At 39.1% G+C, this 115,343-nt stretch carries 93 protein-coding genes, 1 tRNA gene, 2 pseudogenes and 1 other annotated feature (1 of these 97 running past the window's edge); of the genes and pseudogenes, 29 read left to right on the top strand and 67 right to left on the bottom strand.

Annotated elements, in window-relative coordinates; all coding sequences use genetic code 11:
* Nucleotides 1–20 carry the end of a 6-phospho-beta-galactosidase gene (lacG, locus tag HT725_RS01280; protein WP_138704056.1) on the top strand. 1,387 nt of this gene lie to the left of the window's left edge, so only the last 20 of its 1,407 coding nucleotides appear in the window; its start codon lies off the left edge, out of view; its stop codon occupies nucleotides 18–20.
* Between the two features lie 42 nt (nucleotides 21–62).
* Nucleotides 63–320 carry a DUF3884 family protein gene (locus tag HT725_RS01275; protein WP_138704057.1) on the top strand — a complete coding sequence of 86 codons (258 nt, stop codon included), beginning with the start codon at nucleotides 63–65 and terminating at the stop codon, nucleotides 318–320.
* A 284-nt stretch (nucleotides 321–604) separates the two neighbouring features.
* Here HT725_RS01275 and HT725_RS01270 read toward each other — a convergent pair whose 3' ends face one another.
* Nucleotides 605–1,366, bottom strand: coding sequence for a DeoR/GlpR family DNA-binding transcription regulator (locus HT725_RS01270; RefSeq protein WP_000917603.1), 762 nt, complete (start codon nucleotides 1,364–1,366; stop codon nucleotides 605–607).
* Between the two features lie 188 nt (nucleotides 1,367–1,554).
* Between HT725_RS01270 and HT725_RS01265 the strand changes: the two genes are divergently transcribed.
* Nucleotides 1,555–1,701, top strand: a complete 147-nt coding sequence (locus HT725_RS01265) for a hypothetical protein (RefSeq protein ID WP_023933379.1) — start codon at nucleotides 1,555–1,557, stop codon at nucleotides 1,699–1,701.
* On the opposite strand, the gene nrdF is transcribed toward HT725_RS01265, so the two are convergent.
* From nrdF to nrdH, 3 genes are all read right to left on the bottom strand, one after another.
* Complete coding sequence (gene nrdF, locus HT725_RS01260) at nucleotides 1,698–2,660, bottom strand: class 1b ribonucleoside-diphosphate reductase subunit beta (protein ID WP_164226196.1); 963 nt, start codon at nucleotides 2,658–2,660, stop codon at nucleotides 1,698–1,700. The genes HT725_RS01265 and nrdF overlap by 4 nt on opposite strands.
* 193 nt (nucleotides 2,661–2,853) lie before the next feature.
* Nucleotides 2,854–5,013 (bottom strand): class 1b ribonucleoside-diphosphate reductase subunit alpha, encoded by a 2,160-nt coding sequence (gene nrdE, locus HT725_RS01255; protein ID WP_164226195.1) that lies wholly within the window; start codon nucleotides 5,011–5,013, stop codon nucleotides 2,854–2,856.
* Nucleotides 5,014–5,093: 80 nt separating this feature from the next.
* Complete coding sequence (nrdH, locus tag HT725_RS01250; RefSeq protein ID WP_000259247.1) at nucleotides 5,094–5,312, bottom strand: glutaredoxin-like protein NrdH; 219 nt, start codon at nucleotides 5,310–5,312, stop codon at nucleotides 5,094–5,096.
* A 350-nt stretch (nucleotides 5,313–5,662) separates the two neighbouring features.
* Here nrdH and HT725_RS01245 point away from each other — a divergent pair, with 350 nt between their 5' ends.
* From HT725_RS01245 to HT725_RS01230, 4 genes are all read left to right on the top strand, one after another.
* Nucleotides 5,663–5,926 (top strand): phosphocarrier protein HPr, encoded by a 264-nt coding sequence (locus tag HT725_RS01245; protein ID WP_000146947.1) that lies wholly within the window; start codon nucleotides 5,663–5,665, stop codon nucleotides 5,924–5,926.
* A gap of 5 nt (nucleotides 5,927–5,931) precedes the next feature.
* Complete coding sequence (ptsP, locus tag HT725_RS01240) at nucleotides 5,932–7,665, top strand: phosphoenolpyruvate--protein phosphotransferase (RefSeq protein ID WP_000138123.1); 1,734 nt, start codon at nucleotides 5,932–5,934, stop codon at nucleotides 7,663–7,665.
* 133 nt (nucleotides 7,666–7,798) lie between these two features.
* Complete coding sequence (locus tag HT725_RS01235) at nucleotides 7,799–8,293, top strand: YkgJ family cysteine cluster protein (protein WP_000031476.1); 495 nt, start codon at nucleotides 7,799–7,801, stop codon at nucleotides 8,291–8,293.
* A 57-nt stretch (nucleotides 8,294–8,350) separates the two neighbouring features.
* Nucleotides 8,351–8,890, top strand: a complete 540-nt coding sequence (locus HT725_RS01230; protein WP_023936905.1) for a ClbS/DfsB family four-helix bundle protein — start codon at nucleotides 8,351–8,353, stop codon at nucleotides 8,888–8,890.
* A gap of 203 nt (nucleotides 8,891–9,093) precedes the next feature.
* Here the strand turns inward: HT725_RS01230 and dhaQ are convergent, their stop codons facing one another.
* Complete coding sequence (gene dhaQ, locus HT725_RS01225) at nucleotides 9,094–10,083, bottom strand: DhaKLM operon coactivator DhaQ (RefSeq protein ID WP_023936903.1); 990 nt, start codon at nucleotides 10,081–10,083, stop codon at nucleotides 9,094–9,096.
* Entirely contained in the window at nucleotides 10,080–10,610 is a 531-nt protein-coding gene (gene dhaS / locus HT725_RS01220; protein ID WP_173217888.1) for a dihydroxyacetone kinase transcriptional activator DhaS, read from the bottom strand. Before dhaS ends, dhaQ begins: the two co-directional genes overlap by 4 nt.
* A 153-nt stretch (nucleotides 10,611–10,763) precedes the next feature.
* Here dhaS and dhaK point away from each other — a divergent pair, with 153 nt between their 5' ends.
* From dhaK to pdrM, 13 genes and pseudogenes are all read left to right on the top strand, one after another.
* Nucleotides 10,764–11,753, top strand: a complete 990-nt coding sequence (gene dhaK / locus HT725_RS01215; protein ID WP_173217886.1) for a dihydroxyacetone kinase subunit DhaK — start codon at nucleotides 10,764–10,766, stop codon at nucleotides 11,751–11,753.
* A 21-nt stretch (nucleotides 11,754–11,774) separates the two neighbouring features.
* A complete protein-coding gene (gene dhaL, locus HT725_RS01210; RefSeq protein WP_024057029.1) occupies nucleotides 11,775–12,350 on the top strand; it encodes a dihydroxyacetone kinase subunit DhaL in 576 nt (191 codons plus the stop codon).
* Nucleotides 12,350–12,724, top strand: a complete 375-nt coding sequence (gene dhaM / locus HT725_RS01205) for a dihydroxyacetone kinase phosphoryl donor subunit DhaM (protein ID WP_077805073.1) — start codon at nucleotides 12,350–12,352, stop codon at nucleotides 12,722–12,724. The genes dhaL and dhaM overlap by 1 nt, the downstream gene beginning before the upstream one ends.
* Nucleotides 12,725–13,295: 571 nt before the next feature.
* Nucleotides 13,296–14,027, top strand: a complete 732-nt coding sequence (locus tag HT725_RS01200) for a hypothetical protein (RefSeq protein WP_173217884.1) — start codon at nucleotides 13,296–13,298, stop codon at nucleotides 14,025–14,027.
* Nucleotides 14,028–14,314: 287 nt separating this feature from the next.
* Nucleotides 14,315–14,506 carry a hypothetical protein gene (locus HT725_RS10440; protein WP_173217895.1) on the top strand — a complete coding sequence of 64 codons (192 nt, stop codon included), beginning with the start codon at nucleotides 14,315–14,317 and terminating at the stop codon, nucleotides 14,504–14,506.
* Between the two features lie 30 nt (nucleotides 14,507–14,536).
* Nucleotides 14,537–14,750: pseudogene (locus HT725_RS10165) on the top strand (hypothetical protein).
* 48 nt (nucleotides 14,751–14,798) lie between these two features.
* Nucleotides 14,799–15,017 (top strand): hypothetical protein, encoded by a 219-nt coding sequence (locus HT725_RS10160; RefSeq protein ID WP_173249615.1) that lies wholly within the window; start codon nucleotides 14,799–14,801, stop codon nucleotides 15,015–15,017.
* Between the two features lie 123 nt (nucleotides 15,018–15,140).
* Nucleotides 15,141–15,833 carry a YjjG family noncanonical pyrimidine nucleotidase gene (locus tag HT725_RS01190; protein WP_173217882.1) on the top strand — a complete coding sequence of 231 codons (693 nt, stop codon included), beginning with the start codon at nucleotides 15,141–15,143 and terminating at the stop codon, nucleotides 15,831–15,833.
* 61 nt (nucleotides 15,834–15,894) lie between these two features.
* Nucleotides 15,895–16,548, top strand: a complete 654-nt coding sequence (locus HT725_RS01185) for a uracil-DNA glycosylase (RefSeq protein ID WP_173252904.1) — start codon at nucleotides 15,895–15,897, stop codon at nucleotides 16,546–16,548.
* Between the two features lie 9 nt (nucleotides 16,549–16,557).
* Nucleotides 16,558–17,022, top strand: a complete 465-nt coding sequence (locus tag HT725_RS01180; RefSeq protein ID WP_001135770.1) for an 8-oxo-dGTP diphosphatase — start codon at nucleotides 16,558–16,560, stop codon at nucleotides 17,020–17,022.
* Between the two features lie 12 nt (nucleotides 17,023–17,034).
* Entirely contained in the window at nucleotides 17,035–18,303 is a 1,269-nt protein-coding gene (locus HT725_RS01175) for a dihydroorotase (RefSeq protein ID WP_173217878.1), read from the top strand.
* Between the two features lie 13 nt (nucleotides 18,304–18,316).
* On the top strand, nucleotides 18,317–18,577 hold the full coding sequence (locus HT725_RS01170) for a hypothetical protein (RefSeq protein WP_001105920.1): 261 nt from the start codon (nucleotides 18,317–18,319) through the stop codon (nucleotides 18,575–18,577).
* Nucleotides 18,578–18,587: 10 nt separating this feature from the next.
* Entirely contained in the window at nucleotides 18,588–19,940 is a 1,353-nt protein-coding gene (gene pdrM / locus HT725_RS01165) for a sodium-coupled multidrug efflux MATE transporter PdrM (protein WP_112443707.1), read from the top strand.
* A 221-nt stretch (nucleotides 19,941–20,161) separates the two neighbouring features.
* On the opposite strand, the gene xerS is transcribed toward pdrM, so the two are convergent.
* The 11 genes and pseudogenes from xerS to HT725_RS01110 all read right to left on the bottom strand — a co-directional run bounded on the left by xerS (nucleotide 20,162) and on the right by HT725_RS01110 (nucleotide 48,393).
* Nucleotides 20,162–21,232, bottom strand: coding sequence for a tyrosine recombinase XerS (gene xerS, locus HT725_RS01160; protein ID WP_172930548.1), 1,071 nt, complete (start codon nucleotides 21,230–21,232; stop codon nucleotides 20,162–20,164).
* 559 nt (nucleotides 21,233–21,791) lie between these two features.
* Nucleotides 21,792–23,342: a ClC family H(+)/Cl(-) exchange transporter gene (locus HT725_RS01155; RefSeq protein ID WP_112443704.1), complete on the bottom strand. Its 1,551-nt coding sequence runs from the start codon at nucleotides 23,340–23,342 to the stop codon at nucleotides 21,792–21,794.
* Between the two features lie 15 nt (nucleotides 23,343–23,357).
* Nucleotides 23,358–24,137, bottom strand: coding sequence for a ribonuclease HII (locus HT725_RS01150; protein WP_173217874.1), 780 nt, complete (start codon nucleotides 24,135–24,137; stop codon nucleotides 23,358–23,360).
* Nucleotides 24,124–24,975, bottom strand: coding sequence for a ribosome biogenesis GTPase YlqF (gene ylqF / locus HT725_RS01145; RefSeq protein WP_173217872.1), 852 nt, complete (start codon nucleotides 24,973–24,975; stop codon nucleotides 24,124–24,126). The genes HT725_RS01150 and ylqF overlap by 14 nt, the downstream gene beginning before the upstream one ends.
* A 252-nt stretch (nucleotides 24,976–25,227) precedes the next feature.
* Nucleotides 25,228–30,828, bottom strand: a complete 5,601-nt coding sequence (locus HT725_RS01140) for an SIALI-17 repeat-containing surface protein (RefSeq protein ID WP_173252903.1) — start codon at nucleotides 30,826–30,828, stop codon at nucleotides 25,228–25,230.
* Between the two features lie 41 nt (nucleotides 30,829–30,869).
* Nucleotides 30,870–36,808: pseudogene (locus HT725_RS01135) on the bottom strand (ZmpA/ZmpB/ZmpC family metallo-endopeptidase).
* Nucleotides 36,809–37,010: 202 nt separating this feature from the next.
* Nucleotides 37,011–38,189, bottom strand: coding sequence for a hypothetical protein (locus HT725_RS01130; RefSeq protein ID WP_173217868.1), 1,179 nt, complete (start codon nucleotides 38,187–38,189; stop codon nucleotides 37,011–37,013).
* A 131-nt stretch (nucleotides 38,190–38,320) separates the two neighbouring features.
* Entirely contained in the window at nucleotides 38,321–41,971 is a 3,651-nt protein-coding gene (gene addA, locus HT725_RS01125) for a helicase-exonuclease AddAB subunit AddA (RefSeq protein ID WP_173252902.1), read from the bottom strand.
* Nucleotides 41,968–45,243, bottom strand: a complete 3,276-nt coding sequence (gene rexB, locus HT725_RS01120; protein WP_173217864.1) for an ATP-dependent nuclease subunit B — start codon at nucleotides 45,241–45,243, stop codon at nucleotides 41,968–41,970. The genes addA and rexB overlap by 4 nt, the downstream gene beginning before the upstream one ends.
* Nucleotides 45,244–45,454: 211 nt before the next feature.
* Complete coding sequence (locus HT725_RS01115) at nucleotides 45,455–46,342, bottom strand: diacylglycerol kinase family protein (protein ID WP_050253051.1); 888 nt, start codon at nucleotides 46,340–46,342, stop codon at nucleotides 45,455–45,457.
* 785 nt (nucleotides 46,343–47,127) lie between these two features.
* Nucleotides 47,128–48,393, bottom strand: a complete 1,266-nt coding sequence (locus tag HT725_RS01110) for a hypothetical protein (RefSeq protein WP_173217862.1) — start codon at nucleotides 48,391–48,393, stop codon at nucleotides 47,128–47,130.
* Nucleotides 48,394–48,582: 189 nt separating this feature from the next.
* On the opposite strand from HT725_RS01110, the gene HT725_RS01105 reads away from it, so the two are divergent.
* Nucleotides 48,583–49,092 carry a tyrosine-type recombinase/integrase gene (locus tag HT725_RS01105; protein ID WP_173217860.1) on the top strand — a complete coding sequence of 170 codons (510 nt, stop codon included), beginning with the start codon at nucleotides 48,583–48,585 and terminating at the stop codon, nucleotides 49,090–49,092.
* A gap of 126 nt (nucleotides 49,093–49,218) precedes the next feature.
* Here HT725_RS01105 and eno read toward each other — a convergent pair whose 3' ends face one another.
* Nucleotides 49,219–50,523 (bottom strand): surface-displayed alpha-enolase, encoded by a 1,305-nt coding sequence (gene eno, locus HT725_RS01100; RefSeq protein ID WP_000022821.1) that lies wholly within the window; start codon nucleotides 50,521–50,523, stop codon nucleotides 49,219–49,221.
* A 163-nt stretch (nucleotides 50,524–50,686) separates the two neighbouring features.
* On the opposite strand from eno, the gene HT725_RS01095 reads away from it, so the two are divergent.
* Nucleotides 50,687–51,133 (top strand): DUF1694 domain-containing protein, encoded by a 447-nt coding sequence (locus tag HT725_RS01095; RefSeq protein ID WP_173252901.1) that lies wholly within the window; start codon nucleotides 50,687–50,689, stop codon nucleotides 51,131–51,133.
* Here the strand turns inward: HT725_RS01095 and HT725_RS01090 are convergent.
* The 13 genes from HT725_RS01090 to HT725_RS01030 form a co-directional block, all read right to left on the bottom strand.
* The gene (locus tag HT725_RS01090; protein WP_173217856.1) at nucleotides 51,130–52,245 is read right to left on the bottom strand and encodes a glycerate kinase; all 1,116 of its coding nucleotides are present in this window, start codon (nucleotides 52,243–52,245) and stop codon (nucleotides 51,130–51,132) included. The two genes, HT725_RS01095 and HT725_RS01090, sit on opposite strands and share 4 nt — an antisense overlap.
* A gap of 8 nt (nucleotides 52,246–52,253) precedes the next feature.
* On the bottom strand, nucleotides 52,254–52,898 hold the full coding sequence (gene serB / locus HT725_RS01085; protein WP_173217854.1) for a phosphoserine phosphatase SerB: 645 nt from the start codon (nucleotides 52,896–52,898) through the stop codon (nucleotides 52,254–52,256).
* Nucleotides 52,899–52,956: 58 nt separating this feature from the next.
* The gene (gene glgA, locus HT725_RS01080) at nucleotides 52,957–54,390 is read right to left on the bottom strand and encodes a glycogen synthase GlgA (protein ID WP_173217852.1); all 1,434 of its coding nucleotides are present in this window, start codon (nucleotides 54,388–54,390) and stop codon (nucleotides 52,957–52,959) included.
* Nucleotides 54,387–55,526 (bottom strand): glucose-1-phosphate adenylyltransferase subunit GlgD, encoded by a 1,140-nt coding sequence (gene glgD, locus HT725_RS01075; protein ID WP_173217850.1) that lies wholly within the window; start codon nucleotides 55,524–55,526, stop codon nucleotides 54,387–54,389. Before glgD ends, glgA begins: the two co-directional genes overlap by 4 nt.
* Nucleotides 55,516–56,658: a glucose-1-phosphate adenylyltransferase gene (locus HT725_RS01070; RefSeq protein WP_000787253.1), complete on the bottom strand. Its 1,143-nt coding sequence runs from the start codon at nucleotides 56,656–56,658 to the stop codon at nucleotides 55,516–55,518. The genes glgD and HT725_RS01070 overlap by 11 nt, the downstream gene beginning before the upstream one ends.
* On the bottom strand, nucleotides 56,648–58,576 hold the full coding sequence (gene glgB / locus HT725_RS01065; protein WP_173217848.1) for a 1,4-alpha-glucan branching protein GlgB: 1,929 nt from the start codon (nucleotides 58,574–58,576) through the stop codon (nucleotides 56,648–56,650). The genes HT725_RS01070 and glgB overlap by 11 nt, the downstream gene beginning before the upstream one ends.
* 382 nt (nucleotides 58,577–58,958) lie before the next feature.
* Nucleotides 58,959–61,238: a type I pullulanase gene (gene pulA / locus HT725_RS01060; RefSeq protein ID WP_050971579.1), complete on the bottom strand. Its 2,280-nt coding sequence runs from the start codon at nucleotides 61,236–61,238 to the stop codon at nucleotides 58,959–58,961.
* Nucleotides 61,239–61,348: 110 nt separating this feature from the next.
* Complete coding sequence (gene ligA, locus HT725_RS01055; protein ID WP_173217846.1) at nucleotides 61,349–63,307, bottom strand: NAD-dependent DNA ligase LigA; 1,959 nt, start codon at nucleotides 63,305–63,307, stop codon at nucleotides 61,349–61,351.
* Between the two features lie 92 nt (nucleotides 63,308–63,399).
* Nucleotides 63,400–64,578, bottom strand: coding sequence for an MFS transporter (locus HT725_RS01050; RefSeq protein WP_112443680.1), 1,179 nt, complete (start codon nucleotides 64,576–64,578; stop codon nucleotides 63,400–63,402).
* Between the two features lie 79 nt (nucleotides 64,579–64,657).
* Nucleotides 64,658–65,521, bottom strand: a complete 864-nt coding sequence (locus HT725_RS01045; protein ID WP_173217844.1) for a MutR family transcriptional regulator — start codon at nucleotides 65,519–65,521, stop codon at nucleotides 64,658–64,660.
* A 2-nt stretch (nucleotides 65,522–65,523) separates the two neighbouring features.
* A complete protein-coding gene (locus HT725_RS01040) occupies nucleotides 65,524–67,425 on the bottom strand; it encodes an ABC-F family ATP-binding cassette domain-containing protein (protein WP_173252900.1) in 1,902 nt (633 codons plus the stop codon).
* Nucleotides 67,426–67,846: 421 nt separating this feature from the next.
* Complete coding sequence (locus HT725_RS01035) at nucleotides 67,847–68,122, bottom strand: HU family DNA-binding protein (protein ID WP_001284639.1); 276 nt, start codon at nucleotides 68,120–68,122, stop codon at nucleotides 67,847–67,849.
* Between the two features lie 106 nt (nucleotides 68,123–68,228).
* The gene (locus HT725_RS01030; protein WP_061439431.1) at nucleotides 68,229–69,068 is read right to left on the bottom strand and encodes a DegV family protein; all 840 of its coding nucleotides are present in this window, start codon (nucleotides 69,066–69,068) and stop codon (nucleotides 68,229–68,231) included.
* A gap of 141 nt (nucleotides 69,069–69,209) precedes the next feature.
* Here HT725_RS01030 and HT725_RS01025 point away from each other — a divergent pair, with 141 nt between their 5' ends.
* Entirely contained in the window at nucleotides 69,210–70,058 is an 849-nt protein-coding gene (locus HT725_RS01025; RefSeq protein WP_173217840.1) for a YitT family protein, read from the top strand.
* Nucleotides 70,059–70,143: 85 nt separating this feature from the next.
* On the opposite strand, the gene HT725_RS01020 is transcribed toward HT725_RS01025, so the two are convergent.
* Nucleotides 70,144–71,061, bottom strand: coding sequence for a bifunctional riboflavin kinase/FAD synthetase (locus HT725_RS01020; protein ID WP_173217838.1), 918 nt, complete (start codon nucleotides 71,059–71,061; stop codon nucleotides 70,144–70,146).
* A 307-nt stretch (nucleotides 71,062–71,368) separates the two neighbouring features.
* On the opposite strand from HT725_RS01020, the gene HT725_RS10380 reads away from it, so the two are divergent.
* The gene (locus HT725_RS10380) at nucleotides 71,369–71,485 is read left to right on the top strand and encodes an SPJ_0845 family protein (protein WP_267240009.1); all 117 of its coding nucleotides are present in this window, start codon (nucleotides 71,369–71,371) and stop codon (nucleotides 71,483–71,485) included.
* Nucleotides 71,486–71,911: 426 nt separating this feature from the next.
* On the opposite strand, the gene rpmA is transcribed toward HT725_RS10380, so the two are convergent.
* The 3 genes from rpmA to rplU are packed head-to-tail and all read right to left on the bottom strand — an operon-like array spanning nucleotide 71,912 to nucleotide 72,896.
* Nucleotides 71,912–72,205: a 50S ribosomal protein L27 gene (gene rpmA, locus HT725_RS01015; RefSeq protein ID WP_000916509.1), complete on the bottom strand. Its 294-nt coding sequence runs from the start codon at nucleotides 72,203–72,205 to the stop codon at nucleotides 71,912–71,914.
* Between the two features lie 16 nt (nucleotides 72,206–72,221).
* On the bottom strand, nucleotides 72,222–72,566 hold the full coding sequence (locus HT725_RS01010; RefSeq protein ID WP_000613699.1) for a ribosomal-processing cysteine protease Prp: 345 nt from the start codon (nucleotides 72,564–72,566) through the stop codon (nucleotides 72,222–72,224).
* A gap of 15 nt (nucleotides 72,567–72,581) precedes the next feature.
* On the bottom strand, nucleotides 72,582–72,896 hold the full coding sequence (gene rplU / locus HT725_RS01005; protein WP_000109141.1) for a 50S ribosomal protein L21: 315 nt from the start codon (nucleotides 72,894–72,896) through the stop codon (nucleotides 72,582–72,584).
* A 35-nt stretch (nucleotides 72,897–72,931) separates the two neighbouring features.
* Nucleotides 72,932–73,019, bottom strand: a sequence feature (ribosomal protein L21 leader region).
* A gap of 196 nt (nucleotides 73,020–73,215) precedes the next feature.
* Here rplU and HT725_RS01000 point away from each other — a divergent pair.
* Entirely contained in the window at nucleotides 73,216–74,382 is a 1,167-nt protein-coding gene (locus HT725_RS01000) for an IS30 family transposase (RefSeq protein ID WP_173252899.1), read from the top strand.
* A gap of 221 nt (nucleotides 74,383–74,603) precedes the next feature.
* Here HT725_RS01000 and HT725_RS00995 read toward each other — a convergent pair whose 3' ends face one another.
* Nucleotides 74,604–75,326, bottom strand: coding sequence for a YoaK family protein (locus HT725_RS00995; protein WP_173217894.1), 723 nt, complete (start codon nucleotides 75,324–75,326; stop codon nucleotides 74,604–74,606).
* A gap of 401 nt (nucleotides 75,327–75,727) precedes the next feature.
* Here HT725_RS00995 and HT725_RS00990 point away from each other — a divergent pair, with 401 nt between their 5' ends.
* Nucleotides 75,728–76,027 (top strand): YbaB/EbfC family nucleoid-associated protein, encoded by a 300-nt coding sequence (locus tag HT725_RS00990; protein ID WP_000981526.1) that lies wholly within the window; start codon nucleotides 75,728–75,730, stop codon nucleotides 76,025–76,027.
* A 282-nt stretch (nucleotides 76,028–76,309) separates the two neighbouring features.
* Here the strand turns inward: HT725_RS00990 and pta are convergent, their stop codons facing one another.
* The 9 genes from pta to HT725_RS00945 form a co-directional block, all read right to left on the bottom strand.
* Entirely contained in the window at nucleotides 76,310–77,284 is a 975-nt protein-coding gene (pta, locus tag HT725_RS00985; protein WP_173217834.1) for a phosphate acetyltransferase, read from the bottom strand.
* A 42-nt stretch (nucleotides 77,285–77,326) separates the two neighbouring features.
* Nucleotides 77,327–78,223, bottom strand: coding sequence for an RluA family pseudouridine synthase (locus tag HT725_RS00980; RefSeq protein ID WP_173217832.1), 897 nt, complete (start codon nucleotides 78,221–78,223; stop codon nucleotides 77,327–77,329).
* On the bottom strand, nucleotides 78,220–79,038 hold the full coding sequence (locus HT725_RS00975; RefSeq protein WP_000799049.1) for an NAD kinase: 819 nt from the start codon (nucleotides 79,036–79,038) through the stop codon (nucleotides 78,220–78,222). Before HT725_RS00975 ends, HT725_RS00980 begins: the two co-directional genes overlap by 4 nt.
* Nucleotides 79,022–79,693, bottom strand: coding sequence for a GTP pyrophosphokinase family protein (locus tag HT725_RS00970; RefSeq protein WP_000171681.1), 672 nt, complete (start codon nucleotides 79,691–79,693; stop codon nucleotides 79,022–79,024). Before HT725_RS00970 ends, HT725_RS00975 begins: the two co-directional genes overlap by 17 nt.
* 260 nt (nucleotides 79,694–79,953) lie before the next feature.
* A complete protein-coding gene (locus HT725_RS00965) occupies nucleotides 79,954–80,421 on the bottom strand; it encodes an 8-oxo-dGTP diphosphatase (RefSeq protein WP_173217830.1) in 468 nt (155 codons plus the stop codon).
* 76 nt (nucleotides 80,422–80,497) lie between these two features.
* Entirely contained in the window at nucleotides 80,498–80,983 is a 486-nt protein-coding gene (locus HT725_RS00960) for a GNAT family N-acetyltransferase (protein WP_173252898.1), read from the bottom strand.
* Complete coding sequence (locus tag HT725_RS00955; protein WP_000639832.1) at nucleotides 80,949–81,512, bottom strand: GNAT family protein; 564 nt, start codon at nucleotides 81,510–81,512, stop codon at nucleotides 80,949–80,951. Before HT725_RS00955 ends, HT725_RS00960 begins: the two co-directional genes overlap by 35 nt.
* A gap of 9 nt (nucleotides 81,513–81,521) precedes the next feature.
* Nucleotides 81,522–83,510, bottom strand: a complete 1,989-nt coding sequence (uvrB, locus tag HT725_RS00950) for an excinuclease ABC subunit UvrB (RefSeq protein WP_000607035.1) — start codon at nucleotides 83,508–83,510, stop codon at nucleotides 81,522–81,524.
* Nucleotides 83,511–83,586: 76 nt separating this feature from the next.
* Nucleotides 83,587–84,540 carry a CPBP family intramembrane glutamic endopeptidase gene (locus tag HT725_RS00945; protein ID WP_000792121.1) on the bottom strand — a complete coding sequence of 318 codons (954 nt, stop codon included), beginning with the start codon at nucleotides 84,538–84,540 and terminating at the stop codon, nucleotides 83,587–83,589.
* A gap of 172 nt (nucleotides 84,541–84,712) precedes the next feature.
* Between HT725_RS00945 and HT725_RS00940 the strand changes: the two genes are divergently transcribed.
* The 3 genes from HT725_RS00940 to zwf all read left to right on the top strand — a co-directional run bounded on the left by HT725_RS00940 (nucleotide 84,713) and on the right by zwf (nucleotide 89,254).
* On the top strand, nucleotides 84,713–86,878 hold the full coding sequence (locus HT725_RS00940) for an ABC transporter substrate-binding protein/permease (RefSeq protein ID WP_000726258.1): 2,166 nt from the start codon (nucleotides 84,713–84,715) through the stop codon (nucleotides 86,876–86,878).
* Complete coding sequence (locus HT725_RS00935; protein ID WP_001096313.1) at nucleotides 86,878–87,618, top strand: amino acid ABC transporter ATP-binding protein; 741 nt, start codon at nucleotides 86,878–86,880, stop codon at nucleotides 87,616–87,618. Before HT725_RS00940 ends, HT725_RS00935 begins: the two co-directional genes overlap by 1 nt.
* A gap of 148 nt (nucleotides 87,619–87,766) precedes the next feature.
* Nucleotides 87,767–89,254: a glucose-6-phosphate dehydrogenase gene (gene zwf, locus HT725_RS00930; protein WP_000096145.1), complete on the top strand. Its 1,488-nt coding sequence runs from the start codon at nucleotides 87,767–87,769 to the stop codon at nucleotides 89,252–89,254.
* A gap of 45 nt (nucleotides 89,255–89,299) precedes the next feature.
* Here the strand turns inward: zwf and ftsY are convergent, their stop codons facing one another.
* The 22 genes from ftsY to HT725_RS00820 form a co-directional block, all read right to left on the bottom strand.
* Nucleotides 89,300–90,589, bottom strand: coding sequence for a signal recognition particle-docking protein FtsY (gene ftsY / locus HT725_RS00925; RefSeq protein WP_000522346.1), 1,290 nt, complete (start codon nucleotides 90,587–90,589; stop codon nucleotides 89,300–89,302).
* Nucleotides 90,590–90,592: 3 nt separating this feature from the next.
* Nucleotides 90,593–91,411 (bottom strand): Cof-type HAD-IIB family hydrolase, encoded by an 819-nt coding sequence (locus HT725_RS00920; RefSeq protein WP_000763455.1) that lies wholly within the window; start codon nucleotides 91,409–91,411, stop codon nucleotides 90,593–90,595.
* The gene (locus tag HT725_RS00915; protein ID WP_000153016.1) at nucleotides 91,411–92,205 is read right to left on the bottom strand and encodes an HAD family hydrolase; all 795 of its coding nucleotides are present in this window, start codon (nucleotides 92,203–92,205) and stop codon (nucleotides 91,411–91,413) included. Before HT725_RS00915 ends, HT725_RS00920 begins: the two co-directional genes overlap by 1 nt.
* Complete coding sequence (gene smc, locus HT725_RS00910) at nucleotides 92,202–95,741, bottom strand: chromosome segregation protein SMC (protein ID WP_173252897.1); 3,540 nt, start codon at nucleotides 95,739–95,741, stop codon at nucleotides 92,202–92,204. The genes HT725_RS00915 and smc overlap by 4 nt, the downstream gene beginning before the upstream one ends.
* Nucleotides 95,732–96,430, bottom strand: a complete 699-nt coding sequence (gene rnc / locus HT725_RS00905) for a ribonuclease III (RefSeq protein ID WP_033677334.1) — start codon at nucleotides 96,428–96,430, stop codon at nucleotides 95,732–95,734. Before rnc ends, smc begins: the two co-directional genes overlap by 10 nt.
* 185 nt (nucleotides 96,431–96,615) lie before the next feature.
* A tRNA-Arg gene (locus HT725_RS00900) sits at nucleotides 96,616–96,687 on the bottom strand.
* Between the two features lie 65 nt (nucleotides 96,688–96,752).
* Entirely contained in the window at nucleotides 96,753–97,739 is a 987-nt protein-coding gene (locus HT725_RS00895; RefSeq protein WP_000931164.1) for a GMP reductase, read from the bottom strand.
* 174 nt (nucleotides 97,740–97,913) lie between these two features.
* Nucleotides 97,914–99,230, bottom strand: a complete 1,317-nt coding sequence (locus HT725_RS00890; protein ID WP_173252968.1) for an McrC family protein — start codon at nucleotides 99,228–99,230, stop codon at nucleotides 97,914–97,916.
* Complete coding sequence (locus tag HT725_RS00885; protein WP_173252896.1) at nucleotides 99,217–101,166, bottom strand: AAA family ATPase; 1,950 nt, start codon at nucleotides 101,164–101,166, stop codon at nucleotides 99,217–99,219. Before HT725_RS00885 ends, HT725_RS00890 begins: the two co-directional genes overlap by 14 nt.
* Nucleotides 101,167–101,361: 195 nt before the next feature.
* Complete coding sequence (locus HT725_RS00880; protein ID WP_000160496.1) at nucleotides 101,362–102,141, bottom strand: Sua5/YciO/YrdC/YwlC family protein; 780 nt, start codon at nucleotides 102,139–102,141, stop codon at nucleotides 101,362–101,364.
* Nucleotides 102,142–102,168: 27 nt separating this feature from the next.
* On the bottom strand, nucleotides 102,169–102,762 hold the full coding sequence (gene leuD / locus HT725_RS00875; protein WP_050242773.1) for a 3-isopropylmalate dehydratase small subunit: 594 nt from the start codon (nucleotides 102,760–102,762) through the stop codon (nucleotides 102,169–102,171).
* A gap of 9 nt (nucleotides 102,763–102,771) precedes the next feature.
* Nucleotides 102,772–104,154 carry a 3-isopropylmalate dehydratase large subunit gene (leuC, locus tag HT725_RS00870; protein ID WP_173252895.1) on the bottom strand — a complete coding sequence of 461 codons (1,383 nt, stop codon included), beginning with the start codon at nucleotides 104,152–104,154 and terminating at the stop codon, nucleotides 102,772–102,774.
* Between the two features lie 3 nt (nucleotides 104,155–104,157).
* Entirely contained in the window at nucleotides 104,158–104,427 is a 270-nt protein-coding gene (locus HT725_RS00865; protein WP_050242775.1) for a DUF1294 domain-containing protein, read from the bottom strand.
* Entirely contained in the window at nucleotides 104,424–105,461 is a 1,038-nt protein-coding gene (leuB, locus tag HT725_RS00860; RefSeq protein WP_173252894.1) for a 3-isopropylmalate dehydrogenase, read from the bottom strand. Before leuB ends, HT725_RS00865 begins: the two co-directional genes overlap by 4 nt.
* Nucleotides 105,462–105,472: 11 nt before the next feature.
* Complete coding sequence (locus tag HT725_RS00855) at nucleotides 105,473–107,035, bottom strand: 2-isopropylmalate synthase (protein ID WP_173252893.1); 1,563 nt, start codon at nucleotides 107,033–107,035, stop codon at nucleotides 105,473–105,475.
* 313 nt (nucleotides 107,036–107,348) lie between these two features.
* Nucleotides 107,349–108,005 carry an MmcQ/YjbR family DNA-binding protein gene (locus HT725_RS00850; protein WP_000461595.1) on the bottom strand — a complete coding sequence of 219 codons (657 nt, stop codon included), beginning with the start codon at nucleotides 108,003–108,005 and terminating at the stop codon, nucleotides 107,349–107,351.
* A gap of 43 nt (nucleotides 108,006–108,048) precedes the next feature.
* Nucleotides 108,049–108,681, bottom strand: coding sequence for a copper homeostasis protein CutC (locus tag HT725_RS00845; protein WP_173252892.1), 633 nt, complete (start codon nucleotides 108,679–108,681; stop codon nucleotides 108,049–108,051).
* A gap of 90 nt (nucleotides 108,682–108,771) precedes the next feature.
* Nucleotides 108,772–109,131 (bottom strand): YbaN family protein, encoded by a 360-nt coding sequence (locus HT725_RS00840; protein WP_173252891.1) that lies wholly within the window; start codon nucleotides 109,129–109,131, stop codon nucleotides 108,772–108,774.
* 105 nt (nucleotides 109,132–109,236) lie between these two features.
* Entirely contained in the window at nucleotides 109,237–111,324 is a 2,088-nt protein-coding gene (gene topA, locus HT725_RS00835) for a type I DNA topoisomerase (protein WP_173252890.1), read from the bottom strand.
* A gap of 165 nt (nucleotides 111,325–111,489) precedes the next feature.
* On the bottom strand, nucleotides 111,490–112,533 hold the full coding sequence (locus HT725_RS00830; RefSeq protein ID WP_173252889.1) for a TIGR00341 family protein: 1,044 nt from the start codon (nucleotides 112,531–112,533) through the stop codon (nucleotides 111,490–111,492).
* A gap of 716 nt (nucleotides 112,534–113,249) precedes the next feature.
* Complete coding sequence (gene dprA, locus HT725_RS00825; protein ID WP_173252888.1) at nucleotides 113,250–114,098, bottom strand: DNA-processing protein DprA; 849 nt, start codon at nucleotides 114,096–114,098, stop codon at nucleotides 113,250–113,252.
* Nucleotides 114,099–114,309: 211 nt separating this feature from the next.
* The coding region (locus HT725_RS00820; RefSeq protein ID WP_173252887.1) for a DUF1542 domain-containing protein at nucleotides 114,310–115,343 on the bottom strand (1,034 nt) is incomplete at its 5' end.

Here is a 115,343-nt window from a genome sequence, read left to right as displayed (position 1 = left end):
AAAGTCAGATTATAGACTAGTAGAATTAGTCATTAGATATAGAATTATAGTGAGGTAAAAAGATGTTCAAAAATTTTATCCAATCTATTTATGAAAAAGTTTATATTATCAATTTCGAAAAATGCTCTCAAATACCGTGTTTGACGAATGAAGAATTAAAAAGTCTTGGAAAATGGTATGTCTCGACCGGTAAAGAATGGATTTGCCATTCAGACTATGAGCTGGAAGAATTTAAAAATATCTTTTTAAATTTTATCAGTCCTGAAGAACGGGATAATATCTCCTTTGATTCAGATTTTATGCCGTTTCAACAATCGTAACCAATTTCCAAAAAAGTTAAATCTTATATTTAGTACGCTGCAAAACTCTTATCTAATCACGTTGCTTATACTCAATGAAAATCAAAGAGCAACTTTAAACTAGGAAGCGAGTCGCAGGTTTCTCAATGCATAGCTTTGAGGTTGCAGATAAAGCAATTGGGCAAAAAGTCTTTAACGTAGAAAAACGCATAATATCAGGTGTTGAAAAACCTTGATACTATGCGTTTTATTGTGGGAAGATTTACTTCTGAAATTGAGTTTTTCCCACAGGATCTTTCAGTTTATTAAGGCTTGATGACTTTAGTAAGTTTAGATAGCTCAAAAAGGATTGAATCACTTAGTTTAGAATCTGAAACAATAGTATCAAGATTTGATACATTATAAAAAGTATAAAAATCAAACTTATTGAACTTACTATGATCTGCGAGCAAATATTTTTTATTAGAATTATTTAAAGCGATGCGTTGAGCCTCTCCCTCTTCCTCGCTAAAAGTAGCTAGAGCTCCGTTTTGAATACCATTACAGCTAACGAAAGCTTTGGAAAATTGGAGATTAGAGAGATTTTGTAGGGTCAATGTGCCAACAAAAGCACCTGTAATATCGCGATAATTTCCACCTATCAAAATCAAATCTGTTAATTTTCGTTCGCTTAAAATCAGAAAAACAGGTAGACTGTTGGTCACGACGCGGATATTGTCAATAGGCAATTCGCGCGCAAAAAATTCTAATGTTGTTCCTGGTCCAATGAAAATAGTTTCTCTTTCTTCTACTAGACTGCCTGCAAAACGGGCTATTTCTTGTTTTTCTGCCGTTTGGAGGGCTTGTTTTTCAATATTTGATCGCTCATTAGTCAAAAGGGAGTTGGTTCGAAGTTTTTCAGCTCCACCATGCACACGAATCAGTAAATCTTTATCAGCTAATTCCTGTAAATAGCGTCTTGCAGTCATATCTGAAACGGCTATTTCGTCCATAATCTGTTTAACCGTTATGGTTCCTTTACTATTTACTATCTCTAAAATTTTGGTTAATTTTTCTTGCTTGAGCATATTATCACCTCGTTTCCTACTACTATCTTACCATAAACTAGCTCATCATTCAAATACAAAAACAACAAAATAAAACAAAAACAAAAATATCGAGGTTTGTTTTCAAAACTTCGATATTTTATTAGATTATTATTTTGTTGTTTCAAGTTTACTTTTTGATAGTTAAGAGTGGTGGAGAATTATACTCAATGAAAATCAAAGAGCAAACTAGGAAGCTAGCCGTAGGTTGCTCAAAACACAGTTTTGAGGTTGTAGATAAGACTGACGAAGTCAGTGAGCATATCTACGGCAAGGCGAAGCTGACGTGGTTTGAAGAGATTTTCGAAGAGTATTAGTCCAAACCGTAGTTGTAGTCATCATCTTGCATGGCTTCAACTTCACCAAGGAGGTAACCATTTCCGACTTGAGAGAAGAAGTCGTGGTTAGATGTCCCTGTTGAAATACCGTTCATAACGATTGGGTTCACATCATCTGCTGAATCTGGGAAGAGTGGATCTTGTCCCAGGTTCATGAGAGCCTTGTTAGCATTGTAGCGAAGGAAGGTTTTGACTTCTTCCGTCCAACCAACACCGTCATAGAGGCTCTCTGTGTAGCCTTCTTCATTTTCATAAAGAGTATAGAGTAAGTCGTACATCCATTCTTTTAGCTTTTCTTGCTCTTCTTCAGGTAATTCATTGAAACCAAGTTGGAATTTGTAACCAATGTAGGTTCCGTGAACAGATTCATCACGAATAATCAATTTGATGATTTCCGCAACGTTGGCAAGTTTGTTGTTACCAAGGTAGTAGAGCGGTGTGAAGAAACCAGAGTAGAAGAGGAAGGTTTCAAGGAAGACGCTAGCCACTTTCTTTTCAAGTGGGCTACCGTTTAGGTAAATTTCGTTGACAATCTCAGCCTTCTTTTGTAGGTAAGGGTTGGTATTGGTCCATTCGAAAATTTCTTCGATCTCAGCCTTAGTATTCAAGGTAGAAAAGATTGAAGAGTAAGATTTAGCGTGAACAGATTCCATAAATTGGATGTTATTGAAAACAGCTTCCTCATGTGGTGTACGGATATCTGCGCGAAGGGCTTCAACCCCAGTTTCAGATTGCATAGTGTCGAGAAGGGTTAAACCACCAAAGACTTTTCCTACCAAGTCTTTTTCTACATTTGGTAGCTTTCTCCAGTCATCCAAGTCGTTTGACAAGGGAATACGTGTATCGAGCCAGAATTGCTCTGTCAGCTTTTCCCAAGTTGATTTGTCGATGACATCTTCGATGGCATTCCAGTTAATGGCTTTGTAGTAAGTTTCCATTTGAAATCTCTTTCTGTGTTTAGTATTGCGAACTCACAATTATCTTTATTTTATCATAATCCTAGAGGAGTATCGCACAAAAAGTCGGAAGCCCGACTTTTTGTTATTTCATAGTATAGATGCTTATTCTAGTTTAGTTTAGCAGGGTGAATGAATCACTTATCTGAGAAAATGTAGTTTCCTCAAGCAAAGATTAAATCACACAGCTTTCACATTGGTTAGCACCGACTTCTCCACCATCGTCTGTGAAAGTACGGACGTAGTAGATAGACTTGATACCCTTGTTAAAGGCATAGTTACGAAGGATAGACAAGTCACGTGTCGTTTGTTTGTTTTCTTTCTTCCATTCGTAAAGACCTTTTGGAATGTCACTACGCATAAAGAGTGTGAGTGAAAGTCCTTGGTCCACGTGCTCAGTCGCAGCAGCGTAAACATCAATCACTTTACGCATATCCATGTCGTAAGCAGAAGTGTAGTAAGGAATGGTTTCTGTTGACAAGCCAGCAGCAGGGTAGTATATTTTACCGATTTTCTTTTCTTGACGTTCTTCGATACGTTGTGTAATCGGGTGAATAGAAGCAGAAACGTCATTGATGTAACTGATAGAACCATTTGGCGCTACAGCAAGGCGGTTTTGGTGGTAAAGACCATCTGCTTGAACCTTGTCGCGCAGTTCAGCCCAGTCAGTAGCACTTGGGATAAAGACATCTTTGAAGAGTTCTTTAACACGGTCTGATTTTGGAACAAACTCGCCTGTAATATACTTGTTAAAGTAGCTTCCCTTAGCATAGTCTGATTTTTCAAAGTTGTGGAAGGTGATGCCACGTTCACGCGCGATATTGTTTGATTCTACCAAGGTCCAGTAGTTCATAAGCATGAAGTAGATGCTTGTAAATTCAACAGACTCAGGCGATCCATATTCAATCAGTTGTTGGGCAAGGTAGCTGTGAAGTCCCATGGCGCCGAGACCAAAGGTGTGGGCTTGGCTATTTCCATGATCGATGGTAGGAACAGCTACGATGTGTGAACTATCTGTAACGAAAGTAAGGGCACGAACCATAGCACGGATAGAACGACCAAAGTCAGGTGAAGTCATCATGTTAACCACGTTGGTTGAACCAAGGTTACATGAAACATCCGTTCCCATTTGAAGGAATTCTTGAGCATCGTTGATCAAGCTTGGTTCTTGGACTTGAAGAATCTCAGAACACAAGTTACTCATGATAATCTTTCCATCAACAGGATTTGCACGGTTAGCCGTATCAATATTGACTACATAAGGGTAGCCAGACTCTTGCTGTAATTTAGAGATTTCAGTTTCCAAATCACGCGCCTTGATTTTTGTCTTGCGAATATTTGGATTTGCGACCAATTCATCGTATTTTTCAGTAATGTCGATGTAGTTGAAAGGTACACCATACTCTTTTTCGACAGAGTAAGGGCTGAAGAGGTACATTTCTTCATTTTTACGCGCCAATTCGTAGAATTTATCTGGTACTACAACACCAAGTGATAGGGTTTTGACACGAACTTTTTCATCGGCATTTTCTTTCTTAGTTGAAAGGAAGGCGATGATATCTGGGTGAAAGACATTGAGGTAAACAACACCGGCACCTTGACGTTGACCTAATTGGTTTGAGTAAGAGAAGCTATCTTCGAAAAGCTTCATAACAGGAACGACACCTGAAGCAGCTCCTTCATACCCCTTGATAGGAGCTCCAGCTTCACGAAGGTTGCTGAGGGTAATTCCCACACCACCACCAATACGTGAAAGTTGAAGAGCTGAGTTGATAGAACGTCCGATAGAGTTCATATCATCTGTCACTTGGATTAGGAAACAAGATACCAACTCCCCACGACGAGCACGTCCAGCATTCAAGAAGGAAGGAGTAGCAGGTTGGTAGCGTTGGTGGATGATTTCATTGGCAATATCGATTGCAACAGATTCATTGCCATCAGCGAAATAAAGGGCGTTAAAGAAGACACGGTCTTCCATACTTTCAAGATAATATTCACCGTCGTTAGTCTTTAAGGCATATTGATTGTAAAATTTATAAGCTGCCATGAATGACTTGAATTGGAAGTTTTGGTCTTTGATAAATTGAGCCAATTCTTCCAAGAACTCTGGACGGTATTTCTTGATAAAAGCTGTTTCGATGTAGTTGTGTTCAATGAGGTAGTTGATTTTATCAGTAATTGAATCAAAAACCATAGTGTTTGGAACGACATTTTCGTTAAAGAAGGCATCCAAGGCTTCCTTATCTTTATGAAGCATGATTTGTCCATTAACAGGACGGTTGATTTCGTTATTGAGACGGAAGTAAGTCACGTCCTCAAGATGTTTTAATCCCATAAAATTTCCCTTATCTAATTACAAAAGAAAGGCCTCTAAGTTCGCCCTAGAAGCAGTTTCTTCTGGATGATGTACTAAGATTATGCTAATTGTTTCAGTTTTCCTGGTTGGAAACCTGAAAAGACTTCAGTTGGTGTTTGGATAACAGGAGCTGCGCTAAAACCGAGCTCTTTAACTTGATCGATATACTCAGGTTGCTCATCAAGATTGATTTCACGATAAGAGACATTATTACTGTCCAAGAAACGCTTGGTCATTTTACATTGGACACAATTGTTTTTAGAATAAACGGTTACCATTGTGTAACTCCTCTTCAAAATTTAATACTATCTTAGTATATCAGAAAATAAAATTTTGTCAATGATTTGAACTAAATATAGTGGTCAATTTTTCTACTTAAGCTCACAAAACACAATATGTAGTGTTTGCTTTATAAAACAGCAATGATTATCGTATAAATCGTTTTTAAAGAAACTATATCCTGTGTTTTGTTATCTAGGATAGAAGATTTTCAGCAAGTTATCTGAAAAGAAATTGAAGGAAAATCCAGAAAATGCTTGAAAAAAATCCTAGAAGATGGTATAATACCAAATTGTAAGGGTTATCACATATAACTCAAAAAAAGAAAGAACAAAAGGAGAGTCAAACTATGGCTTCTAAAGATTTCCACGTAGTGGCAGAAACAGGTATTCACGCACGTCCAGCAACATTGTTGGTACAAACTGCTAGCAAATTTGCTTCAGATATCACTCTTGAGTACAAAGGTAAATCAGTTAACCTTAAATCAATTATGGGTGTTATGAGTCTTGGTGTTGGCCAAGGTGCTGACGTAACTATCTCAGCTGAAGGTGCAGATGCAGATGACGCTATCGCTGCAATCTCAGAAACAATGGAAAAAGAAGGATTGGCATAAGGGAAATGACAGAAATGCTTAAAGGAATCGCAGCATCTGACGGTGTTGCAGTTGCAAAAGCATATCTACTCGTTCAACCGGATTTGTCATTCGAGACTATTTCAGTCGAAGATACAAACGCAGAAGAGGCTCGTTTGGATGTTGCTCTTGAAGCTTCTCAAAACGAGCTTTCTCTTATCCGCGAGAAAGCTGTAGGTACGCTTGGTGAAGAAGCGGCTCAAGTTTTTGACGCTCATTTGATGGTTCTTTCTGACCCAGAATTGATTGGTCAGATTAAAGAAACAATTCGTGCTAAGAAAGTCAACGCAGAAGCAGGTCTTAAAGAAGTGACTGACATGTTCATCACGATCTTTGAAGGTATGGAAGACAACCCATACATGCAAGAACGTGCAGCGGATATCCGCGACGTGACAAAACGTGTATTGGCAAACCTTCTTGGTAAGAAATTGCCAAACCCAGCTTCTATCAATGAAGAAGTAATTGTGATTGCGCATGACTTGACACCATCTGATACAGCTCAATTGGACAAAAACTTTGTAAAAGCTTTTGTAACAAACATCGGTGGACGTACAAGCCACTCAGCTATCATGGCACGTACACTTGAAATTGCAGCTGTATTGGGAACAAATAATATCACTGAAGTAGTGAAAGACGGTGATATCCTTGCCGTTAACGGAATTACTGGTGAAGTGATTATCAACCCAACAGATGAACAAGCGGCAGAATTTAAAGCAGCTGGTGAAGCTTATGCTAAACAAAAAGCTGAATGGGCACTTTTGAAAGATGCTCAAACAGTGACTGCTGACGGTAAACACTTCGAGTTGGCCGCTAATATCGGTACTCCAAAAGACGTTGAAGGTGTTAACAACAACGGTGCTGAAGCTGTTGGACTTTACCGTACAGAGTTCTTGTACATGGATTCTCAAGACTTCCCAACAGAAGACGAGCAGTATGAAGCATACAAAGCTGTTCTTGAAGGAATGAATGGTAAACCAGTGGTTGTTCGCACGATGGATATCGGTGGGGATAAGGAACTTCCTTACTTCGATATGCCACATGAAATGAACCCATTCCTTGGATTCCGTGCCCTTCGTATCTCTATTTCTGAAACTGGAGATGCAATGTTCCGTACACAAATCCGTGCCCTTCTTCGTGCTTCTGTTCATGGTCAGTTACGTATCATGTTCCCAATGGTTGCCCTTTTGAAAGAATTCCGTGCGGCTAAAGCAGTTTATGAAGAAGAAAAAGCAAACCTTCTTGCTGAAGGTGTTGCAGTTGCGGATGATATCCAAGTTGGTATCATGATTGAAATCCCTGCAGCAGCCATGCTTGCAGACCAATTTGCTAAAGAAGTAGACTTCATGTCAATTGGTACAAACGACTTGATCCAATACTCAATGGCAGCAGACCGTATGAACGAGCAAGTTTCATACCTTTACCAACCATATAACCCATCAATCCTTCGCTTGATCAACAACGTTATCAAGGCAGCTCACGCTGAAGGTAAATGGGCTGGTATGTGTGGTGAGATGGCTGGTGACCAAAAAGCTGTTCCACTTCTTGTCGGAATGGGCTTGGATGAATTCTCTATGTCAGCAACATCTGTACTTCGTACACGTAGCTTGATGAAGAAATTGGACACTGCTAAGATGGAAGAGTACGCTAACCGTGCCCTTACAGAGTGTTCAACAATGGAAGAAGTCCTTGAACTTCAAAAAGAATACGTTAACTTCGATTAATGTGATTAACCTTGTAACCTAGTTGCAAGGTTTTTTGCTACATTTTGGAAAAGTATAGTCCTATAAAGTCCACTTTTCAATGGTTCAGAGGCATGGTATAATAGGGGAAAGTAATTAGAATAAGAGAGAAACCATGTCTAAAGAAATTGATATTGAGTATTACCACCAATTAGCTTTGCAAAAGCAGAAGGAACATCGCAAAGTTTTAGCCAATCTAAAGAAAAAACCTCCTAAAAACCTAGACAAGATTGCCCAGCAGATTCACCAAGAAGTTTTTGCTGAGATTGATTGTACTGCCTGTGCTAACTGTTGTAAGACTTTGGGACCCGACTTTAAAGAAGCGGATATTACACGAATTGCCAAGTATTTTAAGATGAAATTACCAGCTTTTGAAGCGGAGTTTCTGCAGGTAGATGAAGATGGAGATAAGGTTTTCAAATCCATGCCCTGCCCATTTTTAGGAGGAGATAACCTTTGTTCTATCTATGACGTTCGTCCAAAGGCCTGTCGTGAATTCCCTCATACTGACCGCAAAAAGATCCATCAAATCAACCATTTGACGATTAAGAATACCTTGACCTGTCCAGCAGCCTATCTCTTTGTTGAGAAATTAAAGGATAAGTTGTAGAGATTTAAAGGATAAAAAATCTCTAATAATAACTAGTAATATGAAGGGAGTACTCCTGTGCCTAGACCGAAAACAAAAGAGGATCTAATGCTGGCCTCTAAGGAAAACTATGAAAAGCTCAATCGTTTCATCTCCCAACTAAGTGAAGATGAGCTACAGACTCCATTTGATTTTTCAAGAGACCCAAAGAAAAAAGAAGCTCACTGGAAAAGGGATAAAAATCTACGGGATGTCTTGATCCATCTTTATGAATGGCATCAGTTGCTTTTGACTTGGGTTTATTCTAATCAAAAAGGTAACGAAAGACCTTTTCTCCCTGAACCTTATAATTGGAAAACTTATCGAGAAATGAATGTCGCTTTTTGGAAGAAGCACCAGAAAACCTCCTTAGAAGAAGCGACTAGACTCCTAGAACAATCACATAGGGAGGTTTTAGAGTTGATAGAAGTTTTTAGCAATGACGAACTCTTTACCAAAGGTGTCTATAAGTGGACGGGTGGGACAAGTCTAGGTTCCTACTTTGTTAGTAGCACGTCAAGCCACTATGATTGGGCTCTGAAAAAACTCAAAGCTCATCGGAAGAATTGTAAGGGATAGATGGACTTTTTGAAATTGCAAGAATGAGTTCTTTTAAACGTAATACTCTTCGAAAATCAAATTCAAACTGCGTCAACGTCGCCTTGCCGTACTCAAGTACAGCCTGCGGCTAGTTTCCTAGTTTGCTTTTTGATTTTCATTGAGTATAAGATAAAAGCAAAGGGCTATCAAGTGATGTAGCCCTTTTGAGTTATACAAGCAAATTACCATGCAAAAGCTGTCGTTGGAGCATTGAGCGCTTCTAACCATTGCTTATTTTTTACAGGGCAAAGAGTTACGGATATACCTGCCATATCTAGACTGGTCATAAATGTTCCTGATTTTATAAAGGTAATAGTGACTCCTTCAATTTCTAAGAGTTGAAGGATGTCATTGATAAATATGCCCATTTCTAGGTTGGTAGTAGTACCTAGATTATTTACAAGCAATATAAATTGATCACCCTTTTTCCAATGATAGTGCAATCTTAATTTACTTATAATTTCATTTGCAAGGATTTCCGATGATTGGAATGGGACGATACGATAGCCTTCTTCGCCATGTATCCCAATACCATAAGAAATATTTCCTTCTTCCAAGTTAAATAGTGGAAGGGGGGCTTGGGGGAGACTAGCAGCTTTCGTTGCAAAGCCAATTGTTGCGATTTCGGGAGCAAGTTCATGACCTAAATCAGTTAGTTGCTCTATGTCGGCACCATTTTGAGCTGCATATCCTAGGATTTTATGAAGTAAGATTGTCCCTGCAAGTCCCCTTCCTCTAATTTGAAATCTATTGTGAGGTTCAATAGAAATATCGTCGTGTGCTAGACTATAGCCGACTTTAATTCCTTCTTGTCTAGCGGTGTTAATGGCCCAGCTAAATTCTTTGATGTCTGCTTCGAAATTTTTTACAATGATGAAGACACCGTGACCATTGTTTAAAAAACGAATGGACTCTAAGATTTCAGTTCTTGTAGGTGGAGTAAATAATTGGCCATAGATAGCAGCAGTAAGCATTCCTTCTCCCACATATCCAATATGCGCAGGTTCGTGACCGGAACCTCCACCCGACAAGATTGGAACCTGATGAGGATTTCGATTTTTTTGATAGACTAATGGTAAAGTAGGGTGTTTTTCTAATTCGGGATGACTGCTAACAGTTGCTGAAATGTAACTTGAAATAATTTTCTGTTTATGATTTGAAATAAATGTCATTGTGGTCTCTTTCCAATAATTGTCATGATTAGAAAGTCTGGTTGTGGAACTGGACTTTTTTTATTGACGTAAGCCTTCACGATTTCTGCTAGAGCATGTGAATGATAGTCTAACAAAAAACAAGTATAAGCAGATGAATCAATATCAATCTGACCATATTCTCTTAAAATTTTTGATACAAGCAAGCGACAGTAGCTGATAAAGTGGTCATAGAAGTTATTTTGCCCTTGAATATCAAAAAGTTGAATATAAAAGTCACGCTCTTGTTCGAAATAAAGAAATAGTTCTTGTAATAGTTTTTGGCCCGAAATGAAGTCCAAGTTATTGGTGATATACTCGGTTAAGTCATTTTCAAATATCCAGTCTAGCAGTTCATATTTGTCAAGAAAGTGATTATAAAAGGTCTGTCTACGAATGCCAGCTGATTCCATGATATCTACAATGGAGATTTTGTCAAATTCTCTAGTAGCTAATAGGTCTCTAAATGCCTTGGCAATCCGTTTTTTTGTAATAAGTGATGATGCCATAGGAAACCTTTCTTTTACTTACTTCATTTTACCAAAAAAATGTTTTAAACGGGTTTAAAAGGGGACAAATAATAGAATCTGTCCCTTATCATCCAGCGATAAAAAATATATAATGAAAGCGAAAACAAAGGTAAATACCGAAAGGAGTTTCTCATGAAAAAAATTATAAATGAACCGACACAAGTTGTTGATGAAATGTTGCAGGGATTGTCATTCATGCATGATGACTTGGTAGAACGCTTAGATGGTTTTGATGTCATCGTTAGAAAGGCAGAAAAGACAGGAAAAGTTGGACTCATTTCTGGTGGAGGTTCAGGACATGAACCAAGTCATGCTGGATTTGTAGGAGAAGGAATGTTGTCTGCTGCCATTTGTGGAGCAGTCTTCACTTCACCTACTCCGGACCAAATTTTAGAAGCCATCAAGGCGGCTGATGAAGGTGCTGGAGTTTTCATGGTCATCAAGAACTATTCTGGTGACATTATGAACTTTGAAATTGCACAAGAACTTGCTGAAATGGAAGGTATTGATGTAGCAAGCGTTGTAGTCGATGATGATATTGCTGTTGAAAATAGTCTCTATACCCAAGGTCGTCGAGGTGTTGCAGGTACTATTTTAGTCCATAAAATTTTGGGTAATGCGGCTCGTTCTGGTAAATCATTATCTGAAATGAAGGACTTGGCCGACAAACTTGTCTTAGAAATTAAAACAATTGGATTAGCTCTATCTGGCGCTACTGTTCCTGAAGTTGGGAAACCAGGATTTGTTCTAGAAGATGATGAATTTGAATATGGAGTTGGTATTCACGGTGAGCCAGGATATAAAAAAGAGAAAATGCAACCTTCCGCACAATTGGCCTCAGAATTGGTTGAAAAACTATCTGAAGGTTTCCAACTTAAAGCTGGTGAACGCTATGGCCTTCTCATCAATGGTTTAGGAAGCACTCCTCTTATGGAGCAATATGTATTTGCAAATGATGTGGCTAAATTACTCCATGAAAAAGGTGTTGAGTTGGCATTTAAGAAAATTGGAAACTATATGACCTCAATCGATATGGCTGGTTTGTCATTAACATTGATTCGATTGGCAGATGATGAGTGGTTGGATGCTCTAAATGCACCTGTTACTACTCCAGCTTGGTAAGACTCAAGGAGGAAATGTTGCATGAATGCTGAACAAGCTCTTGAATGGATGAAGCTTTTTAATGAAAAGATTCAAGAACAGAAAGATTATCTTAGTGAGCTAGACACCCCTATAGGAGATGGAGACCACGGTGGAAATATGGCGCGTGGCATGGCTGCAGTTATGGAAAACTTAGAAGGAAAGCAATTTGAGACCAGCAGTGATGTTTTTAAACTTGTCTCAATGCAACTACTGAGTAAGGTAGGCGGTGCTTCTGGTCCCTTGTATGGCTCTGCTTTTATGGGCATGGCCAAGGCTGATTCAAATTCGAAATTAGAAGAAATCTTACAAAGTGGTTTGGATATGATTGTCAAACGCGGGAAAGCAGAAGTTGGAGAAAAGACAATGGTTGATGTTTGGACTCCTGTTATTGCCGCCTTGTCTGATGGCCAGTTGACTCAAGAGGTTATTGATCAGGTAGTGAATGCTACCAAAGATTTACTTGCAACTAAAGGAAGGGCATCTTATGTAGGAGAACGTTCTCTTGGACATATTGATCCTGGATCATTCTCATCAGGATTACTCTTTACTGCTCTTTTAGAAACTGGGGTGGTTTAATGGGAAGTATTGGTCTTGTTATCGTTTCACATTCCAAACACATTGCAGAAGGTGTTGTTGAACTGATTAGTGAAGTAGCTAAAGATGTTCCGATTACTTATGTAGGAGGAACCGAAGATGGAGGAATTGGAACGAGTTTTGATCAAGTAGATAGGGTTGTTTCCGAAAATCCAGCAGATACTTTATTAGCCTTTTTTGACCTAGGTTCTGCTAAAATGAACTTAGAAATGGTGGCTGATTTCAGTGATAAGAGTATCAGGATCAATAGGGTTCCAATTGTAGAAGGTGCCTATACTGCAGCTGCTCTTCTTCAAGCTGGTGCAGAACTGTCAGTTATTCAAACACAGTTGTCGGAGCTTGAAATCAATAAATAAGGAATTTTACTATAACTCTTTTTATAGGTGGGCTATTGATTATCTCAACTATCAAAGTTTAATACTCAATGAAAATTAAAGAGCAAACTAGGAAGCTAGCCGCAGGCTGTACTTGAGTACGGNNATTTGATTTTCGAAGAGTATAAGTAAATGATTTCAAAATCAGAAAAGGATTGCTTTATGCAGTTCCTTTTTATTTTAACAGGAGTAAAGCTATAGCGTTTCTAAATTGTGAATCATTCAAAACAGATTGTGATGGGACTATTCTAGCTTTAGAATCCTTCAAAAATTAACATTGATATTTATGAAGTTAGGGTATTCGATAGTTAGGATTGTTCTATTCTGAAAGATTTGAGCTGTCAATCTTCTAGAATAGTAGTTTGCCAATGAATTTTGTTGAAAGATTCCTTGTTTTATGGTAGTCTAAAGTAAAAGAAAGCCTTATCATTATATTTTCATTTGTTAATAATGTATTTCGACTTTATCTAATGTAGAAGAAAGAAATATCATGAAACGTTTATGACTTGTAGGAAAGAGAATGTGAACTAAAAATAGATTTAGGAGTAGGTAGATGAGTAGTTTAGAGTCAATTCGTAAAGCGCATATCATCGTGTGGGGTGCCTATCTATTTTTATCATTAAGGGCGCCGCTAATTAGCAGCACAGAGTATTTCTTGCTTATTTTTTTAGCGTTTCTCTATTCGATAGTATCACTCCCTATATATTCAGTGAAAAATAAAATAGTATCTATCTGTCTAGCCATAAATTCGATTCTGTTAATGAGTTTCCCGATTTTAATCAATAAATATTTCCCAGGAAAGGTTTCTACTTATATCGTATTAATCAGTATTTTTATCCTGGAGTTCTTAATCTTTAATATAATTGGTAAAGATTTTGATACTAGATTAGCTAGCGAGTATAGGAAAATCAGTCAGTTTAAAAGTAAGATGTCTCAATCTCCTTGGATAAAATATTTAGAGATTTCTAGTTTTATATTAACTATATTTCCATTTATTCTTCATGGTACAGTTGCTAATCGTGTATTGACTCTTATCTTTTTGACAAAAATTTGTGTAGATACTACGATAAAGATTCTATTAAACAGAATCTTTAAGACAAGTGAGGTAATGAAAAGGAGGATATTTTCTCTTTTTGTACTAGATTTGATTGTCTATTTATTTTTAGCTTATGTTTTAGTGATACAAAAAGACGAATATCTGTTTTCAATTCTACTAATTTTTTCTAATTTCTCACTTCCCTTTATCAGAGAAAAAGAGTATGAATTATTTAAAAATAAGAGGTGAGATAGATATGGTTAAATCTTAGTTCTCTTTAAAATCAAATCAGGTAGAGAAAGGATATTTTATCTAGGTGACAAAGTGCTTTAAACGCAGTCAACGATTACCTGTTAGGAAACTATCCTAACCATGCAACGTTAAAGAGGAGAAATCTTATGAAACTCGTATCACCAAATAATTATGTTGCTATTGAGCAAGAGGAGATGATGTATCTTGATGGGGATTATCCATACATAAAGACGGGGGAATGTTACAGTAAACGTAGCCACTGCTTATTTTATGGGGAATTAAATATGTTTAAACTAAGTGATAGAGTCAGAGTGGTCTTTGCTATTTTAGGAGTAAGTTCCATATTGGTTAGTATGTATCTTATACCTTTTATTAAAACTGAGAATAAATTTTGGGAAATACTTGTATTTATATTAGGTGTATTGCTAATTGGAATTGCGTTACTAAGTCATAAAAAAATTAAATTTTGGAAATAGCGTTAGTGAGAAGGACAGGATAATAGTATTATGATGGTTGTTTTAATTTTGATGGTTGTGGTGTTTCTGTATTATGTAATTACCGAGTATTTTCAGAATAGTTATATTGACTGTATACTATTTCTAACATTGCTGATTTCTCATTTTGATATGGAATTACTATTTTTTGCCCATTGAAGTCTTAGTAGCATTAAGTGGAGTAAATTTGCTGTCAAGATTTTTCAAAAAAAAGAGAAGTCAATAGAGTTGTTAGTGGATTATAAAGATGAAAGGTAAAATTGGAATATCTAAAATGAAACATTTTATTGCAGGAATTGGTGAGATAAGATTTATTAGTTATCCATTGTCTCTATGTGTAGGACTAGCCCCTCTTTTTCATATCTATGTCATAGGTTCTGAAATGAATTTTGTGAAAATAGTATTATCTATTTTGGGAGTCATATTTGTATGTATTTTAACTATTGCTCGAATTTATAGAAGATTTTTCTATAATAAAAATAAACTTGACTAGAATAGTATGGATTAGTTAATCAATTGGAACTATTATTTTTGTTATAATTTACTACTTTTAAGTTTTTACATTAAACAGCCGACTGAAGTGAAAGTTGTTTATCCTAGAAAGGAAAACCTCAAATTGTCCTACAAATTTCTACTTTTCGACCTCGACCACACTCTTCTTGATTTTGATGCTGCTGAGGATGTGGCTTTGACGCAACTTCTAAAAGAAGAAGGGGTTACAGATATTCAGGCCTACAAAGACTTTTACGTTCCTATGAACAAGGCTCTCTGGAAGGACTTGGAGCAAAAGAAAATTAGTAAACAAGAGCTGGTTAACACGCGCTTTTCTCGTTTATTTTCTCATTTTGGACAGGAAAAAGCTGGTAGTTTTCTAGCCCAGCGTTACCAATTTTACCTAGCCCAACAGGGACAAACGATTTCCGGCGCTCATGAACTTTTGGACAGTCTCATCGATCGTGATTATGACTTGTATGCTGCGACAAATGGGATTACTGCTATTCAGACAGGGCGTTTGGCTCAATCTGGTTTAGCACCTTATTTCAATCAAGTCTTTATCTCAGAGCAATTGCAAACTCAAAAGCCTGATGCTCTCTTTTATGAAAAGATTGGTCAGCAGATTGCAGGTTTTATCAAAGAAAAGACGCTGATGATTGGAGATTCCCTAACCGCCGACATTCAAGGTGGTAATAATGCTGGGATTGCCACTATCTGGTACAACTCTCATCACCTAGAAAATCACACACAAGCCCAGCCAACCTACGAAGTCCATTCTTACCAAGACTTGCTGGATTGCTTAGATAAACTGTAAAAAGTGGTTTAGATAGCCACTTTTTGCTATAATAGAGGCAGTAAAAAAGAAGGAGTCGGCTATGCAACACTCGTCTTGGCATGCTTTGATTAAGGAGCAATTACATGAGGGTTATTTTGGGAAAATCAATCAGTTTATGGAGCAGGTCTACGCTCAGGGGACTGTTTATCCGCCCAAAGAAAAGGTTTTTCAGGCTCTCTTGACAACACCGCTTGAAGAAGTTAAGGTGGTGATTCTAGGGCAAGATCCCTATCACGGGCCAGGTCAAGCGCAGGGCTTGAGTTTTTCTGTACCCGACTCTATCCCAGCTCCGCCATCCTTGCAAAATATCTTGAAAGAATTGTCAGATGATATTGGGGTCAAGAAATCTCATGATTTGACAGTTTGGGCTGATCAAGGAGTCTTGCTTCTTAATGCTTGTTTGACTGTTCCTGCTGGACGGGCCAATGGTCATGCTGGTCAGATATGGGAGCCTTTTACGGATGCTGTGATTCAGGTGGTCAATCATCTAGATAGACCAGTCGTTTTTGTGCTCTGGGGAGCTTATGCACGCAAGAAGAAGGCCTTAGTTACCAATCCTCATCACTTGATTATCGAATCAGCCCATCCCAGTCCTTTGTCAGTTTATAGAGGATTTTGGGGTTCTAAGCCTTTTTCCAAGGCCAATGCATTCTTAAAAGAGACAGGACAAGAGCCAATCGATTGGCTTAGATAAGGAGAAAATATGCCTCAGTTAGCGACAATTTGCTACATTGATAACGGGAAAGAACTGCTTATGCTCCACCGTAATAAGAAGCCAAATGATGTTCATGAAGGAAAATGGATTGGTGTGGGTGGTAAGCTAGAGAGAGGAGAGACACCTCAGGAATGTGCAGCGCGTGAAATCCTCGAAGAAACAGGGCTCAAAGCTAAGCCTGTTCTAAAAGGTGTTATCACTTTTCCTGAATTTACGCCAGATTTAGACTGGTACACCTATGTTTTTAAGGTGACAGAGTTTGAAGGGGACTTGATTGACTGCAACGAGGGAACGCTAGAATGGGTTCCCTATGATGAGGTTTTGAGCAAGCCAACTTGGGAAGGTGACCATACCTTTGTTGGGTGGCTTTTAGAGGACAAACCCTTCTTTTCAGCCAAGTTTGTTTATGATGGGGATAAATTGTTGGATACCCAAGTTGATTTCTATGAATAAAGGAGAAAGCAGATGCTACTAATTAAAAATGGTCGTGTAATGGATCCCAAGTCTGGTTTGGATCAAGTGTGTGATGTTTTGGTCCAAGATGGGAAAATTGTCAAAATTGCGCCTGAAATCAAGAAAGAAGGAGTAGAGGTGCTTGATGCTACTGGTCTTGTAGTTGCACCTGGCTTGGTCGATATTCATGTTCATTTCCGTGAACCGGGTCAAACACACAAGGAAGACATCCATACTGGGGCACTAGCAGCTGCGGCAGGTGGTTTTACTACTGTCGTCATGATGGCTAATACCAGTCCAACCATTTCAGACGTGGAGACTTTGCAAGAAGTTCTCCAGTCAGCTGCCAAAGAGAAGATTAATGTCAAGACGGTTGCGACTATTACTAAAAATTTTAATGGGCAAGATTTGACTGACTTTAAGGCGCTTTTAGAAGCAGGTGCGGTTGGTTTCTCAGATGATGGTATTCCGCTTGAAAGTAGTAAAGTTGTCAAGGAAGCCATGGAGGAAGCTAAAAAGCTTAATACCTTTATTAGTCTTCATGAGGAAGATCCAGGATTGAACGGTGTTCTTGGCTTTAACGAAAATATTGCTAAAGAGCATTTCCATATCTGCGGTGCGACTGGGGTGGCTGAGTATGCTATGATGGCGCGTGATGTCATGATTGCCTATGCAACCAAGGCCCATGTTCATATTCAGCATTTGTCTAAGAAAGAAAGTGTTAAAGTAGTTGAGTTTGCTCAAGGTTTGGGTGCGCAAGTCACAGCAGAAGTAGCACCACAGCATTTCTCGAAAACAGAAGCTCTCCTTTTGACACAAGGAAGTAATGCCAAGATGAATCCGCCGCTTCGTTTGGAATCAGACCGTCGTGCTGTTATCGAGGGTCTTAAATCAGGCATCATCACAGTTATCGCGACAGACCACGCGCCTCACCATGCAGATGAGAAAAACGTTGAGGATATTACCAAAGCACCATCTGGTATGACAGGTTTAGAAACCTCCCTGTCTCTCGGCTTGACCTATTTGGTGGAAGCTGGTGAGTTGAGCTTGATGGAATTACTCGAAAAGATGACATACAACCCAGCCAAGCTTTACAACTTTGAAGCAGGTTATTTGGCTGAGAATGGTCCAGCGGACATCACTATTTTTGATGCTAAGGCTGACCGCCTTGTGGACTCCCAATTTGCTTCGAAAGCAGCTAATTCACCATTCATCGGTGAAACCTTAAAAGGGCAGGTTAAATATACAATCTGTAAGGGACAAATTGTCTATCAAGCTTGATAGGAGTTAGAATATGAATTATTTTCGAAAACGTAGGGAGAGAAAAGCAAAATCTAATAGCGGAATTTACTGTCCCGCATCTAATCGTTCTAAAATTCAATATGAAACTAAAGAAAAAGCTGACCATGCAGTTCAATATGATAATGGAGGTTTAGTTAGAAGCTATTATTGTCGTACATGTGCGTGTTGGCATACTACTTCAAAATCTAATAACCCTCCGCTAAGTTTGAAAAATTATGGTCTGAAACTCTTTGGTTTAGATAAATCAGAATAGAAAGAGAAGTATGTATAAGACAAAGTGTTTACGAGAGAAGTTAGTATTATTTTTAAAAATTTTCTTCCCAATCCTGATCTACCAATTTGCCAATTATTCTGCCTCTTTTGTTGACACTGCAATGACAGGTCAATACAATACTATGGACTTGGCTGGTGTGTCTATGGCGACCAGTATCTGGAATCCTTTTTTTACCTTCCTAACAGGAATTGTGTCAGCCCTGGTGCCCATCATTGGTCACCATCTTGGTCGAGGAAAAAAGGAAGAAGTTGCATCTGATTTTTACCAGTTCATCTATTTGGCTTTGGGACTATCTGTGGTCTTGCTGGGGATGGTACTTTTCTTGGCACCACCAATCTTGAATCATATTGGACTAGAAGCACCAGTGGCGGCAGTAGCGATTCGTTATCTCTGGTTTTTATCTATCGGGATTATCCCTTTGTTGCTATTTAGTGTCATTCGTTCCTTGCTGGATTCGCTGGGGTTGACCAAACTGTCTATGTATCTTATGCTTTTGTTACTTCCTCTCAATAGCGGATTTAACTACCTCTTGATTTACGGGGCCTTTGGAGTTCCAGAACTGGGAGGTGCTGGGGCTGGTTTAGGAACTTCTTTGGCTTACTGGGTCTTGCTGGGGATTTCTGTTCTGGTTCTATTTAAACAGGAGAAGCTCAAGGCTCTACATCTTGAGAAACGAATTCCGCTTAATATGGATAAAATCAAGGAAGGAGTTCGTTTAGGTCTGCCTATTGGGGGGACTGTCTTCGCGGAAGTAGCCATCTTTTCCGTGGTTGGCTTGATTATGGCGAAGTTCTCGTCCTTGATTATCGCTAGTCACCAGTCAGCTATGAACTTTTCAAGTCTCATGTACGCCTTTCCCATGAGTATCTCATCTGCTATGGCTATTGTCGTTTCCTATGAAGTGGGAGCTAAGCGATTTGATGATGCGAAAACCTATATTGGTCTAGGGAGATGGACTGCCCTCATTTTTGCGGCCTTCACCTTAACCTTCCTTTACATTTTTAGGGGAAATGTGGCCAGTCTTTATGGTAACGATCCAGAATTTATTGATTTGACAGCGCGTTTTTTGACTTATAGCCTTTTCTTCCAGTTAGCAGATACTTTTGCGGCACCGCTCCAGGGAATTTTACGGGGCTATAAGGATACAGTTATTCCTTTTTACCTTGGTTTGGTTGGTTACTGGGGGGTGACACTCCCAGTAGCTATGGTATTTGATTCCCTAACAGATTTTGGAGCTTATTCTTACTGGATTGGTTTGATTATTAGTCTAATCGTAAGTGGGGCTCTCTACCGTTGGCGTTTAACTGTGATTATGAAGAGATTTGAATCCAGAAAAGCTTGATTTTTAGAATTCCTACAAGCAAAAATATCCTTCCTTATCTGCCTTATCTGCATTATTTTTGCTATAGTTAAATTAGTAGTAGGAAAATGAGAACTTCAAAAATATAGAAACAATTGATATTTCACGCTACTTTACTGGTATCAGATATAAAGAAAAAGAAGTTGCTAAAACAAGCAACTTCTTTTTTTGAATTTCGTTTTACATAATTTATTTTATGTAGTTTATAAACTATCCAAGGCATTTTTTTGTTCATCGTTGACGATATGGGTATAGAGGTCAGTGACTTGTGTACTGGCGTGTCCTAGCTGGTGACTGACCAAAACTTGTGATTTAGTAGCATCATATAGCCTAGTTGCTAGGGTATGGCGCAGTTTATGGGGTGTTACACGGACTTTGAAGTCCTCTGAGTATTTAGCAACCATTTTTTCAACGCTGGAAGCATCGATACGATTTGGTACACCTCGGTATAAGGTCAGAAAGAGCGCTGTGTCTGTCTTTTCCGTCTTATAGCGTTGATTTCGAATGGCTAGATAATTCTCTAAATAAGGCTTAGCAAAAGCAGCGACATTGACCGAGTCACGTTTGCCACCTTTTCGAGTGACATCAATAACCATCATCTTGAGATTGAGATCTCTTAGATCCAGATTAACAGCTTCAGATAAGCGAACACCAGACGCCAAGAGAAGGGCAATAATGGCCAAATCACGTTCTTTATTTTTGTTGAATGATGAGAGAGCGCGATTTGAAAGTTGTTGTGGATACTCTTGGTCAATATAAGTTAGAAAACCTTCTGTTTCATCACCTAAAAAGAGTTTTTGCTTGATGTTTTCAGCTCTGGCAGCAAGCGTTTCTTTCTTTTTTTTGGTTGAAACTTTCTTCATTACATTACGATAAAAATAAGGTTCCCCCTGATCGTTTTCAACCTCCTCGGTCAGATACTTGTAAAGACTAGAAAGTGCTGACAAAGTCCGATTGATGGTTGTCTGAGAAACTCCTTGCTTGGTTGTATTAGCATTCAGCAAAGGACGTTCTCGAAGATAAAGGATAAAAGCCTCCATATCTTTCTTTGACATGTTTTCCAAGACAGATAAAGGAATATTAGACATTTTATCAGCGTTTGAGATACCAGACTCTAAAACCCAGCTGAAAAATCGATCATATTCCTTGAGATATTCGTACAAGGTTGTAAAACTGTAAGGAACAGCAAGCTTAGATTGGTAGTATTCCAGAACATACCAGGGCATGATTTGTTTTAGTTTGTCGATTCGTTCTAGTAAAATCTCACGTTTCATGTATTTTCTCCATAAATAAGTCTACTAGTAGTATAGCATAGACCTATATATTTTTCAAGAAAATTATAGTTTTTCGGAAAGATGTTATAGAGCTTTTTAAAAAAGACTTAGACCTGAGTAAAAGGGATCTAATCTAAGTCTTCGGAGTTATTATTGTGAATCATTAGCTAGTGCTTTTTCTAGTTTCCAAATACTAAACCAGAATGAAATAGTCAACAGAATAAAGAAAATAATAAAGAGCTCACCCACTAAACTTCTGTTCATACTACACAACTGAAGAGCTATATAAGGAGCTATGAGATACAAAATACATTGTATAATTGCTATTGTTTTCTTTTTCATGATTTTAATCTTACTGTACAGATTTGATACAGTAAACTCCTTTCTAGCTTTATGCTTTATCATTTCTAACTTAATTATAGTCTTATTTTTACCAAAGCTCAATTATTTATATGTAAAATTCCCCATCAGTAAAAAATAACCGATCTCATTTCTGAGAATCGGTTATTTAAATAAATTAAGCCAGTTGTTTACATAATATAAATTATGTAAAACTACTCTACAACAACAAATCTTTGACTTTCCCAATTTCGCTTTTTGGAATAACTAGATGAATCATATCACCCAGATACATTCTGGTTGAGCCGTTAACTGTTTGGCTCTTGCCATTATGGACTTGGGTAGTGATGAGGACGTTGTGTGGTAAGTTGAGTTCATGAACTTGTTTCCCAGCAATTTTATCAGAAACTGGTATTTCGATAAGTGTCACTTCTCCTTCGCTGGATACTTCTTCTGGAAGCATTTTTTCCAGCATGGCTTCATAGACTGGTGCACCCTTGAGCAAATCCATGATGATGTAAGCTACTAAGGTTACTAAACCAAGTGGCATGAGGTTGCGAATATCTCCTACCATCTCAGTTACGAGGATCATGGCAGTTAAGGGAGCTTTTGATATGGCTCCAAAATAACCACTCATTCCTAGAATGACAAATATAGGGAATTGCTCTTGACTGACAAGTCCAATATTCACACAAATGACACCAACTAGGGCACCAAGCAAGGAACCGAGAGCCAAAATAGGTAGGAAAATTCCTCCTGGAAGACCACTTCCATAACTAATCATGCTCCAGATAAAGCGAATTAAAAAGTAAGCTAATAGAACTTGAAAACTAAAATCTTGCTCAGTTAGGGAAAGTACCAGCTGATTTCCACCACCAAGGATGTGGGGTAAAAAAATTCCGACTGGTATGATGAGAATGAAGGCCAGAATTGGATAATAAGCTCTATCCAAATGGATTTTTTGACCAATCCAATCATAAACTCGACCAACATTGAGCACAGCTTTCTCATAGAGAAAACCGGAAAGACCCAGAAAAATTCCCATGAGGAGGTAAATCCAATACTGATCTAGGGTCATGAGTGGGATATTATCAGGCATATCCAGTACGGGTGTTAGGCCAAATATGAGCAGAGAAACAAAGTTTGCTACGAGACTAGCTGCTAGAGTAGATACCCAGAAAAAGCGAGAAAAGTGATGATAGACTTCTTCTACGACAAAGAGAAGACCCGCTATTGGAGCATTAAAGGCTGCGGCTAATCCTGCTGCAGCACCACTAGCAATCAGGGAACGTTCCTCCACTGGACTGGATTTGAGCCACTTGGCAATTCCTTTACCACCAACTGCTCCCAGTTGGATACTTGGCCCTTCACGCCCCAGCATGAGTCCGCTGGCAATAGCTAGAATTCCTAGAATATATTTTTTCCAGAGAACGCCCCACCAGTTAAGGGTCATGAGGCCTTTCAGTTCGGCTTCGACTTGAGGAATTCCTGAGCCTTTAATATCTTTTTCAGAGCGTGTCAGTTTGGCACTGAGCCAGCAGATGATTAGATAAAACAGGGCGATAATAAATAAATTAACAAATAGGTGCGCTTGAGCTTGATAAAGTCCTTGTATCAGGTGGAAGCCTTTTTCAATTAAGAAACGAAAGGATCCGACGATAATTCCAACGACGAGGCCGACAATGATTCCTCGACCAACTTGGGATAGTATAGTGCTGGATGCAAAGGCGAATTCTTTCTTAGAACGGACTATTTCCGACTGTTCCTCCATGGTATTTCCTTTCAATTAACTTTCTTTTTTACCTAAAACCAGGGATTTAACGGGTTCAAAGCTGGTTCGGTGAATTGGGGTAACTCCTAGTTTTTTCAGTCCTTCCAGGTGTTTGGCTGTTCCATATCCTGCATTAGTAGCGAAATCATAGCCAGGGAACTGCTGATCGTAGTCCTTCATCAATTCATCACGGGTCACCTTGGCTACTATGGAAGCTGCTGCGATCGAGAGGGAGTTGGCATCTCCTTTGATGATGGAGGTTTGTGAAATGGGCAATTCCAGTTTCATGGCATCTATTAGGAGGTGCTCGGGTTGAGGACTGAGCTGGGAGATTGCTTCTTGCATGGCTAGTTTGGTTGCTTCATAGATATTGACTTGGTCGATGACCTGATTATCCATGATACCAATTCCAATCGACAAGGCTTGGTCTTGAACGGCTTGAAAAATCTCCAGATGTTTCTTTTTAGGGATTTTCTTGCTGTCGTTGAGGCCTTTAATCTTACAATTTTGAGGTAAAATAACGGCTGCAGCAACCACAGGCCCAGCTAGAGGACCTCGGCCGACTTCATCAACACCAGCAATTAAGGTCAATCCTTGCTTATACAGTTCCTTTTCATAGGAAAGCATGGATTCCAAACGAAGATCCTCATCCAATTCTGCCTGAATAGCTTTTTTACGCTTGCTGATTTCCTTTTGAACTCCAGAGCGATTATCCTTTTCAAGCTCTAAAAAAATAGGGCTTTCTAACTCCTTGACCGTTTCAAGGAGTTCTTTGATTTCTTTAATCGTCGCCATCGAGGTCTTCCAATGTATCTAAGGTATAGTTACCGAGTTTGCCATCACGGACTTCCTTCACGAAGAGACTGTAAAAACGGTCATAGTCATCACGGAAACCGAGGGCACGGGTCATATCCATAATAATAACAGTCGCTTCTTCTTCAATTTTCATTTGTTTGAAGCGTTCAGCCAGCTTTTCTGGATAATGTTCTTTGAAATAATTAAGACCAAAAATGGTCACCTCGTCCATAGGGAGCAACTGGTCTTTAATAGCTCCAGTCAAGGCTAGTTTAAGAGCAACAGTTTCGTCTTCGAATTTAGGCCAGAGAATCCCTGGTGTATCCAAGATTTCCAGGTCTTTATTTGTTTTGAGCCATTGTTGTCCCTTGGTCACCCCTGGTTTATTGCCGACAACGGCAATTTTCTTACCAGCTAAACGGTTCATAAGAGTTGATTTACCAGCATTTGGAATCCCGATAATCATGGTACGCAAGGTTTCAATCTTGATACCACGTTCTTTCTGACGAGTAATCTTATCAGCCATGAGTTTTTTTGCCGCATCTGTTACAACTTTTACAGTCACTTGCTCTTTGGAGTTGATAGCTAGCGTCTGGATTCCTTGTGATTCAAAATACTGACGCCATTCTTTGGTCATTGCTGGGTCAGCCAAGTCTGCCTTGTTTAAAATCAAGAGTTTTGGTTTGTCACCAACAATCTTGGTCAACATAGGATTTTGACTAGATAAAGGTAAACGTGCATCCACCAAAATCGTTACAAAATCAACAAATTTTAAATTTTCCTGAACCTGTCGACGTGCTTTAGACATGTGACCAGGAAACCATTGAATAGTAGCCATTGAATTTTTTCCTTTCGTAGCAAGGGTTTAGATACCCTATTTTATTTTACTATCGTTTGAACATAGAGAGTTCTCAAATGAATGATGTTCAAATAGTTTTTTGTTTTATGATATAGAAATCTACTTTATATTATATCATGACTTCTTTCTTTTGTCCGATGATAGCCTTTCAAGCACTCTATATAGAAAAAAGCCATCAAATGATGACTTTTCAGAGGGAGCAAAAAACTGCCCTCTTTATATTTTAAACATTTAAATGTCTTCTTTAAACAGTTGGTTAAAGAAACCGTCTGTGTTTTTAAGAAGGGCTTTGAAGACCTTAGATTTCAAGTCCACTGTATTTTTGAAATGATCTTTAATTTTCGGATCTGACATACCATCAAGATCTTTTTGAACAGCTCTATCAAATAAAGTACGTAACTCATCATAGTTGCTAATATGAGTTCCATCAATATCGATAGCTTCAAAACCTTTCTTAGCTTTAGCAAGAACTTCCCCGTACCAATGTCTCTTCCACTCTTCAAGAGTATTAAAGTTTCCTTTCGATACTTTCTTAATAATAAAGTCATCGCCTAAGAGACCTTTATTTTCGTTATTAGCGGCGCCTTGATGTTTGCTTGAAACATAATCAATAAATCCATGTTCGTATCCATAGTAACCCCACATACGGAAGGCATTGTGCTTAAATGATAATGAACCAGGAGCACCTTGACTCGTATTACCACCATAAATACCAGCCATCATTTGAACATTAACATATGCTGAGTTAGGCGTGAAGTCCTCTGGTCGGAACACACCATTGCCAGGATTATTATGTTTAGTCATAAAGTTATTATCAACCAAATCATCAATACTTGCCAATGGCTTGGTTTTCTCTCCGTCATTTAGGTCACGAACTTTATCCCATTGGTGTGGAGCGGTTAATTTGTTTAAACCATCAACATGTCTATCGACTCTGTCAATTTTCTTGAACCACTTGCTATTGTCACCATTTAATTTTGGAATTACAGCATCTGCTTCAACATAATCCAACATCATTAATGCTTCATTGTAGTTCTTCATGTAGCGATCAATATCTTCACGAGTTTTAAGTTTATCAGGGTCATAGTTATACCACTGTTCACCATTATTCTCACGATGATAAGCCATATTCAAACCTAAAGCACCATATTCTCCGTTTGGATTTGATACCGATGGCGTTTGCAACATACCTTGAGCAAAGGCTTCTAAATCCGTACCTTGACGATGCCAATGACCACCATAGTAAGCCATACGATCATTAACGTGAGTAGTTTCATGTGTAAATGCGGATGTTCCAAAATCACTAATTAAATCTGTCATAACGAAATAAACTGCATCCATCGGTTGCGGTGCTGCAAAAATATATGCATATGCTCCGTATCCATATTGGTAAGGATGATACTTTCCAATACGACCAAAGAATTCCCTGACTGGAGTATAGTCTGGTTTTCCATTTCTATGTCCGAATCTATCAGGCCAACCACCTGGAGCGTTATGATTATCCCATACAGGAGTTGGAACTCCATTTTGACTCTTAAGAAGTTTATCGCGGACATTATCAGTAGCAAGACGTGACCAAAAATCTAAGTAATTAACTTGCTCTTTAGCACGTTTATTGATTTCACTCTTGAACGCTTCACGTTTTTCTGCTGTATCTTTACCATACTTTTCAAATGAACTAAATGAGATAGTATTATACGTTGAAATCATAAATAAATGTGCATTTTTCAAGTTAAGAAGAGGTAAAATCATGCGCCCATGCTGCCCATTATTAATTCCTTCGTATAGACGATATTTTTTGTTGGTAAATGCAGGGTTCGTTGATGGTTGTTCAACTACATACGCGTTCTTTTCAATAGCTTTCTTAAACCAATCATTTATATCTGTATGGTTAGTGAATAGCTTCATATTGTAATGTAAGAATCCATTTAATTCATTTATTCCAATTGTTCCACCTATAGTTTCACGATAAGCTTCTAAAGTTCTATCTCCTTTAACATTTCTTTCACTTGAACCAATTTTGATTAAGAAATCTAAGACATTAACATTCTTACCATAAAAATCAGGTTTAAACATCATAATATCTTTAATTGATAACTCATCGTATTTAAAACCATAATATTGATTTAAGTAGGCCAGTCCCATCATGATTTTAGCTTTGTTGTCTTCAACTTTCTTCAGTAAAGCACGTTCAGCTAATTCGTTATCGTTGAGTTGATGATCTTCATTTTCAACAATAGCTTTAACTAATTTGCCAAGATTTTCTTTCACTTCCGCAAAGCTTTCTTCAAAGAATAGATCTTTAATATAACCATTCTTACGTTCATCCGAATTAGCATTAGGATCTCTAGATGTATCTCGTTTATCCATCAAAGCACGGACTTCTTGTGAAATCAATTCTACACTTGATAATTGATCTTTAACATCAGCAATCAATTTATCACGATTTTTAACAACCATATTTGGTGTGTAAACCACATCATCTAAACCATCAATACTATACTCACGAACTTGTTTCACCTTAGAATCAGCAACTGCTGTCACGTTCATTTCTTCTTTGGTGCCATCCGCATAGTGAACCATAATCTTATCAATATCCGATAGATCAGTAACAAATTGCCCTGCTTTCATACCTGTTACAGACAGAACAGTTTTCTTAACAAGATTGGACTCACCTGTTAACTTATTCCCTTGGTTTACAATCCACTCTTTATTATAGAACGGTTGAAGTTTTTCAATATTGCGATAGGCTTGTTCACGTTCAGCTTTGTAATCTTGCGTTGTCTTATACTCATTATCATGAGTAACAAATCGATTCAATCGGTCAACAAGTAATTCAGGCATCTCATAGGTGTTAGCTGTAATGTTGTAGGTTAAAATTATATTATCAGCCTCTTCTTTCGAAATACCTTTGATGATATTCGAACGATTATAGGATTTATTACCCTCACTAATACCATTTACCGTATAAGTGTTGATAACGCGCTCAGATGTATAATAGGAATCTTGGTCGATATCTGAGTGTCCAAAAGCTATTTCACCGTTCTTTACTTTCATCATAGACACATTATTTTTAATCATACCTAACATCCAGTTATTACCAACTAAGCCACCTGATTTAAGTGAATCTTTAACATAGAGTGTACCTTTTGCCACAGAATTGGTTAAAACACCTTCTCTACTATAGCTATGGTTATCCCCACCATTTTGTGTCGAATAAACAATACCCGCAGCTTGAGCACGGTTACCAATGATATTGGCATCTACATATACTTTATCGATAACGCCTTTCCAGTTTTCTCCAACGATACCAGTCAAGAATTGTCCACCATCGCCGACAGAAGTTACGTTACCGATAAAGGCTACATTTATGAGTGTACCTTGATTATCAATCTTATCAATAAATCCAGATACCCAGTTCTTACCTAATACGTTACCAGTCACTTTGACATCTTCAATTTTAGCGCCGCCTTTAATAGTGTCGGCAATCGGTGCAATGCGGTCTGCCCAAGGCATATTGATATTTACATTCCCCAGATTTACTTTGGTTACTGTACCACCGATAATGTTCTTAAATAACGGACGTTCCGTATTGTGGATGGTATAATGTTTCCCATCTACACTCTTCAATGTACCTCTAAAGTCGCCGTCAACATACCATTTCTTAGGTGTTGGTACATTCGTTGCATTCAAATCTGCTCCGATTTTAAATGTACCATTTTTGTCAGCATTCATGGCATCTACTAACTCTTTAAAGTTATAATAAACGTCATCAACTTTTGGAACTGGTTTTTCAATATAATGAACATACTTGTTACGAACTTTCGTTGGGTCTGTGTGTTGAATCAAATCTTGTGCTTCAGCAGTTATTTTGTAAAGTTTTTGACCTTCTTCAGTCACCAACTCAATCTTATCAACTGCTAAACGTGTTACTTTATTATCACGACTAGTGATTTTTAAGTACATTTTCTTCACATCTTCATCTGAAGGTTTTTCAGTCATGAAATCACTAGGTGTTTCAGTACCATCGTCATTTACCTTCACTAAATTAGTAGATGAAATATTTTTAATTTCAACTTTTTTCAAATCCAAGCGAAGTGGTTTCTCTTCTAATGTTGCAGTTTCTTCTCCCTTACCACGGTCATAGGTCATAGTGGTCTCTATCTTATAGTCCTTGTAGAATTTTAAATCTTCTACCTGCTTATTTAACTGCTCTGAAGTCAAATCTACTGTTTTGACAATTTCATTTCCATCTTTAATTGTCGCAGTAATTTTATTGATTGTGACTCCATCTGTATTAACTAAATGATAAGAAAGAGTTGCGGATCGGTTTAATACATTTGTATTTGTTCTATCTAAGGTCAAAACAGGAGCCGTTTTTTCTTTAGGTTTTTCTTTGGTACCTTTTACAAGAATTTTAGGCTTCATTTCTTTCAAAATAGTTACTGTTTCAACTGGGTCACTGATTTTTTTGCCATGTAACTCTTCATAGCTAGTAACAATTTGACGTTCGCCATCCTCACCAACTTGTCTAACAGAATCATCGCCTATAAATTTGCTAGGATCAGGTTCTTCTATAGTGGTTTTAGGAATAGTCTCTGTCCGAATATCGGTATGTAAAGAAGGCAACTCTTCTCTTTCTGATGCAACTTCTGAAACTGTAGATATTGGTTCAGTATACTCTGGAATGTCGTTAACAGGTGGTGCAATCAAGTTGCCGTTTTCATCCACTCCTGTTGTACCTACTGGTTCAGTGTATGCTGGAATGTCGTTAACAGGTGGTGCAATCAAGTTGCCGTTTTCGTCTACTCCTGTTGTACCTACCGGATTGGTATACTCTGGTTTTTCGCTAACAGGTGGCTCAATCAAGTTGCCGTTTTCATCTACTCCTGTTGTACCTACAGGTTCAGTATATTCTGGTTTCTCAGTTTTAGGCGCTTTATCTGGAACTGTACCTACAGGAGCTGTGTACTCTGGCTTCTCAGACTTAGGCGCTTCATCTGGAACAGTACCTACAGGTTCAGTGTATGCTGGTTTTTCATGAACTGCTGGTTCAACTAAATTACCGCCAATTGGAGCTGTATATTCTGGTTTCTCATGAACTTCAGATTCTACCAGATTACCACTAGCTGGTGCTGTATGTTCTGGCTTCTCAGCTTTAGGCGCCTCGTCAGGGACTGTGCCTACCGGTGCAGTGTACTCTGGCTTCTCTGATTTAGTTGTCTCGTTTGGAACGGTGCTTACAGACTCTGGATTTTTAGGTTTTTCTGCTTTAGGCGCTTCATTAGGGATACTTTCCTGAGTTTCAGATACTGGAACATTTTTTGTCCCCTCAGCTTTATGTTGAATTTCTGAAATTGCATCATCATTAAGGGGTAAGTATCCAATATAACGATACCCAGCAATTTGAACTACTCCTTCATTACTTGGAGCTTTCAAAGGATTGCTTAGATCGAGAGCTTGCATACTAGAAAGACTAATCAGTCCAATCGTAGTAACTAAGAACAGACTAGCAACTTTTTTATTTTTATGAACCAAAAGGACTAAACTACCAACAGCTAATAGACCTAAAGCTGTAAGCACAGAAGTCGATGAACCTGTCGCAGGAAGAGTTTCCTGCTGATAAATAAGAGCATAAGTTACCTCATTATCAGTAGGAATTCCTGCTTGAATCTTGCTTTGTTCTTCCTTTGTAAGATCGCTTTTTTCAACATAATGATAGGTAGAAGCATGAATGATTGACGGCGCAACCAAGATACTTCCGAGTAATACCGAACCAACAATCCCACAGATTTTTCGGATCGAAAATCGTTCTTTTTTAAATAATGACAAGCGTAATCACCTTCTTTAATTTTATTTCCTAACAGTAAAAACTATTTTTTATTCTCAAAAATTGAACTTCTAAAATCATCGGTTTGGTCAAGATAAGCTTTAAAGATTGCTTTTTTCAGTTTATAAACTCTACTATTCGTATCCGGGTATTCTTGTGCTCGATAATCTTCAGCATCTTTTTTAACCGCTTCTCTAATTATACTTCTTAACTTATCGATATTATCAATAGTTATTGTCTCTTGACGACCCCAATTGTTAGGGTTTACAAAGCTAATTCTTGATAATTTATTGAATTTATTTTCTCGTTCTTTATACATCGCTTTTTTAAACTCAACCCAAGAAGAATATTCATCATTAAATACTTTTTTAAGCACTAGTTTATCTGTGACCAATCCTATTTCTTTACCATATGAATTAATCTTGCTTCCATTAGCTTTTGCTTCTTTTTCATACTGATTAGAAATATACGGAACCATACCTTCTTTATATCCTTTAGCAGCTAATAGTTCAAATGCCATACGACGCCCCATTAAATCACCTGGAGTTCCTTTATCACTACTTAAGGCAGAATATATAGGTGAGAAAAGATTAATTGTGTAGTATCCATTTCGTTTATACTCACCTTCATTTATATATTTTCTTCTTGTGATTATATCGTTTTCTATTAAACTATTGAAAGAGGTTAACTTGTTTAGCTCATCAAGATTTAATCTACGAACAACATTTGTTGCATAAACTTCATTTCCATCAGGATCAGGTTTATACTCATTCTCTATTTTCCTTAATAGCTCCCCTTTCTCATTGGTATCTAAGTTAACTACTGCTTCTCCTTCTAATTTCTCAAGTGTATAAACTAAATCAAATAAGTTATGCATATATTTACGCAAGTCTTCTGCACTATTAAATTGTTGAGTTGGATCAGCTACTTGAAGTCTTGTTGAATTTTCTGAATCCTCATATTTCAATATAGAGTTAATCGTAATAGTAGGGTCATTTGGATGATCAGGAGCTTGAAGTAATCCTTTCGCATAAAACTCTGGTCCTAATCCGCTTCTTCTTCCATATCCTCCAAGATAAATCTCTCTATCTGAGTTATGTGTCATTTCATGAGTATAAGTTACCGCTCCAGATTTATCTAACATACGATAAGCCATATAGTAGAATGCGTCACCTGTTGCATATGCACCATTAGCGTTGTGAACAACATTATTTCCAGCAGGGCCAAAGAAGTTTTTAATAGCTGGATGATTAGTTTCAAAGTTAGCTTCTTGTAACTTATTATCTTTATCATTTCCAAATCTAAATGCATCATAAACTAGTACACTTCTATATAATTTTTCTTTATTTTCTTTATCTAGAATTTTATACCAATAATCATAATGATCTCTAAATCGTTTAGCCGCTGCTTCTGCATTCTCTTCTACAAATTTATTTAATTTGTCTCCCTTAGGATAGTCAGAACTTCTATATCTATCATAAGCACCAAATCCTATAGTTGAAATATTGGCAATCATAAATATCATTTTTTCTTCTGGTAAAGTTAATAACGGTAAGACCATACTTTGATATTTCCATGATGGACTAGTTAATCTATCATATACCCCAATAGAATATTTAGTTCCCTCTTTCCCTTGTTTTTCTCTTACCTCTTCAATTGTAGATTTTTCTTCTACAATATATGCTCTTGTTTGTTTTTTAAACCACTCATTGTTAGAAGTTTTTGGTAAGAATACTTTTCTATATCCTTCTAATGCCTTGAATAAAGTTTCTGTCCCATAATTCTTCGCTAACAATACATTATAAGTAATAACGTTATTTTTAGCTAATAAATTATTAAATCCAGATCTACCTAGTTCAATAACATTATCTAGAGCTGAACTATTTGATTTACCAAAGAAATCCAAGTGATACATTATTAAATCTTTAGCATTGGTTTCTCCATAATTAAAATTATACCAGCGTTCAAGATATGTTAAACCTAACAATAAGGCTTCCTTATTATTCTTAATTTTCTCAATTACATAATTATCTATTATCTTATTGTTATTTTCAGCTACTGCCGCATCTGCTGAAAGAAGTTTTGATAAACTATCTTCAATGTTTGCTTTTGTTTTCTCAAATTGTTCATCTAGATATAATTCTGTTAGTTTTATATTACTAGAGATATCTAATACTTTTCTTATCTTATCTGAGTTGTAATTTACAGATTTCAATTCTGATACAACGCTATTAATAATATTATTGTAATTATGTAATAATGTGTTAGGTGTATACATTAGCTTTGTATTAGTTATTTCATATTCTGCTACTTTAGAGAAATCTTGTCGATATTTTATATCTAATGTTTGAGTAGTATTATCTGAATAATGAAGTAATAGTTTATTAATTCTTTGTTTATCTTTATTAATATCAGTAATTACGTCTTTATCACTCATTGGAACTACAGACACAAGCTCTTTAGTAAATAAATCATTATTAGCATCTACTAAATTACCATACTTGACTATAGTCTCTCTATTGTAGAAAGGTAATAATTTTTCAATATTTTTATATACTCTTAATCTAGAAATATCAGCATCTTTTAAGTTTTTATAATCTGTTTCATATCTAGATGAGAAGTTAAAGTCTTCTATCTTAGTATTTTTCTTAGGAACAAGTTCAGCTTTTTTCTCTGCAACTTGGTTACTTTCAAGTAATGTACCTCTTTGTTCTTCTGAATCTTTACTAAGTATTTCGTCATCTACTTGAACTACTTTTACCACCTTATTATTTTTATTACTATACGTGTTAGTTGCTTTTATACCGTCAAAATTATAACCAGCAATAGCATTACCATTTGTTACATTTACGTCGCTTAATACATTTGTAATTTGACCTGAGTTACTTACTTCAGATGAACTATTATCCCAAAGATTACCTACAACTCCACCAACTTTACCAAAAGGCTTCACATTATTAAGATTACCTTCAGTATAGCTATTACTAATCGTTGCTTTTTTATCAACAACACCTGCTATACCACCAACAACCTGATCTCCTGTATTAGCATTCGTAGCCATATCAATAGATGAAACTGATCTATCGATTAAAGCACCAGCACCTGAAAGTTTCCCTACTAATCCTCCAATTTGGTAAGTTGATTTTGTATCATAAGTATTAGTTATTCTACCTGTAAAGCTACTATTCGAAATAGTAGAATTATCAACTTGTGAAACCAATCCACCAATACTACGTTCACCAGCAATTACACCAGATGAATGAACATTAATAATTTTAGAACCTTTACTCGCCATTTTCGCTATTGTAGCTGCATCTTCTTTAGAAGAAACATTCGCTTCTTTTATTGAAAGATCTTTTACTGTAGCACGGTTTAAAGTTCTAAATAATGGTTTTTTCAGATTATATATAGCGTAGTACTTATCATTATTTTTACCAATTAATGTACCTGTAAACTCATTACTAACATAACTTTCTTGACCATCTTGAAGTTCTACTTCACGAGCATCCATAGTTGCTCCTAAACGAAACTCTCCAGAAGGATTACTATTCATTGCTTCGACTAAATTTTTGAATGATGTATAAACGCCATTTTCACTTCTCACCATCTTAGGTAGGTAGTAAGTGTAATTGTCTAAAGTACTATTGTTTTCATGTTGAATTAAATCATTAGCTTGTCCTACAATTTTATAAACATCTTGATTATCTTTTGTAGCACTTTCAATACTCTTAACGGGTAACATAACATCTTTAAAATTCTCCGATTTTACTTTCATAAAGTAGTTACTAGGATTATTTGGAACCGTATCAAATGAGGTTACATGTCGATATTTATTATTTTCTAAAGTATACAATTCTACATTAGAAATATTTCTAAGCTCTAGTTTCTTGTCGACTTGTTTTTCTTCTTTAATTTTATCTTTAGGACGTTCCGCTTCCCCATTTGTAGGACTTACCTCATTTTCAGGTTTAGTATCTTCTGCACTAGGTTGTTCGATTTTACCAGTATATTCTTTCGGTGCTTCTACTTTCTCTGGCTCGACTATCGCTCCGGCTTGCACCCCTGTGTATTCTGGCAGCGGAGCTACTTGTTCTGGTTCTACTATTGCTCCGGCTTGTGGACCTGTGTATTCTGGTAGGGGTGCAATCTGCTCAGGTTCAACAATAGCTCCAGACTGTGGACCTGTGTATTCTGGTAGTGGTGCAATCTGCTCAGGTTCAACAATAGCGCCGGCTTGTGGTCCTGTATATTCTGGAAGCGGTGCTACCTGCTCTGCTTCAACGATAGCTCCAGCCTGAACTCCTGTATATTCTGGTAGTGTTGCTGACTGCTCTGGTTCGACTACAGCTCCAGCTTGTACGCCTGTGTACTCTTTTGGTGGCTCTACTTTTTCAGGTTCAACAATAGCTCCGGCTTGCACTCCTGTGTATTCTGGTAGGGGTGCTACCTGCTCTGGTTCAACAATAGCTCCGGCTTGTGGTCCTGTATATTCTGGAAGCGGTGCCATTTGTTCTGGTTCTACTACAGCCCCAGCTTGTACTCCAGCATATTCCGGTTCAACTTTTTCAGGTTCAACAATAGCTCCAGCTTGTAGACCTGTATATTCTGGTAAAGTGGCTACCTGTTCCGGTACACCTTTATCACTTACAACTGCTTCTGGCAACTCTGGTTGAACTTCCGGTACACCTTTATCACTTACTACTGCTTCTGGTAATTCAGGCTGAATTGCTGGTTCAACAATAGCTCCAGACTGTACGTCCTTATGTTCTACACCAGTCTCAGGTTGGTCCTTTATAACTTGAGGTTTTTTGTACCTTTTTCGACTATTCTTGTAACAGGCGCAGTCGTTGAAGTTGAAATAATTTCTCTAGAAACTTCTTCCTTGTTTACAGAGAATATTCTGATGACTTCAACTTTCTTACCTAATTTACCTTCTTGTTTGACTCTTACAGTTCCTTCAGCTAAATCAGGATTCTCCTGAATTTCTTCTTGAAAATCTATTTTTGTCTCTATAGCTTCCTCACGATATAAGAGTTCAGGTTTGTTCAACTGACCTGATAAAACTTCATCCTGTGGATTTAGTGTATTTACCCCAGTCTTTTCTTTTGGAGAAACCTTCTTGTCTTTATTCGTTTTTAGATTCTTATGTTCGGCTAATTGTTCTTGAGAATTTGAAGATTGTTTCTCTTCTTTTGTTGGATTGGTTAATTCTGTAGAGAGAGGTTTTTCAACTACTTGGACTTCTGTGGACTTAGTTGAAGAAACAGGTTTTTCTTCCTGAATTGTTTGTACCTTTGATGGATTCTCTACAAAATTTGGTGTAACATTGTAATCTACCTTTTGTTGATTTTTAGAAGTAGCTACTGATTTCTCTTGATTACTTACTTCGGAATCAGAAGTAGTTTTCCCCTCTTTGATATATCCAATATAAGTGTAACCTGAAATCTCTTTAGGAAGAGGTAATTTTTCTCCTGAAGTTAATTCATAGTCCGTATTGTAATTCAGTAAGAGATTATTTTCTAAAGCATGAGCTGAAACTAAGACACCATTTCCTATCCCTGCAACCAATACTAAATGTAATACCGTTTTATTCTTAACTTTTTTCTTAGAAACAGCAAAAACTAAAATCCCCAGAGCTGCTAAGCTAGCACCAGCAACTAAGGCTTGCACCTCATTCTTGCTTCCAGTATTTGGCAATTCTCCCAATTGATTTTGGGAATTTAATTTATAAACAAGATAATAAGTCTCATCATCATTCTCCACGTATGTCGGAATATCATAGACAAGCTGCTTCTTTTCTTCTGATGATAGCTCTGAATCTGTTACATATTTATAGTGAACACCTTTAGTTTCTTGAGCATCCACAGATGAACTAGCTAATACAGACATAAAAAATAAACTTGAAATCGTTGCAGATACAAGTCCTACTGATAATTTTCTAAATGAAAAACGTTCTTGTTTTTCACCAAAATACTTTCCCATGATTCCTCCTTGAAATACAATTTATAAATGTTACAGAGACCTTTATTATATTAGTGTATTATCTATAAAAAAGGCAATATACCTTAATTATACTCTTTATTTACCGAAATGTCTTAAAATTGCGTAGCGTTTTCATACTTTGTTTTATATTATTTTGGGGATACAGTAACACCTACCATGGCATTTCCACGGCAGGTGTTACTCATATCACTAATCGTTCTAAAAATGGTTTGAGGCAGTTGAGGAGAATACCTTCTATCCAGCTTTCTTGTGCTGAGGATAGATGTTCTGTCTGGAGGCTTTCTTTTAAAAAGTCTCGGACTTGTTCTGGTGCGATTTCAAATTCAAAGGCTTTCATTTTATAGAAAAAGTCTAGCAGATGGTCTGATAAGTATTCAGTTGAAAAAGGCACTTCTCCACTTTTTCGATATTCTAATAAGAGCCGAGCAAATCTGGCTTTTTCTTCAGGAAGCTCACGAAAATAGGAATTGAGGAGCCAGGTCTGCTTCTGCTTTCTTTCAATTGGATCCTGACTAGCAATTCGTTGGTCTTTTTCCAGCTCTTTTTGGTATTGTTTGGCCTTGATAGCCCGTTCTGTCCGATTTTTACCAAAAAGAATTTTCTCCCATTTGCGTTCTTCTTGAGTCAGGGTCTCTGTAAATCCAAAGTAATCTTGATAGGCACGCTCTGCTGGGCCCATAGCTAGAACCAGATTGTCTGCATATTGCTTGGCGATTTTATCTCTCTTTTTGCGCTCTTTCTCTGCCTGAATACGGAGTTCTTGTTCGTAGTCAATTTTATCTTTTCCTAGTTTGACAAGGTAGAGTTGGTCATCTGGTTTTCCAAGTAAAAAGGGTTTGATACATTTTTCAAGAACTTCTTCCATCCGAGCCTTTTTCTTTGGTTCCGCCTTGGTCCAACTTCCTCCTTGAAAGACTTCTAGGAAGAGCTGGTAGTCTCTATCAGGGGAGAACTGATTGCCACGATTAGGTTTAAAAACACCTTTTTCCCAGAGCCACTTTAGAAGTCGCTCGTCAAAGTCACTTTTGTTAACCTTGATTTTTTCCTTTTTCTGGGCTTTTCTGGTCAGATTTTCAGCCTTTCTGAGTAGTTTTTCTTCCTCTTCCAATTGCTGGTCAAGGGTCAATCGATGAAAATGCCGAACACAATCACTACCAATCGGAAAGAGGCGTTGACCTGTGACACCGTTAAAGAGTTCGTAAGCGTATTTGATGGCATTTCCACACACACAATTGCTACGGCCGATACCGTTAAAAATCAAGGAAACTTCATTCCATTCCTTGGTAGCTTGTTCCCAAGTATCAGATTTTGAAGCCTGTAAAACCGCATCATGCAGGGATTTTCTAACCGGAAGTGTCATGAGGTCTCCTTTCTAATATTCAATGAAAATCAAAGAGCAAACTAGGAAGCTAGCCGCAGGCTGCTCAAAACACAGTTTTGAGGTTGCAGATAAAGCTGACGTGGTTTGAAGAGATTTTCGAAGAGTATAAATTATACTTTTACAACTTGAACCTCGTCTTTACCGAGTAAAATCAAGTATTTTTCAATATTTTCAATCGAATAGGCTCGTGATAAAGCCTCTTCGTATAGGGCTAACTGACCACGATAGCGGTCTATGAGTTGACTTGGATCATCATAGCGGTCTGTCTTATAGTCGAACAGAACGATTTTATCCTCGTAAAGCAGATAGCCATCAAGGATACCACGGACAACGAAATCTTCCTGACTCTTTTGGTCTCGTTTGAGCATAGAGAAAGGTTGCTCGCGATAAAGATGGTTGGTATTAGCGAGAATTTCCTGACCGAGCGCTGTGTCAAAGAATGCAAGAATTTTCGAAAGATTAATCTTGCATTTGACAGCTTGGCTGGTTTGAACTTGTTTGAGAGTTTCTGTCAGGCTAGCAAGCGTTGGTCGCTGGCTGAGGTCAATTCTCTGCATCAGTTCGTGGGTAGCACTACCAATCTCAGCTCCTGTTACCTTTTCTTTGCTTGAAAAATCTGGTAAATCAAAGTTGATTTTCTTGTCTACTGACTGGCCTTGACCTGCAATCTCGACACCTTCCATATCCATAACTGGTTCGTAGAATTTCTTGATTTGACTTGGGGTTTGAACACTAGGAAGTTCAATAGCTGCGCGATGAAGAGTATTATAAACTTCCACTTCTTTCAGCATTTCAAGAGCTTCTTTAATGGTTTCTGACTGACGATTGTCTGCTTGGGAGCTATCTTGGAGAAGACTCTTGGTTTCCAACTGACCGATAGCTTCTCTAGTCAGCTGATCTTCACCAACAAAACGATAGCTAAAGTTGAGATTATCCTTTGCAAATACTTTACTGATAGCCCAAATCCAATCTTGGAAATTACTTGCTTGAAGTCTAGTGTTGCTGTTTAGTTTTCCATTTTTAGCTGCAGGAAATTCTTTGCCCTCCAGCTTTTCACGAGAGCCCTTACCGATAAGATAGAGCTTTTTCTCAGCCCGCGTCATGGCAACATACAGCAGACGCATCTGCTCTGAGTAGCTTGCCAGCTGTAATTCCTCTTCGTTCTGTCTATAGGTCAGGCTAGGAATGGAGAGTTTGATGGTTTTAGGATAGTGATTTTCGACTGCTCCTGTATCCATCTTGGCAATGTATTTGACACCTAGTCCATTTTTACGGCTGAGAATGACTTCTGACATGCTGTCTTGCTTGTTAAAATCCTGATCCATATTGAGTATAAAGACGTAAGGAAACTCTAGCCCTTTACTCTTGTGAATGGTCATGAGCTCTACTGCATCTTTTGGCGGTGCGACGGCCACGCTTGCCAAATCGTGCTGGGCTTCTAAAACTTGGTCAATCATACTAATAAAACGTGACAAGCCTTTGAAATTACTCTTTTCAAACTGGTCAGCTCGCAGTGCTAGGGCATAGAGATTAGCCTGTCTAGCAGGACCATTTGGCAAAGCCCCAACATAATCATAATAAAAACGGTCATTGTAAATCTTCCAAATCAAGTCATAGAGGGAGTGGGTTTTGGCATACAAGCGCCAAGAATCCAAGATATCCATGAATTGGTTTAGTTTTTCAGCTAAATCAGTATGAATTAAGTTTTTCTGGCTTGTTGCAAGTTTTTGAGCATTGACCAGTTTCTCATAGAGATTTTCTTGGACTTTATCCTCTGCTTTCTGAAGGGACAAACGTGCTAACTCGTCCTCATCAAAGCCAAACATTGGAGACTTCATAAGGGCAACCAAGGCATAGTCTTGCAGGGGATTGTGAATGACACGAAGGGTGTCTAGCATGACTTGCACTTCTAGGGATTGGAGATAATTGTTTTGCTCTCCATCGGTTTTGACAGGAATTCCATACTCAGACAGGGCGAGAAGAATCTGGTCATTACGACTGCGACTGGAGGTCAGAAGGGCAATTTCTTTAAAGGAAACACCTTTCTCCTGATGAAGTTTCAGAATCTCCTTGATAACTAAGCGCATTTCGCCTGTTAGTTTCATTTCTGCCTGCCCCTCTTCTTCCTCACTTGTGTCGTCCTTGTCGTAGAGGAGAAATTCTGCCTTATTGTCTGTATTAGGAATCAGTTTGGTATTGGCAAAAACAAGCTGGTGCATGTTATCATAGTTGATTTCTCCGATTTCTTGGTCCATAAGACGTTCAAAAACATCATTGGTTGCTGATAGCACTTCTGAACTACTACGGAAATTTTCCTTTAGGAGAATCAGCTTGCCTTCTTGGGGATTTTGCGCATAGCGTTGGAATTTTTCATTGAAAATCTGCGGGTCTGCCTGACGGAAACGGTAGATAGATTGCTTGATATCCCCCACCATAAAGCGATTATGGCCATTAGACAGCAATTCCAGCATCCGTTCTTGAATGTGATTGGTATCCTGATACTCATCGACCATGACTTCGTGGAAACGCTCCTGATAAGCCTCACGGACTTGCGGGAAATTCTCTAAAATCTCGATAGTGTAATGGCTTATATCAGCGAATTCAAAGGCATTTTCCTGTCGTTTTCTCTGACGATAAACCTCCACAAAATCACTCATGAAGGTTTGGAAGGTTTTAGCTAGTTTCCAAGTGTCTCCATGATAACGTTCTTGATAGTCGAGAATGGTTATCTGGTCTGCTAGTTGTCCTAGCCTAGCAAACTGGGTCTTTCTCTCTTCGTTGTAAGCATCAGCCAGAAGCTTCAAATCAGCCTTACGACTGGCATTCGTCAGAGCTCGACCATTTTTTTCCTTAGAGATTGCGACAACACGCGCAAGCCCTGCTTGATAAGCCTGCCTATCAGACTCTTGATTTAAGGAGCCAATTTCATCCAGAACTAACTGAACATTTTCTAAATAAGCAGCCTTTACAAATTCCTTGGCATCATTATCCAGATGATAACGGAAGAAACTTTCCAAGTCCCAAAGGGCTTGCTGGATTTGCTCAGTTAGTTTTTCTTTTTCATTCGTAAAATCAGCTTTCTCAAAGCCTTTGAGGAAAGATTCACTCAGCCATTTCTGAGGATTGCTGGTGGATTGGAGAAAGTCATAGATTTTATAGACCTGCTGGCGTAGCCCCCGTTCATCCTTGCCACGTCCAGCAAAGTTTTTCAGTAAATGACTAAAGGTCTCTTTCTGTTTACCTTGGTAATGGGCTTCAAATACCTCATGGAAGACTTCGTTTTTGAGAAGAAGTTGCTCGCTCTGGTTTTGTAAAATACGGAAATTAGGCGCAATATCAATCAGATAGCCATGTTTACCAAGGAATTTTTGTGTGAAAGAGTCCATGGTTCCGATGGCAGCGTTGGGTAGGTCTGCCAACTGGCGACCCAAGTGTTGTTTGAAGTCAACATCGCCACTTTCTTGAATTTGTTGGCTGATTTTCTTCTCCAAACGTTCTTTAAGTTCAGTCGCAGCCTTGACGGTAAAGGTTGAGATAAAGAGTTGAGAAATTTCGACACCACGCGCCAATTGGTCCAGAATGCGCTCGGCCATGACAAAGGTCTTTCCAGAACCAGCCGATGCTGAGACCAGAATATTCTGGCCAGAAGTGTAGATAGCTTCGATTTGTTCGGCAGTTTTCTTTTGTTCCTTGCTCGAATTTGCTTCAGCTTCTTGCAATTTTTGAATTTCTTCCTCAGTTAAAAAGGGAATGGACTTCATCGTTTCAACTCCTTTCTCATTTTTTCAAACCAAGCTTGCTTGAGTTTTTCTCCGATCAGGCGCTTGCCATCAGCTAAGTCCAACTTTTCTAGGAAACGGGCTTGGCCCAAGTGATAATTGGCTTCAAATCCTGTGATGGCTTGGTGTTGCTGGACGTATGGGGCAATACTTCTGCTATTTTCGGTATAAGGGTTAATGGCGAACTGGCCTGCTAAAATCTTCTCAGCAGCTTTCTTGTAAAGACAGGCATTGTAGTCCAGTAGGAGCTGAAATTCCTCATCTGTCAGCTGATTAGCCTTGTTTTTGTTGTAAAAATCGCCCAAATGACTGCTTTCTTTTTCTAAAAAGAGTCCTTGGTATTTCATAGATTTGCTGGCTTCTACGACTGCACCTGCCAGACTTTTAACCGCCATCAAAGATTGGACGGGTTCAGCCATTTCCAAGTACATGGCACCAAAAAAGTTCTGCTCCCCTTCTCTTTTTAAGGCAGCTAGATAGGTTGGCAACTGGGAATTGAGCCCATTAAAGAAATGAGGAAACTGGAACTGAGTCAGACTGGATTTGTAGTCTACTACTCCTATCGCTCCATCAGCTTTCAAACGGTCAATCCGGTCCACCTTGCCTCGTACAAAGACACTGCGACCACTGTCCAATTGAATAAAGGCCTGCTCTTTTCCACCGAAATTCGCTTCCTCTTTGATGGTTTCGATGGCTGGATTGTGTCGGAGAATATGTCCAGTCGTCCGTGCGACATCAAGCAGAACTTCCTTGGTGAACTGGGCTTCTAAACTTTCTTGATAAATAGCCTCAAATTCGCGTTCTTGACTGGTTTCTTGAATAGCTTGTTCTAAACGTTGGTCAAAAGAATCTTCGTCAGGCAACTGCAAGGCACGTTCAAAAATGCGGTGCAAAAAATTCCCGTGACTACGGGCATCTGGACGCAGGCGTAATTCTTCTTGCAAGCCTAAAACGTAGCGAAGAAAATAACTGTATTGGTTCCGGTAAAACTCCGTCAAACCAGATGTAGACAGGTAAAACTCCTGATCAGCAGGATAGAGCGCCTGCAAGGTGTCCTTAGCCAACTGCTTACTGTTTGGACTGGTTGGGAGAGCTGGATTTTCCAGACCTTGCTGATCTAGTTTTTTACCCATGACACGCGCCAGAACCTTAACAAAAGTCAAATCTTGATCAGTATCGCTCGTCTCGCCCTGCTGGTGATAGGCAACCAGACTGGACAAAAGACTGTGATAGGACCCCATATCCTCCTTAGACAGCCCTTTGTGATTCATCCTCTTCTCTTTTCGACTAAATCCAAAATGGACCAACTCTTGAAGATAGGCAGATTCCTTACTTTCACTTTCATTAAAAAGGCTTGGAGCCGATAAGACCAACTGCTTACGAGCAGAATTGACCAAGGAAAGCATAGTATAGCGATTTTTCTTGAGGTTTTCACTGCTGGCAATCAGCAATTGAACGCCTTCTTCGGTTGCTTGGTTTAAGCTTTGTCTTTCTTCATCTGTCAATAGACTGGTGTTTTGCGCAATTTTTGGTAAATGATTCTGAGTCAGCCCAATGGCATAAACAAAGTCAGCTGTCAGAGGAGCAATCAAATCATAACTCTGCACCAGAACGGTGTCCACTGTTGCTGGAATGGTACGGTACTGAGATAGGCTCATTCCAGAATGGAGCAAGGCTAGGAAGTCCTCCAGACTAACCTGTGAACCAGCAAAAACAGTCGCAAATTGTTCTAAAACATGACAGAATGCCTTCCAAACCTCGGCTTGTCTTTCCTGTTCAAGAGCTTCCATAGTGGCTGTCAAATCTTGCAACTGCTTGGTCACAGCTCCTTCTTTTAGAAAGCTATTCCACTTGTACAAGAGATTTTCAGCCTTTTGTTTTCGGCTAGCAAAAAGAGTCTCAAGAGGGGTTAAAATACGCAAACGAAGAGCATTTAAACGTTCCAGATTAAATTTTCCATGGTGGGATTTGGTAAAGATTTGCTGAAAGGCTGGCAAGCCATTGATACCAAGATAACGGATATATTGCTCAAAAGCATCAATATCAGCCTGACTAAGGTCGGTATACAAACCTGTTCTGAGAAGGTTAATCAAATCCTCCTGACGGAAACGATAGCGTTTTAAAGCCAAGATAGACTCGACAAACTGTGTCAAGGGATGGTGAGCCATAGCTTCGCTTCTACCAATATAAAAAGGAATCTGATACTGGTCAAAAATCGTTTTTAGAGATAATTGATAAGAAGCTACATCCCCCAAGAGAATACGAAAATGCTTGTAGCTCAGGTCTGAGTTCTCATGTAATTTCTGACGAATGCTACGGGCTACTAACTCCAACTCCTCCTTTTGTGTCAAGCAAGACCAGATTTGTAAGTTTTCACGGTCTTTCTCATCGACATCCAAAGCGAGTTCTGAAAAGTTATAAGAAGACTCCAGCAAACGAGAGGCCTTATCAAAACTATCCATCTTCTCATGAGTCTGAGAACGGTCTTGAGCAGGAATTTGGTATTTAGAGGCTAGATGATGGAGAAACTCCACACTGGCTTGATAGAGATTGCCTTCAGCGAATGGACTGGTATAAGCTTTCTTACTAGCATAAGCCCCAATAATAATCTCAACTCCCTTGCCATGAAGTAAGTCCACAATTCGTTCTTCTTCGGCAGAAAAACGGGTAAATCCATCAATGACTAAGGCGATTTGAGTAAAATCACTACTAACTTTGTTATTCTCAATAGCATCAATCAATTGAGACAACTGACTTCCTTGAGCCAACTGGCCTTGATTGAGATAGGCCGTTACCTTCTCAAAAATCAAGAGTAAATCAGATCGCTTGTCCTCATCCGTCAAACTCTCCAAGTCTAAAAAGTTCATCTGAGCCTTGGTCATCTCGTGGTAAAGCTCAATCAACTGCTGGATAAATTGAGGATCTTGCTTGATAGCGCCATAAACACGTAAATCCTTAGGATCAAGTTCGGCAAGGCATTTGTAAAAGGCCATCCCAAGACCAATATCATCAAGACTGATCTTGGCAGGCAAATCATTCAAAATCAGGTAACGAGCCATTTGAGTAAAGCGCGTGACGGTAATCGCAAAAGAAGCCTGCTGGGACAAGCATTCCAGCACGGCGCGTTCCTTTTCAAAAGAAAGAGAGTTAGGAGCGATATAGAAGACTCGCTTGCCAGCAGCAACTAGCTCTTCTGCTTCTCTAGTTAGAACCTCGGTCAAAGAAGTCCGAATATCAGTATAAAGTAATTTCATCTCTGCCTCGTTGGAATTTTTCATTACCCTATATTATACCATGATTAGTCTCGTAAATCTGTTAAAATATTTAGGCCATCCTTTCTTTTATTCATCATCTGCTAAATCTGCTAGATCTTAAATACTTAATTTTACTTGTATTATAGATAGAATAAATCTGCCTACTGAAAATCACATAATGAAAAAAGCCTCGGTAACAAGGCTTTGAGTTTTATGATTGTTTCTTAGGTACGGAATACACTTCAATGTGTTGTCCTAGTACCTTGATGTCGACTGGTAGATTATCTGATTTATCGCCATCAACATCCGACTCTAATTCGATATCAGAAGAAATTTTAATAGTACGTGCCTTTATATATTCAATATTTTCATTCTCTACAAGATCTCCTTTTAACAAATCCGGAATCAAAGATAATTTAGAGAATATAGAAGCATCTTTCAAAATTAGAATATTTGCATATCCATCCTTGTTTTCTTCAAAGATTTTTTTATCTGCAAAATAATTTGTTAGAAGTACTAAAACATGACTTGCTTCCCCAAGGTAATTTCCATTTTCGGTTTCAACTTTAATGTTAAAGACTTGATCTGTCATGACAGACTTCATGGTATTAACTGCATAAGCCAAGATACCAAATTTCGTTTTATCTTCAATTTCAACATTATGAATGGCTTCAGGGAGAGACCCGATACTAAAGATATATCCAAAATAGTGACCATTTGCTTTTCCGATATCAATCTTATCAGTTAAATTGAAATCTAGTTCTTCAATAGCTCCGTCAATATCTTGATTGATTTCTAAAAGTTTTGTAATCAGGTTACCAGTACCACCTGGTATAATTCCCAGTTTAGGAATATAGTCCCTTTCAGCAATCCCTGAAATAACTTCATTGACCGTACCATCTCCACCAAAAACTAGAATTGATTCATATCTTTCTCTAGCAGCTTCTTCTGCGAAATTTGTAGCATCTTTAGCTTTTTGAGTAATTTTAGTTTCCACATCATCAAAATACTCTCTTGCTTTATTCTCCAGCTTCTCTTTGTAATCTAAAGCTTTTTCTCCTCCAGAAGTTGGATTGATAATTAGCATTATTTTTTTCACTCTGTATTTTCTCCTTAAAATTGAAATAGAAAGGTTATTCTCGATGAAAATCAAAGCGTAAACTAGGAAACTAGACGCAGGCTACTCACGACATTGTTTTGAGTCTGTATATTAGCCTAACATGGTTTAAAAAGATTTTCTAAGAGTATTAACCTGATGACACATGATATTTGCGTATATTGCTATTATACAATGAAATGTTAAAAAATAGAAATAAATTGCTTTTAATATCGGTTTTTATCTCATATTAAAAAATGATCTATTTTTTACTAGTAGGTTGTTCTTAATCATCCAAATTAGTCTCTCTCCTCCACACGATGGAATATAGTTCGTAGATATTATTGCTATTTTCTAGTTTCGGATAAAGATAAAACTCACTTGAAAGAATATTTCCCCATATATAAATCAGTCTTTGTCTGACTAGCTACTAGCAAGTAGATGAGTTAATGTTCATTGTCTACTAATCTGAATATGAAAATACTTCAAAAGTCAGTTCAGCTAAGGATGGAAAAAACTCAATTTTTAAGAGAATATGAAATAATACTCAATCAAAATCAAATAGCAAACTAGAAAGCTAGCTACAGCTTGCTTAAAGCAGGACTTTGAGGTTACAGATCAAACTAACGCGGTCAGCTCAAGACACTGTTTTGAATTTGTAGATTAGACTGACATGGTTTGAAGAAATTTTTAAAGAGGATGAATATCTCTATAATAAAAGGCATCTTATCAAGTGTTTTTGACACCTGATAACATGCACTTTTCTGATTTTAAAGATTTTTTATCATTTAAGATAAGACATTTTCATTATGCTCTGTATTATCATCAACAAACTGTTCTTTAACCAAATCCTTGATATCACTTTTGATACTTTTAGTATCTATAATAGAATCTTCACCTAGTTGGTGAAATGTCGCTTTATCTTTAATAGTATATTCTTGTTCATCGTCATATTTTTTGGTTATCAATCGAATCATCTTTCGTCTTAAAGATTTTTCCCCTTTGATGTTTCCTCTTTCTTTTATCCATGCCACTGCTAAAATGACCAGCATTAGACAACCGACATAACCTAAAAGAGGATACATAATGGAGACTAATTCTTTAAATCCCATAAAAGATAAACCATATCCTATAGCGACCGTAGCAATTAGAATAGGGTAAAAGCGCTTAGGTTTGTTGGAAGAGAAACGTTTTGCCAAGGCATAAAATAAACTGAAAGCTGTATTAAAAATGAGTCCAAAAATAATTAGAGCATACAGTAAAGAAAATAGAGGATGAATTTGCTCCGCAATTGTTAACATAGGAATATCAACAGTTGAAACAAGTTTTATATTGGCGTATAAAATACCAGTTGCTACGGTAATAATCAAACTAACTACAAGTCCACCTAAGAGACCACTTTTTTCCGCAACACCAATTCTCATGACAGAACCTCCTAAGACAAATGCCATGGATACACCAGTCATAACAGTTAGTGCGAAATAATTTAGTAAAGAAACCCATACATTGGGCATTGGAGAAGAAAGTGTAGCTGTGATTGCTTCTAACTCTTCAAAATCAAAACTTTTCCCTACGAACGTATGGACTGCCATAATGATAATCATGACAAAGACCAAAGGAGTAAATATCCCAAGAACGCTGGTAATCTTTTCAAAATTAAGAAAACTGACAATAATGACCAAGATAGCACAAATCAATCCTCCCAACCAAAATGGCAAACCAAATTGTTGGTTAAGATTTGAACCAGCTCCTGCAATCATAACAAAACCAATTACAAAGCAGGAAACAATTAAAGCAAAATCAAGAATCTTATTAGTAATAGGCCCGGCAATTTGGGAAAGAACTTCAAAATGATCATTTGAACGGAAATAGCTTCCTAAGGTAATGATAATTTTACCAAAAATAATACTTATGATTCCAAGAACAATCGTTCCAATGATACCCCATTTACCAAAACTAACAAAGTATTGCATTAAATCTTGGCCTGAAGATAGTCCAGCACCAATAACAACACCGACATAAGCTAATGCTATATTTAAAATACGTTTTAACACTATTTTCTCCTAACTGTTATCACTACAATCAATGACTGTCTATTTAGTATACTATTTTCTTATATTATTGTCAAAAATATAAGAATTAGAACCTTGTACATAGAAATATTTCCGCACAATATAGCAAGATAACACAAGGACTAGTCAGCTACTAATCAAACTTCTATCCTCCTCAATTGTTTGGAGATATTGGCTGCTCTTACGTTAAACAAATATCATAAAGATAGCAAGACATTAGACATCCATACAACATTCAATCGATACATTCCAGATGATGATGGAACTAAGACTTTTGCCAGCTTCAGAACAACTCACCTCACAAAGAGAGAGATTGAGATACTAGACAAAATGGTTGAACTGAACCAGCTCAGTGAAAATACTGACCCAAATTGGTACAAGAGCACTCGTATATTCGTCACAAACACTGGTAAGCCAATCCACAGTTCAATTCTAAGCAAGTCTCTCCAGCGAGCAAACGAACGCCTTAAAAAACCAATTCCCAAACATCTGTCCCCTCACATCTTCAGACATACAACTATTAGCATTTTAGCTGAAAATAAAATTCCGCTAAAAACAATCATGGATAGGGTTGGACATTCTGATTCTGATGTTACTAATTCCATCTATACCCACGTCACAAAGAACATGAAAGATGAAGCAATCAATGTACTGGATAAAGTTATGAAAAAGATTTTTTAAAAAGTTTTGCCCCCTAAATACAAAAATAGCCCTTCGGATAAAATCCGAGGGGCTAGAAACGTTGTTAAATCAACGGCCGAACTTTTGAATTTCAAGGTTCGGGATAAAATAGTTCACTGAACTATTTTATTTTTTAAGGTTGTAGAATGATTTCAATCCACGGTATTCTGCTACTTCACCAAGTTGGTCTTCGATGCGAAGCAATTGGTTGTATTTAGCGATACGGTCTGTACGTGAAAGTGAACCAGTCTTGATTTGTCCTGCGTTAGTTGCAACTGCAATGTCAGCGATTGTTGAATCTTCAGTTTCACCTGAACGGTGTGATACAACGGCAGTGTAACCAGCTTCCTTCGCCATTTCGATAGCGTCGAATGTTTCAGTAAGAGTACCGATTTGGTTAACTTTGATAAGGATTGAGTTAGCAGCACCTTCTGCAATACCTTTTTCAAGGTAAGAAGTGTTTGTTACGAAGAAGTCGTCACCAACCAATTGAACTTTGCCACCAAGACGTTCAGTAAGAGCTTTCCAACCGTCCCAGTCGTTTTCATCCATACCATCTTCGATAGTGATGATTGGGTATTTATTTACCAATTCTTCAAGGTAGTCGATTTGTTCTGCAGCAGTACGTACAGCTGCTCCTTCACCTTCAAATTTAGTGTAGTCGTAAACTTTACGTTCTTTATCGTAGAATTCTGATGAAGCACAGTCAAATCCGATAAATACGTCTTTACCTGGAACATATCCAGCAGCTTCGATAGCAGCAAGGATAGTTTCAACTCCATCTTCAGTTCCTTCAAAACGAGGAGCGAATCCACCTTCGTCACCTACGGCTGTTTCAAGACCACGAGATTTAAGGATTTTCTTAAGAGCGTGGAAGATTTCAGCACCCCAACGAAGAGCTTCTTTGAATGATGGCGCACCAGCAGGTACGATCATGAATTCTTGGAAAGCGATTGGAGCGTCAGAGTGAGAACCACCGTTGATGATGTTCATCATTGGAGTTGGAAGAACTTTAGTGTTGAATCCACCAAGGTAGCTGTAAAGTGGGATTTCAAGGTAGTCAGCAGCAGCACGAGCTACAGCGATAGACACACCAAGGATTGCGTTTGCACCCAATTTACCTTTGTTAGGAGTACCGTCAAGTGCGATCATAGCACGGTCGATTGCTTGTTGGTCACGTACATCGTAGCCGATGATTGCTTCAGCAATGATGTTGTTTACGTTGTCAACAGCTTTTTGTGTACCAAGACCACCGTAACGAGATTTGTCACCGTCGCGAAGTTCAACTGCTTCGTGTTCACCAGTAGAAGCTCCTGATGGAACCATACCACGTCCGAAAGCACCTGATTCAGTGTAAACTTCTACTTCAAGTGTTGGGTTACCGCGTGAGTCTAGGACTTCGCGAGCGTAAACATCAGTAATAATTGACATTTTTTACTCTCCTTATGAGTTAAATTTTTTACACCTCTATAATACCTTAAAAGCCCTCCTTTTTCAAGAAAAAACGTTATCTTTGTGCAAATTTTCCTTAACTTTATAAAGTAATCGCTTTCTTTTGTCTGTTTTATTCTAACTTTTATGATATACTGTTTTCATGACAGATTTATCAAAACAATTACTTGAAAAAGCTCATGGTGGCTCAAAATTAAATCCAGATGAGCAAAGACGCTATCTTGGTACCTTTGAGGAAAGAGTTCTTGGATATGCAGATATTGACACAGCAAATAGCCCTCAGCTAGAAAAAGGTTTTTTATCTATTTTAGAAAATCTTCAAGAAAAAGCAGAGCCACTATTTGTGAAGATTTCACCAACTATCGAATTTGACAAACAAGTTTTCTACTTAAAAGAAGCAAAAGAAACTGATAGCCAAGCTACCATAGTATCTGAAGAGCACACTTCTTCTCCTTTTGGACTGATTATCCATACCGATACACCAGTACAAGTAGAAGAAAAGGACCTTCGACTTGCTTTTGCAAAACTTTGGGAAGTTCAAAAGGAAGAACCAGTCAAAACATCCTTCTGGAAGAAATGGTTTGGCTAAATCTTGTGCATATTTAATAAGTGCCCAATATTGGCAGCCGTGCGCTCCAGATAGAGACTGGCATTTTTCAAACTCTCTTCTAAAGATTCACTTTTCTCCAAAATTGAAAAGGCAGCTTGAATATTTTCAAATGGTAGGGAAGGTAAATCTTCAGCAAGACTACCACAAATAGCAATGACAGGAACTCCGACAGGGGTTCTTTTTGCTACGCCTATCGGCGCTTTCCCAGCAAAGCTTTGACTGTCCAGTCTACCTTCGCCGACGATAACCAAGTCAGCATATGCAACTTTCTTATCAAAATCAATCAAATCTAAACAGGTATCAATTCCAGACACGATATTTGCCTGAGCAAAGGCACACAAACCAGCAGCAAGGCCTCCACCAGCTCCTGCTCCTTTAATTTCTAATGTTGCAGGTGAGACTTTTTCATAAAAATCTTGGATCGCTTGATCTACGACTGCAAACATAGTAGGTTGTAGGCCTTTTTGTTTGCCAAAAATGTAGGTCGCACCTTGATGACCACATAAGGGACTCACAACATCTGCTAAAATATGAATTTGCACATCTTCAGGAAGTTCATAGCGATTTTCTGTTGAAACAGAAGCTAATTTTAGTAAGGATTGACCGCATGCAGGCAAGACATTTCCATCCTTATCATAAAATCGATAACCTAAACCAGCAGCGATCCCAATTCCTCCGTCATTACTGGCCGTGCCACCAACGCCGATATAGATTTCTTTAATCCCTTGAGCAATGAGATGGCGAATCAACTCTCCGATACCACGAGTTTGGATTTGAAGTGGATTTCGTTTCTCTATCGGAATTTTTCCAAGGCCAACCAAATCAGCAACTTCAAATAGTGCCAGTTTCCCTTTTTGAAAATAGCGCATGGCTTCTTTTTGGCCAAAAGGGCCTGTCACTTGGATCCATTTTTCTTCTAGGTCAAGAGAATGTCGGATAGCATCTACAGTACCTTCTCCCCCATCACCAACAGGGCAGAGGAGATATTCTACATCTGCTATCGATTGTTGGAAACCTCTTTTAATAGCTTCAGCCACCTGTTGAGCAGACAAGCTTTCCTTAAACGAATCTGGTGCAATTACAATCTTCATATTTTCCCTCATTCTAAACAGTCAATCAAAGGTAGAACTTCTAAAAAATCCCTCTTGTCAACATGATTTGGTATTTCTTTTTTGAGTACTTCTTTTGCACAAAAGGCGATTCCTAGTCCCGCTGACTTCAACATCAATAAATCATTGGCCCCATCACCGATTGCAATCGTTCTTTCTTTAGGAAGTTTTAGTTTCTCTCTCCATTTTTCCAGAGTCTCTTTTTTGATCTGGGGACTGATAATTTGTCCAACTAATTTTCCTGTTAGAAAGCCACTTTTTACTTCAAGTTGGTTGGCAGAGAAATAGGCAATGTCGAGGGATTTTGCTAATCTTTCAACTATTGGTGTAAATCCACCTGACACCAGACCAACTAGGATGCCATTCTTTTGGAGAATAGAGATGAATTCTTGAACATTTGGCGATAGATGAATTGAGTTGAAAACTTTATCAAAGACCGAAATAGGAAGACCTTCCAAGAAGGACACTCTTTTTCGTAAACTGCTTTCAAAGTCTATCTCTCCTCGCATTGCCTGACTTGTAATCTGCGAAATTTCCTCCTCACGACTTACCTCTCTTCCCAAAAAATCAATCACTTCTTCTAGGATTAAGGTTCCATCCACATCCATAACACACAAGCCTTTTACTTGAGACATCAGTTCTCCTCTCTAAACAGCCCAAAAATCGTATGAAGTCATCATACGATTTTATCTATTAGTTAACTAAACTATGGTACAAGTCAAGATATGACTTGCAGGCTGTATCCCATGAGAAATCACACTCCATAGCTTGTTTTTGTAGATTTCTCCATACGTCTGGATGATTTCTATACAAGTCCAAAGCTGTTTGGAAAGTCCAATTTAACCAATAAGGAGATAGGTTGTCAAAGCTAAAGCCAGTACCGCTTCCTTCAATTGGATTAAAGGCTCGAACAGTATCTCGCAAGCCACCAACTTCATGAACCAATGGCAAGGTTCCGTAACGCATCGCCATCATTTGAGACAAGCCACACGGTTCAAAACGACTTGGCATGAGGAAGAGGTCGCAAGCAGCGTAGATTTCTTGAGCTAGTTTGACATCAAAAGTGATATTTGCTGATAGCTTGTCTGGGTAAATCTGAGCAAACCATGAGAAAGCTCCTTCAAAGGCTGGATCTCCAGTTCCCAAAAGAACAATCTGGACATCTTCTTGCAAGATATGGTGCAGACTTTCTACCACCACATCAAAACCTTTTTGACGTGTCAAACGAGAAACAATTCCCACCAGTGGAACGTCAGCTCTAACTGGCAAGCCAACTCTTTCTTGTAATTTTGCCTTGTTTTGGGCTTTCCCAGACAAATCTTCCTGATTAAAATGATAGTCTAAAAGGACATCCGTCTGAGGATTATACAGATCAGCATCAATCCCGTTCACGATACCAGACACCTTGCCAGATTCCATTCGAAGAATCTGATCCAAGTTACATCCGAACTGACTGGTCATAATTTCATGAGCATAGCTAGGTGAAACGGTTGAAACACGGTCAGCATAAAGAATACCAGCCTTCATCCAGTTCAGACAGTTGTTCCAGCGAAGGGTACCATCAGCATAACGTTCAAAGCCGACTCCAAACAAATCCCATAACATTCCTTCTGAAAATTGTCCTTGAAATTCCAAATTATGAATGGTTAAAACAGTTTTTATTCCTTGATAGGCTTGAATCCAACGGTATTTTTCCTTTAACAAGAAAGGAATCATAGCTGTATGGTAGTCATGAACATGGAGAAGGTCAGGAATGAAGTCAATCCTTTCCATAGCCTCAATGGCAGCCAGTTGGAAGAAAGCGAAACGTTCCCCATCATCAAAATCACCGTAAACATGACCACGGAAGAAATAATATTGGCTGTCAATAAAGTAGAAGGTTACACCGTTTAAGACGGTTTTCTTAATCCCACAATACTGTCTGCGCCAACCAACACTCACCTCAAAATGAAGCACATCTTCAATCTGATTTCCAAATTTAGACTCTACCATGTCATAGTAGGGTAAAATCACTGCAACTTCATGTCCCGCTTTTACCAGTGATTTAGGAAGAGCGCCAATGACGTCTCCCAGACCACCTGTTTTTGAAAAGGGTGCACCCTCTGCTGCTACAAATAAAATTTTCATGAATGAATATCCTCTGTTACTTTGCTACCTTTCTTAACGACAACTGGATGTTCTGCAGTTCCTCGAATCACAACACCAGGCTCAACTTCAACACCCTTGTCCAAGATAGCATATTCGATCTGAGCACCTTCTCCAATAACAACACGAGGGAAGAGTAGGCTATCTTTAACCAAGCTATCCTTATGGACATGAATATTACGTGATAGAACAGAATTAGCCACTTGACCTTCAATGATACTACCAGACGCAAACTGAGAAGTGCTTACTTTAGATGTATTAGCATAATAAGTTGGTTCTTCGTTTTTGACCTTTGTATAAATCTTTTGATTTGGTGAGAAGAGAGAATAGAATTTCTGTGATTCAAGCATATCTTTATTAGCTTGGTAATAAGACTCTACAGAATGAATATTTGCAAGGTAGCCTGTATACTCGTAGGCGAAAGCTCCCTCTTTTGCAGCCAAATCCCGTAAAACATAACGCAACTTCTCTGGATGTTCTTTTTTAGCTTCTTCTTCCAAGCGTTCAATCAACCAAGGTGTATCAACGACAAAGATATCTGTAGACATATTGAACGTTTCAGCTGCTGACTTGCTATCAAAGAGTTTATGAGAACGAACATGGTCTGTTTCATCCACTTCTAAGATTGCATTTACTTCTGAAATATCTTTCTTAGCTAGTTTTTTATAAACTACAGTGATAGGCCCTTTTGTTGTACTATGTAGGTGGAAAACTTGGTTCAAATCAATGTTAATCAAAACATCACAGTTGAGTGAAACTGTTTGGTTTGACCCAGAACGTTTCAAATAAGTGAGAAGCTGCTGGTAGTACTCTTTTCCAACTGTGCTACTTTCTACACGGGTATTGTAAATTCCTAGATAGTAATGGCTAAGAAGGGTTGATAAGCCCCACTCGCGTCCTGAACGAATATGGTCAAAGACTGAGCTGATATTATCCTGCTGGAAAATACCAAAGACACTACGAACACCTGCATTAGCAAGACTAGAAAGCGGGAAGTCAATCAAACGATATTTCCCACCAAATGGCAAACTTGCTACTGGACGGTGGTCCGTCAATGTCGACATATCATGAAAACCAACTGTATTTCCTAAAATGGCAGAATATTTATCAATCTTCATCTGTTGCTACCCCCACTACTTCATTATATCCTACAACTTGTACTTCATCTGTTCCATCAATTTCGACACCGTCAGAAATAATCGCACCTTCACCAATAATGGCACGTTTAATCTTAGCTCCTTGACCAATGATAGCTCCACTCATGATAACTGAATCAACAACTTCCGCTCCTTCGCGAACTTGCGCGCCTGTTGAAAGGATAGAATGTTTAACAGTTCCATCAACGAAACATCCGTCTACAACTAATGAGTCTTCCACATCAGCATTTGCACCGAGGAAGTTTGGTGGTGAAATCAAGTTTCTTGAGTAAATCTTCCATTGACGGTTACGGCTATCCAAGGCATTTTCTGGAGAAATGTACTCCATGTTCGCTTCCCAAAGTGACTCAATCGTACCGACGTCTTTCCAATAACCACTAAATTCGTAAGCATAAACACTTTCACCTGACTCAAGGTAATTTGGAATGACATTTTTACCAAAGTCTGACATATCTACATTGCTCTTTTCAGCAGCGACTAACATATTACGAAGGCGTTGCCAATCAAAAATGTAGATTCCCATAGAAGCTTTTGTAGATTTAGGTTGAGCTGGTTTTTCTTCAAATTCAACAATACGATTGTTGGCATCAGTATTCATGATACCAAAACGGCTTGCTTCTTTAAGAGGGACGTCTAAAACTGCTACTGTCAAGCTGGCATTATTATCCTTATGAGACTGGAGCATATCATCATAGTCCATTTTGTAGATGTGATCCCCAGACAAAATCAAGACATACTCAGGATTGACACTGTCGATATAGTCGATATTTTGGTAAATAGCGTGACTAGTCCCCTCAAACCAACGATTTCCTTCACTGGCAGAATAAGGTTGGAGAATAGAAACACCAGAATTAATACCATCTAGTCCCCAGCTTGAACCATTCCCAATATGATTGTTGAGAGCAAGTGGCTGGTACTGTGTAATGACTCCAACATTGTGAATCCCTGAGTTGGCACAGTTTGAAAGGGCAAAGTCAATGATACGGTAGCGCCCACCAAATTGCACAGCTGGTTTTGCGATGCTTTGAGTGAGTTTACCGAGACGAGTTCCTTGCCCACCAGCAAGAATCAAAGCTAACATTTCATTCTTCATTTTCTACTCCTTTTTGGTTTTTACTTGTGACGGTTTTTGCAGATTTCAAGCGACGTTTGATTTTCCAGACACTAGCCCCCATAGCCGGTAGGGTAAAGGTTAAGGTCTGCTCATAATCTTTCCATAGTCCTTCTTGCGTTTGAACAGTTTGATTATGTTCTTTCCAAACGCCTCCCCACTCTTCTAACTCAGTATTCCAGACTTCTTCATAAATCCCTGCAACAGGCAGACCGATTGTAAAATCTTTTCGTTCAACAGGTGCCATATTAAAGACGCAGACTAGCATGTCGCCCTTCTTACCCTTACGGATGAAGGAAAGAACACTCTGGTCTCGATTATCCGCATCAATGATTTCAATACCATCATAGCTGGTATCAATTTCCCACAAACAGCGGTTGTCTTTGTAAAACTGGTTTAGCTGAGAAGTGAAATACTTCATCTTAGCATTCATTGGGTCTTCTAGGTTAGACCATTCCAACTGTTCTTCAGATTTCCATTCTAGGAATTGACCATATTCGCTACCCATGAAGAGCAATTTCTTACCAGGGTGACAAATTTGGTAAGTGTAGAGATTGCGCAAACCTGCAAATTGATTGTAACGATCTCCCCACATCTTATGCATCATACTCTTCTTGCCATGAACCACTTCATCGTGCGAGAATGGTAAGAGATAGTTTTCATTGAAAACATACATAAAGCTGAAAGTCACCAAATTAAAGTCATACTTACGGTAAATTGGGTCTTCTTCGTAGAAACGGAGGATATCATTCATCCAGCCCATATTCCATTTGTAGTCAAATCCTAGACCACCAAGCTCTTTCATTCCCGTAATCTTGGTTGCAGACGAACTTTCTTCTGCAATCATCATCACATCTGGATATTCTAACTTAATAATGTCATTCAAGCGTTGAAGGAAATAATAACCTTCATAGTTGAGATTTCCCCCATCTTTGTTAGGTGTCCATGGAGCATCATCATAGTCCAAATAGAGCATGTTGCTAACAGCATCCACACGAATACCATCCAAATGATAGACATCGATCCAATGCTTAATACAAGAAATCAAGAAGGACTGGACTTCATTTTTTCCAAGGTCAAAATTGAGAGCGCCCCAACCATAGTTATGAGCCTTATTATGGTCTTGGTACTCAAAAGTCGGTGTCCCATCATAATAGGCTAAGGCATCATCATTGATGGTAAAGTGACCTGGTACCCAGTCTACGATAACCCCAATATTATGGATATGACACTCCTCGACAAAATCTTGAAACTCCTCTGGTCTACCATAAGCATGCTCTAAAGCGAAGTAACCCATAAGCTGATAACCCCAACTCAACCCCAAAGGGTGGGACATCAAGGGCATAAACTCAATATGAGTATAGTTCATTTCAACGAGATAAGGAATGAGTTCATCCTTGAGCTGGGCAAAACTATAAGGACTACCATCAGGATTTCTTTTCCATGAGCCAGCGTGAACTTCATAGATATTGACAGGACGTTCAGCAAAGCCCCAACGTTTTCTTCGTGCCAGCCAAAGTCCATCCCTCCATTTCTTCTCAGGAAGCTCTGTTACGATTGCCCCTGTTCCTGGACGCGCCTCATATCTGACAGCAAAAGGGTCAATCTTCATCAGTTGATGACCATTTTGACGTGTGACATGATATTTGTAAATATGCCCTTCTTGAGCCATATTGGTAAAGACTTCCCAGACCCCAAAGTCATTTCTTACCATTGGAATCTGACCCTCAATCCAGTTGGTAAAATCCCCCACCAAGTGGACAGCCTGAGCATTAGGTGCCCAAACACGGAAAGTATAGCCATACTCTCCATTCACTTGCTCTTTATGTGCTCCTAGATAATGCTGAAGGTGAAAATTCTCTCCTGTCATAAAGGTGCGCAAAGCTTCTCTTTTATCCATAATACCCCCTCTTTTCTGTAAGCGTTTTCTATGTTTTTATTATACTACCTTTTTAGAGAAGATTCAAGTAAATTACTATACTTATTTAAAATTATTTTGAAAATCTACAAAAAGTTCACTTTCTCGTTCAATTGTAAAGCAATATTTTTTCAAAAAAATGTGAAAACGCCTTTCTTTTCTCTACTATAATACCAAAAAGTTCGGATTTTTTCTATGATTATTATTGTTTTATAGCAAAAAAATAAAACCAGGAAAACAATTTCCTGATTTTACACATTTGATGAAAATATTTATCAACTTTTCTATACAAGTGAGTTGTTAGCTAAGCTCTTTCTATTCGTTCACTTCCAATAATGTGTTAGAATAGCGAGATAGATGGTCTTTATAAAACACTCAAGACGGCTAGACTAATATCATCTAAAACATTATCTTCTTTTGAACGACTATTGGTTACCAACATGGCTAAATTTCCTGCATTCTCAAACTGATAGGGTTCGGATTTAGCATTCACAACAACCAAGAGGTGTTCTTTCCCATGAACTTCATAGATAAGGCAGCCGCTATGTTCAATCGCAGAATGCACAAAGACATGATGGTAAATTTCATCATAGCTAGAGTAAGAAAAGGCACCAGTTTTTGTCTTCAATCGGATGACTTGACGGATAAACTCAATACTATCTTGACGCTCATTGATCAAATCCCAGTTGACTTGGTTCACACTGTCAGGAGCATTATAGCTATTCATCGCACGCTCTCTATCATCATGGGTCAACTCACCATTCTCACCAGTCGCAACCAGTTTGGTACGACCAAATTCTTGACCGATTTCCATAAAGGCCATTCCTTGCATGAGCAGATTCATGGCTGTGGCTGTCTCAACCTTGCGCATGATTTGTTCTGAACTTTGGTCTGGATGAAGAGTTGCCAATAAATCGTGAAGATTGTAATTGTCATGGGCTTCTACATAGTTAAGCACCTGATTTGGATGTGTATAGGTTCCTAATTCACGACTTCCTAGGATTGCTTTAGCTAGAATTGGCTCTGTCGCAGCACCACTGACAAAACCTGATTTAATTGCACCGTAAACTTCTCCACCTTTGACAGCATCACGCTGATTGTCATTAAAGAAACCAATGTTTGGCATTTCGTAGGCGTTGTCTTTCTTAGCCTTATCATAAGGGGCAAGACCTGTTCCCATATCCCAACCTTCTCCATAGAGGATAATGTTAGGGTCAATTTCATCCAAACTCTGACGAATCATCTGCATGGTCTTGACATCATGAATCCCCATCAAGTCAAAACGGAATCCGTCAATATTGTATTCCTGCACCCAGTATAGAAGAGAATCAATCATATACTTGCGAAACATTTCGTGTTCACTGGCTGTTTCATTTCCAACACCCGTTCCATTCTGGAAGGTACCGTCTGGATTCATACGATAATAGTAATCAGGGACAGTTGTTTGGAAAGGTGCATCAACAACTGAAAAGGTATGGTTATAGACCACATCCATAATGACACCAATACCCGCATCGTGGTAAGCTTGAACCATGGTCTTCAAATCACGAATGACCTGAGCTGGATCATCTGGATTAGTTGAAAAACTAGTTTCTGGTGCGTTATAGTTTTGTGGATCATAACCCCAGTTGTAGGTTACATTCCCGTCCTCATCGTATTCTTTGTGACGGTCTGCAATTGGTTGCAACTGAACATAATTGTAGCCCAACTTCTTGATATGATCAAAAGCAGTTGACTGACCGTACTGGTTAACCGTTCCAGTCTGAGCAGCACCCAAGAACGTTCCTCGAAGATGTTCATCCACACCTGAGGTCGGTGATTGGGTCAAATCACGAATATGCATTTCACAAATAACTGCCTTACATGGATTTTCCAAACGCCAAGCAGCATCAGAACCATGCTTGACCTCGAAATTTTCGACTTGTTTTTCTGCATGGCTCAGAATAGCAGAACGTTTGCCATCAGGGCTGGTCGCTATTGTATAAGGATCACGTGTCAGTGTTTCGTGATGAGGGAATTGGACTTGATACTGATAAGCCTTACCAGTCAAATCTTCCTCAACATCCAAACTCCAGACACCAATAGTATTGTCCTTATGGTTATAAGAGTAGCGATTGCCTCTCTCCATATCAAAAGTCTTCCAAACAGGTGCATCATTAGTAGCTGATTCATAAACCACAACCTGTACTGCTGTCGCTGTTGGTGACCAGAGGGAAAAATGAGCCTGATTGTCCTCTACATGGCAACCCAATTCCCCTTGGTAACCCCAATGATGGTCAAAACTAGCGCTGTTAATGGCCTTATCAAAGGCAAAAGGATTTTGATTTTTATAGAAAGGACTGGCAATAGCAGGATTTTCAGAGTAATAAATCCGATCATCGCCTTCCAAAATCCAGACCTCTGTTAAGAGGGGATAGTGATTAAAACGGATAGCATATTCTTTACTGATTTGGCCGGTATGAACCACAAAATTCAAGCTTTCTAAGGGATGAACACTTGGGTGTTCAAAGCTAAATAAGGCACCAAAATAATCTTCTTGGTAAGTTAGTAAATCAATTCGTTGATCCTGGCTTTTTACAAAAGAGCAAGTGTCATATTCACCATTCTTGCGATGGTAATGAATGCGCATAGGGTAGGTATACATTTTTATTTTTCCTTTTTATTTTATTTCTGTTTCACTAATAAATTCTTGACCGATTTTGTCCCGATTAACAAATATTGTCATTCTATCTAAACTCTATTTTTAAAAGATCATTACAAACTTTCTAGCCATGCCTCGTCTCTAACCTCAATACCAAGTTCTTGTGCCTTTTGAAGTTTACTTCCAGCATCTGCTCCTGCCACGACGAGGTCGGTCTTTTTAGACACACTGCCTGTTACCTTGGCACCCAGACTTTCGAGTTTACTTTTGGCTTCTGAGCGCTTGAGACGTTCCAATTTTCCAGTCAATACCACGGTCAAACCTGACAAGGCTGCATCCGCTACTACTGTCTGACCTTTATAGTCCAGATTGACCCCAGCTTCTTTTAATTCTCTGAGAAGAATTTCAGAGCCTTCTGTAGCAAAGTAAGTCTGAAGACTCTTGGCAATCACACCACCCAGGCTTTCAATACTAGCCACTTCCTCTGGATCTGCCTGAGCCAGATTTTCGATTGAGAGAAAATGTTGAAGTAAAAGCTGACTGGCCTTACTGCCGACATGACGAATTCCCAAACCAAACAAGAGTTTCTCGGCTGAATTTTCCTTAGATGCTTGGATAGCCTGATATAGTTTAGAAGCGGACTTTTCCTTGACCCCCTCTAAAAGGAGAAAATCTTCTTCTTTCAAACGGTAAATATCTGCCACATCCTTGACTAGATCTGCAGCAAATAATTTCTCAACTACTGATGGTCCAAGGCCTGTAATATTCATGGCATCTCGAGAGGCAAAGTGGATCAAACCTTCCATGATTTGAGCAGGGCAACGCGGATTGATACAACGGAGAGCCACTTCATCTTCAAAGTGCAACAAGTCAGAGTTACAACTTGGACAGTTTGTAGGAATATCTAGTTTCTCTTCAGAAACCCGTTTGGACTCTACCACACGTAAAACGGCAGGGATGATGTCCCCGGCCTTATAGACGATGACCGTGTCGTCTTTGCGAATATCTTTTTCAGCAATATAATCCACATTGTGCAGGGTCGCACGGCTAACAGTTGTACCAGCAAGCTGAACAGGTGTCAGATTTGCAGTTGGGGTTACAACACCGGTACGACCAACTGTCCAATCAACTGATAAGAGTTGAGCTTCTTTTTCTTCAGCAGGAAACTTGTAGGCTACTGCCCACTTTGGAGCCTTGACGGTAAAACCAAGTTCTTCTTGGCTTGCTAAGTCATTGACCTTGATTACAACTCCATCAATATCATAAGGCAGATTTTCCCGTTCCTCTCCTACTTCTTGGATAAAATTCCAAATCTCATCCATGCTTTCAGCCAGAATTCGTTTAGAATTGACTACAAAACCAAGTTGTTCTAGGTGCTTCAAAACCTTTTCTTGGCTGTCACGAGTTGACGGGCTGGCTTCTTGATAGAGAAACGTTGCAAGATTGCGCTTGGCAACTACTGCTGTATCCAGCTGACGTAGTGTGCCTGCCGCCGCATTACGGGGATTGGCAAATTCAGGCTCTCCATTTTCTTGGCGAGCTTGATTAACCTGGTCAAAAGAAGCGCGTGGCATATAACATTCCCCACGAACTGTGATATCTAGTTCTTCTGGCAAAGTTAAAGGAATGTCTTTAACACGCTTAAGATTTTCTGTGATGTTCTCCCCAACAGAACCGTCTCCACGTGTTGCACCTGCAACTAAAATCCCCTTTTCATACGTCAGCGAGATAGATAAGCCATCGATTTTCAGCTCACAAATATAGGTTGGATGAGCCACTTCCTTACGAACACGCGCATCAAAAGCTTCAAGCTCCTCACGTGAAAAAGCATCCTGCAAACTATAAAGAGGATACTGATGACTGTATTTTTCAAAACCATCTAAAACCTTACCACCAACACGATGGGTCGGACTGTCTGCTAATACTTGATCTGGATAGGCAGTTTCTAACTCAACCAACTCTCGGTAAAGACGGTCATACTCACTGTCTGAAACCGATGGATTATCGCTGGTATAGTACTCAGTCGCATAGCGATTGAGCAAGGCGACTAACTCATTCATTCTTTTATTCATAAGACCATTTTACCATAAACTAAGCCCTCCTCACAAACGAGAAGGGCGGAAAAAATACTTAGTTTGAAATTATTTTTGAAACTCAAGCAGCCTTATATCAATTTTTCAAAATGAGTTCGAACATAAATAAACGATATACAAGACAAGATGATAACACCACTTCCAATTATCAGGAAAGAAGAGAGATGTACACTTGGCAAGAATGTCATAAATCCTTTTGCAATAGGCATAAATAGAATAGCTAAGGTAAAAATTGTACTCAGTACTCTCCCAAGAAATTCGCTCTCAACCTTGGTTTGTACTTGAGTAAAAAAGTGAATATTAAAAATCGTCATAAACAATTCACAAACTAAATTTCCAGAAAAGGAAAGAAAAGTTGGCAGTGGTAATCCCATCATAAAAACTCCGACACCTGTCAAAGCCAGTAAAATCAAAAGATTATAAACATTAGCTTTAATTTTACTAGCTAGAAGAGCCCCAATGATGGAACCAATAGCCCCCATAGTTAAAATACTTGCATAGACTCCTTCTGACCCGTAAAGCTGATTCGAAAAGGGGAGGAGAAATTCAAAAGCTGCAAAAAAGAAATTAACGCTGGAAGCTACCAGCAAAAGGAAGAAAATTTCTTGCTGATGCCAGATATAGTGTAACCCATTCTTGATATCTACAAACATATCTCTCCCAGTAAAAGCCTTTTTCTCTTGAACTCCTGCTTCCTCTTTTGGAAGGAGAGCCACTAGAATAAAAGCAATGAAAAAAGTCAGCGAGTCTAGCAGTAGCGTCATATGGAGACTTGCAAACTGTAAAACAAGGAAGGAAAGAACAGGAGAGCTAACACCTACAACCTGCAAAATCAGCTCTAGGCGAGAATTATAGATCACAATCTCATCTTTCTCCACCACTTCAGTTATGATAGCTTTATTGGCTGTACGAGAAAAGGCAAAGGCAATCGACTGCACAATATTAGCAAAAATCAAAGCGCCAATCATCCAGCTGTCATTCCTTATGAAAGAAATAGCCAGACAAAGAATCCCACAAACAAGGTCTGTCACCATTAAAATCTTACGACGAGAAAAACGGTCTGAAATCACTCCGCCAAAGGGATTGATCAGAATAGATGTGACGAGTTCAGAAATCTGATACATTCCTAAAACTGTCTGTCCGATAGTCCCCATGGAAGCCAACCAGACACTATTTCCATAATCATAGAGCATATTCCCTATCTTGTTAACAGCTCCGCGACTAATCAACTGTACGGCATAGCGATTCATATAAAAACTCCTCTCAAATTTTGAAACTATTGTATCAAAACTGAAAGGAGCTTTTTTCTTTTTCCCTTATTTGGGAAAATTAATTTTTGATAAATTTTTCGTAGTGTTCCTGATAGTAGGCTACTTGCTCTGGAAGACCTAGCACGTCAAAAATATGCATGGCCTCTTGCATTTGGCTACAACCTTCTTTACACTTTCCTTTTTGATATAAGGCAAAACCTTTTAAATAATGGAAAACATTACGCTCATAAAGCTTAATACCTTTACCAATAATCTTCTCTGTATAAGTCTCAAAATAGCTTGCATTGTCAAAAGAAAGATGCTCTAAACAATGCTGGTAACAATTGAGGGCCAAAATCAACACTAATCTCTTATGGCGACCAATCTCTTGGTAAAATTCCTCCCTCTCCATAACTTCTCTACCAATCCGAGTGACATAGTCCACATCGTAGAAACTATAGAGGTTCCCGAAAAGAATCAATTCATACATGGTCCATTCTTCTGTTTTGAAGAGATAATCTGCTACCTTATCCAAATCATCCTGCTTCATCTCATAAGTCGAATCTCTTTGACAAATCAAACCTTGTAGCAAAATCCAGTTCAACTCAAAATAAAGGGGATTCGTCGAACTCTTAGCCTTTTCAAGTTGTTCTCTTTGAAGCTTTTGAAAACCTGCAATATCATTTGAGTAGTAAAGAGGTATAATTTGTGCCATCATAGAAACATGTTCATGATTATGAAAATCCCTTGCCTTATCCATGAAATTTTCGATTGTGACATGAATGTTGTCCAAAATCTCAAAGAAACGTGAGACTGCTAAGTCAGACTCCCCAAGCTCAAAGCGAGATAACTGAGAGGTAGAGCAGGACTCGCCTGCCGCCTCCTTTAAAGAATAATTTCCACTTGTCCGAAATTCACGAAATACTTTTCCAAGATGTTCCATCTTTACACCTGCTCTGATAATTCTTCCCACTCAAGCATAGCTTCTTCCTGACGGTGGCTGATTTTGTCCAGTTCAGCCTGCAATTCCATCAGTTTGCTGGCATCGTTTGTTTCTAACATTTTTTCAGAAATGGCTTGACTTTGACTTTCTAGCTCTTCAATTTCAGCTTCTAGACTTTCTATTTGTCGCATGAGCTTACGAACTTCTTTTTGACTTTCTTTCTGAGCTTGATAGTCATTAACTGGGCTTGCTTCTTTTGCTTGATTACTGGTTGAAGCTTCCTCAGTTTGAATCATTTCTACTTCTGATTTCTTCTCAACATAGTAATCGTAATCTCCAAGATAGAGAGTTGATCCATTCTCGGACAATTCCAGTACATGAGTTGCTACACGATTGATAAAGTAACGGTCATGGCTGACGAATAGAAGAGTTCCATCAAAGTCAATCAAGGCATTTTCTAGCACTTCCTTGCTATCAATATCCAAGTGGTTGGTCGGCTCGTCCAGAATCAAGAAGTTGTTGTTTTCCATAGACAATTTAGCCAAAAGCAAACGAGCTTTCTCTCCACCAGACAGCATGCCGACTGATTTTTTAACATCATCTCCTGAGAAAAGGAAGGCACCTAGACGGTTACGGATTTCAACTTCCGGTGTCAATTTGAAATCATTCCAGAGTTCATCTAGGACCGTATTACTTGGTGTTAGCTTGCTTTGAGTTTGGTCATAGTAACCAACCTCAACATTAGCGCCAAAGCGCTTTTCTCCCTTGATAAAGGGAATCTGGTCCACAATAGATTTGATAAAGGTTGACTTGCCAATACCATTGGGACCAACGATAGCGACAGCATTCATTTTACGAAGGTCTAGGTTGATAGGCTCTGACAATATTTCCCCATCATAGCCAATAGCTGCATTTTCAACAGTTAATACAACATTACCAGACGTTTTTTCAGACTGGAAGGTCATGTTGGCTGATTTCTTGCCAGCTTCAGGCTTGTCCAAACGCTCCATTTTTTCCAGTTGTTTGCGGCGAGATTGGGCACGTTTGGTCGTCGAAGCACGGACTAGATTACGATTGACAAAGTCTTCCAGAGCAGCGATCTCCTTCTGCTGCTTTTCATAGTTTTTTGCCTCAGTAGCTAGCTTTTGCTCTTTCAACTCGACAAAACGAGAGTAATTACCCACATAGCGATCCAAAGAATGCTTGGTCAAATCTAGCGTAATTGTCGCAACCTTATCCAAGAAATAACGGTCGTGGCTGACGATAATAAGGGCACCACTATAGTTTACCAAGTAATTCTCTAGCCAGGCAATGGTTTCAATATCCAAGTGGTTGGTTGGTTCGTCCAATACCAAAAGATTGGGCTTTTCAAGTAGCATTTTGGCTAGAGCCAGACGGGTGTTTTGACCACCAGAAAGCTCAGCAATTTTCATCTGCCACATAGATTCGTCAAACTTGAATCCATTTAAAATCGCTCGTATATCAGCTTCATAGGTAAAGCCACCTGCTTGGCGAAAATTTTCAGATAAGCGGTCGTAATCTGACATCAGTTTATCCAAATCAGCACCAGACTTTTCTCCCATCTCCAACTCCATCTGACGCAGTTGTTTCTCAGTCCGACGCAAATCATCAAAGACATGAAGCATTTCATCGTAGATAGTGTTTTCAGATTCAAAACGGCTATCTTGGGCTAGGTAAGATAGAGAAATATCTTTTTTCTTATTGATTTCTCCACTAGTTGGCTCCTCTTCTCCAACCAAAATCTTCAAAAGAGTAGACTTACCTGCACCATTTTTCCCAACGAGGGCAATTCGGTCTCGTTCATCAACCTGCAGGTTGATATTATCAAAAAGAACCTCTCCTGCAAAAGAACGTTCAATTTTATTAGCTTGTAAAATAATCATACAAGTAGTATAGCATGTTTCCCTAAGGCATTCAAGATAATCGTAAGTCTTTTAGTACAATTTTTGTAACATAAAATAAATTATGTATATTTCATGTTATATTCCTTCGCTATCTTGTTGGATTTTCTAACCAGCTAATCTTGCTTCAAATAGTTATCGCACAATTCTATTATTTAATTCTTTTCATTATATACATACGTATAGCGGATTGAAATAAGATGAGAACAAATCGATTGAGGAAGTAAAATTAATTTCTATAAATGTTTTAGAAATTGTTTCGTACTATTTTAGATTCAACTACTATATATACAATATTTTCGGAGCATTCAACTTTTTAATTCTATTTATTACTAGATTTCATAATTAAAAAGCCTACTGACCAAGCTAGAAAGCTTGATACAATAGGCTTTTTAAAGACTGATTATTTAACAGCGTCTTTAAGAGCTTTACCAGCTTTGAATGCTGGAACTTTAGAAGCTGCAATTGTCATTTCTTTACCAGTTTGTGGGTTGCGACCTTTACGTTCTGCACGCTCACGAACTTCAAAGTTACCAAAACCGATCAATTGAACTTTTTCACCAGCTGCAAGATAGTCAGCTACCGCTGCAAATACAGCTTCAACTGCTGCTGCTGAGTCTTTCTTAGTCAATTCTGTAGCTTCTGCTACTTTAGCGATCAAATCTTGTTTGTTTGCCATGTTAACGATTCCTCCAAATAATTTCTAATTAACAAATATAATCATATCCTAAAATCCCTTTTAGGTCAAGTTAAAAACGCTATTTCTTCCCATTTTCTTTATTTTTTTAGGAGTGGTAACGTACCAAAATAGCCCAAGCATTCTCACCTGTGTGCGTTTGAATAATGGAACCCGTTTCCAAAACAGAAATTGGCTTTTCAACATAAGCTTGTAAGCTTTCTTTCATCTCTTTTGCCCAATCATCACTACCAGAATATGAAATTCCAATCTCTGCTACAGAACGTTCAGAAAGCGATGTTATCAACTCATCTAACCATTTTTTAAAAGTTTTAGCTCCACGACCTTTAACCATTGGCTGCAATTCATGGTCTTTCATTTGCATGACAACACGGATATTGAGAAGTGAGCTCAACAATCCAGTTACACGGCCAATTCGTCCACCTTTGACAAGATTTTCCAAAGTTGAAACGCCAATATAAAGTTCTGTGTTGTTTTTAACCTCTTCTACATGAGATAAAATTGTCTCCATATCTTTGCCTTCTTGTGCTAATTTAGCAGCTTCGACAACTTGGAATTTCAAGGCTTGGTCAGTGAAGGAACTATCGATAACTGTCACATCGGCAGTAGATAAACTAGCACCTTGGCGCGCTGCTTCTACAGTCCCCGAAAGAGCATGGGACATATGAATAGCAAGAATTTGGCTACCATCCTTGCATAGGTCTTCAAAAACTTCAGCGAAGACACCTACAGGCGGCTGGCTTGTTTTTGGAAGATTCTTAGCTTCTTGCATCAAGTGAAGAAATTTACCTTCTTCTTTCAAATCAGCATCAGAATAAACAACATTATCAATCATTACAGATAATGGAACAATTGTAATATCTAATTGTTTTACGAGTTCTGGTTCAATAGTAACAGATGAATCGGTTACAATCTTAATTTTTGTCATAGTATCAATCTTTCTATTTTAGGATTCAGATTGGTTTTCTTACTTTTAATTATATCAAAAAAAGATTAAAAATCCTAATGGAGTCACTCAAATTTTCCGTAAAAATTTGATATAATCAACTTATAAGAAAAGAGGTGTCCTATGATTAAAAAAATTTACCCCATTTTTACCATTTTACTAGGTGCTGCTATTTATGCTTTTGGCCTGACTTATTTTGTAGTTCCTCATCATCTCTTTGAAGGAGGGGCGACAGGTATTACCCTCATCACCTTTTATCTTTTTAAAATCCCTGTTTCTCTCATGAACCTGCTGATTAACATTCCCCTTTTCATCCTAGCTTGGAAAATCTTTGGAGCAAAGTCCCTCTATTCTAGTTTACTAGGAACCTTAGCCTTGTCCGCCTGGTTGGCCTTTTTTGAACGTATTCCCCTTCATATTGACCTTCAAGGTGATTTACTAATCACAGCCCTTATAGCGGGAATTCTATTGGGAATTGGCCTTGGAATTATTTTTAATGCTGGAGGTACAACTGGCGGAACTGATATTCTAGCTCGTATTCTCAATAAATACACTCATATATCCATGGGAAAACTGCTCTTTATCTTAGATTTTTGTATTCTCATGCTCATTCTCCTTATCTTCAAGGATTTGAGATTGGTTTCCTACACACTCTTATTTGATTTTATTGTTTCTCGTGTCATTGATTTGATTGGTGAAGGAGGATATGCTGGCAAAGGCTTCATGATTATTACAAAACGTCCTGACCACCTTGCTAAGGCAATCAATGATGACCTAGGAAGAGGTGTTACTTTCATCTCAGGTCAAGGCTACTATAGTCAAAAAGATTTGAAGATTATCTACTGTATTGTCGGCAGAAATGAGATTGTGAAAATGAAGGAAATGATTCATCGAATCGATCCGCAAGCCTTTATAACCATTACAGAAGCCCATGAAATCCTTGGAGAAGGATTTACCTTTGAAAAAGAATAAAAAGAGGTAATGTCGTGACATCAAAAGTTAGACTACATCATCTATCTTTTGGGTTACAGACAACCTCTTTTCTTTACTCAAACTCTTAAGACCAATTCCTAGCGACTTCTTCATCAGCCTTTAACTGATCCACTAATTGGTCAACTGAGTCAAATTTGGTCATATCTCGAATGCGATCAAGCCAATAAACCATGACGGTTTCCCCATAAATATCTTGATTAAAATCAAAAATATTGACTTCAAAACGTGCTTCTTCTCCATCAAAGGTCACATTTTTCCCGACACTAGCCATAGCACGATACTTCTGTCTTTGAATCTCAACATCAACAACATAAACGCCATCTGCTGGCATATAAGTACGGTCTAAAAGCACTAAATTAGCTGTTGGATAACCAATCGTACGACCACGAGCATTACCATGAACCACCATACCTCTGGATGGAAGCGGTGCCCCCAAAAGTTCTCCTGCTTCTTTCACATTTCCATCTAAAATAGCTTGACGGATACGAGTTGAACTAATCTTTCCTTTCTCATCTTCTACAGGTGGAACAATGATAACTTCTCCATCAAAGTAATCCTTTAAATTTTCTGCTGTTTTTTTGTCAGAACCAAATGTATAATCAAAACCTGCAACAATAATTTTGGCATTCATAGCCTTGATATAGGTTGCAAAAAATTCTTCTGCCGTGAGACTAGCGAATTGACTACTAAAATCAAGGAGATATAATTCTTCTACGCCTTCACGCTTTAATTTCCTCTCACGTTCAGCAGGGTTCAAAATATGTAAAAACAGATCAGGATGATAAGGCTCTAAAGCGATCTTTGGAGATTCATTAAAGGTCATAACGACGATAGGTAATAAATCTTTTCTCGCAGCCTTATTGGCAACACGAAATAATTCTTGATGCCCCTTGTGTATACCATCAAAATAGCCGAGAACAACGACTGAATCAGATGGTGTGCCAATATCTTTTTGGTTTTTTATAGGAATAGTAATAATCATAAAATAATTATATCATAGCGATAGCTATTTCTGGAACAGAAAATCTGAAATATCGTTTTTTTCACCTGAAGTGTACCTGTTTTCAAAAAGCACTTCACTCTATCGTTGCTTAACTATGAACTTTGCAATATTCTTCTCAAAAACTTGTAGGACATCTTCAAAAGTTTGAAAGGAGTGATTAGACTTGTTAGGTAACCATAAAGTGTCATACTATGCTTATGTATGAAAAAGCAATGCAACTAACTCCTGAGAACTTTAAATTACTAATTGGTGTCGAAAAGGTAGAATTTAGAATCGAGGTACACCTATGGCTGTAAAATTTACAAAACGAGACAACTTGGTCAAGATATTTGAAGAGTTTCCTAAACTCCCTGATTTGAAGCAAGTCACTTTCCCTGATGACAAAGAAAAAAAGCCAAAGTAGAAAAGAAAAACTAGATGACTGCTTTTCAACAACTCCCATCCAGTGTGCTTCAGATTGGAGCTATTTTTCTCTCCGTCTGTTAGCTTGGATTCTCAGACAGTTTCAGCTAAAGAATATCTTTTCCCTTATCAGAAGGAACGGCTCAAGCCATTCAGACAAGTTAAGGGACGACAAGCCAATATTTGAAACCGGATACCAGTTCTTATAGTCAATTGAAATAAAATCTGAAGAAATCGAGTAGGAAACTCAAATCAATTTTTAGCAGTGTTCTATTCCAGATTCAATCCACTATACATATTAAAAAGTATGGGTACCAAAACAAAAAAACAGGCTCTCCGAAAACTCGGAAAGCCTTATTTAATGCTACTTCGAGCTTCCTCACCTTTACAATTCAAGGCTCTGGATAAAAAGGTTCACTGGAACTTTTTATTTAGCGATTGGGTAAACAGAAACTTGTTTTTTATCGCGTCCTTTACGTTCAAAGCGTACTACGCCCTCAACTTTAGCGAACAAAGTATCGTCTCCACCACGTCCAACGTTTACACCTGGGTAGATATGTGTACCACGTTGACGGTAAAGGATTGATCCACCTGTTACAGTTTGTCCGTCAGCTGCTTTAGCTCCAAGACGTTTTGCTTGTGAATCACGTCCGTTTGATGTAGAACCTCCACCTTTTTTGTGGGCGAAAAGTTGCAAGTTGTTAAGAGTCATTTTTAACATAATGTTTTCCTCCGTGTTAGTTTTCTGTGATAACTCTGGTTTGGACGAACTCAGAAGAGTTCTCCGATAAGTTTGCCATACCTAAGAAAAATGATTCAAAGAATAACTGGGTCATTTCTCTCTGGTGTGAAGGCAGGTCTTTTGGAATCTCAACCATCAGATAGCCACCTTCATCTTCGTTTAATTCTAGGATTGGTTCATAGCCTGCAAATTTCTCAATGGAATTGATAAAGTTAATGGCAAGCGTAGAAACCGATGCACACACGACATCTAAGCCGTATTCGCCACTCTCGGCGTGTCCAGTAATTTCCGCACTCCTCAGCTCGCCATCTTCGGCTCTCTCAAAGACTGCCTGTATCATGTGTTCTCCTTAAAATTAAGCGTTAATTGCGTTGATGACAACTTTTGTATATGGTTGACGGTGACCTTGTTTACGGTGGCTACCTTTTTTAGGTTTGTACTTGTAAGTAACAACTTTCTTTTGTTTTCCTTGTTTTTCAACAGTTCCAACTACAGTAGCTCCAGCAACAAGTGGAGTTCCGACAACAGTGTTTTCACCACCAACAAGAACAACTTCGTTAAAAGTAACTTCTTGACCAGCTTCAACGTTCAATTTTTCAACGTAAACTGCTTGACCAACTTCAACTTTAACTTGTTTTCCGCCAGTTTTGATAATTGCGTATGTGCTCATTATGCACCTCCTATGATTTTTATGGGTTTCCCCGATTTTTTGTGAAGACTCGCCTAGCATCGTGGGACGAACCACTTAAACTTGAATAATCAAGCAACGATGTTCGTGCGGTTGCACAGGAACGTGCATAGTCAACTCTCTAAGTATAGCATATCTCCTATTTTCTTACAAGTAATAACACCTAAAATGAAGCTTTTTCTTTTACTTGCTAACTTCTCAAAGTAACTTCCACTTGCCTGACCAAAGTGGAAATTAGTCTAAAACGGATTTTTATGGTGGAATTAAGTGTGAGACGTTTGAGTTAGAAATGAGGCTCACTATGACAAAACATAAACATCTTACCCTTTCAGACCGTAATGATATCCAACTGGGCTTAGAGAGCGGTGAAACCTTCAAAGCTATTGGACAGTCCATTCTAAAAGATCCAACAACCGTTTCCAAAGAAGTCAAACGAAACAGACAAGTCCGAGAGTCTACATGCGATAACCTTCCTTGCCCTCTACTCGATAAGGCTCCCTTTGTCTGTAATGGATGCCCTAAAAGAAGACAGAATTGTGGCTATAAGAAGATTTTATACCTCGCTAAACAAGCTCAAAAGCAGTACGAACAAACTCTTGTCGAATCTCGTGAAGGAACTCCTCTCAATTCCAAGACCTTCTGGGACATGGACAAAGTCATTTCTGATGGTGTTAAAAAGGGACAACACATCTATCATATCCTCAAAACTCATAACCTTGATGTCAGCTCCTCAACCGTCTATCGACACATCCGAAAAGGATACCTATCTATCGCTCCTATTGACCTAGCCAGAGCCGTTAAATTCAAAGAAAGACGGAAAAGTAAGCTACCTTCCATCCCTAAAGAAGCTAAAAAAGGCCGTTCCTATGAGGATTTCCAAAACTATTTAGCACTGAATCAACTAGACTCTTGGCTGGAAATGGACACAGTTATGGGGAGAATGGGAGGTAAAGTCCTACTCACCTTCAATCTATCTTTCTGTAACTTTATCTTCGCTAGACTTCTGGATAATAAAACTGCCCTTGAGGTTACCAAACATCTCTATGACATCAAGAACACTCTTCACCAAGCGGACAAAGATTTCTTCCAACTCTTCCCTGTCGTCCTGACAGATAATGGTGGAGAGTTTGCCAGGGTCGATGATATCGAAATGGATGTGCGAGGGGAGAGTAAACTCTTCTTTTGTGACCCTAATCGCTCTGACCAGAAAGGGAGAATTGAGAAAAATCATACGCTGATTCGCGACATTCTACCTAAAGGAACTTCTTTTGACAATTTAACTCAAGAGGACATCAATCTCGTCTGTTCGCATGTCAACAGTGTCAAACGTGCTACTTTGAATGGAAAGTCAGCCTATGAACTCTTTGCATTTACCTATGGAGAAGAGATTCCTAAGCTTCTCGGCATTTCTAAAATACCTGCAGAAGACGTCTGTCAGTCGTCTAAATTACTCCAACATAAGTTCTAAAAACTAACCTTTAACCGCATTCAAACGTCTCACACTAACTTCCACCATAGCGGAACTTAATCTGAAACGCTTTCAGATGAGGGGATTTTGTGCGCTCTTTTTTTCAATTCATTTCGGCTACAAAAGCGATGAAATCAAGCATGTTTAAAACCAGTAGAACTTACCCTGACACGGATTTCCACTGGTTTTTACGATTTTTATCAGACTAACTTCCACTTGGATTAGCAGTGGAAGTTAGTTTGGGAATTTACCTTTTCTTTTACTTTTTTCCGCCACGAGGCAAAAAGCATACTGAGATAAAAAATGCTCATCATAATAGGAACACCAAGAATGGTCTTTTCATGATAGAAAATCGTCAAATAAGCTGAAAAGACAACACCAAGGACAAAACTACTAAGCAGGCTAACAAATATGAAGCCTTCACGTAAAAAAGGAGTGTGCTTGGTCCGGAAATAATCTCCAAAAGCTAACATCGTCCGTTTGATATTCCCTGTCATAAAGGCATTATTGTAGGCAATACCCGAAACCTCACCAAAGGCAGTTGTCACCAAGCCCATACAAAAGGCTAAGGGCGGTACTAGATAGATATTATCTACAGTTTGCGGCACAAAACCAATAATGATTGATAGTATTGCCAAAGGAATCAGTGACAGAATCGGTTTTTTTACAATTCTCAATTTTTCCTTATAAATGGTTAGTAAAAAAACTCCCAGCATAAACGCTATTAAGGTTAAAAGCTTATCCCTAACATCCGAAACATTATTTTGTATTAGCTCCACCGAAAGAAAGACAACATTTCCTGTTTGTCCAGCTACAAGGGTATTCCCGCGAACAATAAAAGTATAAGCATCTACATATCCAGCACAAAACGTCAAAAAAAGTGCTAACCTTTTAGACTGACGTGATATTTTTCTTATAGGTAATAACCTCATTTTCCCTCCCATTGTATTTTCTCTTAGAATATTGTACCATTTTCTTTCTAAAAAATCGTAGGCTACCATTTAGATTTTACTATTAGCATAAAAATAATAATAGACAACTATTTATCCAAAAATAGATAGAGGTAACATGTTTGTAAACAAAGCATACGAACCTTTAGTAAAATCATTTCCATGAAACTAGAATAGAGCCCCTCTTAGCAAAAATCATTATTTTAATTTATTTCTAATCACTCCTTGATATAAATAACTCTCACCAATAAAAGACTATGTCTTAAAAAAATGGTATAATAAAATCAGTACTTGGGCTTGATGGCTATGCTACTAATAACAATTAGGAGAGAAAATCAGGCACTTGTTAACAACAAGGATTATCCCCTTGAAACGAAAGGAACTTTAGAAATCTTATGATGAACATGCAAAACATGATGCGCCAAGCACAAAAACTTCAAAAACAAATGGAACAAAGTCAAGCTGAACTTGCAGCTATGCAATTTGTTGGCAAATCTGCTCAAGACCTTGTCCAAGCGACCTTAACTGGAGATAAGAAAGTTGTCAGCATTGACTTTAATCCAGCTGTCGTTGACCCAGAGGACCTTGAAACTCTTTCTGATATGACCGTTCAAGCCATCAACTCTGCTCTTGAACAAATCGATGAAACTACCAAGAAAAAACTGGGTGCTTTCGCTGGGAAATTGCCATTCTAAAAACAAGGACCTAGAACAATACTTGTCGATAACAAAGGCTAAGAAAGGTGCAAAAATTATAAAAAACGCATAATAGCAGGTGTCAAAAACACTCAATATTATGCGTTTTCTAATGAAAAAATTCTCTTTTCATACTCATTTAATACTCTTCAAAAATCAAATTCAAACCATATCAGCGTCGGCTTGTCGTACTCAAGTACTGCCTGCGCCTATCTTTCTAGTTTGCTCTTTGATTTTTATTGAGTATAAAAAGCCTCTTCCCAAGGGAAAGAGGACTAAATCTTATTGATGAACAGCTTGAGCTGCTGTGATAAGAGTCAAATTGTAAACATCTTCTGCACTACATCCACGTGAAAGGTCATTAACTGGCTTATTCAAACCTTGTAAAACAGGTCCCACAGCTGAGAAACCACCGAGACGTTCTGCAATCTTGTAACCGATATTTCCAGCTTCGATACTTGGGAAAATAAATACAGTTGCTTGTCCAGCAACTTTACTTCCTGGAGCTTTTAAAGCTGCCGTTTCAGGGTGGAAGGCAGCGTCAAATTGCAATTCCCCATCTATTTCAAGATCTGGGCGTAGTTCGTGCGCACGTTGTGTAGCTGCTACTACCTTATCAACGTTATCACCAAAACCAGAACCTTTACTTGAATAGCTCAACATAGCAATTTTTGGTTCTATACCAAACATTTTCGCAGTGATTGCTGAATTAATCGCAATTTCAGCCAAGGCATCTGCATCAGGATTGATATTGATAGCACAGTCACCAAATAGGTAACGTTCTGAACCACGAGTCATTAGGAAGGCACCTGAAGTACGAGTAACATTAGGACGAGTTTTAATGATTTGAAGGGCTGGACGAACTGTTGCAGCAGTTGAGTGAAGTGCACCTGAAACCATACCGTCAACCAAGCCCATATATACTAGCATTACACCAAAGTAGTTAACGTCTTCACGTAAGAGTCTAGTAGCTTCTTCTTCTGATATCTTACCGTTTCGACGTTCAACGAGCGCAGCAACCATTTCGTCAAACTTAGCGTAGTGGTCAGGATCGATGACTTCATAACCCTCGTGAATCCCTTCAATTTCAAGGTAAATTTTAATTTTTTCTGGTTTACCAAGCAAGACTGGAATAACATCTGTTTCTTTTACCAAGCGTTTCGTAGCTTGAAGAATACGAGGTTCTTTTCCTTCAGGTAGAACGATGCGGACATTTTTACCAACTAGGTTGGCTCTTAGACTTTCAAAAACTTCCATGAGTTTTCTCCTTTAAAATAATAAATTATACTCTAATATATTTTATTGAGTATTAGTTGATAACTGTTTAATAAGGTTACTGAAATCATCCGGCAAGAGACTTGATACCTGCAAGTCTTGCTCTAAAAATGGATGATAAAAGGATAGGTAATGGCAATGCAGGGCCTGACGTTGAATGCCGTCGTCCAGACTACCTCCGTACAAATCATCGCCCAACAAAGGGAAACCAATATGAGAAAAATGGACTCGGATTTGGTGGGTACGTCCAGTATGCAGGCGAATGTCGACCAAGTGGATATTTCCATAAGAAGCGACAATCTTGTAGGAAGTATGGGCGTACTTCCCACCTTTAGCTACTCTTCTAGTGATAATAGAGTCTTCATCACGCGCAATCGGAGCAATAATTTCTCCTTCAGGCTCTAAATATCCATCTCCTTTAACCAGAGCAAAGTAGCGTTTTTCAATGGACTTCTTCTGCAACTGCTTGTCTAATCGTGCATGGGCATAGCCGTGCTTGGCAAAGAGCATCAAGCCAGAAGTATCTCTATCAAGCCTGGTTACAATGTGAACCTGCTGATTTTTATAATTTTGCTTGACATAGTAACCCTTGATAAAATTGGCAATGGTATTGGAGTGGTTGACACTAGGAATAGACGCCACTCCATAGGGTTTATTCAAGACTAGAAAGTGGTCATCCTCATAGAGAATATCCAGTGAGCGCTCGATAGCTTCCAGAGTTTCAAAGCCTTCCTCAGCGGGAATATCAATAGTAACGCGGTCCCCAATATCCAATAGATATGTTGCATTTTGCGGTTGGTCATTGACCAGAATAGCCCCACCTCGAAACTTAATCTTGGCCAGCAGCCCCTTAGAAACCTCGTGCTTTTTTAAGAAGGTCTTAACCTTGATATGTTCATCTGCGATAAATTCAAACCTCATTCGTCCACCTCGCCGATAAAGGCATCCTTAACGCGGTTCCAGAAACTGGTATGGCTAGGAGTCGCGACAAAGTGAATCTTATGATGATCAATTTGATACTCGATTCGCTCGATACTACGAAAAGAATAGACACTATTGTCAACCGAAATGGTGTGGTAATCATTTCTTGTTGGAATGAGTTCAATCTTATCCTTCTTAGGCACAATAATGGAAGAGCCCAGCGTTCGATAGACACGATTATTAAGGCTGGCAATTTCCGTTAATTGCAAAGCTTCAATGGTAGGATGTAAAACAGCACCACCAAGAGACTTGTTATAGGCAGTACTACCAGTCGGTGTCGAAACTGTTAGCCCGTCTCCACGAAAACGTTCAAAGGGAACACCATTGATGACAATATCTGCCACCATGGTTCGATCAGACCTGCGAATGCTGGCTTCGTTGAGGGCACGAAAAATCTTGACCTCTCCATTTCCAAGAAAAACCTTCACATTTAGAACAGGGTAAGAAACCCTTGCTCCGGTATCTAGCTGCAAATTGGTCATTAACTTATCCAACTCAAAATCACGATAATCGGTATAAAAGCCCAGATGTCCTGTATGAAGACCGATAAAGCGTACCTTATCAAGTTGGTCTTCGTACTTATGAAAGGCCGACAAGAGCATGCCATCTCCACCAATGGAAATGACAATGTCCGGACTGCTATCATTGAGTATAAACTGATTTCTCTTCAAACGATCTCGCAATTCATACAAAACCCTTTGACTCTGCGGTTTTCTATTGGCTATCAGATCAATTCGTTTACCTGTATTCTTCATCTGTATCGTCACTGTTTCCTACACCGTCATTTAATTTTCTACTCAAGGGATCAAAAAGAGCCTGGGCTTCCTGGATATCATCACGAATTTCACCCATTTCTTCATCCAACTGATGGGCGATTCTAGCTGTAATTTCCAGTCGCTTCTTAATCTCATCTGGGAAATCCCCTTGGTACTTGTAGTTGAGAGAATGTTCTATCGTTGCCCAGAAATTCATGGCCAAGGTACGAATTTGAATTTCTGCCAAAATGGTCTTGGCTCCATTGATGGTATCAACCGTATATTCTACTACCACATGATAGGAACGGTAGCCTGAAGCCTTTCGATGAGTAATGTAATCTCGCTCCTGTATGATTCGCATATCCTGACGCTTATGCAAAATCTCCACTACTTCCTTGACGTCATCTACAAACTGAACCATCACACGTAAGCCAGCAATATCCTGCAAATCGTGCTCTAAGGTCGCATAAGTAATGCCACGACGAGCCATTTTTTCTTTGATGCTCTCAATTGGCTTGACCCGACCCGTCACAAACTCAATCGGAGAATGCTTATTTTGCTTACGATATTGCTTGCGAATACCACGAAGTTTAATCTTTAACTCACCAACAGCTTGAATGTAAGGATCTAGAAATTCTTCCCATTCTAAGGTCATATATTCTCCCTTGTTCTCATATTATCCGTCAAAAATATCTTTGATTTTTTCTCCAGATTCATATACAATAAATACAATGCTTATTATACCATAAAATAAAACAATCTCCGATTTCAAAATTGAAGGTGGAGATTGTTCAAAATATAGGTCGAAAAGAATAATAAGAAATTTAGAGATATTCAGTTGACTTACACCACCATACTTAGCCTATATTTCAGTACCTTACTTTAAAAGATAACACCTATAGACTAATCATAGAACTAAAAAGTTTCTTTCTCCCAGCCATCTTCTGTACGATGACGGTAGAAAAACTCTGACTTGTTCGGAGCTTCCATCATCTCCATCAAGGGTAACATATCATAGGCCAGATCCAAGTTTGTAATCTGGTCTTTTTGCACCCAAGAAACTTCTCCCTCTTCTGAGGATTGAAGGGTACCAGAGAACTCAGTCGCCTTATAACAAATGACAATGTAGCGCCCACCTGTATCCAGTGGCCAATTTTTAATGCCGACAAGTTGAGGATTTTGGATAGTCAACCCTGTTTCTTCATATATTTCACGAATGACAGACTCCGCAAAAGCCTCACCATTTTCAATATGACCTCCAGGAAATGCATAACCAGACCAGCGATTGGTTTCAGGAGAGCGATACTGCATCACCACGCGCTGGGTTTCTAGATCTTCAATCAGACAAATATTTGTTAAAATCGTTAATTGGGAACGGGACATAAATTTACTCGCTTTCTAATTTATTAAATTTTCAGACTTACTACCAGAGACATTAGCTTTTACTTTTTAAAATTGTTTAGTATTGAAATACCATTCGTTTTTCCTTTATAGGCTTTCCAAGTTCAAGTATTTTTTCTTGTCCATCAAAAGTAAAACCCATTTTTTGATAGAAAGCAATGGCGCGCTTGTTATCTTTCAATACCCATAAGAAAATTTCAGAAAAATGATTAAGAGCAGTCAAAGCTGCTTCCATTAACTTTTGTGCGATACCTTTTCCATAATAGTCTTTTAAAACATATAAAGCAATAATTTCACCAGCTTGAATAGTCTCATCACGAAAATTGCCATAACTGATAAAACCAACCACCTTCACGCCATCCATCGCAATCAATGTATTTTCTGGATACTTTTGACTAAAGAATCGACATCTTTCTAATGTCATTGTATCCTGAAATTCCGCAGGCAAAAGGTCATCATAAGACTCTCTCCACGTTTGCCAGTGAACGAGGGATTTGCCTTCTATCTCTTCAGGAGTTTCCATTGATTTGATAATAACCGTCATTTATTTTCTCCCAGTCTTCTCTCAAAATACCATATTTAATACTATCAAAATATTTACCTTGATAATAACGAACTTTTGGAATATGAGCTTCTTTTTTCATTCTTAATTTTTCAGCAAGTTTCATCATACCAAGATTTCCTGACCAAGTTGTCAAAACCAGATGCTCCAACTCCAAGTAATCCTGAAACGTCCTATCTATCCACTGCAACATAGCAACTTTCCCAATACCAGTGTTCCAGAATTTTTTATCATAAATACCAATTCCCAATTCCATCCATCTTGTTTCTTTACATACCCAATAACGCGAAACAGTCCCAACTAGTTTATCATCAACAAAAATACCAAGGCGATTTGAGTTGCTTAAAATGGATTCTGATTTTTGTAGTTCGAATTCTTTAAAATTTGAAAAATACTGATAATCATCATAATAGGGAGCATCATACTGTTTCCAAACTGGATTAAGCTGTGAATAAGCCATTTCCCATAAAGACATCAAATCTTCTTTCTTTAACTTTCTTAAATAAATCATACTATTCCCCTAATCCAAGGCCTTGACTTCCAACATCATATCACGGATCTGAGCCGCCAGTTCAAAGTCAAGCACTTCGACGGCTTCTTGCATTTGTTTTTCTAGTTTCTTGACGAGTTCTTTGCGCTCTTGTTTGTTGAGGCTATTGATGTCGACTTCCTTGTCCTCTTCCTTAGCAACTGCCTTGGTCACGGCAATCAGGTCACGGATTTCTTTCTTGATTGTCTGTGGTACGATACCATGCTCTTCATTATAGGCCATCTGAATTTTCCGACGGCGGGCAGTTTCATCGATAGCACGTTGCATAGACTGGGTAACCGTATCTGCATACATGATGACATGACCTTCACTGTTACGGGCGGCACGCCCAATGGTCTGGATGAGTCCACGCTCGTTACGAAGGAAACCTTCCTTGTCAGCATCGAGAATGGCAACCAAGCTAACCTCAGGAACGTCAATCCCTTCACGAAGGAGATTGATTCCAACCAAGACATCAAAGACACCCAAGCGGAGATCACGGATAATCTCCGTCCGTTCCAAGGTCTTGATATCCGAGTGCATGTACTTGACCTTGATGCCCATTTCCTTGAAATAGTCGGTCAAGTCCTCTGCCATTTTCTTGGTCAAGGTGGTGATAAAGGTTCGTTCATTCTTTTCAACACGGGCATTGATTTCACCTAAGAGATCATCAATCTGTCCCATAGTCGGACGGACTTCCACCTCAGGATCCAAAAGCCCTGTCGGTCGAATGATTTGCTCAATCACCGTCTCAGTCTGTTCATTTTCATAGTCACCAGGTGTCGCTGATACGTAAACAATCTGATGCACATGGCTTTCAAACTCCTCACGACGGAGAGGACGATTGTCCAAGGCAGACGGTAAACGGAAACCATAATTTACTAGCATTTCCTTACGCGAACGGTCTCCATTGTACATGCCTTTTATTTGTCCCATAGTCATATGACTCTCGTCAATCATAATCAAAAAATCATCTGGGAAAAAGTCGAGAAGCGTATAAGGAGGCTCACCTTCACTACGTCCATCCATGTGGCGAGAATAATTTTCAACCCCATTTGTATAGCCCATCTCGCGCAGCATTTCGATATCGTACTCTGTCCGTTGTTTCAAGCGCTGGGCTTCAAGCAATTTACCTTCCTTCTCAAAGACAGCTAACTGCTCTTCTAATTCTGCTTGAATCTTGGCAACGGCAACTTCCATATGGTCGTCATTGGTCACAAAGTGAGTAGCTGGGAAAATCGCCAAATGATCCACCTCTCCCAATACCTGACCTGTCAGAGCCTCAACCTCACGGATACGGTCAATTTCGTCTCCAAAAAATTCTACTCGAAAGGCATGTTCATCTCGGGAAGCTGGGAAAATCTCTACCACATCCCCACGAACGCGAAATCTTCCGCGTTGGAAATCAATATCATTACGTTCAAACTGAATATCGACCAAGTCATTCAAGAGTTTATCACGAGAAATCTCTAGACCAGGACGGAGACTAACGACACTATCAGCGTATTCCTTGGGCGAACCCAAACCATAGATACAAGAGACTGAGGCCACGACAATAACATCATTACGCTCCAAAAGGGCTGAGGTAGCTGAGTGGCGAAGCTTGTCAATCTCGTCATTGACAGAACTATCCTTCTCAATATAGGTATCGCTAGAAGGGACATAGGCCTCTGGCTGGTAATAATCATAGTAGGATACGAAATACTCAACTGCATTTTCAGGGAAAAATTCCTTAAACTCCCCATAGAGCTGACCAGCCAGAGTTTTATTGTGGGCAATAACCAGAGTTGGTTTATTGACTTTAGAAATGACCTGACTCATAGTATAGGTCTTCCCTGTTCCAGTCGCCCCCATCAGAATCTGAGCTTTTTCTCCCCCCTCAATGTTATCCACCAACTGCTCGATAGCTTGGGGTTGATCTCCTGATGGTTGATATTTTGATACTAGTTTAAATTGATTATCTGTAATGTGATTGATCATAAGAATCCTCTCTCCATGTGCTATTCCTATTTTAGCATACTTATAGTATTTTCACGAAGAAAAGGACGGACCGAAGTCACATCCTTTCATTTTCTTTCTTTAATTTATTAGCAAGATAGACAATCAGCAGTAGTAATACCAGACTTGTCATAATGGAACCTTCTATGCCAAAAGAACCACCTGATAGCCAATCTTGATTGCCTTGTGGTAAAAAGGTCATCAGAGACGTTCCTGACGGTTGACCACTAACTAAAATCCCAAAGAGATTACCCTGAGCAAAATTCCAAGCACCATGAATACCTGCAACACCCCAAACTGTATCAGTTTTGAGAAGATAAAGAGCCATGGCAACTCCGAATAAAAAGAGATTTACTAGAGATAGAGGGGTGAGGCCAGAATTGCCCATATGAAGCAGGGTAAAGAACAGGCTAGATATAAGAATAGCTAGTTTTAGATTGGTTCTTGAGGCCAATTGAGGAAGTAGCCAAGCACGGGCCACCACTTCTTCTGCTGTCCCCTGTAAAATCCAAAATGGGATAGTAAAGACGACAAAGGCAAGAGAATAAGGATTCAAGTGAATGGATTCCAAACGATATTGACCTAAGACCACTAAACCTAACAAGGTCAGAAGAAAAAGTGCCAAGCCTAGACTAAATCCTTTCAGAAGATTGCTGAGGAAATTCTCTCTATAAAATCCCAAGGTTCGAATAGGTCTTTTCTCAACTTTTCTTGTCCATCTGAACACAGTGTTAAGAATAAAACCAAAGGCCAGTAATCCTAAAATTAAACGAAAGTCACTTGTTTTATCCGTCAAGCTCTGATGCAAGGTCTGCAAGTAGGTTGCAAGATTTTGACCAGCCTCTCCAAAATTTCTAGCAAGTCCGATGAGAGCTAACAAGCCAATACCATACAAAGTAAAAGCCACAAACTCTCCTATGAAGACAAAAACAAAGGCTAACAAGGGGCTTGTGTAAATGTTTAAACTCATTTTTGAAGCTTGGAAGTCTTTAAATATTCTTTTGTTCTTCATATCCCCGTCCTCTTTTCTTCTATATATACTATTATTATAGCACTTTTTAATAGCAATTCAAGAAAGAAAAGGAAAAATCAATGTTATATTTTCTGACACGAAAAATATAACAATTTGCCTTTTTTTACTTTTTCTGATATAATGAGAGAATATTCGGAAAAGGAGACTAAAAATGAAGAAAAAATTTCTAGCATTTTTGCTAATTTTATTCCCAATTTTCTCATTAGGTATTGCCAAAGCAGAAACGATTAAGATTGTTTCTGATACCGCCTATGCACCTTTTGAGTTTAAAGATTCAGATCAAACTTATAAAGGAATTGATGTTGACATTATTAACAAAGTCGCTGAGATTAAAGGCTGGAACATTCAGATGTCCTATCCTGGATTTGACGCAGCAGTCAATGCGGTTCAAGCTGGGCAAGCCGACGCTATCATGGCAGGGATGACAAAGACTAAAGAACGTGAAAAAGTCTTCACCATGTCTGATACTTACTATGATACAAAAGTTGTCATTGCTACTACAAAGTCACACAAAATTAGCAAGTACGACCAATTAACTGGCAAAACCGTTGGTGTTAAAAACGGAACTGCCGCTCAACGTTTCCTTGAAACAATCAAAGATAAATACGGCTTTACTATTAAAACATTTGACACTGGGGATTTAATGAACAACAGCTTGAGTGCTGGTGCCATCGATGCCATGATGGATGACAAACCTGTTATCGAATATGCCATTAACCAAGGTCAAGACCTCCATATTGAAATGGATGGTGAAGCTGTAGGAAGTTTTGCTTTCGGTGTGAAAAAAGGAAGTAAATACGAACACCTGGTTACTGAATTTAACCAAGCCTTGGCTGAAATGAAAAAAGATGGTAGTCTTGATAAAATTATCAAGAAATGGACTGCTTCATCATCTTCAGCAGTGCCAACTACAACCACTCTCGCAGGATTAAAAGCTATTCCTGTTAAGGCTAAATATATCATTGCCAGCGATTCTTCTTTTGCACCTTTTGTTTTCCAAAATTCAAGCAACCAATACACTGGTATTGATATGGAATTGATTAAGGCAATCGCTAAAGACCAAGGTTTTGAAATTGAAATCACCAACCCTGGTTTTGATGCTGCTATCAGTGCTGTCCAAGCTGGTCAAGCCGATGGTATCATTGCTGGTATGTCTGTCACAGATGCTCGTAAGGCAACTTTTGACTTCTCAGAATCATACTACACTGCTAATACCATTCTTGGTGTCAAAGAATCAAGCAATATTGCTTCTTATGAAGATCTAAAAGGAAAGACAGTCGGTGTTAAAAACGGAACTGCTTCTCAAACCTTCCTAACAGAAAATCAAAGCAAATACGGTTACAAAATCAAAACCTTTGCTGATGGTTCTTCAATGTATGACAGTTTAAACACTGGTGCCATTGATGCCGTTATGGATGATGAACCTGTTCTCAAATATTCTATCAGCCAAGGTCAAAAATTGAAAACTCCAATCTCTGGAACTCCAATCGGTGAAACAGCCTTTGCCGTTAAAAAAGGAGCAAATCCAGAACTGATTGAAATGTTCAACAACGGACTTGCAAACCTTAAAGCAAACGGTGAATTCCAAAAGATTCTTGACAAATACCTAGCTAGCGAATCTTCAACTGCTTCAACAAGTACTGTTGACGAAACAACGCTCTGGGGCTTGCTTCAAAACAACTACAAACAACTCCTTAGCGGTCTTGGTATCACTCTTGCTCTAGCTCTTATCTCATTTGCTATTGCCATTGTCATCGGAATTATCTTCGGTATGTTTAGCGTTAGCCCATACAAATCTCTTCGCGTCATCTCTGAGATTTTCGTTGACGTTATTCGTGGTATTCCATTGATGATTCTTGCAGCCTTCATCTTCTGGGGAATTCCAAACTTCATCGAGTCTATCACAGGCCAACAAAGCCCAATTAACGACTTTGTAGCTGGAACAATTGCCCTCTCACTCAATGCGGCTGCTTATATCGCTGAAATCGTTCGTGGTGGTATTCAGGCCGTTCCAGTTGGCCAAATGGAAGCCAGCCGAAGCTTGGGTATCTCTTATGGAAAAACCATGCGTAAGATTATCTTGCCACAAGCAACTAAATTGATGTTGCCAAACTTTGTCAACCAATTCGTTATCGCTCTTAAAGATACAACTATCGTATCTGCTATCGGTTTGGTTGAACTCTTCCAAACTGGTAAGATTATCATTGCTCGTAACTACCAAAGTTTCAAGATGTATGCAATCCTTGCTATCTTCTATCTTGTAATTATCACACTTTTGACTAGACTAGCGAAACGCTTAGAAAAGAGGATTCGTTAATGGCAAAATTAAAAATTGATGTAAATGATTTACACAAGCACTATGGAAAAAATGAAGTCCTAAAAGGAATTACGACTAAGTTCTATGAAGGAGATGTTGTTTGTATCATCGGTCCTTCAGGTTCTGGTAAGTCAACTTTCCTCCGTAGCCTCAATCTTTTAGAAGAAGTCACTAGCGGTCACATCACTGTGAACGGCTATGATTTAACTGAAAAAACAACCAATGTTGACCACGTCCGTGAAAATATCGGCATGGTATTCCAACACTTCAACCTCTTCCCTCATATGTCTGTATTGGACAACATCACCTTTGCTCCTATTGAGCACAAGTTGATGACTAAGGAAGAAGCTGAGGAATTGGGAATGGAGTTGCTTGAAAAGGTTGGACTAGCAGATAAAGCTAATGCCAATCCAGATAGCCTATCAGGTGGTCAAAAACAACGTGTGGCCATCGCTCGTGGCCTAGCAATGAATCCAGACATCATGCTCTTCGATGAACCAACTTCTGCCCTTGACCCTGAGATGGTTGGAGACGTACTTAACGTTATGAAGGAATTGGCTGAGCAAGGCATGACCATGATTATCGTAACCCATGAGATGGGATTTGCTCGTCAGGTTGCCAACCGCGTTATCTTTACTGCAGATGGCGAGTTCCTTGAAGACGGAACACCTGACCAAATCTTTGATAACCCACAACACCCTCGTCTGAAAGAGTTCTTAGATAAGGTCTTAAACGTCTAAACTCAAACTGTAAGGATTTCCTTGCAGTTTTTCTACCTCGTATTGGAATTTTTGATTTTTCGGAAAATTATGTTAGAATTAAGTTTATGAAATGAGGTTTCCTCATACCTAGCAAGACTAGGAATAAAAATAGAAATTAGGTAGCTAGATGTCATCTAAGGTTATTGTTACAATTTTCGGTGCGAGTGGAGACCTGGCTAAACGCAAGCTCTACCCTTCCCTTTTTAGACTATATAAATCCGGCAATCTTTCCAAGCACTTTGCCGTTATTGGAACTGCCCGTAGACCTTGGAGTAAGGAATATTTTGAATCTGTAGTTGTCGAGTCCATCCTTGATTTGGCAGATAGTACCGAGCAAGCCCAAGAATTTGCTAGCCACTTCTACTATCAAAGCCATGATGTCAATGATTCGGAACATTATATTGCTTTGCGTCAATTACAAGCTGAGCTTAATGAAAAATACCAAGCTGAACACAATAAGCTCTTCTTCTTGTCTATGGCACCTCAGTTCTTTGGAACCATTGCCAAACACCTCAAATCTGAAAACATTGTCGATGGCAAAGGTTTTGAGCGCTTGATCGTTGAAAAACCATTTGGTACAGATTACGCAACTGCAAGCAAGTTGAATGACGAACTCCTAGCAACATTTGACGAAGAACAAATTTTCCGTATCGACCATTATCTTGGTAAGGAAATGATCCAAAGCATCTTTGCAGTTCGCTTTGCAAACTTGATTTTTGAAAACGTTTGGAACAAGGATTTTATCGACAATGTTCAAATTACCTTTGCGGAGCGCTTGGGTGTAGAAGAACGTGGTGGCTACTATGACCAATCCGGTGCCCTCCGTGACATGGTCCAAAACCACACTCTACAACTTCTTTCGCTCCTCGCCATGGACAAACCAGCAAGCTTCACAAAAGACGAGATTCGTGCTGAAAAGATTAAGGTCTTTAAAAACCTCTATCATCCAACTGATGAAGAACTCAAAGAACACTTTATCCGTGGGCAATACCGCTCTGGTAAGATTGATGGCATGAAATACATCTCTTATCGTAGCGAGCCAAATGTGAATCCAGAATCAACAACTGAAACCTTTACATCTGGTGCCTTCTTTGTAGACAGCGATCGATTCCGTAGTGTTCCTTTCTTTTTCCGTACAGGTAAACGACTGACTGAAAAAGGAACTCATGTCAACATCGTCTTTAAACAAATGGATTCTATCTTTGGAGAACCACTTGCTCCAAATATTTTGACCATCTATATTCAACCAACAGAAGGCTTCTCTCTTAGCCTAAATGGGAAGCAAGTAGGAGAAGAATTTAACTTGGCTCCTAACTCACTTGATTATCGTACAGACGCGACTGCAACTGGTGCTTCTCCAGAACCATACGAAAAATTGATTTATGATGTCCTAAATAACAACTCAACTAACTTTAGCCACTGGGATGAAGTTGGTGCGTCATGGAAGTTGATTGATCGTATTGAAAAGCTCTGGGCTGAAAATGGTGCCCCACTTCATGACTATAAAGCTGGAAGCATGGGACCTCAAGCCAGCTTTGACCTACTTGAAAAATTCGGTGCCAAATGGACTTGGCAACCAGATATCGCCTATCGTCAAGATGGTCGCTTAGAATAAAAAAATTTCCTGCAAGTTTATGCCTTGCAGGATTTTTGCTTCTGATTAGATTAAACCTTCCAAGAGACCTTTCATAAAGTTTTCTGAGTTAAACTCTCCAATATCATCGATTTTTTCACCAAAACCAATCAATTTTACAGGAATATTGAGTTCTTCACGAATGGCTAGAACCACACCTCCTCGAGCAGTTCCATCAATCTTAGTCAAAACAATTCCGGTTAAAGGTGTGATTTTCGAAAATTCTTTGGCCTGTACTAGGGCATTTTGACCTGTTGATGCATCAAGTGCCAAGAAGGTTTCATGTGGTGCTTCTGGCACAACACGTTTGATAATACGACCAATCTTTTCCAACTCAGCCATAAGGTTATCCTTATTTTGCAGACGACCAGCAGTATCAATCATGAGAATATCGATACCTTCAGCCACGGCACGTTCCATACCATCAAAGACCACGCTGGCTGGATCAGCTTTTTCAGGTCCAGTTACTACTGGAACATCTACTCGTCGGCCCCATTCAGCTAGCTGAGCTACTGCACCCGCACGGAAGGTATCTGCTGCAACCAGCATGACCTTCTTACCAGCTTGTTTGTAGCGGTGGGCTAGTTTTCCGATAGAAGTTGTTTTCCCAACACCATTCACACCAACAAAGAGCATAACTGTCAAGTTATCTTGGAAGTGGATGCTTTCATCGTAGCTACCATCCTTTTCATAAAGCTCAACCAATTTCTCAATGATGACACGACGAAGTACATCAGGTTTCTTGGCATTTTCAAGCTTGGCTTCGTAACGTAGTTCCTCCGTTAAGTTAGAAGCGACTTGGACACCAACATCACTCATAATCAGCAGTTCTTCCAGTTCCTCGAAAAATTCTTCGTCAACAGAGCGGAAGTTAGCAAAGAAGGCATTCAAGCGGGCACCGAAACCTGTGCGAGTTTTCTTAAGACTGCGGTCATATTTTTCCTGAACAGTTTCTTCTGTTTGAGGAGCTTCTGGTTCAAGCACTTCAGAATTACTTTCTTCTACAGTTCCTTCGTGCTCAAGCTTCTCTTCCTCTGGTAATTCTTCTGAGTGTGGAAATTCTTCGACTTCTTCTTGAGAAACCCCTACAACTGGCTCTGAATCCAGACTTTCTTCAACTGTGTCTTGGATTTCCTCTTCTTGGAACACAGCTTGTTCAATAATTTCAACCTCTGCTTCTTCTTGAGAAACTTCCTCAACTTCTGTGAAGGTAGGATCAACATATTCAGACAAATCAAGATTTTCCAGAGCTTCTTTTACAACTTCTTCGATTTTAGGTTCTTCTTTTTTTCCGAATAGACGGTCAAATAATCCCATATCTTAGTTCTCCTTTAGCACATATTCTTCGATAGCCCAGGCGACAGCTTCTTCATCATTGGTCATAGGAGTTACCACATTTGCGACTGCCTTGACTTCAGGAACAGCGTTTTGCATGGCAACACCGAGCCCTGCCCATTCAATCATAGAGAGGTCATTGGCCTCGTCACCACAGGCCATCACTTGACTTTGATCAATTCCAAGATGGCTAATTAGTTTTGCCAAACCTGTTGCTTTATGAACATTCTTTGGTGACCATTCTAGCAACATTTCACGTGATTTAAAGATTTCATATTGGTCAAACAATTCTGGAGAAATCTTCTGAATGGCTGCATCCAAGGGTTCTTGAGCAAAGGCGGTCACGCATTTGTTGTAGGTCATTTGATTAGACAGGTCTTCAAAATCAACTGGAACAAAAGTCAAAGCTGGATTGAATTTGGCATAAAGACTTTCTTGGTCCGATTGAATTTGATAAACAGTTCCTTCTGAGATAGCGTCAAGAGGCAGTGATAATTTCTCTGTCTCTTCATACAAGCGTGCCACATCATCATATGAAAAGACTGTCTTATCAAGGATTTCACCTGTATTTTTCTGAACCAAACCACCATTAAAAGTAATGGTATACTCATCTTCCTGACCGTCAGTCCCTAGCTCATGGAGAAAGAAATCCATAGCTTTTAAGGGACGACCAGTTGTCAATACGACCTTGATACCACGATCACGCGCAGCTTTCAAGGTTTCCTTGGTACGATCCGTCAGCCTTTTATCAGTAGTCAGCAAGGTCCCGTCCAAGTCCAATGCGATTAATTTTATATCTGCCATTATAAGCCCTCCATATAAGCTATAACCGACTGGTCCTTATGGTGACCAATCACAGTCTTTGCTAATTCTAAAATTTCAGGTCGTGCATTTTCAGGAGCTACAGGATGTCCCACAACCTGCATCATATGTAAGTCATTAAGATTGTCTCCAAAAGCCATGACCTGATCCATTGTGATACCAAGTTTTTTAACTAATTCAACAATGGCCACTCCCTTATCGACATAGTCCAGAACAATATCAATAGATTCAAAGCCAGTTGTCATAGCCTTAACACCAGGAACGTTTTCGTTTACCCAAGCCTCCCCATCTTCCAGCGTTTCTTCTGTGAAGTTGGTTGTAAATTTGAAAATGTCATCTGTGATATCTTCCAAACTCGCTACTTTTTGGATATTTTCATTATAATGCTGACTCACTTTCAAATAGGTCTCATCAACCGTATCTAGAACATATGAACCCTTCTTACCCGTCAAGAGCAGTTTATTGATATCTACATAAGGTGACGTTTTCAGCTTTTCAAAAGTTGCCAGATAAAAGTCATGAGACATAGTCGCTTCATACAAGTCCTGACCTTGATACTCTACCAAACTGCCATTTTCCGCGATGAAAATAATGTCATCACGAACATCAGCAAATAATTTTTCTAGAGATAGAAATCCGCGCCCCGAAGCCACCGCAAAGTAAATCCCTTTTTCCTTATAGGAAGCTAAGAGAGACTTGAGGCGGTCCATATCAAAGCGTCCGTTTCCATCTAGAAAAGTTCCGTCCATATCTGTTGCTACTAGTTTAATTGTCATCCTTCAATACTTTCTAAATCTTTTAACTTCACCGAAACAATTTTTGAGACACCTGATTCTTGCATGGTCACTCCATAGATAGAATCAGCCGCTGCCATGGTTCCCTTACGGTGGGTCACAACGATAAACTGGCTGTCCTTGTCAAATCGATTGAGGTAATCCCCAAAACGTTTAACATTAGCTTCATCCAGCGCAGCTTCCACCTCATCCAAGATGACAAATGGGATAGTCTTAACTCGAATGATAGAGAAAAGCAAAGCTAGAGCCGATAGGGCTTTTTCACCACCACTCATAAGGTTAAGCGACTGGATTTTCTTACCTGGTGGTTGGACAGAAATCTCAACACCAGCTGTTAAAAGGTCGCCCTCAGTCAAAATGAGGTCTGCCTGACCTCCGCCAAACATCTGTTTGAAGGTCACTTTAAAGGACTCACGAATAGCTTCAAAGGTTGATTTAAAGCGTTCCTTGACCTCATCATTCATCTCTGTAATGGTCTCAAGGAGCAGGTTTTTCGCTGACAAAATGTCATCTCGCTGGCTATTGAGGAAATCCAGACGGCTGTGAACTTCTTCGTACTGGTCAATAGCTTCCAAGTTGACAGTACCCAGCGAGCGTATAGCCTTCTCTAAATCCTTAACTTCTTGCTCTGCCAGATTGAGGTTTTCCAATTCATGTGCCTTTTCTAGTGCTTCAGTATAGCTAATCTGGTACTGGTCTGTTAATTGACTTTGTAAATGGCGTAAGCGCTCGCTGACCTTTTCTTTCTTAGCTTCAGCACGTGTTTGCTTGCGAATCCACTCTTCATTCTGCTGGCGAGCCTGATCCAAATGACTAGCAATATCATCCAGTTGACCTTCAATATCATCTAATTCAAACTGCTTACGAATCAAACCTTGTTGGAGGTTTGTTTTCTGCATTTTGGCTTCTTCCGCCTGTTGACTGAGCAATTCTGTATCAACTTTCTCAAGATTGTCAACCTTTTCTTGAAGAAGGCGCTGGATTTCCTCTTGCTCGATATTCAGATTATCCAATTCCTTGCCTAAACGTTCAATATCCGCAACTTCGTAACGTTTTTGCCCTTGCAGTTCTGTCTTAAGCAGGCGAGCTTGCGCTACCTGTTCTTGCAAGTTCTGATAACGTTCTTGGATGGCATTTTTGTTAGACTTAATCTCTTCAATCTCAGTTTCCAGATTTTGCTTTTCACTGGCAATAGTAGCAAGGCGTGCTTGGCATTTTTCCTTGTCTGCTTGCCAATCTCCGTCAGAAAGACGATCTAATTCCTCTTCTTGGAGTTTCCAAAGAGTTTCTAGCTCTTCAACTTGCTGACTGGTCTGCTGATAAGCGAGGGACAAGCCTTGCTCCTGAATACGTGCCTGCTCCCCCTGAAATTTGATGGCTTCTAATGATTCGGTCAATGTAAGCATCTCATCTTGCAAGTTCTTCAAACTCGACTCTTCTGAACGCAGACTTGCTTCTTCTTCAGCAATTTCTTTTTGCAATTGCTCCAGTTCTGGCTTGATAAAAATACTGTTATTCTGACGATTGGCTCCACCTGCATAGGAACCACCTGTGCGTAGCTCTGTCCCGTCCAGTGTCACCATGCGAACCTGATAACGAACTTGTCGAGCAGCTGCACGCGCATGTTCTACAGTATCAAAAATAGCTGTTGTTGCAAGCAAGTTCTTGAAAATAGCTTCCAACCTATTATCAAAAGTAGCCAGCTCATCTGCCATCCCAAGGAAACCTGGACTTGCAGCAATAGCATCTTGGTTCTGACTAGAAATCGTACGCGCCTTGATAGTGGTCAACGGAAGGAAGGTCGCGCGACCAGCCCTGTTTCGTTTGAGGAAATCAATCGCTCTAGTTGCCGACTCTTCATCTTCTACGATGATATGCTGACTGCTGGCTCCAAGCGCAATCTCTAGGGCAGTTTGATAATGCACATCAAAGGTCAGGTGCTCACTAACAGCACCAATAATACCACCAAGACGGTCTTTTTCTTGGAGAACACTCTTAACACCTGCATAAAAGTTACTATGATTTCTCAGGATATTTTCCAGACTCTGAGCTCTGGCCTGCTTGTTTTTGAGATTATCCAGACGGTCAAAGAGTTGACTTTGTTGAGCTTGATAGGAAGTTTTCTGTTCCTCTTGCTCCTTGGAACAGACCTGGTAATCTGCCAATAATTTCTGAACTTGCTCCTTGGCTGTTTCAAGCTCAGCATTTTGCTGCCTAGCCTTCTCTCTAGCTGTAGCCAGTTGTTCTTTCAGCTTTTCTAGTTGATCTGCTTGCTTTTGAGAAAGCTGACGGCTATTTTCCAACTCATTCTCGATGCGGGTCAGTTGATTTGAGACATCCGCTTCTTCTTGTAGAAGGGCCACAAAGCGTTCACGCAAAAGCTCAATCATCTGATCAGGATCATCTGAAAAAGCTAGCAATTCAGCTTCTAAACGATTAAGTTTTTGATTATTTTGGACTAGATTTTCTTCTAAGAGAGCTAAAGAACTTTCTTTATCAGATTTTTCTTTGCTGAGTGAACTTTTCTTCTCCTCCAAAGCAGCCAAACGGGCTTGTGCTTCCTGTTGATTCAGGGCTACTTGCTCAGATTCCAGTTTCGATAGGGCTAATTTTCTCTCTAAATCACTAATCAGACTGGTCAAATCCATCAAACTGCCTTGGTCTTTGGCCATTTCAGCCTGTAAATCTTGGCGTTGCTTTTTAAGAGTTTGATTTTCCTCTTCTAATTTTTCACGCTTTTGGTAATAGCTTGTCAAGAGTTCCTGAACCTGAGCCAACTCTTCTTCTGTAGACTCTAGTTCAGCCTTATTTTCCTTGATTTGAGCAACCAAAACATCTAAATAAATAGCCTTGCGTTGACCTTCCAAGTCTAGAAACTTACGAGCATTTTCAACTTGCTTCTCAAGAGGTTTGATTTGATTATCCAACTCGTAGATAATATCTTCTAGACGATCCAGATTATCCTGAGTTTGTTGCAGTTTGCTCTCAGTTTCTTTTCTGCGAGTCTTGTATTTCAAAACCCCTGCAGCTTCTTCGAAAATAGCTCGGCGTTCTTCAGGCTTGGAGTTAAAAATCTCCTCAACCTTCCCTTGGGAAATGATAGAGAAGGAATCTCGACCCAAACCTGTATCCAAGAAAAGGTCATGAATATCACGCAGACGGACTTTCTTGCCGTCAATCTTGTATTCGCTATCTCCACTACGGTAGATATGACGTTCTACCCTGATTTCTTGACCAGCATCCTTGATAAATCCGTCATGATTATCCAAAGTCACAACTACAGAAGCATAATTGAGCGGTTTGCGACTTTCAGTTCCAGCAAAAATGACATCTGGCATCTTGCCACCACGGAGGCTCTTAACACTTGACTCCCCCAAGGCCCAACGCAGACTTTCTGTAATATTAGACTTTCCTGATCCATTGGGTCCAACAACTGCTGTCACGCCTTGGTCAAAGACGACCTTGGTCTTATCAGCAAAAGACTTGAATCCCTGAATTTCGATTTCCTTTAAATACATGAATCCAGCCCTTTCTCAACGGCATTTTTGGCAGCTTCCTGCTCTGCTAGTTTCTTAGAACGACCTTGACCTTGACCAATACTCTTACCTTCAACCAGAACTTCTACATCAAAGACCTTATCGTGGGCAGGACCCGTTTCAGAAATCACCTGATAACGGATAGCCACATCGCCATTGACCTGAAGCAACTCTTGGAGATGGGTTTTGTAGTCTGTAATCATCTCAAACTCGCCTGCTTCAACCTTAGGAATCATGACTTGATAGATAAATGCCTTAACCTTGGCCACATCCTTGTCCAAAAGAAGGGCACCAAGAAAGGCTTCAAAGGCATCACCAAGAATGGTATCACGATTGCGACCACCAGATTTTTCTTCCCCCTTACCCAGCTTGATAAACTGGTCAAACTGGCAATCACGCGCAAAACCAGCCAAACTCTCCTCGCGGACAATCATGGCACGGAGTTTAGACAAATCGCCTTCAGGCTTTTTAGGATATTTTTTATACAGATATTCTGAAATCAATAACTGTAGAACAGCGTCTCCTAAAAATTCCAAGCGTTCATTGTGTGAAATTTTTAAGAGGCGGTGCTCATTGGCATAACTCGTATGAGTAAAGGCAGTCTCCAGTAAGTTTTTGTCTGCAAATTCGATTGCAAAATGGTTCTTTAGTACAGTTTGTAATTCTTTCATACCAACCTCTTTCTAACTGATAACAGTCCTTTTTATTATATCAAAAAAAGCCTCCTGAGTCACTCTAAAACGGGACTGGAGGGGATTTGGGCATTCTTTAGAATGATGTTTTCAGTTTTCGGAGCAAATTTGGGGCAGGATAAAGAAAAAAAGCCCTATTAAAGGCTTTTTTTAGGATGTTTACATCCACCCTGAGGGAATCGAACCCCCATCTCAAGAACCGGAATCTTACGTGATATCCATTACACTAAGGGTGGAAACTTGTTTTATTATAACAGAAATTTGCTCTAATAACAAGTTTTTTCTGGTCAAATAGCCCGTCCTAGTGGGAAGCATCCCCATTCCAGATGGAGTTTTTCACGATAACATAATCAACGTGTTTAAGGTCAGCAACCTGACGTCCACCTGCATAAGAAATAGCACTTTGAAGGTCTTGTTCCATCTCAGTTAAAGTGTCTTGCAGATGACCTTTGGCAGGAAGCAAGATGCGTTTGCCTTCCACATTTTTGTAAGCTCCTTTTTGGTATTGGGAAGCTGAACCGTAGTATTCTTTGAACTGTTCGCCATCGACTTCAATCGTTTTCCCTGGACTTTCGATATGTCCTGCAAAGAGGGAACCAATCATGACCATGCTAGCACCGAAACGAATAGACTTGGCAATATCACCGTGAGTACGAATTCCTCCATCGGCGATAATCGGTTTACGCGCAGCCTTAGCACACCAGCGTAGAGCAGCCAACTGCCAACCACCTGTACCAAAACCAGTCTTGACCTTGGTAATACAAACCTTACCAGGACCAATTCCGACCTTAGTGGCATCCGCACCAGCATTTTCCAATTCACGCACAGCTTCTGGTGTTCCCACATTTCCTGCAATAACAAAAGTATCTGGCAATTCTTTCTTGATGTGTTGAATCATAGAAATCACACTATCTGCATGACCATGAGCGATATCAATCGTGATATATTCAGGAGCATCAGCCTTGAGCTGGCTAACAAAATCATACTCATAATCCTTAACACCGACAGAGATAGAAGCAATAAGCCCTTGATCGTGCATTCGTTTAATAAAAGGAATGCGTCCTGCTTCATCAAAACGATGCATAATGTAGAAGTAACCACCTTTAGCCAGTTGCTCTGCTACATTTTCATCCAAAATCGTCTGCATATTAGCTGGCACAACAGGTAGTTTAAAGGTGTGATTTCCTAAAGTGACACTTGTGTCCGCTTCTGCACGGCTTTTAATCACACATTTATTTGGAATCAATTGAATATCTTCGTAATCAAAAATTGGAAATTCATTTAACATATTGATGTCTCGTTTCTTTTATAATGACCTACCTATGCTCTCGCATCACTACGCCTTTTCCGACGTTTCCTTAATTTATTATAAACCAAAGTACAGTTTTTGTCAAATTATTTTATGAATTAAAATATATCGTTCGGGTTTTGCTTGTGTTAAAAATAAAAGAAAGAGGGGAAATTATTTTCTCCCCACTTCTTCATCAATAATCGCTTTAAAATTTTCTTCTGAATTTTCCATCATTTTACAAAATGCACTATAGGATGAGGCATTCTGAGGGATTCGAATAGACCACTTCTTCAATTGAGCTCCATAGCCAGCTACTTTTCCTATTTCACTATTTACTGACTGCTCCATACTAGGAAAAATCAGTCCAGCCTTCTCAGCTTTTAAAATATAAGAATAGGAAATCAGCTGGAACAAGTCCTCACGGTTTATTCCTTTTTCAGTATCTTCAAGCTTTTTATATTTAGCGTCTAACACAATTTTTAAATCTCTATTATAGAAATCTGGATATACTTTTCTTTCTTGACTAGAAAACACTGAAATCCCATCCGTCTTATCCTTATTTCGTGGATGGATGAAATCTTTTGGCAACAAGGTGTAAACATACTCTTCCCAAAGCCAGGAAACATCGAAAAGAATACCGTGGATTTTTTGTTCCTGATACCCTAAACCGTTCTTTTCTTGGTTTAGGATCATCAGACAAAGTTCTTGTAGTTTTCTGTACTCGTTAAAGTATGCATGACGTAGAGGTTTAGATTTATTTCCCCGAATAATCTTCGCACGATCAGCTAGTTTATAAGAAGGAGTTACCCGCACGATTTCTGCTACATTTTCACGACTAGTTAAGAGACTATCAAGAACCCCTTGCCCAATGCTTTTCTGATTCTTAATGTATTCAATAGTGTGACGAATCAGCTGCATGAGAGGATTATCATAGGTGAACTCTCTCGTTGTGTAGGCAATATTTCCCGTGAAAGGAAGATTTTTCTTGAGATGATTTCCTACATCAATCACTCCCTTAACATGACTGTCGTTATGAGAAAATCGCTGGTATTCCTTATAAAAACCTTTTCGGAGAGCAGCTTGAAGATACTTGGGAAAGAGATACATCAAAAGTTGATAGAGTTTATCTTCACGCGACAAAGATACATCTAAACTAGTAAGATTGATATGAAGAACCTTTTGTAAAAGATAATGTAAAAAATAGTCATCACCTTTAATCGAAAAACGAGAGGAGATTGTTAATCTCTCCTGACCATAGCCCAGAAAACCAATCACATTTCCTGTCTTGATTTCCTGATTGACCGTTTCCAAAATCTTTTGTTTCTTATCCAAATCTGGAGAATATTGTAGGTCATTTGGGAAAACAAAGATACTGTCTTCTTGAGAAAGATTATCTAGAGTTCTATCTAAAAGAACTTGACTAATTTTAGGATATTCTGTGATAAACTCTTCTTTGTTTAAGTCCTGTTGATTGTCAGTTAACTGCATCGTCATCACCAATATCTTGCTGATTTCTCAAATCATATGCTTTTTTCAAAGTATTCAGTATTTCGTCTTCTTCATAAGAACCACGTAAGTAATCTTCCAAAAGTGGTTTGAGATAATCAGACCAGAGTAATTCATAATCATAATCCAATTCTTTTAAATTACGGAAATAACTTGGTCCGATATGATAATGACTGTTTAGCTCCTGAACATTTTCGATAGCAACATTCAAGTTCCTTAGTCGAGTTTTAGCTTCTTCAGCATGCTCACCTAATTTTTCATCAAGGATGTATAGTTGGCTTTCAGCAGTAACTTCAACAAAACGGAAACGACGACGCATAGCAAAATCAAATGTATCCACTGATCGGTCAATATCATTCATGGTTCCTATAATATAGACATTCTCAGGAATATAAAACTTGTCATCACTTTCGTGTAGATTGGCATATTGGGTAGAAACTTCCCCATCTCTACCACGATAGCCAGGGTCGATAGAGAAAAAGAGCTCCCCAAAAATCTTAGAAATCTCACCACGATTGATCTCATCGATGATGAAAACGAAGTTTTTGTCTGTGTTAATCATTGGAGATACATAATCACATAAACCATAACTTTCTTTCATGTGATCCAAAACAATTTTTTGATAAGTTTCGTACTTTAAATTAGTATCTTCACCCTTGTACAAAAGATACACTTTTTCTTTGGTAGCAACAGGAGAATCAAACTTCACATTCCCTTGACTATTTAAACTGGCTGGAACCGAACTACGAGGGAAGAAATATTGTCCTTGCTTTTCATTGATAGCATCCGTTAGCTTAGCCCACGTTTCTTCAAAATTATCTTGACCTCCAGTCTTCTGAGCTTCTTTTGCCTTCTGGCAAAACTCTTTAAAAATACCATCTTGTAATTTAAACTCAATAGCTCCATCCCCATTTGATACTGGTCTCAACCCCTCCACAAAATCTGTATAATCATAGGAAGGGTGAAATTGTACAAAGCCAATTTGATCTTCATTACCACCCGTTAGCTCTGCCGCTATTTCTTTAGCAAGATAAGTTTTTCCTGTACCAGGTGCACCACGGAGAATGAGGTTTTTGGATTGCAATAAAATATTTTTATATTTGTTAATATTTTCTAACATGTTTACATCTTTCTTCTCTTTTTTCACATAGAAACTAGTAAAATTGTCGTAAAACTCTTTTAAAATATCATTAGGTTCCGCGGTTGATTCCAATTCTAAATCTTTGACAAGGTATTTATAACCTAAATCTTCATCTTGATTATTACTGTACCATTTTACTATTTTAAATTCTGTGAGTTTAAATCTCTGAAAACCACATCTTATATTTATCCATGAGTTATCAATGTCACTCAATCGATAACCAAAATAAGGTGATTTAATATATCCATTACCACTCCTTGGACCAAAATGACCTGTGTTAAGCATTTCAACTTTGTATGGAATACCTTCGATGGTTAGAGCAGGATAAATATGTTCAGCTCCATCTAATTTTTGAGAACGTTTCATTTCTATATCTTTCGAATTATAGATATTTGATTGATTCACAAATTTAGACAAAAATTCTCTGAAGACTTTATAACACTCTGAGTTAGTTCCAGTTTTTACAAACTCATAAGATTTATTTATAAAAGGTAAAATCTCGTCTAATGAATTTTCGTCCTTAATAAAATACTCAGCATCAAGTGTCCAACCAAATGAATCAGGCTTCTTATCAAATATCAAAAAATCTGAATCACGAAGACTTTTGGAGAGAATGGCAATCTTTATTCCTTTATTCCGAAAATTAATCTCTATAAAGTTTTGTAACTTCCCTTTCATATTTTTAACCTGAAAAGAAATATAACTTTTTGTTTGATTTTCAATTGCATCTGGGAATTCTTTTTTTATTCTATCAATAAAAGTTGATTCAGATATCATAATGCTTTACCTCGCTTATTAAATGATTATTAAAGGTTCTAAATATTATTTGTTAGTTTAAATATTTTTAATAACTATCTTAACACACATTTCACATATAGAATATCACATCTATATAAAAAAGAAAAGAATTTCTAAAGAAAAAGTCTAGTGTAGAAAGCTTTATTCCCTCGTTACACTAGACTTCTTTTTATCTTAATAATACTCGCCTTGGCGGTAGTCCCATGAGTTAAAGGTGTCTGACAGGTGCATCATAATCTTATCAATGTCAAGCCCTTTGCGGATTACAACTGGAGCTGGTGAAGTTGAACGTGCTCCTCCTTGTTCTGGGATGAGTTTGCCGTCTTTATCGACCATAGACACCATCACACCTTGCTCGTAGCGAGTTTCAATCGTTTTGTCAGGCTGGATAGATGCCACATAGTCGTCTGCTTCGATGACAAGGTCCACTGCTCCTTCGATACGTTCTCCGATACCTTCCACCTTACCACGATTTCCTTTTCCAGATGGGTTGGCTGATGAGGCATAGACCATTTTACCTTCTTCCCAAAGTTTGGCAGCCAATTGTTCACCAGCTTTACCAAACTTGATAACGAAACAGCTAGTACCACGTACGTCAGTCATGAGTTCTTCACGGCCATCACCGTATGCTTTGAGTTTTTCAAAAGCTTCTGGTTTCCAAGGAAGGATACAACCAAGAAGAATATCTTCATCCCAATGTTTTTGGTAAAAGGCTTCAATTTCTGGATTGAGTTGTGCTAAGGCGCGAAGCTCATCCATGCTACCACAGAGAACCACACCTGGTTTGTTACGGTTACGTTCTTTAGCTTCAAACTTGCGTTCAAGACCAGCCTTATCGCTGGTCATGATAATATAGCCAACTTTTGTAGGGCAAACGATACATCCGCCCTCACCTTTTAAAATATCATAGCCTTCTTGTGAAAGTGTTCCCTTCCATTGAATATGTTTTGTCATAATTCTATTTCCTTTTCTAATTTTCTTCTAATCCTGCCAGTAGGCTGGTCGTTGTTTTTCATAAGCAGCAATCAAATCTTCATACTGCAAGGTAATACCAATATCATCCAAACCATTTAAGAGTTTGTGTTTCCATTCGCTATCAATTTCGAAAGTGAATTCTCCAACTGGTGAGATGATTTTTTGTTGTTCCAAGTTCACAGTTACCTGGTCGCTTGGTTTCAATTGGGCTAGCTTCTCTCTAACCTCTCTAGGCTGAACAATAGGTAGCATGCCATTATTGAGTTCATTATTGTAATGAATGTCACCGAAAGATCCTGCAATCACGACCTTAAAACCATAGTCTGCTAAGGCCCAAGCTGCGTGTTCCCTCGAAGACCCTGCCCCAAAGTTATCCCCTGAGATAAGAATACTGGCTTTACGATATTCAGGTCGGTTAAAGACAAAGTCTGGGTCCTCAGTATACTTGTCATCCAGATAACGCCAAGCATACATGAGGTACTTACCAAAGCCTTTTTTATCAATCAACTTGAGAAACTGCTTGGGTAGGATTTGGTCGGTGTCGATGTTATCATTCATGAGAGGAACGGTCGTTCCCGTATAAACTGTAAATTTCTCCATATCCTCTCCTTACTGAGCTTCTGGCATTTGCCGAACATCTACGAAGCGCCCTGCAATAGCTGCTGCAGCTGCCATGGCTGGACTGCAAAGATGGGTCTTAGCGCCAAATCCCTGTCTGTCTTCAAAGTTACGATTGCTTGTTGAGGCGCAGTGGACACCATCAGGAACCTTGTCCGGATTCATTCCTAGGCACATAGAACAGCCTGGGTCTCTCCACTCAAAGCCAGCATCTATGAAAACCTTATCCAAACCCAACTTCTCCGCAGCTCGTTTGACAGGACGAGAGCCTGGGACTACGATAGCCGTTAAGTTGGGAGCAATCTTCTTTCCTTTGATAAATCGAGCAGCCAGTTGCAAATCGCTGAGACGAGCATTGGTACAAGACCCGATAAAGATATAGCCTAGTTCAATATCCGCTGGCTTTTGACCAGGCTCCAAGTTCATGTAATTGTAGGCTCGTTCATCATTCATGTCCTTAATTTCTGGGAAACTACTATCAAAGTCAACCCCCATAGCAGGGTTGGTTCCCCAGGTCACCATGGGAGCCAAGTCTGAGACATCCATCTGGATAACCTTATCGTAAACAGCATCATCATCACTGACAATTGTTTTCCAATCCGCCACAGCCTCTTCGAAAGCTTCTGGAACACATTCTCGTCCCTTGAGATAATCATAGGTGGTTTGGTCCGGATTCATGATTCCCATCTTAGAACCAAACTCGATGGACATATTGCAGATGGTCATTCGCTCTTCCATGCTCAGTGCATCAATAGCTTGTCCACGATATTCCACGACATAACCAACACCACAAGCAACGCCGTACTTTGCAATCAAGGCTAGAATGAAATCCTTGGAATAAACTCCTTTTTGAGGAACACCAGTGAATTCTACCAGCATTTTCTTGGGTTTGACCTGCCAGAGTGTCTGAGTAGCGAAGACATGCTCAACCTCACTGGTTCCAATTCCAAAGGCGATAGCTCCGAAAGCACCGTGAGTTGCTGTGTGACTGTCTCCACAGACGATGAATTTTCCTGGTTGGGTCCGTCCTGTTTCTGGACCAACCATATGAACGATTCCCTGCTTTTCAGAACCGTGGGCCGCATGCTCAATGCCAAACTCTTCAACATTCTCAGCTAGCTTATCAATTTGCGCTTTAGAAATCACATCTCGAATATCATAGATATTGACCGTTGGTACATTGTGGTCAAAGGTACCAAATGTCAAGTCTGGCCGTCTCAATCTGCGACCTGCATCTCGCAATCCTTGAAAAGCCTGAGGGCTGGTCACTTCGTGGATATAGTGCTGATCCACATACATGAGTTGGGGCTGCCCCTCTTCTCCTGTGATGACATGGCGGTCCCATAATTTATCAAAAATCGATTTTCCTGCCATCCATTACCTCCAAATAAAATATAAGGCTACTAGTGTGGTCATCATCCCAAGAAACCAAACTGTTTTAAAATACCATTTTCGAGTCTTGTGGTGAAAGATGATTCCTGCTAGCCAGGCACCAAAACCACCACAAGTAAAGGCTAAAATAAGTAAGATTTTCTCAGGGATGCGCCAAGCTCTTCTCCTTGCCTTAGATTTGTCAATACCATAAATCAAGAAAACCATGACATTCCAAATCAAAAGGACTAGAGTAATTTTTTCGTCTAACTTCATAACCTTGCAATAATAGCTTCTGTCATTTCCTTGGTCGAAGCCTGTCCTCCTAGATCTCTCGTTAAAATGCCATCCGCTAAACTTGCCTCAACAGCATGCTCGATACGCTCTGCATCCTCAAAATGTCCAAAACTATCTCTCAGCATCATGGCCACTGATAAAATCATGGAAATAGGATTGGCAATTCCTTGACCTGCAATATCAGGCGCTGAACCGTGAATAGGTTCATAGAGACTTGGTCCATTTTCAGAATGACTGGCTGATGGCATGACCCCAAGTGTACCAGGTAGGACACTTGATTCATCAGATAAAATATCTCCAAAAAGATTCTCCGTCACGACGACATCAAACTTAGCAGGATTGGTAATCATGAGCATGGCAGCTGAGTCCACTAACTGGTGTTCCAAGGTCACATCTGGGAAATCCTGTGCGACCTTCTCAGCTACTTTCCGCCAGAGTTTTGAGGTCGCTAACACATTTTGCTTATCGATGCTGGTAAGGATTTTTCTGCGATTTCTTGCGATTTCAAAGGCCTTGCGAATAATCCGCTCCACTTCCTCATAGCTATAGTCGTTGATATCACGCGCTTTGCGCTCTTCAAGGATATGATCTCCAAAGTAAATCCCGCCTGTCAACTCACGCACCACGACAAAGTCTACACCAGCAATTCGTTCCGATTTGAGTGGTGACAAATGCTTGAGACTGTCAAATATTTTTACAGGGCGAATATTAGCATAGAGATTGAGTTCCTTACGAAGAGCCAGCAGGCCTTGTTCAGGGCGAATCACTGCTCCATCATACTGAGGACTACCGATAGCCGCTAGGAGAATAGCATCTGCTTCCCTACTTGCCTTGAGGGTTTCATCAGGTAAGGGATGCCCTGCAGCATCAATACCTGCACCTCCAAAAAGGCGTCTGTCTATTTCATAGTCAAAACCTGTTTTTTCAGCTAGAGCCTCCAGAACTTCTAAACCAGCCTCCATGATTTCTGGGCCAATTCCGTCCCCTGCTAGAGCTACTATTTTCTTTGTCATAGCCTTCTCCTTTACACACTAGGCATATCGCGGTAAGAAACACTGCGTCCCATTTCACCAGCATTCTCTTTTTGAACAAAGGTATTGGCATTGATATAGGCAATTGCTGAAGCCTTCAACACATCGAAATCAAGCCCTGCTGCATTAAAGATAGTTTCTGTATCTCTATTTTCAACAGTGACCAAGACCCGAGCTTGGGCATCAATTCCATCTGTCACCGCGTCAATAGTGTAAGACACCAAGCGGACGGATTGGTTAAAGAACTTATCGATAGCGTTAAAGATTGCTTCAACGGAACCTTGCCCTGTCGCATTAAATTCGACTTTTTCACCATCCATATTGGCTAGGCTAACGAGTGCTTCAATGTCATTATCTGCATGGGTTTGCAGTTGTAAATCATCAAAGTGGAAGCCTTCTGGGTTTTCAACCATGCTTCCAGCTACCAGAGCACGAATATCTGCATCTGTGATTTCTTGTTTCTTATCGGCCAGTGCCTTGAACTTAGCAAAGAGTGGTTTGATGTCCTCTTCTGTAAAGTCTAGGGCCAATTCTCTTAGTTTCTCGACAAAGGCATGGCGACCAGACAATTTTCCAAGCGGAAGACTATTACTCTTAACACCAACCAATTCAGGGGTGATAATCTCATAAGTAAGAGGATTTTTAAGAACTCCATCTTGGTGAATACCAGATTCATGAGAAAAGGCATTACCACCAACGACGGCCTTGTTTTTAGGAACTGGAATACCTGAGAAGCGAGAAATCATTTCTGACGTATTGATGGTCTCATTTAGGACAATACTGGTTTCTGCTTGGTAGTAATCTTGGCGAATACTGAGGGCTACTGCAATTTCTTCCAAGGCAGCATTTCCAGCTCGCTCCCCAATACCGTTGATAGTCCCTTCAACACGTCCTGCTCCGTTCTTGACAGCAGCAAGGCTATTAGCTACTGCCATTCCGAGGTCATCATGACAGTGAGGCGAATAGACAATCTGACGTTCCGCCTTGACATTCTCAATCAAGTATTTGAAGATAGCTCCGTATTCCTCTGGTGTGGTAAATCCTACCGTATCAGGAATATTGATATAAGACGCCCCTGCGTCTACCGCTGTTTGAACGACTTGTAGGAGAAAGTCCAACTCCGTTCTAGTCGCATCCTCAGGAGAGAATTCGACCACTTCAAACTTAGAACGGGCATAAGAAACATGCTCCTTAATAGCTTCCAAAATCTCTTCCTTGCTCTTATTGAGCTTATACTTGCGGTGAATCGGACTGGTAGCGATAAAGACGTGAACCTGTGGATACTTGGCATCCTTGAGGGCCTCATAACATGCATCAATATCAGACTTGACAGAGCGTGCCAAACCAGTCACCGCTGTTTTCTTCAATACTTTAGCAATCTCCTGAACTGCTGTAAATGAATCAGGACTCGCCGCCGGAAAACCGGCTTCAATGGCTGAAATTCCCCATTTCTCCAGCTGCCTTGCAATGGCAATTTTTTCCTTGATTGAAAAATTAACACCAGGTGTCTGCTCTCCATCCCGAAGGCTGGTATCTAGAAATTCAACTGTTCTCATAAGATTTCCCCTTTTCCAAATGTGGTTTTAAAAAAACATCTCGCTCAGAAACCCAAGCGAGATGTTGATTTACTCCCGCTTGGTAAGCCAAACAGGACTAATGCTTTTTGCACTAGCCCGAGTACCTCAACAACAAAGCAAATTGATTAAACTTAGCTGTTTTCATGTTTGACTTTCTCCTTCGTTTGATATCTTGTTTAGTATTTTAGCATAGGCAAAAGTACTTGTCAAGAAAAAATCAAATATTTTCTGAAAATTTCTTCAGTAGAGAATATTTTGCTAATTGAAAGTTCTTGAAAAATCTTGAAATGTATCATTTTTTAGAAGTTAAATTCCAACTTTTTTCTATCAATTCCAGTACCATTTCATCTGACAACGTATCATCAAAAGCCACACTAATCCAGTAGCGTTTGTTCATATGAAAAGCTGGATAAATGCCCTTTTGTGAAAGCAGGTCCACTACTTGATCATGTTTGAGGTTGACTGCTTCGACTAGACCTTCTCTACCCTTTTCCAGCTTATCCCAAGGTATTCTCATCAAAACAGCATACCATTTTTTATTGCCTTCATGTCTTAACACTGCCGTATCAGGTGATTTTTCCCACAGATACTCCAACTGATTACCATATTTTTCCTGAATCTGAGCCATGATACGCTTAGTCTGAGGACAGACAAAATCTTGCACATCAAAACAAGCTTTCCGAATCTGGTAGAGAATCTCCAGACAAGCCTCACGGACATTTCCAACAAAACTTCCTGTCATACTTTCCATATGAACTTGAGGATAGAGGTCACCCATTTCCTGATCAAAGACCTGAAAACGCACATTATCAGCGGTGATGGACAAAACCATGACAAAGTCACCCTCCAAAATCTGGCAACTATTGGTCCAGACTTCCCCATTTTTTACAAAACCATAGGCACGAGCCTTTTCTTGATTAAACTGATAGGATTTAAAAATTTCAAACATAAGTGAAAACTGCTATCAAAAGCTAGCAGTTCCTTTCTATTTTTTAAAAGACAACCTTGGTTCCGTGCAATTGTGTCACGCCTAGCTGATCGATAAAGGTTTGACGGTTGTCAAGGTCAATCCCCCCACCTGGTAGAATTTTAATCTTACCTTTAGCGTGCTCCAAAATTCTGTGATAGTGAGCAAAACGTTTTTCTAAGGAGTCGCCAGACACACCAGCACGAGTTAGGATACGAGTGACTCCAGCTTGACTAAGCCAGTCAATAGCTTCCAGTTGATTTTCATCGCTCAATTCATCAAAGGCCATGTGGAAGACAATTTCCATTCCTCTTGATGCAGCAATTAACTTTTCAAGATTAGGCTTATCCAACTTCTTATCAGCAGTTAAAGCCCCAAATACAACTCCTTGACTTCCAGCCTGAGCAGTCAATCGAATGTCTTCTAGCATAATAGCAATTTCTAGGTCATTGTAGACAAAGTCGCCACCACGTGGACGAATCATGGTCATGATGGTTGTATCGTAGTTGGCTACCAGTTCAACTGCTGCCTTGGTCACTCCATAGCTGGGTGTTGTTCCTCCCACTGCTAGATTATCACAGAGTTCGATTCGACGAGCTCCGGCCTGCATCGCTTTTTCAAGCAAGGTCACATTTTCAGCACAAAATTCGTAAATCATTTGATTCTCCTTGAAGATTACTTTGAATTTATTATAGCATATTGTTGTGAATATGCTTTTATTTATATCAAGGAAAACAGATACTATTTTTTATTCTTTGTCCGGAATGACCTTAAAGAGATAATAGGTGATAAAGATGGTCAAGGCTCCCAGACCGATTTTGACTGGTAAGAGAGGGGCAAAATAAATGGAAATTCCCATCAAGATGTAGATAGAGACGATGATTTTTTTCTTACGTTCACGCGCAATAGACCTAGTCTCGCGAAAATCAGCTACATATGCTTGATAGAGCTTGGTATGATAAAGCCAATCTTCGAAGCGCTTGGAACTTCTGGAGAAACAAGCAATAGACAACAAAAGGAAAGGCGTTGTCGGCAACAAGGGTAAAACAACCCCAACAATGGCCAAGGCCAGTGATAAAAAACCAATTATCAGATAGATAAGACGCATAACTTCTCCTAGTTAAAATAATCTTCTTCTAGTTTCGCATAAAATGATGAATTTTGTCAAGTACTAATCAAAAAGAGCCTGAAATTCACTTTCAGGACTCTCTTCTTATTTAATCTTTTCTTCTTCGTAGTCACCCTTGCTACAAACAATCTGCTTGCCGCCACCACGGACTTTTTTCTCCATGAGGAAATTGCCACATTTTGGACAGTCACGACCAACAGGCTTGTCCCAAGAAGTAAATTCACAGTCTGGATAGCGATTGCAACCATAGAAGAGGCGGTTACGCTTGGTTTTACGCTCAATAATTTGTCCCTGATGACAACTTGGACACTCAACACCGATTTCTTTCACGATTGCTTGGGTATGACGGCAATCTGGGAAATTGCTACAAGCGTAGAACTTACCAAAACGACCAAGTTTAATGACCATTGGACTGCCACACACTTCACAGTCAAATCCAGCTGGTTCATCCTTGATCTGGATTTTTTCCATTTCTTCTTCAGCCTTGGCGACTTCTTTAGAGAATGGTTTGTAAAAGGCGTCTATAACACGTTGCCACTGCTCTTTTCCGACTTCGACATCATCTAGTTTGCCTTCCATTTCAGCTGTGAAGGTTACGTTTACGATATCTGGGAAATATTCAACGATGAGCTTATTAACAATTTCTCCCAACTCTGTTGGTTCAAAACGTTTGGCTACAAGGCGAACATAATAACGTTTCTGAATAGTTTCAATGGTCGGTGCGTAGGTTGACGGACGTCCAACTCCATTTTCCTCCAAAGTCTTAATCAGTGTCGCTTCAGAATAGCGAGCAGGCGGTTGAGTGAAATGTTGCTCTGGTTTGCTATTAACCTGCTTGACCACATCTCCAACAGCCATGTCCGGTAACATCTTATTCTTGTCAGAATCATTATAAATGGCAAGATAACCATCAAACTTAACCTGACTACCATTAGCAGCAAATTGGACCCCATTTTGAGATAATTTAACAGCCATGGTATCAAAGACAGCAGCTGTCATCTGGCTCGCCACAAAACGATTCCAGATAAGGGTATAGAGCTTGAGTTGATCCTTGTCCAGATACTTAGCGATGCTTTCCGGTGTATTAAAGACACTTGACGGACGAATAGCCTCATGGGCATCCTGAGCACCTGATGCATTTTTGACCTTGCTACCATGCTTAGAATATTTGCTACCAAAACGGTCCGTAATGAAACTTGCTGCTTCGTTCTGCGCTACTGGACTGATACGAGTCGAATCGGTACGCATATAGGTAATCAAACCTTGCACACCAGAACCGATATTGATCCCTTCATAGAGCTGTTGGGCAACCATCATGGTCTTTCGAGTACGGAAGTTAATTTTATTGGCTGCATCCATCTGCATAGATGAAGTGGTATAGGGTAAAGGAGCATTGCGCTTGCGCTCTTTCTTATCCACCTGATCCACTGAAAAGTCTTTATTAGTCAGACGAGATAAGACTTCCTTGACCTCATCATTACTAGTCAGTTTCAGCTTTTTACCATACACTCCATAAAAGGAAGCCTGGAATTGCTTGGTTCCCTTTTTAAAGACGCCATCAATTGTCCAGTATTCCTCTGGCTGAAAAGCATTGATTTCATTTTCACGGTCAATGATGAGTTTAAGGGCAATGGACTGTACGCGACCTGCTGACAAGCCCTTCTTGACCTTTTTCCACAAAATAGGCGAAATCGAATAGCCTACCAAGCGGTCCAAAACACGGCGTGCCTGTTGAGCATCGACCAAGTCCATATCAATCTTGCGAGGTTCTTTAAAAGCATTTTTGACCGCATCCTTGGTGATTTCATTGAAGACCACACGGTTGGCATCATTTTCATCCAAGTTGAGAATGTGGGCCAAATGCCAAGAAATCGCTTCTCCTTCACGGTCCGGGTCACTTGCGAGAAAGACTTTATTAGCTTTTTTGGCTTCTTTTTTCAAGTCATTGATAAGAGGACCTTTTCCTCGGATATTGATATATTGTGGTTCGTAATTATTTTCAATATCGACTGACATACTGGATTTCTTCAAATCACGGATATGCCCGACACTGGCTAGAACCTTGTAGTTTCTGCCTAGATATTTTTCAATCGTCTTGGCCTTAGCAGGCGACTCCACGATGACTAGATTTTTTTTAACTGTTGATTTTTTCTTTTTTGTTGCCGTAGCCACAGTATCACACCTTTTCAAAGTAATAAACTTTATAAAGTGTAAACCATTTTTTGAACCCTGTCAAGACTTAGCTACTATAATAGAAGAAAAGTTTATACTTAAGACTTCAGTCTTCCTTTGATATACATAGAAGACTCACGAGAAAAACCAGCTATTCTCAAGAAATTATTGTTCCTCAGACTCTGTATCAAATTTATTGGCTTTTTCCTTTTCTTTTGCTTCCTTATCCTTGATATACTGGAAGAAATATTCTACCAGTTCTTCCTTGCTAAGTTGTTCTGAATCAGACAATTGTGAAACTTGAACAGAAACATCACTTAAACCATAGTCCCCCCTCTTACTGGAAATCATATCAAGCTCTTCTTCTGTCAAATAATTTCCTGAAATGGTTAGCTTTAGGGTATGAGTCTTTTTAGAATAGGTTTTTTTCAAAATATTATGCCCCTGAAATTGCTCTGATATAAATTTCTTAAGGGACTCTTTTTTCAACGTTTCTCTCACTAAAGTCGTTGCAGAGATAAAACTCGGAATCATCAGCAAAACAGCAACTAGAAGCAAAATCCTGCGCATTTTAGAGTCTTCTTCATTATCTCTAAAATAGTGCTTCTTAACCATCATCAACCTAACACCTATATAAGTCGCAATGACAATAAAGCTACAATTGATGAGGAATAGGTAAGAGGAGCCTATGATAAATTTTAGATTAGCAGAAGCAATAGCATAACCTACTGTACAAAGAGGAGGCATCAAGGCGGTTGCAATAGCGACACCAGGGACAATATTATTGGTCTCTTTTTTCCTAGCACCAATAATACCAGCTATCCCTCCTACAAAAGCAATGAGAACATCCCAAATAGTCGGAGAGGTTCTAGCAACAATCTCCGAACTAGCATACGAAATGGGAGAAAGATAAAAATAAAGTGTTGAAGCTATTAAACTGGCAAGAATTTGAATAGCTAATATTTTAAAAGATTTTCTTAACAATTTAAAATCAAATATAGCTAGAGAAAGCCCCACTCCCAGAATAGGTGTCATCAAAGGAGAGATTAACATGGCTCCAATAATCACGGGAGTCGAATCCATATTTAATCCGATAGAGGCGATAAGCATGGCACATAGTAAAATCGCTAAATCACTTCTGGAAAGTTCTAATTCTTCATATATTTTATTTCTAAATTCTACCAACGAATACAGTTTATTATTTGTCACAAATATCTTCCTTTCCTAGCTAACTAGTCGCTAATACTCTTCGAAAATCTCTTCAAACCACGTCAGCTTCACCTTGCCGTAGATATATGTAACTGACTTCGTCAGTCTTATNNATTTTCATTGAGTATAAAATTCTAACAAACTCAATGCTTTAGTAGTCTGATATGCCAATCTCATGAGGTCTTTTTATCATTTTCCATCATATCCTGACGCAAATGTCTACTGATGTCTCTCATCAGCTTCATTTCTAGTAAATGAAAATCAAGCTCGGAAACTCACCATAGCTTGCTCAAAACACAGCAAGGCAAAGCTGAACTGACTTAAAAAGATTTCCGAAAAGTATCATCATCAATTTCAGACCATTTTTTATAATAACCATTTTATTTTTATCTGTCAAGGTCTTTGAATTCTTTCTTAACAAACCGCTTACAACCTCTACTCTTGAAGAATTTATTTTTCCTTACTGACAAGATTTTAGATGATAAGCCTCCCTAACAGTAAGCTGACCAAGATTAGTCGCAAGCAACTCTCCTTTCTCAATTACACTAAATTACTTTCCTTCCTATGGGAAAAGTCCTCCACTCTACTTCCCCACTTAGAAAAAACGCATAATATCAAGTGATGAAAAAACTGATACTATGCATTTTATTGTGGGGATATTTACTTCATTTTATCTTGAAATTGAGTTTTTCTCAGAATTCTAGCTTAGGTCATTTTTAAAATTCAAATTCTGCAAGAACATCCTTCCCACTTGTAACCAATTTTGCTCCTTCTTGAATCAAATGATGGCAACCGTCTGATAGTCCATCTAAAATGCTACCAGGTATAGCAAAGACATCGCGCCCTTCCTCCATTGCTCTCTCACAGGTAATGAGACTACCTGAGCGCATCTTGGCCTCTGCTACAATCACACCACGGCAAAGTCCAGCAATAATGCGATTACGGGCAGGAAAATGAAATTTCAGAGGTTGTTCACCAGGTCCATACTCACTGAGAATCAGATGATCATTGCCGATGTGGTCTTGCAAGCGTTTATTGGCTTTAGGATAAAACACATCCAGTCCTGTTCCAATCACTGCAATGGTTTTTCCGCCATTCTGGAGAGCTGCCATATGCGCTGCTGTGTCAATGCCCTTGGCTAATCCACTGACGATAACCAGTTCATTTTCCAAGCCCTGAATGACTTTTTCAACTGACTTAGCGCCCTGTTTGCTACAAGCACGACTTCCTACGACTGCTACCTTCGGGAATTTCAAGAGGTCCAGATTTCCCTTGTAAAATAAAAGCACAGGCGCGTCGTATATTTCACTCAAATCCCAAGGATAACAGTCGTCTAAAATAGAGAAAGATGGAAATTTTTGAAATTCTTTCTCCAAATGCGAATCATCTATCTGAAAATAACGTTCCATAAAAACGGCTGGATTTCGGCAACCTGATATATCTGCAATATCACCTAACAACAGTTCTTGATCAACATTTTCACCGTATTCTAGGACATTCAAAATCTGTTGATTGCTCAAACCTGATTTTTTTAACTTATAGATTTCATAGTTTGTGATTTTCATAAATAACTCCATTTCTTTTTCTACTCATCTATTTATTCGTAAAAAAATCAAAAAACATCCGACTATTTGTAATCCCCCAATAATGAAGTATATTGAAAAATCTCCAGACTAGAGAACTCATTGACGGTTCCTAATCTGGAGATTTTATTATTTCCTCATCATAGCTACAAAGCTACTCACTCAGTTCCTGAAAGTAGTGTTTTCTTCAAAACTAGACTTCTTCTTTGAGTTGACTGAGAACAGTCTTGATTTCAGAAATTAGTTCTGCTTCTTTTTGAGAATCTTTTTGATGGCTATCTACAAAGAGTCGTGCTTCATCAGCTAATTTCTTAGCCTTGTTTAGAACTTTTTTATCCTTGTCGCTAGCCTCTAGCTCAACTAGAAGTTGATTCAATTCTCTTAAAAGCTTATCTAGTTGAGAATTTTTCTTACGAGCCAGCGCAAAGAGGAGAGCTCCTAGAAGAGAAAGAACTGCAGCTCCTAAGACACCATATAGAGGAACTTCTGTCTCATTTTTAGCTCCCTTGGCACTTTCTGCTTCTTTATTTGAGTTCGACGCAGACTGACTCTTATCAGCTGATGTGCCAGCTTGTAGAGAATTGAGAACCTGTCTAACTTTAGCAAGGACGTCTGCCAATTCTTGAGCTGTTAAGTTTTCATTAGCAAGAGCTGCTTGCGCCTCTCTCAAGATACGCTGTGCTTCATCAAGTGCTTCAGGAGATAGACCTGCTAGATCTTGCAAGCGACGTTCCAGCTCCTCTACCAGAGTACGAAGTTCTGACTTGTCCACAGCCGATGGAATTGTACCTGTTTGGGAATTCCCTACAAATCCTACACTTCTACGAGCTCGGCGCGGAGGAGTTCTTCGATTTCTTGTAGCAGATGGCGGAGTCACAGGACTTGTCCCAGACTGAGCTGTATCCGAAGGAGAAGCTGGTGTTTGGCTACCATCTTTATCTTGACCAGACAGGCTTCTACTATTAGCTTTAGCAATAGCCTCGGCTAGAATCTGATCCATGCTAGATAAAGCTTCTTGCTTCGCTTGATCGATTTCATCTTGTGTTTTGGCTTGGTCAATTTTCTTAAGCGCATCTTGAAGAGTCTGCCTTACCTGGTTTTTAGCACCATCTTTTTCAACTAGAGAGAGATTAGCATTGTCGTCGATAAGAGATAGGCTGAGATTAGCTTTTTGCTCTACTTCTGATTTAGCTGACTTATTCGCCTCTGCGGTTGGATTGATGTTGT

The organism is Streptococcus sp. 2579 (genome assembly GCF_013277195.1).
Lineage (GTDB): Bacteria > Bacillota > Bacilli > Lactobacillales > Streptococcaceae > Streptococcus.
Note: the sequence above shows the minus strand (reverse complement) of the source record. Positions and strands in the feature narration are given on the sequence as shown.

Coding starts and splice junctions, on each gene's coding strand:
- leuD (WP_050242773.1), bottom strand. CDS start 102,762: ATGGAGAAATTTACAGTTTATACGGGAACGACCGTTCCTCTCATGAAT.
- HT725_RS00955 (WP_000639832.1), bottom strand. CDS start 81,512: ATGATTTATTTAAGAAAGTTAAAGAAAGAAGATTTGATGTCTTTATGG.
- HT725_RS01020 (WP_173217838.1), bottom strand. CDS start 71,061: ATGATTATTACTATTCCTATAAAAAACCAAAAAGATATTGGCACACCA.
- HT725_RS01040 (WP_173252900.1), bottom strand. CDS start 67,425: ATGATTATTTTACAAGCTAATAAAATTGAACGTTCTTTTGCAGGAGAG.
- leuC (WP_173252895.1), bottom strand. CDS start 104,154: ATGGCAGGAAAATCGATTTTTGATAAATTATGGGACCGCCATGTCATC.
- HT725_RS00965 (WP_173217830.1), bottom strand. CDS start 80,421: ATGTCCCGTTCCCAATTAACGATTTTAACAAATATTTGTCTGATTGAA.
- HT725_RS00850 (WP_000461595.1), bottom strand. CDS start 108,005: ATGTTTGAAATTTTTAAATCCTATCAGTTTAATCAAGAAAAGGCTCGT.
- dprA (WP_173252888.1), bottom strand. CDS start 114,098: ATGAAAATCACAAACTATGAAATCTATAAGTTAAAAAAATCAGGTTTG.
- serB (WP_173217854.1), bottom strand. CDS start 52,898: ATGTCTCAAGTAAAAGGCTTGTGTGTTATGGATGTGGATGGAACCTTA.
- HT725_RS01000 (WP_173252899.1), top strand. CDS start 73,216: ATGACAAAACATAAACATCTTACCCTTTCAGACCGTAATGATATCCAA.
- HT725_RS10380 (WP_267240009.1), top strand. CDS start 71,369: ATGGCTGTAAAATTTACAAAACGAGACAACTTGGTCAAGATATTTGAA.
- glgA (WP_173217852.1), bottom strand. CDS start 54,390: ATGAAAATTTTATTTGTAGCAGCAGAGGGTGCACCCTTTTCAAAAACA.
- HT725_RS01170 (WP_001105920.1), top strand. CDS start 18,317: ATGAATTATTTTCGAAAACGTAGGGAGAGAAAAGCAAAATCTAATAGC.
- dhaK (WP_173217886.1), top strand. CDS start 10,764: ATGAAAAAAATTATAAATGAACCGACACAAGTTGTTGATGAAATGTTG.
- HT725_RS01010 (WP_000613699.1), bottom strand. CDS start 72,566: ATGATACAGGCAGTCTTTGAGAGAGCCGAAGATGGCGAGCTGAGGAGT.
- HT725_RS00885 (WP_173252896.1), bottom strand. CDS start 101,166: ATGATATCTGAATCAACTTTTATTGATAGAATAAAAAAAGAATTCCCA.
- glgB (WP_173217848.1), bottom strand. CDS start 58,576: ATGGATAAAAGAGAAGCTTTGCGCACCTTTATGACAGGAGAGAATTTT.
- ylqF (WP_173217872.1), bottom strand. CDS start 24,975: ATGGCTACTATTCAATGGTTTCCTGGTCACATGTCTAAAGCACGTCGA.
- HT725_RS10160 (WP_173249615.1), top strand. CDS start 14,799: ATGAAACATTTTATTGCAGGAATTGGTGAGATAAGATTTATTAGTTAT.
- rnc (WP_033677334.1), bottom strand. CDS start 96,430: ATGAAAGAATTACAAACTGTACTAAAGAACCATTTTGCAATCGAATTT.
- HT725_RS01200 (WP_173217884.1), top strand. CDS start 13,296: ATGAGTAGTTTAGAGTCAATTCGTAAAGCGCATATCATCGTGTGGGGT.
- HT725_RS01095 (WP_173252901.1), top strand. CDS start 50,687: ATGACAGATTTATCAAAACAATTACTTGAAAAAGCTCATGGTGGCTCA.
- HT725_RS00975 (WP_000799049.1), bottom strand. CDS start 79,038: ATGAAGAATACAGGTAAACGAATTGATCTGATAGCCAATAGAAAACCG.
- HT725_RS00995 (WP_173217894.1), bottom strand. CDS start 75,326: ATGGGAGGGAAAATGAGGTTATTACCTATAAGAAAAATATCACGTCAG.
- addA (WP_173252902.1), bottom strand. CDS start 41,971: ATGAAGTCCATTCCCTTTTTAACTGAGGAAGAAATTCAAAAATTGCAA.
- HT725_RS01235 (WP_000031476.1), top strand. CDS start 7,799: ATGTCTAAAGAAATTGATATTGAGTATTACCACCAATTAGCTTTGCAA.
- dhaQ (WP_023936903.1), bottom strand. CDS start 10,083: ATGACATTTATTTCAAATCATAAACAGAAAATTATTTCAAGTTACATT.
- ptsP (WP_000138123.1), top strand. CDS start 5,932: ATGACAGAAATGCTTAAAGGAATCGCAGCATCTGACGGTGTTGCAGTT.
- HT725_RS01150 (WP_173217874.1), bottom strand. CDS start 24,137: ATGGCGACGATTAAAGAAATCAAAGAACTCCTTGAAACGGTCAAGGAG.
- nrdF (WP_164226196.1), bottom strand. CDS start 2,660: ATGGAAACTTACTACAAAGCCATTAACTGGAATGCCATCGAAGATGTC.
- HT725_RS00840 (WP_173252891.1), bottom strand. CDS start 109,131: ATGCGTCTTATCTATCTGATAATTGGTTTTTTATCACTGGCCTTGGCC.
- HT725_RS01245 (WP_000146947.1), top strand. CDS start 5,663: ATGGCTTCTAAAGATTTCCACGTAGTGGCAGAAACAGGTATTCACGCA.
- dhaS (WP_173217888.1), bottom strand. CDS start 10,610: ATGGCATCATCACTTATTACAAAAAAACGGATTGCCAAGGCATTTAGA.
- nrdE (WP_164226195.1), bottom strand. CDS start 5,013: ATGGGATTAAAACATCTTGAGGACGTGACTTACTTCCGTCTCAATAAC.
- HT725_RS01175 (WP_173217878.1), top strand. CDS start 17,035: ATGCTACTAATTAAAAATGGTCGTGTAATGGATCCCAAGTCTGGTTTG.
- HT725_RS00945 (WP_000792121.1), bottom strand. CDS start 84,540: ATGAAGAACAAAAGAATATTTAAAGACTTCCAAGCTTCAAAAATGAGT.
- HT725_RS00845 (WP_173252892.1), bottom strand. CDS start 108,681: ATGATTTACGAATTTTGTGCTGAAAATGTGACCTTGCTTGAAAAAGCG.
- HT725_RS01035 (WP_001284639.1), bottom strand. CDS start 68,122: ATGGCAAACAAACAAGATTTGATCGCTAAAGTAGCAGAAGCTACAGAA.
- HT725_RS10440 (WP_173217895.1), top strand. CDS start 14,315: ATGTTTAAACTAAGTGATAGAGTCAGAGTGGTCTTTGCTATTTTAGGA.
- HT725_RS01265 (WP_023933379.1), top strand. CDS start 1,555: ATGAAAATCAAAGAGCAAACTAGGAAGCTAGCCGTAGGTTGCTCAAAA.
- HT725_RS00855 (WP_173252893.1), bottom strand. CDS start 107,035: ATGAGAACAGTTGAATTTCTAGATACCAGCCTTCGGGATGGAGAGCAG.
- uvrB (WP_000607035.1), bottom strand. CDS start 83,510: ATGATCAATCACATTACAGATAATCAATTTAAACTAGTATCAAAATAT.
- HT725_RS00935 (WP_001096313.1), top strand. CDS start 86,878: ATGGCAAAATTAAAAATTGATGTAAATGATTTACACAAGCACTATGGA.
- nrdH (WP_000259247.1), bottom strand. CDS start 5,312: ATGGTAACCGTTTATTCTAAAAACAATTGTGTCCAATGTAAAATGACC.
- HT725_RS01030 (WP_061439431.1), bottom strand. CDS start 69,068: ATGACAAAAATTAAGATTGTAACCGATTCATCTGTTACTATTGAACCA.
- HT725_RS00865 (WP_050242775.1), bottom strand. CDS start 104,427: ATGAAGTTAGACGAAAAAATTACTCTAGTCCTTTTGATTTGGAATGTC.
- HT725_RS01090 (WP_173217856.1), bottom strand. CDS start 52,245: ATGAAGATTGTAATTGCACCAGATTCGTTTAAGGAAAGCTTGTCTGCT.
- leuB (WP_173252894.1), bottom strand. CDS start 105,461: ATGACAAAGAAAATAGTAGCTCTAGCAGGGGACGGAATTGGCCCAGAA.
- HT725_RS01180 (WP_001135770.1), top strand. CDS start 16,558: ATGCCTCAGTTAGCGACAATTTGCTACATTGATAACGGGAAAGAACTG.
- HT725_RS00970 (WP_000171681.1), bottom strand. CDS start 79,693: ATGACCTTAGAATGGGAAGAATTTCTAGATCCTTACATTCAAGCTGTT.
- HT725_RS00895 (WP_000931164.1), bottom strand. CDS start 97,739: ATGTTAAATGAATTTCCAATTTTTGATTACGAAGATATTCAATTGATT.
- HT725_RS01185 (WP_173252904.1), top strand. CDS start 15,895: ATGCAACACTCGTCTTGGCATGCTTTGATTAAGGAGCAATTACATGAG.
- rplU (WP_000109141.1), bottom strand. CDS start 72,896: ATGAGCACATACGCAATTATCAAAACTGGCGGAAAACAAGTTAAAGTT.
- eno (WP_000022821.1), bottom strand. CDS start 50,523: ATGTCAATTATTACTGATGTTTACGCTCGCGAAGTCCTAGACTCACGC.
- pulA (WP_050971579.1), bottom strand. CDS start 61,238: ATGTATACCTACCCTATGCGCATTCATTACCATCGCAAGAATGGTGAA.
- HT725_RS01045 (WP_173217844.1), bottom strand. CDS start 65,521: ATGGAACATCTTGGAAAAGTATTTCGTGAATTTCGGACAAGTGGAAAT.
- pdrM (WP_112443707.1), top strand. CDS start 18,588: ATGTATAAGACAAAGTGTTTACGAGAGAAGTTAGTATTATTTTTAAAA.
- HT725_RS00915 (WP_000153016.1), bottom strand. CDS start 92,205: ATGACAATTAAACTAGTAGCAACAGATATGGACGGAACTTTTCTAGAT.
- HT725_RS01070 (WP_000787253.1), bottom strand. CDS start 56,658: ATGAAGAATGAAATGTTAGCTTTGATTCTTGCTGGTGGGCAAGGAACT.
- ftsY (WP_000522346.1), bottom strand. CDS start 90,589: ATGGGATTATTTGACCGTCTATTCGGAAAAAAAGAAGAACCTAAAATC.
- HT725_RS00890 (WP_173252968.1), bottom strand. CDS start 99,230: ATGCAGTTAACTGACAATCAACAGGACTTAAACAAAGAAGAGTTTATC.
- HT725_RS01155 (WP_112443704.1), bottom strand. CDS start 23,342: ATGGAGGAACAGTCGGAAATAGTCCGTTCTAAGAAAGAATTCGCCTTT.
- HT725_RS01130 (WP_173217868.1), bottom strand. CDS start 38,189: ATGACACTTCCGGTTAGAAAATCCCTGCATGATGCGGTTTTACAGGCT.
- HT725_RS00940 (WP_000726258.1), top strand. CDS start 84,713: ATGAAGAAAAAATTTCTAGCATTTTTGCTAATTTTATTCCCAATTTTC.
- dhaM (WP_077805073.1), top strand. CDS start 12,350: ATGGGAAGTATTGGTCTTGTTATCGTTTCACATTCCAAACACATTGCA.
- HT725_RS01050 (WP_112443680.1), bottom strand. CDS start 64,578: ATGAATCGCTATGCCGTACAGTTGATTAGTCGCGGAGCTGTTAACAAG.
- HT725_RS00880 (WP_000160496.1), bottom strand. CDS start 102,141: ATGACAAAACATATTCAATGGAAGGGAACACTTTCACAAGAAGGCTAT.
- HT725_RS00980 (WP_173217832.1), bottom strand. CDS start 78,223: ATGAGGTTTGAATTTATCGCAGATGAACATATCAAGGTTAAGACCTTC.
- smc (WP_173252897.1), bottom strand. CDS start 95,741: ATGTATTTAAAGGAAATCGAAATTCAGGGATTCAAGTCTTTTGCTGAT.
- HT725_RS01275 (WP_138704057.1), top strand. CDS start 63: ATGTTCAAAAATTTTATCCAATCTATTTATGAAAAAGTTTATATTATC.
- rpmA (WP_000916509.1), bottom strand. CDS start 72,205: ATGTTAAAAATGACTCTTAACAACTTGCAACTTTTCGCCCACAAAAAA.
- dhaL (WP_024057029.1), top strand. CDS start 11,775: ATGAATGCTGAACAAGCTCTTGAATGGATGAAGCTTTTTAATGAAAAG.
- rexB (WP_173217864.1), bottom strand. CDS start 45,243: ATGAAATTACTTTATACTGATATTCGGACTTCTTTGACCGAGGTTCTA.
- HT725_RS00990 (WP_000981526.1), top strand. CDS start 75,728: ATGATGAACATGCAAAACATGATGCGCCAAGCACAAAAACTTCAAAAA.
- HT725_RS01270 (WP_000917603.1), bottom strand. CDS start 1,366: ATGCTCAAGCAAGAAAAATTAACCAAAATTTTAGAGATAGTAAATAGT.
- glgD (WP_173217850.1), bottom strand. CDS start 55,526: ATGAAGATTGATAAATATTCTGCCATTTTAGGAAATACAGTTGGTTTT.
- zwf (WP_000096145.1), top strand. CDS start 87,767: ATGTCATCTAAGGTTATTGTTACAATTTTCGGTGCGAGTGGAGACCTG.
- HT725_RS01025 (WP_173217840.1), top strand. CDS start 69,210: ATGATTAAAAAAATTTACCCCATTTTTACCATTTTACTAGGTGCTGCT.
- xerS (WP_172930548.1), bottom strand. CDS start 21,232: ATGAAACGTGAGATTTTACTAGAACGAATCGACAAACTAAAACAAATC.
- pta (WP_173217834.1), bottom strand. CDS start 77,284: ATGGAAGTTTTTGAAAGTCTAAGAGCCAACCTAGTTGGTAAAAATGTC.
- HT725_RS00920 (WP_000763455.1), bottom strand. CDS start 91,411: ATGGCAGATATAAAATTAATCGCATTGGACTTGGACGGGACCTTGCTG.
- ligA (WP_173217846.1), bottom strand. CDS start 63,307: ATGAATAAAAGAATGAATGAGTTAGTCGCCTTGCTCAATCGCTATGCG.
- HT725_RS00960 (WP_173252898.1), bottom strand. CDS start 80,983: ATGACGGTTATTATCAAATCAATGGAAACTCCTGAAGAGATAGAAGGC.